Below are 99,160 nucleotides of genomic sequence, written 5' to 3'. Positions count from 1 at the left end.
GTAACGAGATAATTATATCTAAAATATAAAAATATAAAAATATAAAAACAATTTAAGAGTTGAAATCCCCAAATTCCTGTAAAATAATAATTTTCTTTTAGCGTTTTTTTCATTTAATAAATACCATAAAAAAATAACTAAAATAAGTTTTATTAAAAAGTATTTGTAAAATATAGTAATTTAAGAAATACAAGCCCATATTTATTGTTATCGACCATAAAATGAAAGGTCTGTAAAATATAAATATTGAAAATAATTGCTGCATAGTACCTGTAATAACGGAAATTGGTAATTAATATTTTTACTATTTAATTATTAGAGTTGTTTACGAATACTTAAAATTCATAAATTATTGTATTTTTGAGTCCCAATAAAAAAGGTAGATGTTAGAGAAATTACAAATAATAAAACAACGTTTTGATGAGGTTAGTGATTTAATCATTCAACCTAATATAATTTCAGATCAAAAACGATATGTGAGTCTTAATAAAGAATATAAAGACCTTAAAAGTCTCATGGATAAAAGGGAAGAGTATTTAGAGGCAATAAATAATTTATCAGAAGCGGAAGATATTATTTCTGAAGGAGGCGATCCTGAGATGGTAGATATGGCTAAAATGCAATATGATGAAGCTAAAGATCGTCTTCCAAAATTAGAAGATGAAATTAAGTTTTTATTGATACCAAAAGACCCCGAAGACACAAAAAATGCTGTTGTTGAGTTACGTGCTGGTACAGGAGGTGATGAGGCAAGTATTTTTGCGGGAGATTTGTTTAGAATGTACACAAAATATTGTGAAAGTAAAGGTTGGAAAGTTGATACCGTGGACTTTAGTGAAGGAACCAACGGTGGTTTTAAAGAGATTCAATTTGAGGTTTCTGGTGAAGATGTTTATGGAACTTTAAAGTTTGAAGCAGGTGTTCATCGTGTACAACGTGTACCACAAACAGAAACTCAAGGCCGTGTGCATACCAGTGCAGCAACGGTAATGGTGTTTCCAGAAGCAGAAGAGTTTGATGTAGAGATTAATCCCAAAGATGTAAGAATTGATTTTTTCTGTTCATCAGGTCCAGGTGGTCAATCGGTAAACACCACTTATTCTGCTGTACGTTTAACACACATTCCAACAGGTTTGGTGGCTCAGTGTCAAGATCAAAAATCACAACATAAAAATAAAGAGAAAGCTTTTAGAGTACTTCGTTCTCGTTTATACGATATGGAGTTGGCTAAAAAAATGGAGGAGGATGCTGCAAAACGAGGTAGCATGGTTACTAGTGGTGATAGAAGTGCAAAAATTAGAACCTATAACTATCCGCAAGGGCGTGTAACTGATCACAGAATTGGATTAACACTTTACGATTTAGGAAATATTGTTAATGGTGATATTCAGAAAATAATTGATGAGCTACAACTTGCAGAAAACACTGAAAAGTTAAAAGCAAATAGTGAAGTGATTTAAGAAATAGCAACTAATTATCAAATGTTGTTTTTAACTAATATGAGTTAATTCGTGGTAAAATAGATATGACAACAAACCAACTCATTAAACAAATACATCAAAAAAAATCCTTTTTATGCATTGGATTGGATGTTGATTTAAATAAAGTTCCGCAGTATTTATTAAAAGAAGAAGACCCTATATTCGCTTTTAATAAAGCTATAATTGATGCAACACATCATTTATGTGTTGCTTATAAACCAAATACAGCATTTTATGAAGCTTATGGCCTAAAAGGTTGGAAAGCATTAGAGAAAACAATTAATTACTTAAACGAAAATCACCCTGAAATATTCACAATTGCTGATGCTAAACGTGGTGATATAGGTAACACTAGTACGATGTATGCTAGAGCTTTTTTTGAAGATTTAGCGTTTGATTCTGTTACTGTGGCACCGTATATGGGTAAAGATTCTGTAGAACCTTTTTTAGCTTTTAAAAATAAGCACACCATTCTTTTAGCTTTAACATCCAATCAAGGCGCTTTTGATTTTCAAACTAAAACTGTTGACGGTATTGAGTTATATAAACAAGTTTTGGAAACATCAAAAACTTGGAAAAATTCTGAAAATTTAATGTATGTAGTTGGAGCTACTAAAGCTGAGTATTTAGCAGATATCAGGAAAATTATTCCAAATAACTTTTTGCTGGTTCCGGGTGTAGGTGCACAAGGTGGTAATTTACAAGAGGTTTGTAAATATGGAATGAACAGCAATATTGGCTTGATAATAAACTCTTCAAGAGGTATTATTTACGCTTCAAATAATGAAAACTTTGCTCAAGAAGCAGCTTTAAAAGCCAGTGAAATCCAAAAAGAAATGGAAATTCTTTTAATTAAATAAATTGTGTTTCAGTACCTTCTTGATATTCAACTTTATTGACATCTTCAACAAAATTTGCAATTTTAGTTTCTAATTCTTTTAAACTTAATAGTTTATTAAAGTTTGGCTTTATTTTTCCAACTTTACAAAAATGTGTATTCATAACGTTCTTTGTTTTATATAAAGTACGGGTTAATAGCTATTTTAGATGTAATGAAAAGGTTAAATAATTGCTAAAAAGAGATTTAAAAACAATTTATTTAGTCTAGCTGTTAAGTTTGCTTTGTTGGTTTTTAAGTTTGGAAATTTATGTGTTTAACCCCAAATTAATAAGTATTTTAAATAAAAAAATCCTATAATTATTTCTATATATAGGATTGATAATTTATATGTATTTGCTTCTTAATCTTGCAGAGCAAAAACCTTTCTCAATAAATCTGTTGTTCTTGAAGAAAGTTTCGTACGGATATCTTTTTCTTCAACAGCAATCATGGTATAAACTCCTTTTAAAGCTTCTCCCGTTACATAGTCTGTTAAATCCGGATTTACATTATTAGTAAAAGGAATCGCATTGTATTTGTTTATTAAATTATTCCAAATTTCATTGGCACCTACTTTACTTAATGAATTTTTAATTACTGGGTTAAATTTTGCATACAAGGCAGTTTTCGTTTTATTGGTTAAATATTGTGTTGCAGCATCATCATTACCTATTAAAATATTTTTAGCGTCTGTGAAAGTGATTTCTTTAACAGCATTAACAAAAATTGGCGTAGCTTCTTTCACAGCATCTTCTGCAGCTCTATTTAAAACTTTTAGGCCTTCATCAGCTAAACTACTCAAACCTATCTCTCTTAGTGCTTTATCAACTTTTTTAAGTTCTTCTGGAAGTAAAATTTTAACCAAGTCATTTTTAAAAAAACCATCTGTTTGGGTAAGTTTTGCTACTTGTTTATCTATACCAAAATCTAAAGCCTGTCTAAGTCCAGAGGCAATTTCATCATTACCAAGAATACCTCCTTGTGGTAATTGATTAACGACTTGTTGAAGTTCTGCACAAGAGGTAAAGTTGAAAATTAACAATATTAATACTATTTTTTTTGTCATGATTTTAGATTTTATTTATTGTAAATATAGCGAGTAAAAATAGAAAAGACATCATTGAGAGTTTGATGCCTTTTCTTTTATTAATACTATTAAAAAAACTTAAAGTTTTAATAGTATTGAATTTAAGACACCACATCAAACATCAAGTCACATTTTTTTTAATTTTTTTTTAAGAAAAAATAACAGTCTTATTATTATAAACCATAACCTTTCTGTTAGCATGTAATTTAACAGCATTTGCTAATACAATTTTTTCTAAATCTCGGCCTTTTGCTATTAAATCTTCAATAGCATGTGCGTGGGTAACACGAGCTACATCTTGCTCTATTATAGGTCCGGCATCTAATTCTTCAGTAACATAATGACTGGTAGCACCTATGATTTTTACACCACGTTTGTATGCTGAATGGTAAGGTTTAGCACCAACAAAAGCTGGTAAAAACGAGTGATGAATGTTAATTATTTTATTTTGGTATTTATTAATTATTTTACCAGTAACAATTTGCATGTAGCGCGCTAAAACAATAAAATCTATATCGTATTTTTCTAATAATTCTAGTTGTTTATTTTCAGCATCTTCTTTATTATCTTTTGTTACGGGAATATGATGAAATGGAATTTTGAAATTTTCGGCAATTAATTTTAAATCCAGATGGTTACTAATTATAAAAGGAATTTCTAAATTTAGTTCTCCAGAATTATAACGCCCTAACAAATCATATAAACAATGGTCGTATTTGGATATAAATAACGCCATTTTTGGTTTTAATTCTGATGAATAAATACGCCATTTCATCTCAAATTTATCTGCTAAAACTTCTTTAAAATCAACCTTAAATTCATCTGTTGAAAAAGTTTCAGTAAAAAACTCACTTTCCAATCTCATAAAAAAGATATTTTGTTCTCTATCCACATGCTGATCAATGTAAACAATATTACCCTCTTTATTGGCAATAAAATTTGTTACTGAGGCAATTATCGATGATTGGTCTTTACAATGGATTAATATGGTAATTTTATTCACTAGATTTATGATATAATAGTCTCAAAATTAGTTTAAAAATAATACAGGTTATAAATGGAATAATAATTTTGTATAATTTCATGTAAAATATTTATTTTTTTGAATATTTCGTAAATTGCAGCTCTAAAATTCAATATTCTTTAAGAATGAATCAGAAAGAACCATATAAGCCAAAATATAAAGTTAGAATCGTTACAGCGGCATCACTGTTTGATGGCCATGATGCTTCCATAAATATCATGCGACGTATTATCCAAGCCACAGGTGTTGAGGTTATTCACTTAGGTCATGACAGAAGTGTAGAAGAAGTTGTAAATACAGCTATTCAAGAAGATGTGAATGCGATTTGTTTAACATCTTACCAAGGAGGTCACAATGAATACTTTAAATATATGTACAACCTTTTAAAGGAAAAGGGTTCAGAACATATCAAGATTTTTGGCGGTGGCGGTGGTGTTATATTACCTTCTGAAATTAAGGAGTTAATGGCTTATGGGATTTCTCGTATTTATGCACCTGATGATGGTAGAGAAATGGGTTTACAAGGCATGATAAACGATTTGGTTGAAAAATCAGATTTTGCTCTTGGAGACTCTCTTAATATTGATTTGGAAAAACTTTCAAATAAAAATTTTAGAGATATTGCAAGAGTAATATCTTCTGCAGAAAATTTTCCTGAAGTAGCTAAATCAACTCTAGAAAAAATTCATTCAAAAAATACAAATTCCAAAACACCAGTTCTTGGAATTACAGGTACAGGTGGTGCAGGAAAATCCAGTTTGGTTGATGAATTAGTGAGACGATTTTTAATTGATTTTCCAGAAAAAACAATTGGTATCATTTCCGTAGATCCCTCAAAACGTAAAACTGGTGGTGCGCTTTTAGGTGATAGAATTCGAATGAATGCTATTAATAATTCACGTGTTTATATGCGTAGTTTAGCAACGCGCCAATCTAATTTAGCACTATCTAAATATGTTAATGAAGCTGTTGAAGTTTTAAAAGCTGCTGAATTTGATTTAATTATTCTAGAAACTTCTGGTATTGGACAAAGTGATACAGAAATTATAGAACATTCTGATGTGTCACTTTACGTGATGACACCAGAGTTTGGTGCAGCAACACAATTAGAGAAAATTGATATGCTTGATTTTGCTGATTTGGTTGCTATCAACAAGTTTGATAAACGTGGCTCTTTAGATGCTTTGCGTGATGTAAAAAAACAATATATGCGTAACAATAATCTTTGGGATATCCCTCAAGAGGAGTTACCTGTTTTTGGTACCATAGCTTCACAATTTAACGATCCCGGAATGAATACGCTTTATAAAGCGATTATGGATACTTTGGTTGAGAAAACTGGAGTTAATTTAAAATCAACTTTTACTATTTCAAATGAAATGAGTGAAAAGATTTTTGTAATTCCACCAAATAGAACACGCTATTTATCTGAAATAGCTGAAAATAATAGAGGTTATGATAAAACGGCTAAAGATCAAGTAGAAGTAGCTCAAAAACTTTATGGAATTTATAAAACTTTAGAGTCTGTATTAAATTTAACTCCAACACTCGATAAATCAGGAATTGTATCAGAATCTATCACAATAAAAGAAGAAGATAAAGATTTTGTTAAATTATTGATTTCAGAATTTGATCGAGTAAAACTCAACTTAAACCCTTATAATTGGGAAATAATAACTGGTTGGAGTGAGAAAGTAATTAAATACAAAAATCCGACTTATTCCTTCAAAGTTAGAGATAAAGAAATAAAGATTGAAACGCATACAGAGTCTTTATCACACACACAAATCCCAAAAGTAGTATTACCAAAATATCAAGCTTGGGGAGATATTTTAAATTGGTGTTTACAAGAAAATGTACCTGGAGAATTTCCTTTTACGTCTGGTTTATATCCATTTAAAAGAACCGGTGAAGATCCGGCTCGTATGTTTGCAGGAGAAGGAGGTCCAGAACGTACTAATAAGCGCTTTCATTATGTTAGTGCAGGTTTGCCAGCAAAACGTTTATCTACAGCTTTTGATAGTGTAACACTTTACGGAAATGACCCTGACTTACGTCCAGATATTTATGGAAAAATTGGTAATGCTGGAGTATCTATTTGCTGTTTAGATGATGCTAAAAAGCTTTATTCCGGTTTTGATTTAGCTGATGTTATGACGTCTGTTAGTATGACTATTAATGGTCCTGCACCCATGCTTTTAGCATTTTTCATAAATGCAGCTATAGATCAACAATGTGAATTATATATAAAAGCGAATGGTTTAGAAAAAGAAGTAGAAGCTAAAATCGCTAAAATTTATGAAGGTAAAGAACGCCCAAAATATAACGGCGAACTTCCAGAAGGTAATAATGGCTTAGGTTTAATGTTGTTAGGTGTTACTGGAGATCAAGTATTACCAGCAAATATTTATGCTGAGATTAAAATAAAAACCATTGCACAAGTTAGAGGTACTGTGCAAGCTGATATTTTAAAGGAAGATCAGGCGCAAAATACCTGTATTTTTTCAACAGAATTTGCTTTGCGATTAATGGGAGACGTGCAAGAGTATTTTATTGACAACAATGTACGTAATTTCTATTCGGTATCAATTTCTGGTTATCATATTGCAGAGGCTGGTGCAAATCCTATAACGCAATTAGCCCTTACACTTTCTAATGGTTTCACTTACGTAGAATATTATTTAAGTCGTGGCATGGATATTAATAAGTTCGGACCCAATTTATCATTCTTTTTTTCAAACGGTATCGATCCAGAATATGCAGTAATTGGTCGTGTAGCTAGAAAAATTTGGGCAAAAGCTATGAAGCAAAAATATGGTGCTAATGAGCGTGCTCAAATGCTTAAATATCACATTCAAACTTCAGGTAGAAGTTTACATGCTCAAGAAATTGATTTTAATGATATTAGAACGACACTACAAGCTTTGTATGCTATTTATGATAACTGTAATTCCCTTCATACAAATGCTTACGATGAAGCAATTACAACGCCTACCGAAGAATCAGTGCGTAGAGCAATGGCAATTCAATTAATTATTAATAAAGAGTTAGGTTTAGCAAAAAATGAAAATCCAATTCAAGGCTCATTCATTATTGAAGAGTTAACTGATTTAGTAGAGGAAGCTGTTCTTCTTGAATTTGATAGAATTACAGAACGTGGAGGTGTTTTAGGCGCCATGGAAACCATGTATCAACGAAGTAAAATACAAGAAGAAAGTTTATATTATGAAACGTTAAAACATAATGGTGATTTTCCAATTATAGGGGTTAATACCTTTTTAAGTATTAAAGGATCTCCAACTGTTTTGCCAGCAGAGGTTATACGAGCCACAGAAGCTGAAAAACAATTTCAAATTAAAACATTAGAAAATCTTCATAAAGCAAATAATACAGATAACTTATTAAAAGAGTTGCAAGACAAAGCTATTAATAATAAAAATATTTTTGAGTCTTTAATGGAAGTATGTAAAGTGTGTTCATTAGGTCAAATTACAAATGCTTTGTTTGAAGTAGGTGGCCAATATCGAAGAAATATGTAATTTAAAATCATAATAATATTAAAATTTTATAAGTTTTTAAATCGATATGCAACCATTGTTTCATTATGGTATCTTTAAAAAAACAGAATCATTTTAAAATGAAAAGGAATCTAATAATATTATTTAGTTTGTTCCTACTCTCATGTTCTTCTGATAATATTGGGGATAGTTATAGTTTTGAATTTTATAAAAAAAGCAATTTAGAAGTCAGAGAAGTTGAAAACTCTTATATGAAATATGGTAATATTTCTGAAGGTGGTAATCTGGTTTTTAAATTTAGTTTTATTGCCGCTGAAGAAGAATCTATTGCTGATGATGAGTATTCCGAATATATTTACTTTGAAATAAACCAAGGCTTAAATAGCTTTTCTGTTGAAGGAGAAGATTTACTTTTAGCTAAAACAATATTAACCAAATCTTGTTTTTGTTTTTTTGCTGATGATATAGAAAAAAATGTAAGCCCAATAGGTGCTATTTCTGGTAAAAAAATTTCAAATAATAAATGGAAGATAACTTTCGATGTTATTTTTTATGGTAATGAAAGTAGAAGTTTTGAAGAAATTTTTACATTAAAATAAATACTTATAGAGTAAGCATCCAGCTATTTTGTAGTTTTTTAAACTTTTTAAGCTCACTTCTTAAAATAGGTAAAAAGTCTTTTCCATTGCTATTAGAACGTTCTAACCTATAAGAGTTTTTGTAAAGTTTGTTAGTTAAGCGTCTAAGAGAATCTAAATGTTTGTATTTATTTTCAGAAAAACGCTCTAATTCAGCATTAGCAATTTCAGGTGCTAGGGATACGGATTGTTGTACAATATCTCCCGAGAAGTAAATATTTGAATCTTCTGTGCCATCAGGTTTTAAGTTGGATAAATCGTCTGTTAAGTACATAGAAATACTTTGCGATAAAGCAAAAATCTCTAAAGCTTTTTGATAAATCGGTAATTCAGATAGATTTAATGGGTAATTTGATGACATTTTATACTTCTTAGCAATTACATCAAAATTAGTCACAACGAACCATAATCAACTTTATTATTTAAAGTAAAACCGTATATTTGCTTTAAAATTTAATTTTCTACAAACTAATTTCTTTCAAATGAAGATTGATTCACTTAACAGTAAGATTTTAAAGTGTTTACAGGAAAATGCAAGACTTTCTAACGCTGAAATTGGTAGGCAGGTTGGCATAAGTTCTCCAGCTGTTTCTGAGCGAATAAAAAAAATGGAGGATATGGGTATTATTGAAGGTTATAAAACTATTGTTTCACCTTTTGAAATAGGGTATCAATTAAAAGCAATTATTACCTTGAGGGCATTTATGGGTAAATTAAAACCTTTTTTAGATAAAGTTAAAAATTATGATGAAGTTATTAATTGTTACAGAATTACTGGTGATGAAAACATAGTTATGGAAGTGGTATTAAAAAATAATAAGCATTTGGAAACCTTCATTGATCAGCTCATTACCTACGGTGAATCTAAAACTCAGATTGTATTATCACGGGTTGTAAAACAAAAAGCAGTAACTCCTTTAAAATAGATTTTATTTTAATATTTAACAATTACTTTTTTAAATTTTTGGTTTAAACTAAAAAGTAATAATGCGCAAATTATAGCAATTCCGGTTATAATATACCAAGTATTTTCATAGCCTAAATTAGCGGACATTTGTAAACCTGCATTATGGCCAAAAATATGAGCAATAGAAAAGGAAACAGAATATAATGCCATATATTCTCCTTGATTACCTTTTTTTGCTCTATCAACTGCAAAAGCATTAGAAAAAGGAAACGCAATCATTTCACCTAAGGTCATTAATAACATGCCTATAATTAAAATACCTGACCAACTTGTAAAATTTAAAATTAATAAACTTAAACCAGTTAAAATGGCACCAAAAAACATTAATCCAAGTTTTGTATATTTAGTATTTTCTAACCACTTAATTAAAGGCATTTCAAAAATGAAAATCAATAAACCATTTAAACCTAAAATAAGTCCAATTTGCAATTCTGTTAATACATGAACATCTTTGTAATATATAGTTATTGTTGAAAAATATTGCAAGAATACAATCCCAAAAAGCATCATTGCTATTAAAAAAATTAAAAAGCTAGAGTCTTTATAAGCCGAAATTGGATTTTTATTTTTAATTTCATCTAAAACTTTTGTTTTTTTAGGATGCAAAACTTTTATCAACAATAGAGTTGCCAAAATGCAAGTAATGCCATCAACCCAAAATAAACCGGAATAACTTAAGCCTGTTATTATGAGTCCGCCAATAGCAGGTCCAGCAGAGAATCCTAAGTTTATAGCTAATCGAATTAATGTTAACGATCGTATTTTGTTTTCAGGTTTACTATACGCATTTAGTGCTACAAACATAGCGGGTCTAAAAGTATCAGAAACGAGCATCACTATAAAAATCCCAAAGCAAATTGAAGTAAATGTTTTTAAAAACTGTAATAATATAAATAGAATCCCAGTTGCTATTAAACTTCTTACCATAACTTTATAATAACCTAGTGTATCAGTTAGCTTGCCACCTAACCAAGAACCTGCAACCGATCCTAAGCCAAATGCACTCATTATCCAGGCTACATCACGTACTTCAAAATTTAAATCTTCTTTCAGATATAGTGATAAAAAAGGAATAACCATAGTACCTGCTCTGTTTATAAATGTTATTAAAGCAAGCCACCAGATTTCACCCGATAAACCTTTAAAGGTTTTTATATAATTATTAAATAAGGTTTTCATTACTTTAAGTTTCAATTCACTCATTAATTTATCTTAAAAAAAAGTCCGACACTAAGGTCGGACTTTAATATATTGTAATATTTATAGTAGTATCAACACAATATATAATAAGCCCAACAGCTTTTTGTTAATGAAGCGGTTTGTTGCTTTTTACAAATGTTGACAATATTTAACATATCTAATTTTTTTTGATTCTTCAAAACTATATAAAATATTTGTAAGTTGTATTTTTGATTTATAAATTTTTTAAAATGAAAAAACTAGCTTTATTTTTCTTAATGTTTATTTGTTTCTTCGGTTGCGCTCAAAAGAGGCCGTTAAGAGGTGAAACCGATTTTCAAAAAGAGCTTAATGCTTTTTATAAAGATGCAAGCAAATCTCCTTTAAAACATAAAGACAGGAAAAATTTTGAAAGCTTAGATTTTTTTAAGTTTGATTCTAATTATGTTGTGAATGCAACCCTTATTAAAACAACAGACTCCCAATGGTTTAATATGAAAACAACAACAGATAGAGTTTCTAAAGAACGCGTATTTGGAGTTTTAACATTTGATTTAAAAGGAAAATCCCATCAACTAAAGATTTATCAAGGTGAAAGTTTAATGCAAGAAGCTGGTTTTGAAGATTATTTATTTCTTCCTTTTTTAGATGAAACTAATGGTTTTGAGACTTATGGAGGTGGACGTTATATAGATTTAAAAATTCCAGAAGGTGATAGTATTGAAATTGATTTTAATACTGCTTACAATCCTTATTGTGCTTATAATGATAAATATTCATGCCCAATAGTTCCAAGAGAAAATTATTTAAAAACTAAAATTGAAGCTGGAGTAAAGGTCTTTAAAAAGTATTAACTCTTTTTATGTTTATTAATTTCATCCTGTAATTGACGTCTTACCTTTTGTTCACGTTCTAAAGCTGTTTTACGATGTTCTTCAAATTCTTCTTCAATTTCTTCAAGAGATTTTCTTGCTTCACGAGTAATTGTGTTACTATTTTTAAACTTGTATATAAAGAAAAGAAGCAATCCAAGTAAACCTCCAATTATAGACCACATTAAAACATTATAACCGGTTTTACTCATTTGCAAACCAAATAATGACATGCTGTCTTTTTCCAAATTGGTGTTTTCTAGATTATTTTGCGTAGCTTTTAAATTCGCTTTTAAATCTGTTATTTCTTTTGCTTGGGTTTTAACAATAACTTGAGTATCTAATAAATCTTTATAAACCGTTTTTAAAGAATCGATTGTATGAGACCTTAATGTTAGGAACATATTTAGATTTACTGCTTCATACATTTGTCCGTTTGTACCTCTAAAATTGCCAGACTTTCTAAGTACATATTCAAATTGACTATCTATAGTGCCAGTATTTAAAGAAAGTTCTTCTTCTTGCGGATTTGATTGTGAAAATGTAATCAATGAAAAAAAGCAGGAGAATAGAATAAAAATTACAGATTTAATAGAATTCATTTTTTCGGATAGGTTTTAATATTTGTACTGGGTTTACTAATTTATAAAATATAGTTTATTAAACCATTATAAATAATTAAAAAGCCTCAGTTTATGAGGCTAATTTATATACGATTTAAATTTGAATTTAGATGTTATGTTTTAATAGTATGTATAACGTCTTACTTTGGCAATATATTTTGCCAGTCTTATAACTTGATGACTATAGCCGTACTCATTATCGTACCATATGTATAAAATGATATTTTTCCCATCCTTACGAACAATGGTAGCTTTACTATCATAAATAGAAGGAGCAGAACTTCCTATAATATCACTAGAAACTAACTCATCACTTAATTCATATTTAATTTGTTCAACTAATTCACCTTCTAATGCATATTTTTTTAGTATCGTATTAACACCATTAAGAGAAGTTTTATTTTTTAATTCTAAATTTAGTATAGCTAAAGAGCCATTTGGAACAGGTACTCTAATGGCATTTGATGTAAGCTTACCTTCTAACGTTGGTAACGCTTTAGCAACAGCACTGCCAGCCCCAGTTTCTGTTATAACCATATTTAATCCAGCTGCTCTACCACGGCGGTATTTACTGTGAAAATTATCTACTAAATTTTGGTCGTTTGTGTAAGCATGTATCGTTTCTAAATGGCCATTTTTAATTCCAAAAGAATCTTCAATAGCTTTTAAAACCGGTGTTATCGCATTTGTGGTACATGATGCAGCTGAGAAAATATCAACTTTATCAGGATTATTTTCTAAATGGTTTACACCATAAACGATGTTTGGAATACCTTTACCTGGAGCTGTTAATAAAACTTTATCCGTACCTATAGATTTTAAATGTCTGCTTAGTGCAACATCATCTCTATAAGCACCCGTATTATCAATTATTAAAGCATCATTTATATTAAATTTTGTATAATCAATGTCCTCTGGGGCATTAGCAGAAATAATATTTACTGTAGTTCCATTGATAATTAAAGTACTGTTTTTTGAATCTACAGAAACTGTACCTGGAAAATCACCATGGACTGAGTCGTTTCTTAACAAAGAAGCTCTCTTTTCCAGAGTTTTTTCATCGATATTTCCACGTGTCACAATAGCCCTTAATCGTAATTGATTTCCTTTTCCAGTGCGAGCAACAAGTTCTCTTGCCACTAAACGGCCAATTCTACCAAAACCATAAAGCACAACATCTTTGGGTTTTATATCTCCATTTTTACTTGCATCTTTTAATTTTGATGATACAAAAGCCGTAGCGTTTCCATGTTTATTTTCTTCTAATTGATATTCGAATGTTAGTTTGCCAATGTCTAATTTTGATGATGGAATATCTAACGTTTTTATGGCCTGAGCTATTTCTACAGAATCAAAAATTGAAATGGGTTTTTGTACAAATTTCCCAGCATACTCGTGTAAGTTTAAAATTTGACTCACATTTCTATCGATTAATTGGTTTCTAAAAAGTACCAATTCAATAGATTTGTCATACCACAAATCACTTATAATTTTTATAAATTCTACAGTTGCCTTTCTTCTGTCTGCTTGAAATGCTAATTCGTTTTCATAAGTTTTACTAAAACTCATAGTTTATTAATTTAGTATGTTGATAATTTTTTGCAAAAGTAATTAACTCAAACGTTTTCGTAATGTATTTTCGATAAAAAAGCACACTATTTAGTTGATTGAATTTTTAATTTGATAAAAAATATATTTTGCAAATTGAAAAAAATAACCTTTCAAATAATTTTTGAAGGGTTATTGTAAAAAAATTAAATAAGCTTAATTATCTAAAATTGTATCGTTCCTTTTCTCCGTTAGAGTTTATGAGCTCAATCCTTAAAGGTTCGTAGTTGGATTTGTTTAGGATAGCTTCTTTTGCATCATCAACAGAATTAATTTTAGTATCGTTTATTGAAGTGATAATTGATCCCTCTTTAACACCATTTTTCTTCCAATAGGAAGCGTATTCTTCATCTAACTCAATAATTTTAACACCATTTGAAGCATTTAGTTTTTGTAAATCTTCTTTTTTTGCGTTTTTAATACGACCTACTAAAGGTAAAGTGTAGGTTTCATTTCTAGTTAATTTAACTATTACAGATTTTAATTCGCCACCTTTTGATATTTTAAGATTTACTAAATCACCTGCGCGTTTAGCACTAATATGTCCTGTTAAATCTGCAAACTTCGAAACTTTAATATTATCAATTTCCTTAATAATATCTCCTTTTTGTATGCCAGCTTTTTCCGCTCCAGAATCCTCAACAACGCTGTCAACATAAATACCTTCTGTATCATTAACGCCAATTTTTTCAGCAAACGAACTGTTTAAAGCACCACCATTAATACCTAAAATTCCGTTTTGTACATTGCCAAATTCCATAATGTCTTCAATAACCCGTCTTGCAATATTACTTGGTACAGCAAATGAGTAGCCTATATAAGAACCAGTTTGTGATGATATGGCTGTATTAATGCCTATTAACTGTCCGTTTGTATTAACTAATGCACCACCAGAATTACCCGGGTTTACCGCCGCATCAGTTTGGATAAACGATTGCGAATATTTACCTGTTGGGTCTAGATTTCTAGCTTTTGCACTTATAATACCAGCTGTTACTGTAGATGTTAAATTGAATGGATTTCCAACAGCTAAAACCCATTCTCCAATTTTTGCATTATCAGAGTCTGCAAAAGTTACAAAAGGTAATTCTTCTTCGGCATCAATTTTTAATAATGCTATATCAGTTTTTGGATCAGATCCTACAATTTCTGCTTTATAAGTTTTATTATTGTTTAATGTAACTGATAATTCATCTGAATTATTAATAACATGATTATTGGTTATAATATAACCATCAGCATTTATTATAACACCAGAACCAGTTCCCATTTGAGCTCTCTGCGGACTTTTACCTAAAAACAAGTCTTGTAAAGTCATTTGTCCAGAACTAATAGTTACATTTTTAACGTGTACAACAGCATTTACCGTGTTTTCTGCCGCAATTGTAAGATCTATAGATTCAATTGTGTTTGACAAATTACTCACATTGCTAGTGGGTAAAAACACCGGTTTTGTCTCTGTTGAGACTATTAAATCATTTGGTTTTTTTTCTAAAAAGAGTTTATAGGCTCCTAAGGTGAAAATGCCACCTAATGCCGAAACCAATACTAAAGTCAAAATCTTCTTCATAATTTTCAGTTTAAGTTTTATTTACTAACGACTAAAATTAAATATTTATTGAACTTGAAATTCAATTTTAACGACTATTTAACAGTCATAAAAACGGTTTAATATTTATATATTTGTGTTTATTATGCAACAGACTTTTTTTAAATACCAAGGAACAGGAAACGATTTTGTAATGATTGATAATCGTTTTGAGATTTTTGACAAAAATAATACCAAATACATAGCTCATTTGTGCGACAGACGTTTTGGCATTGGCGCAGATGGACTTATTTTGCTTGAAAATCATGATGATTTAGATTTTAAAATGATTTATTATAATGCTGATGGAAATGAAAGTACTATGTGTGGTAATGGCGGTAGATGTTTGGTTGCTTTTGCTAAAGAATTGGGTGTTATAAAAGACAAGGCTATTTTTGAAGCTATCGATGGTTTACATCATGCAATGATTGAAAATGATATTGTTAAATTACAAATGCTAGATGTTGATGTGGTTGAAAAACATGAAAATCATATTTTTTTAAATACAGGTTCTCCACATCATGTTCAGTTTGAAGAAGCTATTGATGATTTTGATATTAAATCAAAAGGGGCTCAAATTAGATACGGAGTTCCTTATTATGAAGCTGGTAGTAATGTGAATTTTGTTAAAAAGTTATCAAATACTACTTTTAGAGTTCGTACTTACGAACGTGGAGTTGAAGATGAAACTTTGTCATGTGGTACGGGTGTTACTGCTGTGGCTTTAGCTATGCATTATTTAGGAGAAACTGAAAAAAATATTATAGACTTAAATGTTGAAGGCGGTAAATTACAAGTAAGTTTTGATGTTGATAACGGTACTTATAAAAATGTTTGGCTTATCGGTCCAGCTAAATTTGTTTTCAAAGGAATTATATGATTACTCTAAGAGGGCAACATATTTACTTAAGAGCATTAGAGCCAGAAGATTTGGAGTTTATTCATGAAATCGAAAATGATGAAACTATTTGGGAAATAAGTAATACGCAAATACCATATTCTAAGTTTTTAATAAAACAATATTTAGAAAACTCCCATAAAGATATTTTTGAAGTCAAGCAATTAAGATTAGTCATTTCTAATTATGATGAAGTTGCCCTTGGGATGATAGATTTATTTGATTTCGATTTTAAAAACAGTAGAGCTGGAGTAGGTATTTTAGTAAAGGAGCCAGAAGACAGATTGAAAGGTTATGGTAGAGAAGCTCTAATTTTACTTATTAATTATAGTTTTACACATCTTGGCTTGCATCAGCTATACTGTAATATTTTAGAAGATAACGAAGCAAGTATGAGGCTTTTTAAGAATCAAGGATTTACGGAGATAGGTCTTAAAAAAGATTGGAATAAAATAAATGGTATTTATAAAAACGAATATATTTTTCAGCTAATAAATAATTAAATGTATATAAAAAAAATACTCATTGCTATAGTTCTAATTGGTTTAGTGGTCGCTGGTTTTTTTGCAAATTTTGTTTATAAAGCCATGTTAAAACCAAATACCGTTTTTAATAATGATGTTGCTTATATTTTTATACCTACCAATGCTACCTATGAAGAAGTAAGAGCTCAGCTAGAACCTTTGTTGGATGATGTAAGTTCTTTTGATGATATAGCGGAACAGAAAAAGTACACAACCAATATAAAGGCAGGACGTTTTCAGATAAAAAAAGGCATGACTAATAATGATATTATAAATTCTATTAGAAGTAATAATTTACCTATTAAACTGTCATTCAATAATCAAGAAACTTTAGAAAAATTAGCAGGAAGAGTTGCTGCGCAAATTGAAGATGATAGTTTATCTCTTATTAAAGCTATGAAAAATGATATTTTTTTAAAAGAAAACAACTTTAATGAAGCGACTGCTTTGGGTATGTATTTACCAAATAGTTATGAATTTTTTTGGAATACAAATGCTGAAAGTTTTAGAGATAGAATGCTTAAAGAATACAAGCGTTTTTGGACTGAAAACAGAAAACTAAAATTAAATGCTTTAGGTTTATCTGAAAATCAAGTGATTGCTTTAGCATCAATTGTTCACGAAGAATCAAAACAAGCCATCGAACAACCAAGAATAGCAGGTGTTTATATGAATAGGTTACGAATTGGAATGCCTCTTCAAGCTGATCCAACTTTAAAATTTGCAGCTTATAAACTTCCACTGTATAAAAACACAGTAATAAAGCGTGTTTTAAATATTCATAAAGATATTGAGTCGCCATACAATACCTATAAAAATTTAGGATTGCCACCTGGACTTATAGCAATGCCAGATATTTCGGCTATCGATGCTGTTTTAAATTATGAAAGTCATAAGTATTTATATTTTGCAGCTGATGCCAATCGTTTTGGATATCATAAGTTTGCTAAAACGCTATCCGAACATAATGTAAATGCCAGAGAATATCAAGGTTTTTTATCGTCACAAGGCATTAATAAGTAGTGAATTGTGCATCTATAAAACATATCATTTTATTTCTTTTTCTGTCATTTCAATCATTTTCACAATCAAAGCTCACTAGTTTTTTAACACCAAGTGATTCCTTAAATATACCAAGGCGAAATGCAGTTATAATTTCTGAAGCTACATTAGTAGGAATAACATTATTAGGTTTAAATCAACTTTGGTATTCTGATTTTGATCGTTCTAAATTCCAAACAACCAATGATAACAATCAATGGCTTCAAATGGATAAATTTGGTCATACCTTTACGGCTTATCAAATGGGTAAACATGGTTCACAATTATTAAATTGGAGTGGTGTAAGTGAAAAAAATCAATTGTTGTATGGGGCATCTCTAGGTTTTACATTTTTGGCAGGTGTTGAAGTTCTTGATGGTTTTTCCACTGAATGGGGTTTTTCATGGGGAGATATTTTAGCTAATGGAGTAGGTACAGGATTGTATATTGGACAAGAATTATTGTGGAAAGAGCAACGAATTACTTTGAAATATTCTTTTCATCAAACAAATTACGCATCGCAACGTCCAGATAAACTTGGTGTAACGTATCTAGAGCAAACATTGAAAGATTACAACGGGCAAACCTATTGGTTAAGTTTTAATTTACATTCATTTTTCAAAGATAGTAAGATACCAAAATGGCTTAATATAGCTGTTGGATACGGGGCTGAAGGCATGTTAACTGGTTTGAAAGATATTGACAATCAAGTGTTAACAAGTAATTCTAGGTATCGTCAATACTACTTAAGTTTTGATGTAAATTTAATCGCAATAAAAACTAATTCTAAATTACTAAAATCAATTTTTGATATTTTTAATATGATAAAAGTACCATTACCAACACTAGAAATAAATAAAAACAAGGGTGTTTTTCATCTATTCTACAATTGAAATTGATATATAAACGATTAGTTTTGATAGTATTAAAAAAAAGCTTAATTTTGCACGCTCAAATTTCAAGGTGTATTTTAAACTAAAATATACTAAAAAAATTTAAAACTATGGTAAGAAATATTGCAAGTTATATTACAATAGCACTTACAATATGTATACTTCTACATATTTCGTTTCAGTCAAATGAAACAATTGATTTAATTAAGTATTCAACAGAAGGACTAAACTTAAATTACACTGTTAGTGATACCGATGATGAACTTTTGGTAATTAAATCAACTCCAGATAATGAGTTTTCCCCTTATTTAGGAAAATCTTTTGTAGGTTTTAAAGAGGCTCTAGCTTTTAAAGAATCTGGTGGAAATTACTTTTCTGTAAATACTTATGGATATTTAGGTAAATACCAATTTGGTGCAGAAACTTTAAAAATGATAGGTATAAAAAACTCATCTGATTTTTTAAAGAATCCAAGGTTACAAGAAAAAGCATTTGTTGCAAATGTAGCTCGTAACAAATGGATCCTCAGAAGAGATATTAAGAATTTTGTTGGTAAAAGAATTAACGGAATTATAGTTACTGAATCTGGGATTTTAGCTGCAGCACATTTAGCAGGTCCAGGTAGTGTGAAAAATTACTTGAGAAGCTATGGTTTAGATAACTTTTCTGATGGTTATGGCACTACATTACATTACTACATGAAACGTTTTTCGGGTTATGACACTTCATTTGTAAAACCAGATAAAGTTGCAAAGGCTATTTAAGTAATTAGCTTTTATGAATTATAAATATGGTAGGTCTTTTATGGAGGTCTACCATATTTTTTTTCCAAGCATTTGAAGTTTGTGTTTTTATAAATTCTGTTGGAAGTGTAATATCACATGCCACACAGATTTCTGTTTTATCATCAAGGTAATTTGATAAATCTTCTAACATTTTATTGTTTCTGTAAGGTGTTTCTATAAAAAGTTGAGATTGATTTTGTTCAAATGATAATCTTTCGAGTCTTTTAATTTCATTTCTTCTTTCAGTTTTATCAATTGGTATGTATCCATTAAACGCAAAACTTTGCCCATTCATTCCAGAACTCATTATAGCCATTAAAATGGAAGAAGGACCAACTAATGGAATGACTTTAATATTTTTCTTGTGAGCAATTTTAACAACATCAGCACCAGGATCTGCTACACCAGGACAACCAGCTTCTGATAAAAGACCGATGTCTATACCATTCAAGCATGGTTCTAAAAATGTTGGGAGTTCACTTTCTTCTGTATATTTATTTAAAGAAAATAATTTCAAATCAGGTTGTGATTTATCTGGACAAATATTTTTTATAAAACGTCTTGCTGTTTTTTCATTTTCAACAATAAACGTATTGGTCTTTTTAATAATATTTTTAACTGTAATTGGTAGAACTTCTAACGGGTCGTTATCACCTAGGGTAGTCGGGATTAAATATAATTTACCAATCGTAGAATTCATTCTAATATTTTTTTTACAATAACATTACAAGCCTCGTCTAGCATTTTATAAGTATTTTCAAATCCTTCATCACCATCATAATAAGGGTCTGGAACATCTAGGTTTTTATTAGGATTTACTTCGTTTAAAATTAATTTAACTTTTTTAATATCTTCATTATTTCTAGCTAATTTAATTACGTTATTAAAATTAGAATCATCCATGACATAGATAAAATCAAAAGAGTCAAAATCGCTAACTTTAAATTGGCGAGCTTTTAGATTAGAAATATTTATCCCATAGTTTTTAGCAATTGAGATAGAACGTTTATCTGGTGGACTTCCAACATGGTAATTTGCGGTTCCTGCCGAATCAATAAAGAAATTGTTGGTTGGAAGTTTTGATTTTAAAATTCCTTCGGCAAGTGGAGAACGACAAATGTTTCCCAAGCATACCATCAGAATTTTAGTCATTTTAATAAAATTTAAACAGATAGTTTTTTGGTGATATCTTCAACATATTTTCTGAATTGTTTATCTGTTGATGATAAGTTATCTACAGTTTTACAAGCATGTAAAACTGTCGCATGATCACGTTTACCTATTTGAGAGCCAATACTTGCTAACGATGCTTTAGTGAATTTTTTTGCGAAAAACATAGCTAATTGACGCGCTTGTACAATATGACGTTTTCTTGTTTTAGATTGTAATGTATCAACATCCATTTGGAAGTAGTCTGAAACAACTTTTTGAATGTAATCAATTGATACTTCGCGTTTTGTATTTTTTACAAATTTCTCAACTATGGTTCTAGCTAAATCAATAGTAATTTCTTTTTTGTTGAAAGATGATTGAGCTATTAAAGAAATGATGGCACCTTCAAGTTCTCTAACGTTTGTTTTAATATTTTTTGCAACATATTCAATAATATCATCAGGCATTTCAACACCATCACGATATAATTTATTTTTCAAAATAGAAACACGTGTTTCAAAATCCGGATTTTGTAATTCAGCAGATAATCCCCATTTAAATCGAGATAACAAGCGTTGCTCAATATCTTGCATATCCACTGGTGCTTTGTCGCTTGTTAATATAACTTGCTTTCCGTTTTGATGTAAATGGTTGAAAATATGAAAGAAAACATCTTGTGTACCAGTTTTACCAGAAAGGAATTGAACGTCATCAATGATTAGGATATCAATAATTTGATAAAAATGAATAAAATCATTTCTATTATTTTTCTTTACAGCATCTATATACTGTTGCGTAAATTTTTCAGCAGAAATATATAATACTGTTTTTTCAGGGTATTTATCTTTTATATCTACACCAATAGCATGTGCTAAATGTGTTTTTCCTAAACCTACACCGCCAAAAATCAATAAAGGATTGAAAGAAGTTCCTCCTGGTTTTGAAGCTACTGCTAAGCCAGCACTTCTAGCCAGCCTGTTAGAATCGCCTTCTAAAAAATTTTCAAAACTATAATTTGGATTAAGTTGTGATTCTATCTTTACATTTCTAATACCAGGTATTACGAAAGGATTACGTAATTCCGGGTTTTTATTATTTAAGGGAACATCAACATCTTGCGATTTTAATGCACTTCGGTTAGAACTAGGGATTTTTTCTGTAAAAGGTTGCTTATTGCCATATGTGTTTTCCATTTTTATTATGTAAACAAGTTTGGCGCTTTCTCCTAATTCTTTTGTAAGTGAAACCTTAAGGATTTTTACGTAATGCTCTTCAAGCCATTCATAAAAGAATTTACTAGGGACTTGAATGCTTAAAGCATTATCGGCAAGTTTAACTGCAATGATGGGTTCAAACCATGTTTTGTATGCTTGCGGTTGAATGTTGTCCTTTATGAACTCTAGACAATTATTCCATACCGTTTGCGCAGTTACACTCATTTTTTTATTTTGTTGGTTTTAGTTAGTTAGAATTATTATGAAAAATGACTTTTCATATCCCCTCTATTATAGCGTGGCAAATATGTGAACAAATTTCTTAAAAAAAAAATGATTTACTATTGAATTTTAATAAATTTTTCCTCATGTTTACTCGTTGCCGAATCTACAAAAAAATATTTAGATACAATCATGAAATTCGACGAAATACAAATTAGAGTGCGGTATGGTGAAACAGATCAAATGGGCGTGGTTTACCACGGTAATTATCCATTATACCTAGAAATTGGGCGTATTGAGTGGTTAAGAAAATTAGGTATTTCTTATAAAACTATGGAGGAAAACGGTGTTATGTTGCCCGTTGTTTCGTTAACTGTAAACTATAAAAAGCCAGCGTGTTATGATGATTTAATTAATGTTAAAACTAAACTAAAAAATAGGCCAACCGCAAAGATTGAATTTGAGTATGAAATAAGTAATGAAAAGGGTGAGATTTTAACAACTGCAAGTACCATTTTGGCGTTTGTTGATATGAAAACTAATCGACCAGTTAAAGCGCCTGACTATATATTAGATCTTATTGATAGTTAATTTAGATTTTCTTAATAATGATTTCAAATATATTATTAAATAAATTGTAGATTGTCTCTGAATCTTTTTTCCTAACCGAGATGGTGATTTCGCAACTTATCTGAAGTTTTTGTGTTACCATATTTAATTTTTTTTCTTTTATAATTCGCATGATGGTATTTATGTTTTTATAATCGAAGGATATAAGAAAATCTATATTGATTGTTTTTTCTATAATTTTGGAATTATCAAGAATCATTTGTGCTGCAGTTTTATAAGCACTTATTAAACCACCAACCCCTAACTTAACACCACCAAAATAACGAACTACCACTACTAAAATATTAGTTATATCAAAGGATTGTATTTGCCCGTAAATAGGTAAACCAGCAGAGTTATTAGGTTCTCCGTCATCATTTGCACGATAGATAATATTTTCTTGTTCTGTACCAATTTGGTATGCATAACACCAATGTCTTGCAGAATGATGCTCTTTTTTAAGTTCGTCAATATGAGATTTTACTACTGATTCACTTAAAATAGGATAAGCATAACCATAAAATTTACTATTTTTATATTTGTATAAAATTGGTTTTGTAGATTTTTCAATGGTATTGTATGTGTCTTTTTCTATCAAAAATCTAATTATTGATTAATTGAAATTTTTAAAACGTCATCATCTATCTTATACTGTGAAATTAACTTGCCAGAAAATACAGGAGATTTAATACCATCTTTAAAATCTTTATTCCCAATAAAAACTCTAGCTTCATCCCAAATGTTTGCATCAATAAATAGTTGTAGTGTTTTTGAACCGCCTTCTATAATTACAGAGCTTATATTTAATTCAAATAATTTTCTACAAATATCTAATGCTGATGTTTCTTTGATTACTATAGTTTCAGCTTCAGCATTAAAAACTTTATGATTTTTTGAAAGTATTTTTTTTTTGTCTAATACAAAACGAATCGGGGTTTTTCCTGACCAGTATCTAGCAGTTAAGCTTGGATTGTCTTCCAATACAGTATTTGTTCCTACGAGAATAGCTTGTTCCTCCGTGCGCCATTTATGAGATAATTGCCTCGAAAAAGTATTACTAACCCATACTGGTTTTTTTTCATTTTTATGTAACGGCGCTATAAAACCATCTTTTGTTTCAGCCCATTTTAAAATTACATAAGGCCGTTTTTTGTTGTGAAATGTAAAAAAACGTTTATGATGAATTTTACAAACCTCTTCTAAAACAGTGACTGTCACATTGCAACCAGCATTTTTAAGTTTTTCTATGCCTTTACCTGCTACTTTCTCATGTTCATCAATACAACCAATTACCACCTTTGGAATACGATGTTTTACTATGAGGTCGCTGCAAGGAGGAGTTTTTCCAAAATGTGCACAAGGTTCTAAAGTCACATAAAGTGTAGATTCTTTTAATAAATCTTTATTTGATACTGCATTTATAGCATTTACTTCGGCATGATTGCCGCCATATTTACTAGTAAATCCTTCTCCAATTATTTTTTTGTTGTAAACAATTACAGCTCCAACCATTGGGTTTGGGCTGGTAATTCCTAAACCATTTTTAGCAATTTCAATGCATCGTTTTATATATTTTTCGTGTATATTCACACTGTAAAAATAACATTAAAAATGGGTATGAACACTATTGTTATTAGAGAAATTGAACCTCAAGATAACAAACAATTAGAAGCTCTTATTAGAGCGTGTTTCCATGAATTTGAAATACCATTAGAAGGTACTGCTTTTTCAGATCCTGAGACATCAAAAATGTACGAGTCTTATCAAAACGATAATGATATTTACTACGTTATTGATTTGGATGGACAGATTTTAGGTGGTGGCGGTGTAAAACCATTAAAAGATTTTAAAAATGACGTTTGCGAAATTCAAAAAATGTACTTTTCTCCGAAAGTAAGAGGTAAAGGTTATGGAAAAAAACTTTTTGAAAGATGTTTGCTCTCTGCTAAAGTTTTGGGTTACAAGAAATGTTATTTAGAATCTGCGCCTCAACTTAAGGCAGCCATTCATATTTATGAAAGTTTTGGTTTTAAACATTTAGATGGTTCTTTAGGAAATACCGGGCATTATTCGTGTGGCATATGGATGATAAAAGATTTATGAATTTAAAAGCTATTCAAAATAAGTTTCATGAAGAATTAGACGCTATTTATGCCATAGAGGAGGTTGATAGTTTTTTTTATCTATTAATTGATTTTTATTACCAAGTTAAAAGAATTCATTTAGCGCTAGATTTAAATTTGGAAGTAGATAATAAAGAACCTATTTTGTACGCTTTAAGTTTATTAAAAAAAGAGAAACCAATACAATATATACTTGAAGAAACAGTTTTTTTTAGCTTGTCATTTAAAGTAAATGAGCACACTTTAATTCCTAGACCTGAAACTGAAGAATTGGTTGATTTTATAATAAAGCAAGCCAATAAAAAAAATGAGATTAGTATTTTAGACATTGGTACTGGTAGTGGTTGTATTGCCATTTCACTAGCAAAAAATTTACCAAATGCAAAAGTTTATGCGCTAGATATCTCAGAAAAAGCATTGAAAATGGCAAAGCAAAATGCTAAATTAAATAATGTTAAGGTTGATTTTTTTCAAGTAGATATTTTAAATAGTAGCAACTTAAATCATGTTAAATTTGATATTATTGTTTCTAATCCACCATATGTTAGGGAGTTAGAAAAACAATTTATGAAACCTAATGTTTTAGATAACGAACCTCATTTGGCACTTTTTGTAAAAGATGATAATCCATTACTTTTTTATAAAGCTATTACAGAATTTGCTGTTAATAATTTATCAAAAAATGGTTTGTTGTTTTTTGAAATCAATGAGTATCTTGGAACCGATATGATTGATTTATTATATCACAAGAATTTTTCAAACATAGAATTAAAACAAGATATCTTTAAAAAGGATAGAATGATTAAAGGCGTTTTAAATAAATGAATACAATACAAGAAAGAATTGAAGTTTTAAGAAGTGAATTACGAGAGCATAATTTTAACTATTATGTGCTCGATAATGCCACAATTTCAGATTTTGAATTTGATACTAAACTTAAAGAACTTAAAGAGCTTGAAACTAAATATCCTGAATTTTTTGATACTAATTCGCCCACACAACGTATAGGTGGAGAAGTAACAAAGAATTTTGAAACTGTAACACATGAGTTTCGTATGTATTCGCTTGATAATTCTTATTCCAAAGAAGATTTACAAGATTGGGAAGTTCGAATTAGGAAAATAGTTGAAGGAGATATACAATATACTTGTGAGTTAAAATATGATGGCGCATCTATTAGTTTGACTTATGAATCAGGTAAATTAGTAAAAGCAGTTACAAGAGGTGATGGATTTCAAGGAGATAACGTAACTGCTAATGTTAAAACAATAAATTCGGTGCCTTTACAATTAAAAGGAGATTTTCCACCAAAGTTTGATATTCGTGGAGAGATCGTACTGCCTTTTGATGGTTTCAATAAAATGAATGAAGAGCGCATTGCAATAGGTGAGGAGCCTTATAGAAATCCTAGAAATACAGCTTCAGGAAGTTTAAAATTACAGGATAGTGCTGAGGTTGCAAAACGCCCATTAGAGTGTTTACTTTATAATTTAACGGGTGATAAATTAGGTGTTAATACACAGTTAGAAAGTTTATATAAAGCCAGACAATGGGGTTTTAAAGTGCCTAATACAGCAAAATTATTAAACTCAATAGAGGAAGTTTTAGAGTTTATTAATTATTGGAATGAAGAGCGCCATAATTTACCTTATGAAATAGACGGCGTTGTTGTTAAAGTAAATAGTTTGCAGCAGCAAGAGGAATTAGGCTATACTGCCAAAGCACCACGTTGGGCTATGGCTTATAAGTTTAAAGCAGAGCAAGTATCTACTAAGTTAAATAGTATAACCTATCAGGTAGGCAGAACAGGAGCAATAACACCAGTTGCAAATTTAGAACCTGTTGACTTGGCAGGAACCACTGTAAAAAGAGCTTCGTTACATAACGCAGATCAAATTGAAAAGTTAGATGTAAGAGTTGGAGATGAAGTATATGTTGAAAAAGGCGGAGAGATTATTCCGAAAATTTTAGGAGTAGATTTATCTAAACGACCAATAAATTCTGAGCCAACTGAATATATTACTCATTGCCCTGAATGTGAAACAGAACTTATAAGGCAAGAAGGTGAAGCACAACACTATTGTCCTAATTTTAATGGCTGTAAACCTCAAATCATTGGTCGAATACAGCATTATATCTCCAGAAAAGCCATGGATATTGAAGGTTTGGGTGGAGAAACAGTAGCTTTATTGGTTAATGAAAGTTTAATTAGTAACTATTCGGATTTATATGAATTAACTAAAGAACAAGTGATTCCTTTAGAACGAATGGCCGATAAAAGTGCTTATAATTTAATCCAAGGAATTGAAAAATCAAAAACGATTCCCTTTGAAAGGGTATTATTTGCTTTGGGTATTCGATATGTTGGTGAAACTGTAGCAAAAAAATTAGCTAAATATTACAAAAGTATTGATGCAATTATTAATGCTTCATTAGAAGAATTGGTAAATGTTGACGAAATTGGTATTAAGATAGCTGAAAGTGTTTTAGCATTCTTTGCTTCTGAAGAAAACCTGTTTATTATAAATAGATTGAAAGAATTTGGTGTTCAATTAGAGATGTCTGCTGATGAACTTAAAGGGAAAACGAGTATTTTAGAAGGCCAAATAATTGTTATTACTGGTGTTTTTGAATCTATTTCTAGAAATGATTTAAAAAAGTTAATAGAAGACAATGGAGGTAAGGTTAGTAGTTCTATTTCATCAAAAACAAGTTATATTGTAGCTGGTGATAATATGGGGCCTAGTAAAAAGGAAAAAGCTAAAGATCTAAAAATAGAATTAATTAATGAGCATGAATTCTTACAAAAAATTAATTAATTTGTTTTTTTTATCGATTAAATGTAATTTTTATCGTTAATATGGAATAATTTTGTATATTTGTCTTTGAAACCCAAATTATAGATGTCTCACAACCCCAAATTGCTGTTATGTCAAAGTCAAAAATTTTAGTAACATCCATATTAATACTCTATATATTGTTTGCTTTTTTTGAAGCTACAGGGGAATATAATATAGCCTTTCATTTAAATTCTTTAATTATTCCTCTAATAGCCATTATATATTTAGTTTTTGTTAAAAATAAAAGTAGATTATTTTTAATGTTTCTATTAATATATTCAATTTCAGATATTTATGGTATAATTACAGACAATATACTGTATTATTTTACACCAAATGATGAAGCAAGTATTTATTATGAATATGATTATTATATAGGTAATAGCTTGTATATTTTAGCCTATTTATTTCTTTTCTTTCAAATATCTAGTTCTTTAAATTTTGCTCATGTTTTTAATTGCTGTAAAATTCACATACTAGTTTTAACAATTTTGAATATATATTTAGTTTATGTTTTACAAGTAGTTGTAGAACCTAATCTTATCTATAAATATGACTATTTTATAGAGTTAATTTATAATATAGTAGTACTGTTATTGCTTTCTGCTTCTCTATTAAATTTTTTCTACAGAGATAACAAAAAATCTTTATACCTTTTTTTAGGTTCTTTGTTTATAGTTTTCTCTGAAGTTTTAGATATAGCTTATATATATATAGCACAGAGAAGTTTAATAAATATATTAGGTACCACATTAGCTATCGTGGCATTTTACTTTTACTTTCAACAATCTAAGTTGGAATATAATGAAATTGAAAAACAAGAAGAAGAAAATTATATTATTGCAGATTAACTTTAATTAAAAATTTAATTAAAAAATGGTACGTCTTTTTTGTAAATAAATAAAATAATAGCAGATAAAATAAAGGTAATTATAGCTGTTGCAAAAAGTAAGCCTCCATCATTTTTTATTTCTATTCCTAGTCGAGTTAAATGCATTATGATGGCTCCGCCAATAACGACTAAAGTAAAGGTAGCGCCAATCCAAACGGTTCTGGGGATTATTAATAAAATACCCGCTATTAATTCTAGAATTCCAATTCCTATTCTTCCGTAAGGTTCTAAGCCTACTTTTTCAAAGATGTAAACGCTATCAGGATGTGCATAAAATTTAAATCGAAGTGTTTGTATTAAAATAACCGCTAAAATGATTCTTAATATTAAAGGCAAATGTTTTTTCATAATTTATTTGTTTAGTATGGAAGTTAGACGTTATAATTTTTTTTTCTTACCAAACAAAAAAAGTAGTTTATAACTATACAATTATTGAAGTCCCAGAAGCTGATTTGTTTTTGTTAGAATCAAAATAAAAATCTATTTTTCCAAGATAAAGTCCATAACAGCCTACTTGATTTATTAATACGTTATGGCCTTCCAAATTTTTCATAACCGTTGGTTTTGGTAAAAAAGTATGTGTGTGTCCGCCAATAATTAAGTCAATATCTTTAGTAGCAGTAGCAAGTTTTAAATCACTAATTTTAGTTTCATTGTTTCTGTAATTATAACCTAAATGAGATAAACAAATTATTAAATCGCATTGCTCTTCCTCTTTTAAAATTCGAGTCATATCTTGAGTTATTTCAATAGGATCTAAATACTTTGTTTCTTTAAACATGGCAGGGTCTACCAAGCCATCTAGTTCTATACCCAAGCCAAAAACACCAATTTTAATATTTTCTTTTTTAAATATTTTGTAAGGTTTTGTATGAGTATTCATAACGGTATTAGAAAAATCGTAGTTAGCACTAAGAAATTCAAATTTTGCATATGGTAATTGTGCATACAAACCATCAATACCATTATCAAAATCATGATTACCAAGCGTTGAAGCATCGTATTTTAATTTACTCATTAGTTTAAATTCCAACTCACCTCCATAATAGTTAAAATAGGGTGTACCTTGAAATATATCTCCTGCATCTAAAAGTAACGTGTTGGGATTTTCATTTTTAAAAGTTTCAATTAAACTAGCTCGTCTAGCAACACCGCCTTTGTTTGCGTTTCTTCCGTCTTCAGGTCCAAAAGCATCAATATGGCTATGTACATCATTAGTATGTAAAATGGTAATTTTTGAGGTTTTAGATGAAGAAGTAAATGATTGTAATCCTAAACTACTAAGAGATATTAATGCTGTTCCAGCAGTTGCTTGTTGAATAAAATTTCTACGTTTCATCTAGTTTATTTAATTTGAGTGAATCTATCGTCAATAACTGGTCTAATCGTGTCATTTTTTATAAAATTATCAATTAAAGCGTTTCTAACTTTATAATTTAAAACATAGAGACTATCGTTTGTTTTAAAGAAATTCATGTTATCACCTCCGTTGTATAAATAATCATTGGTAGCAACATAATATGTTTTATTATTATCAATTTTATTTCCTTTTATTTTAGCTTCAATAATTTTAAAGTCTTTATCTAAAGTAAGTTTAAGTTTTGATAATGGATGTGCTCTTTTGGCTTTGCTTAAATATAAAATTAAGCTATCAATTTGCTCTCTTTTTAAGGCTACAACCACAATGCTGTTCTCAAATGGCATGAGTTCAAAAGCAGTTCTTTTTGTAATATTACCTTTTGATAAAATAGACCTAATTCCTCCATGATTTAATAAAACCATATCAATATCATGTCCAGTTCTGCTTTTAAAAATGGGGTTAGCTTCATCGTAAATAACATCGGCCATAAAATTACCAATTGCTGTATTTAATTCGCCATCTGTTTTTGTATAAGTAGCTACTGAATAAGCTAAAACACTATCTAAATCTTTTTGAATGTTATCTCTGTAGGGTTTAATATATGTTTCTATTTCAGTATTAATAGCTATACTATCGTTAATTTCGATACGTAAACCTTCAATCTTAGTTAGGTTATATTTTTCCTGTTTACAACTCGAAAAAATAAAAATATATAACAAAATAAATAAATGTGTAAACCTCATATTTAAATCAGAAATTTTGAGTGTACTTTTGCTACCTTTGTGCAAAGTATAAAGATATATGATTTTAAAAGGTTTTAAAGAAAAATCTAATAAAAAATACTTAAACAAATTACTAACAGAACGGCAATTAAGTATTGTTGATAGTAAGATTGAAAGTTTAGGCGTTATCTTGAATATTGATGAATTTGGTGATTTTGAATTATTTAGAAAACTGGCTAAACATTTAAATATAAGGCCTAACAAAATAAAAATTATTGCCTTTTCGAAAAAAAAGAAATATGATTTAAATTCTTGGGATTTATGTTTTAATCCTAATGATTTTGGCTGGAATGGAGACATTAAGAATATCGAGTTGCAATCTTTTTTAGACATCAAATTTGATGCTTTAATTAGTTATTATGAAAAAGAAGTTTTAGAAATAAAACTGATAACTGCCTTATCTGAATCAAAGTTTAAAATTAGCATTTTTCAAACAGATGAACGTTTAAATGATTTAATTGTCAAAACCAATATCAATCAGTTTGATGTTTTCCAAAAAGAGGTTTTTAAATATTTAACAATACTAAATAAAATTAATTAAAAAAATAATGAACAGTAAGTTTATAGGAACCGGTGTTGCGTTAATAACACCTCTAAAAACAGATTTAACTATTGATCACGATGCTTTAATAAATATTGTTAATTTCAATATTGAAAATGGCATTGAATATCTTGTAATTTCAGGAACAACTGGAGAAAGTGTGACAATTACTAAAGAAGAAAAAAAGGCTATTATAAAAACTATTACACATGCTAATAAAGGTAGAGTTCCAATGGTTTTGGGTATAGGTGGTAACAATACAATGCAAGTTATTGAAGAAATAAAATCGACTGATTTGAGTAACATTGATGCTATTTTATCGGTTTCTCCTTACTACAGCAAACCAACTCAAGAAGGTATTTACCAGCATTTTAAAGCTATTTCTGAGGCATCTCCAATTGATATTATTTTGTATAATGTTCCAGGTAGAACTTCAAAAAATATGGAATCTGCTACAACGTTAAGATTAGCAAATGATTTCGATAATATTATAGCCGTAAAAGAGGCTGGGAATAATATGTCTCAATATTTTGATTTAATAAAAAATAAGCCAGAAGATTTTTTAGTAATCTCTGGGGATGATGATTTGGCTTTAGGAGTTGTTTTGGCAGGAGGAGCTGGAGTAATTTCGGTAATAGGTCAAGGGTTTCCTAAATCATTTTCTGAAATGATTCGTTTAGGTTTAAATGGAGATGCTAAAGAGGCTTATAAGTTTCATTATAATTTAATGGATGTTATTGGTTATATTTTTGAAGAAAACAACCCTGCAGGAATTAAAGCAGTTTTTGAAGCTTTAAATTTATGTCAAAGTACTGTTAGACTACCTTTAGTGCCAGCATCTCAAAATTTAAAAGATAAAATAAATAGGTTTGTAGCAAATTTTTAAGAATTGAAAGTAATAAAAGATCCTGGTTTAGGCAATTCATCTTCCCCACATGCAAAGCGAATGATGAATACAGATGGATCTTTTAATTTAATTTACTTGAATAAATCTAAAAATTTTTCTGAGTCTTATCACTATCTTGTAAATATTTCTTGGATACATTTTTTTATATTAACCTTTTTATTTGTTTTTATAATTAATTCATTTTTTGCACTAATATACTTGCTTCTAGGTATTGAATAGATTATTCCTACAACAGGGAATTTAATTAGTGATTTTTTTAATGCTTTTTTCTTTTCAATACAAACCTTTACTACTTTAGGTTATGGTTTGATGGCATCTCACGGTATGGCTAGTGGCATCATATCATCTCTTGAAGCATTTTTAGGATTAATGTTGTTTGCCTTTGTTACAGGCTTAATTTATGGGCGTTTTTCAAAACCAAAAGCTGCTATTCGTTTTAGTAAAAATTTAATCCTGAGGGATTATAATGATACAACAACTATGATGTTTAGGATAGTAAATAACAGAAAGACTACTATGATTTATCCAAAAATAGCTATAACATTATAACTTTCAAAACAGAATAATTTTGGTGGTTATGAAAACTTTTTTTATGCATTAAAGCTAGAGAGAGATACAATAAACTATTTACCAACAACTTGGACAATCGTTCATGAAATAAATAAAGATAGTCCGTTGTTTGATTTTACAAATGATGAAGTTCTTAATCAACATGGTGAGTTGTTAGTTATGATTAGCTATTATGATGAATCATTTAATCAAGAAGTTCATCAAATGCATTCTTATGTTTTAAATGAGATTTCTCCTAATCATAAGTTGGCAAAAGCCTATTATTATTACAATAATGGTAAAATGGTTTTAGATTACAAGCTTTTTGATGTTATAGAATCTATAAAAAGTTAAATATTACTTAAACCCAAGGATTGCTTAAAATCATGGGGTTAATTTAGCACTTAAATATTATTTTTAAAATCCATATTATTAACGTAATTTTGCATCCTGTTTAAAAATCTATGAAGAATTTTTTTTACATTTTTTTAATATCAACCATTATAAGTAGTTGTAGTGAATACCAAAAGGCTTTAAAAGCTGATGGAGAAGGGGCTATTGCTGAAAAATTTAAAATGGGTGAAGACTTATATAATGAAGGTAAATTTATCAAAGCTAATAGACTTTTTGCACAAATTGTACCCAATTATAGAGGAAAACCACAGGCAGAGAAACTAATGTATTTGTATTCAAATTCATTCTATGAAATGAAAGATTTTTATACATCTGGATACCAATTTGAACGTTTTGCTTCAAGTTACCCAAAAAGTGAGAAGCTTGAAGAGGCATCTTACTTAGCAGCAAAAAGTTATTACATGTTGTCACCGCTTTATACAAAAGATCAAAAAGAAACAAAAGGAGCTATTGAGAAATTACAAGAGTTTATTAATTTATTTCCAGATTCACAATATGTCAAAGATGCTAACAAACTAATTAAAGAATTAGATTTTAAATTAGAAAAAAAGGCTTTTGAAATAGCTAAAAAATATAGTGATATAGCACCAGGTTATACTAAAGATTTTAATGCGGCGATAAAATCGTTTGACAATTTTCTTTTTGAATTCCCAGGTTCCACTCTAAGAGAAGATGCCTTGTATTTTAGGTTAGATGCAGTATATCAACAAGCCATGAATAGTGTTGAATACAAAAATACCATACAAAACGGTTTGGTATATTTAAAGAAAGAACGTCTAGAAATGGCAAAAGAATATTCAGATACATTTAAAAAAATATTTGCTAATTCAAAATATATTGAAAGTGTGAATAAAATATCTATGGATGTAGAAGAAGAATTAAAAAATTACAGCACAAAAAGTTAAATAATAATAACCATGGATTTAAAAAAAACCAACGCTCCAGTCAATACAATAACGTACGATAGAAACCAAATAGATGAGCCGACAGAGAACATCTACGAATCAATTTCTATCATTGCAAGACGCGCAGAACAAATTAACACAGAGATTAAAAAAGAACTTATTGATAAGTTAGAAGAGTTTGCTACTTATAATGATAGTCTTGAAGAAATCTTTGAAAATAAAGAGCAAATTGAGGTATCTAAATTTTATGAAAAATTACCAAAACCTCATGCTTTAGCCGTTCAAGAATGGTTAACTGATAAAATCTATTTTAGAAATACTGAAGAAGATAATCAGGAATAATTTTTAAAATGTCAATATTAAGCGGCAAGAACATACTATTAGGAATTAGTGGTGGTATTGCCGCTTATAAAACAGCTTCGTTAGTAAGATTGTTTGTAAAATCAGGCGCATACGTAAAAGTAGTTATGACGCCATCTTCAAAAGATTTTATAACACCTTTAACTCTTTCAACACTTTCAAAACATCCAGTTTATTCTTCTTTTACAAACGATGAAGATGATAATGCTGTATGGAATAATCATGTGGACTTAGGTCTTTGGGCTGATTTGTTTATTATAGCTCCCGCAACAGCCAATACGCTATCTAAAATGTCTAATGGTGTTTGTGATAATTTATTATTAGCTACGTATTTATCTGTAAAATGCCCAGTATATTTTGCACCAGCCATGGATTTAGATATGTATAAGCACCAAAGTACAATCACTTCGTTTGCAACTCTAAAAAGTTATGGTAATATTATGATTCCTGCAACCAGTGGAGAATTAGCAAGTGGTTTAGTTGGAGAAGGAAGAATGGCAGAGCCAGAAGATATTATTTCTTTTATTGAAAATAATATTTTAGATAAACTTCCTCTTCGCGGAAAAAAAGTATTAATAACTGCTGGTCCAACCTATGAAGCTATAGATCCAGTTCGTTTTATTGGAAATCATTCTAGTGGTAAAATGGGATTTGAAATTGCTAAGGCAGCAGCAAATAATGGTGCTCAAGTTATTTTAGTTACTGGACCAACGCATCAAAAAGTATCACATAGTTTAATAAATATTATACACGTTACAAGCGCCCAAAATATGTATGATGAAGCTCATCGATACTTTGATAATGTAGATGTAGCCATACTATCTGCTGCAGTTGCGGATTTCAAACCAAAAGAAGTTGCTACTCAGAAAATAAAAAAGAAGTCTGATACGTTTAATTTAGAGTTAGAGAAAACAAAAGATATTTTAGCATCTTTAGGAGCTATTCGAAAACAACAATATTTAGTTGGGTTTGCTTTAGAAACTAATGATGAACTAGAAAATGCCATAGGGAAATTAAAAAAGAAGAATTTAAATTTAATTGTCTTAAATTCGTTGAATGATAAAGGAGCTGGCTTTAAAACCGAGACTAACAAAGTTACTTTTATTGATGATAAAGAAAATATCACTGAGTTTGAATTGAAATCTAAAGCTGAAGTAGCTTCGGATTTATTAAATAAAATTATTTCAGAAATTTGATGCGTAATATTCTAATTCTATTCTTTTTTGTATTTATTTTTAACGGGTTTTCTCAAGAACTAAATTGTAATGTAGTTGTTAATGCTCAATTAACTGGTAATGAGAATTTTCCAATATTTAAGACTCTAGAAAAACAACTTATAGAGTTTATTAACAATACAAAATGGACAAATAAAACATTTAAATCGCAGGAGCGCATAGACTGCAGTATGGTTGTAAATGTTTCTGCTTACAGTGGCGAGTCGTTTCAAGCTTCATTACAAGTACAATCCTCTAGGCCTGTTTATGGATCTTCATTTAATACACCTGTCTACAATTTTAATGATAAAGATTTTAATTTTCAATATTTAGAATTTCAAAATTTAATTTTCAATCCTTCTCAATTCGAATCTAATTTGATATCCGTTTTAGCATTTCATGTTTACATGATATTAGCTTTAGATGCCGATTCGTTTACAGAAAAAGGTGGTGATGATTACTATAAACAAGCACAAATCATATTAAATTATTCTCAACAAGGAAATTTTAAAGGATGGAAATTAGAAGATGGTTTATTGAGTAGGTTTGCACTAATTGACAATGTTTTATCACCGACTTTTAAAGAATATAGAGGCGTTATGTATAGTTACCACAGAAATGGTTTAGATGTTATGAGTGATAATGCTAAATCTGGAAAGGATGCAATAGCAAATTCTTTAAAACAGTTCCAAACAATGAATAGTCGTAGACCAAATTCTTTTATTCTGAGAACTTTTTTTGATGCTAAAGCTGATGAAATAGAGCAGATTTTTTCTGATGGCCCTAGTGTTAATATATCTAGTGTAAAAGAAACTCTTCAAAGAATTGCACCGATGTACAGTAGCAAATGGCAAAATATTAAGTTTTAATAGCTACTTTTTTTAAAGTCATTCACTATATTTATTTTATAATTAAATAATAAATAAAATTTTGCTCACATCACTTTCGATAAAAAATTACGCGTTAATTGATAATCTTCAAGTAGATTTTAAAGATGGTTTTTCCATAATTACAGGTGAAACTGGTGCTGGAAAATCTATTTTGCTGGGTGGTTTATCTTTGATTTTGGGTAAGCGTGCTGATTTAAGTAGTTTGAAAAATCCTGAGGAAAAATGTGTCATTGAAGCCGTTTTTAATATTTCAAACTATAATCTAAAAGCTTTTTTTTTAGCTGAAGATTTTGATTTTGAAACGTTAACCATCATAAGAAGAGAGATATTACCTTCAGGTAAATCAAGAGCCTTTGTAAACGATTCCCCTGTAAATTTAAATAGTTTACAATTATTAGGAGAACGTTTAATTGATATTCATTCACAACATCAAACTTTAGAGCTTACCAGTAATGAATTTCAATTTCAAGTAATTGATGCTTTAGCTAAAAACGAAGATGAGTTGCTTCTATTTAAACATCAGTTAAAGGCTTACAAATTGCTTCAGAAGGACTTAAAAGAACTTATAGTATTTCAAGCTGAAGCAATAAAAGAGCATGATTATAATTCATTCTTGCTAAATGAATTGACTGAGGCTAATTTAGTTGAAGGTGAATTAGAAACTCTTGAGGAAGAATATGAAACGTTAAATAATGTAGAAATTATTCAAGAAAAACTTTCTGAAGCATACCAATTGTTGAGCGAAGAGCAAATAGGTGTTATAGCATCATTAACATCATTAAAAAATACACTTCAAAAATTAGCATCGTATGCTACAAAATATGAAGATATTTTTAATAGAACGCAAAGTAGTTTAATTGAAATTGACGATGTATTCACTGAAATAAACAGATTGCAAGATTGTTTGGATGCAGATCCAAATAGGCTAGAGTTTGTAGATTCTAAGCTTAAAATACTTCATAATTTGATGCAAAAACATGTGGTCGTTTCTATTCCAGAACTTATTGAAATAAAAAATCAACTAGATGAAAAGGTTTCTATTACTGAAAATTTAGATGATACTATTAATAAAAAGCAAAAGGAAATTAAAGCCAAAGAAATTGAATTGACTACTATTGCTAAAACTATTAATACCAATCGTTTAAAAGTGATTCCTGAGTTAAAAAATCAGTTAGAAAACATCTTAGCAAGTTTAGGAATGTCAAATGCTCAATTTAAAATAGATTTAGTATTTACTAATTTGTTTCATGCTAACGGAAAAGACGAATTATCATTTTTATTTTCAGCAAATAAAGGTGGAAGTTTTAATGAGCTTAAAAAAGCAGCATCGGGAGGAGAATTATCAAGAATTATGTTAGCTATAAAATCAGTTTTAGCAAAATATATTCAATTGCCTACCATTATGTTTGATGAGATTGATACGGGAGTTTCTGGAGAAATATCTAATAAAATGGGAGATATTATGTTGCAAATGAGTAAAACCATGCAAGTATTTTCAATAACTCATTTACCACAAATTGCAGCAAAAGGACATTCTCATTTTAAAGTATTTAAAGAGGATGTAAATGATGTAACTCAAACCAACCTAGTAAAATTAAATCACGATGAACGTATTGTTGAAATTGCTCAAATGTTAGGAGGTTTAGAAATGTCATCATCAGCCATTGCTCATGCTAAAGAATTACTGAATTAAAAAAAGTTAAAGTTTAACGTTCAAAGTTTATTACTTTTGTCCCTGTTATACTTAAAACGCATAAACTAATCAATACATAAAATTACAATTATGTCATACAATTTATTAAAAGGAAAAAAAGGAATCATTTTTGGAGCCTTAGACTCAAACTCAATTGCTTGGAAAACAGCAGAACGCGTTCATGAAGAAGGCGGAAGTTTTGTTTTAACAAATGCGCCTGTAGCCATGCGGATGGGGCAAATTAATGAGTTAGCCGAAAAAACAGGTTCTCAAATCATTCCTGCTGACGCTACTTCTTTAGAGGATTTACAAAATTTGGTAGATAAATCAATGGAGATTTTAGGTGGGAAAATTGATTTTGTTTTACATTCTATTGGTATGTCAATTAACGTGAGAAAAGGAAAACATTACACCGATCAAAATTATGATTGGACCCAAAAAGGAACCGATGTTTCTGCGATGTCTTTCCATAAATTAATGCAAACACTTTACAAAAGCGATGCGATGAACGAGTGGGGTAGTATTGTAGCTCTAACTTATATGGCTGCGCAACGTGTATTTCCAGATTATAACGATATGGCCGATAATAAAGCTTATTTAGAAAGTATAGCACGTAGTTTTGGATATTTCTTTGGAGTTGATAAAAAAGTGCGTGTAAATACAATTTCTCAATCGCCTACGCCAACAACTGCTGGTAGTGGTGTAAAAGGATTTGATGGTTTTATTGCTTACGCCGAAAAAATGTCGCCACTAGGTAATGCAACTGCTTTAGATTGTGCTAATTATACAGTAGCAATGTTTAGCGATTTAACAAAACGTGTAACACTACAAAACCTATATAACGACGGTGGATTTAGTAATATGGGTGTAAGTAATGCCGTAATGAGTACCTTCACAGGAGAATAATAAATTATTTATATAATATATATAATCAGCCATCTTAATTAAGGTGGCTTTTTTGTTCATATTGGTTACATTTGTGTAAATTAATATAATTTGGGCGTTACCCTGAAAAAGTCAGGGTCGGGCTTTTCGCGCTACACAGTAGCTAGCTTCAATCCCTAACGCAAGCGTAACAAACTAGTTTCATGCAACTACAAATTTCATTTATAATTCCAGTTTTTAATCGTCCAGACGAAATACAAGAACTTTTACAAAGTTTTGAAGCTTTAGAAACTGAATTTCCTTTTGAGATAGTAATCATTGAAGATGGCTCAACCAAACCATCAAAATATGTCGTTGATAGGTACAAAAACAAACTAAATATTTCCTATTTCTTTAAGGAAAACTCCGGTCCCGGAGATTCAAGAAACTTCGGTATGAAAAAGGCTAAAGGTAATTATTTTGTCATTTTAGATAGTGATTGTATTGTGCCAAAAAACTATTTAAATAGTGTTTTTAAAAGTTTGAATGAGAGTTATGTAGATTGTTTTGGCGGACCAGATGCAGCACATCCATCTTTTACAAATCTTCAAAAAGCCATAAATTTCTCTATGACTTCATTTATAACCACAGGCGGTATAAGGGGAAATAATAAAAGCGTAAATAAGTTTCAACCTAGAAGTTTTAATATGGGTCTTTCTAAAAAAGCTTTTGAAGTCTCAAAAGGTTTTGGGAATATACATCCTGGTGAAGATCCAGATTTATCTATGCGTCTTTGGAATTTAGGATTTAAAACAAAATTAATCCCCGAAGCTTTTATATACCATAAACGTCGCATTTCTTTAATTAAATTTTATAAACAAGTGTATAAATTTGGTTTAGTTCGTCCTATTCTAAGTATATGGCATCCTAAATCAAAAAAAATAACGTATTGGTTTCCAACACTATTTGTTGTAGGTTTTATACTTTCTTTATGTTTGTTTTTATTGAATTTTAAATGGTTTTTATTAGCTTATATTTTGTATTTTATGATAGTTTTTAGTGTTGCCTTAGAGTCTACTAAAAATTTTGTGGTCTCATTACTATCATTATTAGCTATTTTAGTACAATTTTTTGGATATGGTTTTGCTTTTTTAAAATCTACCTTTGTAGTTTCTATATTAAATAATAAACCAGAAACGTATTTTCCAGAATTATTTTTTAATTTGAAACGATGAAAAATCTGAAATCAGAAATTATTTCTTCTTTTAAAAACAGAAAAATCAATGTGTTTTTTTTGTTTTTGTTTTCAGCATTTATCATTCTAATCGTTTTAAAACTATCAAAAGATTATACAAACACATTAGCTTTCGAAATTGAAAAACTTAATGTGCCTCAAGAAAACATTATTTTAAGTGATTCTATCAAACTTAATATCACTTTAAAAACACATGGTTTTAAATGGCTTAAATATTATTTTTCAAATCCTAAAATTGAAATTGATTTTAGCAAAGATGTTTACAAGAAAGAGGGTTTATTTTTATGGAATAAGTCTGCTGCTTATTTAAAAAACACACAGTTTGATAAGGAAGTAGAATTGCTTAATTTATCTCCAGATACCTTGATGTTTAGGTATGGTGTAAACTTGGTAAAAAAAATACCTGTGAAAGTCAATGCAACTATTAATTTTATACCTGGTTTTGATATGGCTTCAGATTTGATTTCAGAACCCGATTCTGTTGTTATCGTAGGTCCAAATATAATAGTTAACGAAATTAACTATTTAGAGACAGAAGCTATAATTATAAAAGATATTAGAGAAGATTTATCATCACAAGCTAGGTTGAAATTACCTAAAAACAATAAGGATTTAAAGTTTTCTAACACATACGTTTTGTTAAAAGCAAAAGTTGAAAAGTTTACAGAGGGTTCTTTAAATATACCTATCGTTATCATCAATCAACCTAAACAGATTGAATTAAAATTTTTCCCAAAAACTGTGGGTGTATCGTTTAACGTTAGTTTAAGTAATTACAGTAAAATTACAAGTAAAGATTTTAAAATTATTTGTGATTACAATAAAATTAATGATAACCAGTCGTTTTTAATTCCTGAGTTTTCAAAAATCCCCTCAGAAGTTAAAAATTCTAAAATTAATCAACAACGTATTGAATTTATAATAACTAAATGATAATTGTAGGCTTAACAGGAGGTATTGGTAGTGGTAAAACTACGGTTGCAAAAGAATTTAATCTTTTAGGAGTGCCAGTTTTTATTGCTGATGAAGAAGCTAAAAATTTGATGCGTAAATCAAAAGTTATCAAACGGAAATTGATTCAATTATTTGGAAATGAAGCCTATATAAATGGTGAGCTTAATAAACCTTTTTTAGGGAATATTATTTTTAACGACCCTATCTATTTAAGAAAGATGAATGCGATAGTTCATCCAAAAGTTGCTTTGCAATTTGATAAATGGGTTAAAAAGCAAACTTCAACTTATATTATTAAGGAAGTAGCCATATTATTTGAAAGTGGTGGATATAAACTGTGTGATTACGTAATAACAGTTACTGCTAACAAAGCTTTACGTATAGAGCGTCTTTTAAAACGAGATCATACTACAAAGGAGAAGATTGAAGCAATTATGAAAAATCAATGGCCTGAGGAGAAAAAAATAAAGAATTCAGATTATGTAATTAACAATGTAAGTTTAGCTAATACAAAAAATCAAATTCTAAAAATACATAGTGCAATTATAAAAAAAGCTGATATTCTTAAAATTTAACATTTTTGTTAATGTAAGGTTAAAAGATAAGACTGCTAAATGTTAAAATGTTAATTTTGATTGATGAGCAAAAGAATATTCATTCTACTGATAATATTAATGAGTTTATCACTTGTAGGCATCATATCTATACAAGCTTATTACATAAAAGGTTCTGTAAATAACGAAAAAGAACGCTTTAAATATAATGTAGTTACAGTATTAAATAATGTGTCTAATACAATAGAAGAGAATGAATTTGAACAGTATTTTTCTGAATATTTAAGTTTAGATAAAGAAAAAAAGGCAGATGAAGATGCTGTTTCTCAGTTATTAATTTACCGAAAAAATAACAGTACTAAAGAAACACTCATCTATAAAAGTAATGTATTAGAAGAGAATTATAAACTCTCTTCCTCGCTCTTTGACATCGGTTTAGATAGCCTTGATATTACAAATATTATTGGAAATTCTACTACAGAAATTTATAGTGACGTAGACTCTGCAGAAAAAGATTTGAAAAGTCCAATTACCAATATTATAAGAAGTGGTACTATAGATGAAGCCCAAAAATTATCTTTTAAAAAAAATTTTAAAGAAGTTTTTAAAAGAAAACCAATTCATAAAAGAGTTTCAGAAGCTGAAATTAGAAAATTATTATCTGAAAAACTTTCTAAATATGATATTAATATAGATTTTGAGTTTGCCATTTATAGTAGTGATTTAGCAACAAAAGTGAGTAGCGATAATTTTGAGAATAAAGTTAATTCTACTTATAGTGTCCCTATATTTTATGACGAAAACAATCAAAGTTTATATAAACTTTTGGTGAATTTTCCAGATGATAAAAAATTTATTTTGTCAACTATAATGGGCATGATTTTATTATCAATTTTATTTACATCTATAATTATAATAGCTTATTCAAGTGCGCTATATCAACTTTTAAAACAACGAAAAATATCAGAAATTAAAAGTGATTTCATAAACAACATGACGCATGAATTTAAAACACCTATAGCGACAATAAATTTAGCTTTAGATGCCATAAGAAATCCTAAGGTAATTGATGATAAAGAGAAGGTAATTCGTTACCTTACTATGATAAAAGAGGAAAACAAGCGTATGCACGCTCAGGTTGAAAATGTATTAAGAATATCTAAACTAGAAAAAAATGAGCTAAATATAAGTAAGGATAGAGTTGATTTACACGACTTAATTGAAGATGCGATAACACACGTTGAACTTATTGTAGAAGATAGACAAGGTTATATAAAAACATTTTTAGATGCTGAAAATGCATCAGTTTTAGCAAATGAGACGCACTTTACAAACGTTATTGTAAATATTTTGGATAATGCGATAAAGTACTCTCCAAATGCACCAAAAATAGAAGTTTACACCGAAAATATAGGAACTTATATTTTATTAAAAGTGAAAGATCATGGTAGCGGTATGAGTAAAGCTGTTGCCAAAAGAGTGTTCGAGAAATTTTATAGAGAACACACAGGAAATATACACAACGTTAAAGGGCATGGTTTAGGCTTAGCCTACGTAAAAAGAATAGTAGAAGACCATCAAGGTCATGTATCAGTCGAATCAGAAAAAGAAAAAGGAAGCACTTTTATAATAAAGCTTCCATTAATATCATAAAACTATGGAAGAGCATAAAAAAAGAATATTATTAGTAGAAGATGATCCTAATTTTGGAACTATTCTAAAAGATTATTTAATGATGAATGATTATGAAGTTACTCATGCTAAAAATGGTATGGAAGGCTTTGAGAAATTTAAAAAAGATGATTTCGATTTGTGCATCTTGGATGTTATGATGCCTTATAAAGATGGTTTTACTTTAGCTAAAGAAATAAGAGAGAAAAATACAGAAGTACCTATTGTATTTTTAACAGCTAAAACCATGAAGGAAGATGTGTTAAAAGGTTATAAAGTGGGAGCTGATGATTACCTAAATAAACCTTTTGATAGCGAGGTTCTATTAATGAAAATAAAAGCAATCATTCAACGTAAAGCTACAGAAACAATTTCTGATAGTAAGCAATTTGAATTTAAAATAGGAAAATTTGATTTAAATTCGAAACTTCGTTTCTTAAAATTTAACGGAGGTGACCCCGTCAAATTATCACCAAAAGAAAACGAATTGTTACGTTTATTAGCTTTACATGAAAACGATTTAATGCCACGAGAATTAGCATTAACAAAAATTTGGCGTGATGATAATTACTTTACATCACGAAGTATGGATGTATATATTGCAAAATTGCGTAAATATTTAAAACTTGATGAAAAGGTAGAGATATTAAATATTCATGGTGAAGGTTTTAGGCTTGTTATAAATGAATAAAAGTTTACAATAAGATAATTAATTAAATAATAGGATGCATTAATAAGTTCGATTGAATTTACGATTACTAATTCTAAAGATGATTCTGAATTGTATGTTAATATACAATTAGAATTAGCATCAATATTATAGCAAGGAATTGAAGCGCTGGAGGAGTAGCTCCCAGTAAATTCTATACCATCAGAATTTAATGTTAATATTGGTATTCCTTGTACTGTAAAGTTATTATTGTTATTGAGTTTAATTTCAAATTGTAATCTAGAGGTATTATTTCCAGTATCTGGAATAAAGTTAAAACTTATGACTTCATAAGTAAAGTTTTTTAATACCGGTGGTTCAATTAGTTTTGGTGTTTCAGGTTCTGGGAAATCACAACGAACCTCTAATGTAGTATCATATCTATATGATTGATTGTTTATCCAATAAAATTGAGGTATAATAATAGTTTTGTTACATTCATCATTCTAAGAATTACAATTAAAAAAAATAATGAATATTAAAAACACACTAAAAGTTATCCTAAATTCTCTCAAGTAACCAATTTTTAAATTCATAAAAATTTTGTGGAGCTACACCATGCCCAACAGGAAATTCTGAATATTTATGCTTAATATTTAAATTCTTTAAAAAAGGAACGGTTTGTCTGGCCCAATCTACTGGAATCACTTGATCAACACTACCATGAGAGCAATAAAAATCTAAGTTAGAATAATCTTTTTCTATAAGATTACCAGAAATAATATCTTGATTAACATATCCGCTTAAAGCTACGATATTTTTAACTTTTTCCGGATAAGTTAAAGCTAAAGCGTAACTTAAAATACTACCTTGACTAAATCCTAAAAGGGTTACATTATCTTTATTTACAGGATATATAACTAGAACTTCATCAATAAATTTAGCAATTAAATCTCTTGATTCTTTTGCTTGTTCATGATCGCTCCATTTTCCTTTTTCAGCATCAAAATTAATCGCGTACCAGGCATTTCCAAAAGGTTGAATGGCATAAGGTGCTTTTACTGAAATGATAAAAAGTTCTTCAGGTAATTCAGAGGCAAATGAGAATAAGTCGTTTTCATCGCTACCATAACCATGCAACATGATTAATAAAGGTGCGTACTCATTTCGAGTAGATTTTCTAACTATATGATCTAGAGAAAGGGATGTGTTTTTCATTTATTTACCAACATTTGAAAACCAATCTTGAAATAATTTTCCAAAAAATGGTGCTAATTTTGCTTCACCATTAATAGCATTTATTAATCCAAAAACCCAAAATATAAAAGTTGCAAACCAAAATAGGGTTCCCAACCAACTGTTAACATATTTCTCAGTTACATTTGAGAAAATGAGTAATAAAATTAAACCTAGCATTTGTCTGCTATGAAAGGCAGTAAAAGGATTTTTTTTATTTAGATTTTGAATAATAGCTATTATGAGTCCAACAAACGTGAAATATGAAACAATGGCTAATGTTTTACCTTCTTGAATATCTTGATTAGTCATTTGTTAATTAATTTAAATGTACTTGATTATTTGATACAACACCGTAAACTTTTCCTTTTAATATTTCATTTTCAAATATCGCATTTTTGGATTTTGAAATAATATTATGCTTAGTGAATGTGTATTTTTCGTCAGGATTAAAGAGTGATAAATCTGCTTTTTCACCAATATTTATAGAAGTGTTTTTTATACCAAATCGAGATTTACCTTTTGTTAAAAGTTCAATTGATTTTTTTAAAGTAAATATATTTTGAAGAGCACCAAAGGCACTTTCTAAACCAATTGTACCATAAGAAGCATGATCAAATTCTATTTTTTTATGTTCAATATCCAACGGGTTGTGGTCACTTGTAATCATATCTATACTCCCATCTTTAATACCTTCAATTAAAGCATCAATATCTAATTGTGTTCTTAATGGAGGTAACACTTTAAAATGTGTATTAAAATCATGTAAAGATTTATCTGTAAAATATAAATTATGAATAGCAACACTACATGTAACATCTAATTTTTTCTTTTTAGCTTCTCTAATCAATGATACTGAATCTGCTGAAGATATAGTAGGAATATGTAATTTTCCACCAGTATATTCTAATATAAATAAATCTCTAGCTACTTGTAATGATTCAGCTAAAGTTGGAATGCCTTTTAAACCAAGCTTTGTACTAGCAATATGTTCATTCATTACACCATTCCCCGCAATTTTATTTTCTTGAGGAAACGAGCAAACTAAACCATCAAAATTATTTGCATATTGTAAAGCAATCTTCATAAGATTAGGGTTAGAAATTGGCTTTTTGTAATCATAAAATGCGCAAGCGCCAGCAGTATTCATATCAAAGAGTTCTGCTAAATCTTCTCCTTTTGCACCAGCTGTTAAAGCCCCTATAGGTAATAAAGTAACAGCACTTTTACTAGCTTTTGAGTGTAAAAAAGTAATATCTGAATTGCAATCAATTACCGGATTTGTATTGGCATTAAGAGCAATTGCTGTAAAACCTGAAGATGCTGCTGTTTTAAGTCCGTTTTCAATAGTTTCTCTTTCTTCAAACCCAGGTTCTCCAAAACACACACTACTGTCAAACCAACCTTGAGAAACATATAGATTATTAAAAGAAGTTTCTTGATATTTTTTTGGGTTTTTAATGTTGTAGGCAATTTCAGCAATCACACCATTTTCAATTAAAATATCCTGAGTTGTATTATGAAACTCACTTTTGGAATCTATAATGGTAGCAGATTTTATTAGTATATTCATTTAAAGAATTTTAAGATAACTAATTCAATAATCAATAAAGCTAGTGCAAAAATAACAAACCATTTCCATAGAGCATTAACTTTTGAGTCACTTTTTATCGAATCGAAAATTTCGGTTATTGAGTTACTTTGCTTTATTTGATCAGAATTAAGAATATTTTGGTAAACTAAATCACTTTCATTTCTATCATAATTATAGCTAATCTTTTTTAAAACATCCGTTTTATTATTAATTGAATAGGTTCCAGCAATAATGGGTTCGTTTATAGTTTCTAAAACCACCTTATTGTTAAAGTATTGTTGTTTTGGAATCAAATTTATATCATCTTTAACCAATGAGAGTACTGCATCTTGTTGCAATTGAGTTTCAATTCCATAAGTATTTTCTTTTCCAATGGTGTAATATAATCTTGGTATTTTAAAACTTTGTTTTGCAATGTTATAAAGTGTTGGAACTATTAATGGTGAATTTTTAAAACTAGAATTTTCTTCATTTAAAGCCGAAGAAAATAAAAATATTTTTTGAGTTTGACCCAAGAAAACTTTCCCATCTTCAAATTGTAAAACATATGATATATTGTTTGAATTGATATCGTAAAAACTATTGACTTTGGGATATTGAAAATTACTAACCTCTTTCTCAAAAACACCATTGTTATATAAAGGGTGTGCGTAATTAATGTTTGTTATTTGTTTTTCAGAAGGGTTTAAAATATTAAAACTTGCATTGTAATTAGTTAATAGTTGATTGTATGAATTAATATTTATTTCTTTTGATGGAATAACAAGAATACTACCATCATTTGAAGCAAATTGTTTTAAAATGGTATTTAAAGCTACAGGAATTTCTTTTAATTCATTTAATATAATTAAGTTTTGTTTTTCAATTATATTATAATCTAATTGGTTTTCTTGGGCTACTGTGTAATTGAATTCGTTTTCAGTAAAAATGCGCTTTAAAAAATTATCATCAGAGGCATTAATAACTAAAACATTAATTTTAGAAGCTTCATTTATGTTGAAATATAATATGTTATCAAACTCTAAATGACTGTCATCAATGGTGATTTTACCATTTATAACTTCGTTGTTTGGAATAGAAAATATAGTTTCAGCTGTTTTTTCAATCCTAACAGATGTTTTAGCTATAAGTTTATCATTATTAAACAATGAAATAGGTAAATTTTCAATAGGAACACCACTATTTTTTAATAATACATTTAAAGATAATGATGTAGCTGATGTTTTAGAAATATAAACACTATCAATAGCTACATTATTGGTGTTTACAGGTGATAATTTTACAAAAAGTAAATTTGTTAAAGAATCTGTTTTTGGATTGAATTTAGACTTGTCTTCTTGAAAGTCGCTTATAAAAACTAAGTTTTTTAAAATATTTTTTTTAGCATTGAAAGTGGATTTGCTTTTTAATAAAGCAGCTTCTAATGATAATTTATTAGAGGAATAATTAAGTTTTAATAAATCGTTTTTAATGGTTTTTATAATCGTGTTTTTATAAATATTTTCATTTGTAATTAAAGTGATGTTTTCATCCTCTGGTATATTATTAATAATATCTTGTACAGCTCGTTTTAAAAGTTCTCCTTTTACACCTTTAGCTTGCATACTAAAGGAGTTATCTAGATAAATAACCGTTTCTTTTTTAGTTTTAAATTTATTTGTTTTTGATGTAAAGGGTTGTGCAAAGGAGAAAACTAAAGCTGCTATTAGTAATAACCTAGTAAAAAGAATTAACCATTTTTTTATTTGTGAACTTTTACGGGTTTGTAAGGTAGCTTCTTTTAAAAAGGCCACATTTGTAAAATCTACTTTTTGAAATTTTCGTAATTGAAATAAATGAACGATAATAGGAATGAGCAGTAAAAATAGCGCGTAAAGAAGTTCGGGGTGTTTAAACTGCATGTCGTATTTAGATTTTTCAAAGCTACATATTTTTTTTTATTAACAGAAGAAAATATAATCTTCAATTGGCTTTAAATTTAGGTTATGCATGTAGCTTTTTATTTCTTTTTGAGAATTTTCATTTGCAACCGTAATAATACTTTGCGTATTGGTTATGTTTTCTAAAAAATTAAAAGACTTTAATTTTTTATCATAAATTACTCTATCAATTTTATTTGGATTATCACATATCCATTCAAAGGTAATGTTTTTTTCTATAAATGTCTGAGCAATTTTTTTTCCTTTAAAGCCTGCACCCCAAACTATCAAGATTTTATTAGGGTTGTAATCTATTTCTAAAAAGTAAAATAGTTTTATATCTAAAAAATAATTTAAAGCATAATGCTTGTGCGTTCTTGAGGTACGGTAACTATAATCCCGCCAAAGGTGTAAAACTTCGTTGCAAGGGATACATTTATATTGGTATTTGTAAAACCTAAAAGTTAAATCGTAATCTTCTGGATATCTGTTTGGATTAAAACCTTCACAAGCAATCAAATCTTCTCTGTATGTCATCCAGCATGGAGATGCAATTACACATTCTTTGTAAATTTCAGAATAATTTGTACCATTTTTAGTTAAAGAATTTAACCAATGCTCATATTTTTTATAGCCATTACTAATCCCTTGATCAGAAAAATAAGAAACTAAACCAGTTGCTACATGTTTTTTACCATAGTTTAGTAAATTACTAACTAAAACTTCGAGTTTATTTGGTGTCATTATATCATCACTATCCATTCGAGTTATAAATTCGCCTTTACTAATTGAAAAGGCTAATTGTAAGGCTTCGATAATGCCATTTCCTGAATTTTTGATGAGCTTAATTCTGGAATCTTTTTCAGCAAAATATTTCACTACGAGGTAGCTATCATCTGTTGAATGATCATCAACAATTATAAGTTCCCAATTTGAATAAGTTTGTTCTAAAATAGATTTTAAACAATCTGCTATAAAAGCTTTTGTATTCTTAAAAGGTGTAAGTATGCTAACTAATTTTTTTTGCATAAAGCGAATATACACAATAACTCATTTTAACAAAAAATTAAGATGATAACATGTAACATAATAGTAATTTCGACGTCACTTAAAAAACTAAAAATAACATAGATGAAAATTAGATTTTTTTCCGCTTTTACAATAGGAAGTTTGCTTTTAGCTAGTTGTGGTTCAACTAAAAATAATGTTAACGGTTTAGCAGTAAACTTGCCAATAGAGACTTCAATTAATTTATCTAATATTGAAAATGATAAAGCACCTGTGGTAATAAATCCAGGACGTTTCGCAGAAGAAACTGTAATTTATAGATTACCAAGAGTTGTTCAAGGAACCTATTCTGTTAGTGATTTTGGAAAGTATATAGATGATTTTAAGGCTTTAGATTATAACGGGGACGAAATGCCTGTAAGTAAAATTGATGTAAATTCTTGGACTATTACTAATGCTAAACAATTAGATAAAATAACGTATTTAGTTAACGATACGTTTGATATTGAAGAACAAGGTGGTATTGGAGAGGAGCAACCTTTTTCTCCAGCAGGAACCAATATTGAAGCCAATAATTACGTTTTAAATTTACACGGTTTTATAGGATATTTTGATTCTTTAAAAAACAATCAATATAAATTAGATATCACTGCGTCTTCAGAATTTGTGCGCACTTCAGCTTTACAAAATGTGAGTGAAAAAGCAGGTGAAGATGGAAAAAATATTACTACAAGTTATTTTGCACCCAGATATTTTGATATTACAGATAATCCAATGATGTACGGAGATTTGGAGGTTGAAGAATTTCAAGTTGGTGATATTAAAATTGTTTTAAGTGTGTTTTCTCCAAATAAAGTGCACTCAGCAAAATCTTTAAAAGAGACTGTATTAAAAATGATGCAAGCTCAAAAAAACTATTTAGGTGATATCAATTCTACACCTCGTTATGATATCTATTTGTATTTATCTGAAGGAAAAGAAGATTCTCCTAAAGGATTTGGTGCTTTAGAGCATCATACTTCTACAGTAGTAGTTTTGCCAGAATCAATGGATGAGGCGGCTTTAGCTGAAAGTATGATTGATGTTGTTTCGCATGAGTTTTTTCATATTGTTACGCCCTTAAGTGTACACTCTGAAGATGTACATTATTTTGATTACAACAACCCAACTTTTTCTAAGCATTTATGGATGTATGAAGGTGTTACTGAATATTTTGCTACGTTATTTCAAGTAGATGAAGATTTGGTTACTGAGGATGACTTCTTCAATAAAATCATGGATAAAATTCAGGGATCTAAGCGTTTAAATGATGCGATGAGTTTTACTATCATGAGCGAAAATGTTTTAAAAGCTCCTTACAAAGATCAATATTTAAATGTATACCAAAAGGGTGCTTTAATTGGCATGTGTATTGATATTTTAATGCGTGAAGAAAGTAATGGTAATAGAGGTATTTTATCCTTAATGAAAGAATTATCTAATAAGTACGGAAAAAATAAACCATTTGAAGATGATAAGTTAATTGATGAAATTACAGCTATGACTTTTCCATCTGTTGGAGAATTTTTAAATACCCATGTTGTAGGAGATATTCCAATAAGCTATAACGATTTTTTTGAAAAAGTAGGTTTAGAAATTAGCGAAGGTAAAGTTGAGACTAATTATATTTTAATGGGCGGAATGCCAATTGTTAGTGGTGACCCAGTTAAAGGAACAATTTTCTTTACTGATGCTGTATTAAATAATAGTTTTTGGGCTGATAACGGCGCACTACCAAACGATATTATAAAATCTATTGACGGTACAGATTTAACAATGCAAAACGCTAACCAAGTTTTACAGCAAGTTTTTAGTTGGAAGCCTGGAAAAGAAGTTGATGTTAAATTAGAAAGAAATGAAGAAGAAGTATTTATTAAAACAACTACAACTAAAACATTTACAAATGGTAAGGGTATTATGGAAAGAGAAGATGCTACAGATGCTCAAAAAGCTACACGAAATGCTTGGTTAAAGGGATAATATTTTATTATTAAAAGAAAAAAAGACTGGTAATATCCAGTCTTTTTTTTTGTAGTTTTTATTGAAATTATTCTTTAACATATTTTGCAGCTTTTCCTTTAGATAATGAGTTGTTTATAAACTCTCTAATATCTTCATTTGCTGTTTTTAAGTCATCTTTCCTCAAATACATCATATGTCCACTTCTATAACCTTTAAAGGTAAAGCGGTCTTTCATTTTGCCGCTTGGGTCTACTTGCCACATGGTATATTTTGCCGCAAAATAAGTAGTTGCACCATCATAATAACCAGACTGTATAAGTACTTTTAAATACGGGTTTTGAGCCATAGCCAATCGTAAGCCTTCACGCACTTCATTATTTCTATTATCCCATGGATGTACATCTCCAAATACATTGTATTTAACGTCTGTTTTAAAGTTGAGATGCTCTCTAATATAATAATTTATTGCTGGTGTAAAAGAATGCATCCATGAGGTTATCTCAGCATTAAAATCAGGGCTACTGCCTGCTTCAGTTTTATCTATTCCTAAATATCTCGAATCTAATCTTCCAATGGTTTGTCCAGTTTTATCGCGTAATAATTCCTTCCAAAAAAACGAGGTTGGTACATCTAAATTATATTGTAATATGGATTTTTCAGATAAACCAGAATAGTAGGCCATTTTTTTAGCGATTTCTAACTTTTCATTTTCTTGAATAAAACCACCTTTAGCAATGGCAGGCATCACATAATTTATGGTGTAATTTTCAACTTCTGGTAAAATTTCTAATAAATCTTTTTGTTGCAATTCTGAAGGTAATACTTGCTGATACCATGCAGCTGCAGTATAATAGGGTAGGTTTAATGCAGAATAAATAGGTTGTGATGTACTATATAATTTATAGTCTGCAGGAGAAACCATAATAACACCGTTTAAATACATCCATTGGTTATTTTGAAGCTCATTAGCTAACCCCATAACTCGAGTACCTCCATAGCTTTCTCCAATAATATATTTTGGAGATTCCCATCTACTTTTTCTAGACACAAAGGTGTTAATCCATTCAGCTAAATATTTAATGTCTGTATTAATTCCAAAAAATGTTTCACGTTTAGGTAATTTCCCTTCTTTATCTTCAATCATTCTAGAATATGCAGTATTTACAGGGTTAACATACACAATGTCAGCAACATCAATGATTGAGTGAGGGTTATTTTTTATGCCATAAGGTTGTATAGGATATCCTTCGTCATCAATATTTAGAACTACAGGCCCTGTGTAAGCTATGTGCATCCAAACAGATGCAGATCCAGGACCACCATTAAAAGAGATAACTAGAGGTCTATTTGCTCTATCTTTAATATTATCTCGCTCATAATAAGTGTAATATAAGCTTGCAATTGGTTCGTCTTTTTCATTCCAAACCGGTTGCATTCCAGTGGTAGCTGTATAGGCAAAACTTTCACCATTTATTGTAGTATTATGTTTTGTGATAACAGTTGTATCTATTGCTATTTTTCTTTTTTGCGAAAAAACGATTGCTGTACAAATTGAAAATAAAAAAGCTAAATAATATTTCATGGTTTAAATGTTAGTTTATAATTAATAAATATACTAAAAGAATCAATTAAAATCCTTCAAAAACTCCTAAACCAAATAAAGCAAAATCGTATTTAACAGGATCATTTTTATCCAATTTTCTTAAAGATGTATCCAATTCTAATAAAGCTTTGGCATCATTTTGTTTTCTTTTTAATAGCCCAAGTTTTCTGGCCACATTTCCAGAATGCACATCTAGTGGGCATGAAAGTATGGCAGGTGAGATATTTTTCCATAATCCAAAATCCACTCCAGAGTTATTATCTCTAACCATCCAACGTAAATACATGTTAATACGTTTAGCTGCTGAATTTTTTAATGGGTCGCTAATGTGTTTTTGAGTTCGTTGTAAATGATTAATTTCAAAAAAAATAGTCTTAAACTTCGAAATACTATTTTGAATTGAATTTGATTGTGCGTGTTTTGAAAACAAAGATTCTAACCCACCGTGAGATTTATAAATATGTTGAAGCGATTTTATAAACTGTATACAATCGGTGCCATTAAATGTTCTATGAACGAAAGGCTCTAATTTTTCTAAATCAGTATCTTGATGATTTAAAACAAAATCATAAGGTGCATAATCAAGTAAATTTATTAGTTTTTTTGCATTATTGATAATACTTTTTCGGTTTCCCCAAGAAATGGTAGCTGTTAAAAATCCAGAAATTTCTATATCTTCTTTTAAAGAAAATAAATGGGGTATTTGAATAGGGTCTGAATTTATAAATTTAACGTTGTTATATTGCTCAACTTTACTATCTAGAAATTCTTTTAATTCGGATGATTTTAATTTATTTACCAATTGTAGCGTTTTCTAAACAAAGGTAATAAGTGGAAATTAATTAAAATAAGTGTTTTTAAAATCTATTCTATTCTAATATAATTTTCAGACAAAATACGATCTCCGTTTTCGTCAAGTTCAATTTGATAGTAGGTTTTATTACCAATAATCAATTCGAAGTTAAACGCATTATTTTTTTCAATCGCTTTATTCATAGAATTTGAACCATAAACTATAGTTTCAGTTAGTAAATTATCTGTAATCTTATAATCGCCATATCCAAACCAATCTGTAGAATCTAGTCTATTCAATCGACTCCACATAACTTTTGTTGCTGTGTAAATTTTTATTTGTTTATAATTATCGCTACTCATAAATGAGTCTACAACTTTATTATCCTGATAATTGTAATAACCTACCATTTGCCAAACACCTTCAATACTTTTTATGTTTTCAATATTATCAGTTGATGTTAAAGAGGTTTTTATTTTATCATTTTTACAAGAAACAATAAAAATAGCCGATAAACAGGTGGAGTAGAATAATTTCATAATTAGAAAGTTTAGTTGTGGTTTAGTTCTACCTAATTTACAAAAAAAATATAACATCTTAATAGCCAGTTAAATAATATTTTTTTTGAAATCTTAGTTTTAAGATTTAATATTTCCATCAACCATTGTTAGTTTTCTGTCTGCCATATTTGCTAGTTCTTCATTATGGGTAACAATAATGAAAGTTTGTCCAAACTGATTACGTAATTTTAAAAATAGGTTATGTAAATTTTCAGCCGATTCACTATCAAGATTTCCAGATGGCTCATCGGCAAAAATTAAATCTGGATTATTTACAAGAGCTCTGGCTACAGCAACTCGTTGCTGTTCTCCACCAGAAAGTTCGTTTGGTTTGTGATTATATCTGTTTGTTAAACCTAAAAAATCTAATAATTCTTTAGCGCGTTTTTCTGCATCTGTTTTTTTTGTGCCTTTTATAAAAGCTGGCAAGCACACATTTTCCAAAGCTGTAAATTCTGGAAGTAATTGATGAAACTGAAATATAAATCCTATATGTTCATTTCTAAACTTTGCTAATGCTTTATCATTAAGATTATTCATATCTGTTTCGTTTATTAACAATTGGAAATCATCTTTTTGGGAAGCTTTATCTAGAGTTCCAAGTATTTGTAAAAGGGTTGTTTTACCTGCGCCAGAGGCTCCAACTATAGAAACAATTTCGCCTTTTTTAATGTTAATATTTACACCTTTTAAAACTTGTAAATTGCCGTAATTTTTATAAATATTTTTTGCTTGAATCATCTTTAATAAATAATGTTGTGAATTTAACACTTATAGTTATGTCGAACAATTTTAAAATCATTAAAAATAATAACTTATCAGATAAAAATTTTGAATATTAAAATATTAAAGTAACAAGTGATGTTAATATTAGATATGATAATATTATTAATGGTTTGGTTGAGTGAGGTTTTGTTAAAAACCTTTGTAGTGGATATAAAGCGACTCGGTTTTTAACTCTAGTTTATAATAAAGACCCCTTCTGAAATATGGAAAGGCGCTATGTTTAAAGAATCATATAAAGAAATGGTTATTGTAAAAGATATCGAGCTATATTCACCTTATAAACATTATATTTTAATTTTTTTGGATTAGTACACATAACAAACATACAGAATGGTTTCATCGTTGAGCTCAGTAAATTGTCAAGAATTGTTGATGATTTTTTAAGACGCCACTAATTTTAAGTACGTTTAAACACAAATTTAAGAACCTATTAATGTTAAGTTAAAACTCCAGTTGTAAACGTAGATATTTATATAAATCATAACTGTATCATGATACATGGTTTATAAAGACAAAACTCTATTATAACTACCTCAGGGTTTAGAGGGAAGTTTTAAAAAAATGAAACATAGGAATGAATTTTTTTAAAACTTATTGAGAAATAGTTTTTTGGTATGTTTTTTGACTTAAAGTTTTTTAATTTAGATTAAATGAATAAATACAAAAAATTAGTAATAGGCATTATTTTCGATGCTATTGGGTATGTTTCTTTTTTAATTCCGGGTATTGGGGAATTTTCAGATATCTTTTGGGCACCTTTATCTGGTTGGCTAATGATGAAGCTTTACAAAGGAAAATCAGGAAAAATAGCTGGAATAATTACATTTGTTGAAGAGGCACTTCCAGGTTTTGATGTCATTCCAACGTTTACCTTAATGTGGCTTTACACCTATGTGTTTAAAAAAGAAAAATAAATATTATTCACCATAAACTTGACCTCTGTGAGGTTTTAAAGCGTCTCTTATAGGTTTCATAATGGTTTCATCAACCACTAAAAAAGCGATTGCATGAGTTTCATTTAAATTTTCCACACCTGTTATAGAAATATTTAAACGCTCTAACTTCACATATTCTTTTAAGTGAATTTCATGATGTTCAGCAATTTTGCTAGAATTTGGTCCATAAAAATCCCAAATTAATTTAAGTTTTCGCATGTATACTTTTTAAATTTTTACTATTATGATAATAACTTAAAAACAATAGGCAAAAGTAAGGATTAAAAGAATAATTATTGCTTTCTTTAAACGTTTTAAAACAACTTGTAAAATAGCTATATATTAGTATTTTTGTATCTGTTTAATTAAATATTTCAAAAATTACCCATAACAAATATGGAGCTTAAAAAAATTAAATAATGCATTCAAAATTAACTAGTAAAACAGTAAAACCAATGAACTTAAGAAATTTAATCATTTTTTTCATAACAATATTATCCTTAAAATCTAATTGCCAAGTAAAAGAGGTTCTTTTTACTGTTGGTAGTGATTCAGTTTTTGCTTCAGAATTTATTAGAGTTTATAATAAAAATTTAGATTTAGTTCAAGATGAGTCTCAAAAAGATGTAGATGAGTATTTAAAGCTTTTCACTAATTATAAATTAAAACTCATAGAAGCAAGGGCTTTAGATTTGGATAAAAACCCTTTATATCTAAGGGAACTTTCTAATTACAAAAAACAACTTGCCTCCAGTTTTATGAAAGATAGTAAAGTGACAGATGCTTTAGTTGAAGAAGCTTATGAACGAATATCTTACGATATAAATGCTAATCATATTCTAGTTAAGGTTGACGAGGATGCCAATCCTGAAGATACTTTAATAGCTTATAATAAAATATTGAAATTTAGAGATAGAGCCTCAAATGAAGGTTTTGAGAAAGTTAGAAGTGAAGTGCATAACGGACAAACTATTTTTGGTGAAAAATTAGGTTATTTTTCTGGTTTTAAAATGGTTTACAAATTTGAAAATGTTGCTTTTAATACTCAAGTTGGAGGCATATCAATGCCTTTTAGAACTCGTTTTGGTTACCATATTGTTAATGTTTTAGACAAACGTTTATCTAGAGGGGAACGTACTGTAGCTCATATTATGTTAATTAATAAAGAAGGTGATTCGCTTGCTGAAAAACCTGAAGTAAAAATTCAAGAGATTTATAAAAAAATTACTCAGGGTGAAGATTTTGAATCATTAGCTAAACAATTTTCTGATGATATAAATTCGGCTCCTAAAGGAGGTATGTTAACCCCTTTTTCTGGTGGTCAATTAAATGTTCAAGAATTTGAAGACATTGCTTTTGGATTAGAAAATGAAGGGGATGTTTCTATGCCTTTTAAAACAAATTACGGTTGGCATATTGTTAAATTATATAATAAAAAGCCAATAGCAGATTTTGAAGCTATTAAAACAGAATTAATAGAGAAAGTAAAACGTGACGATAGATCTAAATTAATCGATGATGCTTTAGTAACTAAGTTAAGAAAGCTTTATAAAATTAATAAAGAGCAACCAGCATTAAAATATTTTGAATCTATTTTTAATGATGATTATTTTAAAAGAACTTGGAAGTTACCTTCCGATTTTACGAGTGAAGAAATATTATTAAAAATAGGTAAAAAACAATATTCATTTTTGAATTTTGGAGAGTATCTTGAAAAAACCCAGCGTAGTCCAATTCAAAAAGGCTCTTACAGTTTTATAATCTCTAATAAATACGAGTCTTTTTTAAATGAAAAATTAGTTGAGTATCATGAAGATAATTTAGAAGATGAAAATGAAGATTTTGCCAACATAGTTCAGGAGTACAGAGATGGTTTATTGCTTTTTGAACTTATGGAATCTACTATTTGGAATGCTTCTAAAACAGATTCAATCGGTATTCAAGAATATTATAATAATCATATGACCGAATACGTTTCTCCTAAAACTATAGATGCCGTAGTAGCATCTTCTGCAAAACAGAAAACTATCAAAAAAGTTTCGAAGTTGTTAGATCAAGGCATGGATTTAGATCAAATAAAATCACTTGTAAATAGTAATGATAATATTGAAGTTATATTTACTCAAGGTATGATTGAAGAAAATCATCAATCAATTCCAGAAGGTTTTGATTTTAAAGAAGGCATATCTAAAATTTACAATCACAATAACGCATATGTTGCAGTTTTAGTAAAAACAATAATTCCTGAAACCCTAAAAACTTTTGATGAAGCTAAAGGTTCAGTTATAAGTGATTATCAAACTCAAAAAGAAGAAAATTGGATTAAGCAACTAAAAGAGAAATATAAAATAATTATTAATCAAGATGTTTTATCACATGTTAAAACTCAAATTAAAAATTAATAGTGCGCTTTAAATTTCCCATATTAATTTTAATACTTTTAGCTACATCTTGTGATTTTTTTAAAAAATTAGACGATCGAATTCCAATAGCTAGAGTTAACGAATCGTATTTGTATATAGACGATATTAAAGATTTAGTTCAAGAAGGTGCTTCAAAAGAAGATAGTACTCTCTTAGTTCAAAATTTTATAAATCGATGGGCAACACAACAATTATTCGTTGATGGCGCAATTTTGAATTTAAGTTATGGTAAGCAACAAGCTTTTGATAAATTGGTAGTTCAGTATAAAAACGATTTATATTCCAAAGCTTATATTGAAGCTTTGGTTAAAAGAAATATCAATACAGAAGTTAACAACGACGAAGCAGCTGTTTATTACAACAATAATAAAGATATTTTTAAACTGAATGAAGAGTTGTTAAAATTTAGATACATTCATGTTGATGAAAATATCATTGATTATAATAAAATTCAAGAACAATTTAAACGCTATAATCCAAAGGATAAAAAGATATTAGATTCTATTTCAATACAATTTAAATCATACTCTTTTAACGATTCTATTTGGATAAAATTAAGCCAAGTTATTGATAAAATTCCAGCGGTTACTCCCGAAAACAAAAATCAACTGTTAAAAAAATCTAATTTTGTACAACTCAAAGATTCATTAGGAGTATATTTGATGCAAATTAATGATGTATTATTGCGAAATGATACAGCACCGCTTGAATTTGTGAAACCAACTATCGATCAAATAGTTATTAACAAACGTAAGCTAGAACTCATTAGAGAATTAGAAAAAGATATTACTAAAGATGCGATTAAAAATAAACAATTTGAAATCTATAATTAATTTAGAACACTCAGCAATTATATTCTCAACATTAATTTCTTTGAATGTTTTGACTGCACAAGAAATCATTGAAGATAAAGTAAAAGAAGAAGTTGCTAAAAAAGTAGATACCACTAAAACTAAAAACGCCATAAAAGTTGATGGAGTAGCAGCTGTAGTGGGAGATTATATTGTTTTAGAATCAGATGTTTCAAAAGAAAGACTTCAATTAGAAGCTGGCGGATACGACACTAAAGATATTTCCGATTGTGAGTTGTTTGGGAAATTATTAGAGAATAAGTTATATGCACATCATGCAATTCAAGATAGTATTCCAGTTTCTGATGCAGAAATTAGATCGCAAGTAGATTATACAACTGAACAATTTTTACAACAGGTAAATGGTTCTATGGAGCGTCTTTTAGAATTTTATAAAAAGGAAGATGAAAAAAGTTTCAGAGATGATATGTTTGAAATTATTAAAGCTAATCAGTTAGCTCAAAAAATGCAAACTAAAATTGTTGAAGAAGTTGAAATAACACCAGAAGAGGTTAGGACTTTTTACAATAAAATACCTAAAGAAGAAAGACCTACATTTGGAACAGAACTTAAAGTAGCTCAAATTGTTACAGAACCTAAAGTATCTGAACAAGAAAAACAAAAAATAGTAGATAGATTAAAACAATTTAAAGCTGATATTATTGAAAACGGTGCTAACTTCCGTTCTAAAGCTTTATTGTATTCTGATGATCCGGGTTCTGCAAGTAAAGGTGGTAAACTTCCACCTTTAAATAGGAAAAAGCCTCAAATGATTAAAGAATTTAGACAAGTTGCTTTTTCACTACAAGAAGGCGAGATTTCTGATCCCTTTGAAACCATGTTTGGTTTTCATATTATATACTTAGAAAAAATCAGAGGTCAAGAATATGATGTAGCTCATATTTTATTAAGACCTAAAGTATCAAATGAAGCAGTTATTGAGGCTAAAGAAAGGTTAGAGAAAGTAAGAGAAAAAATAGTAAATGGTGATTTAACATTTGCAGAAGCTGCAAGGGAAGTTAGTGATGAGAAAGAAACAAAATATGATGGAGGTCAATTAATAAATCCAACTACACAAGATTATAACTTCGAGTTAACAAGAATGGATCCAGAGTTATATTCTCAAATTCAAAACTTAAAAGATGGTGAAGTTAGTTTAGTTTTAAGTGAAGAAGATAGAATGGGTAATACTAAATTTAAAATTTTAACTGTAACCGATAGAATAGATGAGCATGAGGCAGATTATGCTCGTGATTTTTTAAAAATTAAACAACTTGCCGAAGAGGAAAAGAAAATTAGAGAAATTGAAAAGTGGCAAGAGGTAAAAATATTAGATACTTATATAAAAATTAGTGGAGAACACAGAGATTGTGAGTTTTCAAGTAACTGGTTAAAAAAGTAAACTTATGTCTGATGTAGCTGCTCTAGAACAATTTGTAAAACAATACAAGGATTTAAAAACCGAAATAGCTAAAGTTATTATTGGACAAGATGAGGTGATAAATCAAATTTTAATATCCATTTTTTCTGGAGGACACTCCTTACTTATAGGAGTTCCAGGTTTAGCAAAAACATTAATGGTTAATACCATTGCCCAGGCTTTAGGTTTAGATTTTAAACGTATCCAATTTACGCCAGATTTAATGCCTAGTGATATTTTGGGTAGTGAGATTTTAGATGAAGACCGGCATTTTAAATTTATAAAAGGTCCTATTTTTTCTAATATTATATTAGCTGACGAAATTAATAGAACCCCCCCCAAAACACAAGCGGCATTATTAGAAGCTATGCAGGAAAGAGCCGTAACAGTTGCTGGTCATCATTACAAATTAAGTTTACCTTATTTTGTTTTAGCTACTCAAAACCCTATTGAACAAGAAGGTACATACCCTTTACCTGAAGCACAATTAGATCGTTTTATGTTTGCTATAAATTTAGATTACCCAACGTTTGAAGAAGAAGTTCTGGTTGTTAAATCTACTACTACAGATACTCAGGTTAAAGTAAAGGCATTGTTATCAGATCAACAAATCATAGATTTTCAAAATTTGATTCGTAGAATTCCAATTGCAGATAACGTTATTGAGTATGCCGTAACGATGGTTGGTAAAACCAGACCAAATTCTCAAACTGCACCTGATTTAGTTAATAAATATATTGATTGGGGTGCAGGTCCAAGAGCTTCACAGAATTTAATATTAGCTGCTAAAACACATGCTGCAATTAATGGGAAGTTCTCTCCAGATATTGAAAATGTTCAAGCTGTTGCTAACAGTATTTTACGTCATCGTATTATAAAAAATTATAAAGCTGAAGCTGAAGGAATATTTGAAGAACAAATTATTAAAAGTTTATTTTAAATTTTCTATTAGCTTAGTTAACAAATTATAGTTTTTCCCATTTTATTTTTAAAAATAAATAAATGATTTTAATTTATAATAGCACTATAATAATTTAATAAATAAGGATAGTATAATAAAGGCTTTATTTAATAACTTTATATTATTTTCGTAATTTTGTATTACTTTTTTTAAAAACCAAATTTAAAATATTTTTTATGGCATTTGACATCGATATGATAAAAGGTGTTTACACTAAAATGGCTGAGCGTGTTGACAAAGCACGGGGTATTGTAGGTAAACCATTAACACTTTCAGAAAAGATTTTATATTCTCATCTTTGGGACGGTAATCCAACAAAAGCATTTGTAAGAGGTAGAGATTATGTGGATTTTGCACCAGATAGAATTGCATGTCAAGATGCTACTGCACAAATGGCTTTATTACAATTTATGCAAGCAGGAAAGAGTAAAGTTGCTGTACCTACAACGGTGCATTGTGATCACTTAATTCAAGCAAAAGAAGGAGCAAAAGCAGATTTAAAACATGCAAACTCCGTAAGTAGCGAAGTGTTTAACTTTTTAGAATCGGTTTCAAATAAATATGGAATAGGTTTCTGGGAACCAGGAGCTGGTATTATTCACCAAGTAGTATTAGAAAATTATGCATTCCCTGGAGGCATGATGATAGGAACAGATTCTCATACAGTTAATGCTGGTGGATTAGGAATGATAGCAATTGGTGTAGGGGGTGCAGATGCTGTTGATGTAATGGCTGGTATGGCTTGGGAGCTTAAGTTTCCTAAATTAATTGGGGTAAGATTAACTGGAAAATTATCTGGTTGGACAGCGCCAAAAGATGTTATTTTAAAAGTAGCAGAAATTTTAACTGTTAAAGGTGGAACTGGAGCAGTTGTTGAATATTTCGGTCCAGGAGCAACTTCAATGTCATGTACAGGAAAAGGAACTATCTGTAATATGGGAGCTGAAATTGGAGCTACAACTTCTACTTTTGGTTATGATGAATCTATGGAACGTTATCTACGTTCAACAGATAGAGCGGATGTTGCTGATGCAGCAAATGCTATAAAAGAGTATTTAACAGCTGATGCTGAAGTATATGCAAATCCAGAGCAATATTTTGATCAAGTTATTGATATCAACCTTTCAGAATTAGGACCTTTATTAAACGGCCCTTTTACTCCAGATTTATCTTCATCAGTTGGAAAAGATATTAATGAGAAAGCTACAATTAATGACTGGCCGCTTGCTGTTGAGTGGGGGTTAATTGGTTCTTGTACAAATTCATCTTACGAAGATTTATCTCGTGCTTCTTCCATAGCACAACAAGCTCTAGATAAAGGTGTTAAAATGAAAGCAGAATTAGGAATTAATCCTGGTTCTGAACAAGTTAGATATACTGCTGAAAGAGATGGTATTCTTCAAGTTTTTAAAAAACTTGATGCTAAGATATTCACAAATGCTTGTGGGCCCTGTATTGGGCAATGGGCACGTTATAGTGATCCAAAAAATGCACCAAAAAATAGTATTGTACATTCTTTTAACAGAAACTTTGCTAAACGTGCTGATGGTAATCCAAATACACATGCATTTGTAGCCTCTCCTGAGATTACTGCGGCTATTGCAATTGCTGGTAGATTAGATTTTAATCCAATAACTGATAAACTTATTAACGAAAATGGTGAAGAAGTTATGTTTGATGAGCCAACAGGATGGGAATTACCTCCTAAAGGTTTTGCTGTAGAGAATAATGGGTATTTAGCGCCAGAAGCAGACGGAAGTCATGTACAAGTTAAAGTAGCTAGTGATTCTGAAAGATTACAACTTTTAACTCCATTTGAGCCTATTGGGAATTCTATTACTGGAGCAAAATTATTAATTAAGGCTTTTGGAAAATGTACGACAGATCATATTTCTATGGCTGGACCTTGGTTACGTTTTAGAGGTCATCTAGATAATATTGCAAATAACACATTAATAGGTGCCGTAAATGCTTTTAATGATAAAACAAACTTTGTTAAAAACCAATTAACAGGTGAATATGGTGGAGTTCCAGATGTTCAACGTGAGTACAAAAAAGCGGATGTCAAAACCATAGTGGTTGGAGATCATAACTACGGTGAAGGGTCTTCTAGAGAACACGCTGCCATGCAACCACGTCATTTAGGAGTTGCTGCGGTTATAGTAAAATCTTTTGCACGTATTCATGAAACAAACCTTAAAAAGCAAGGAATGTTAGGTTTAACTTTTGCAAATGAAAGTGATTACGATTTAATTCAAGAAAATGATACATTTAACTTTTTAGATTTAAATGAATTCACTCCTAATAAACAACTAACTTTGGAAGTTGTTCACGCTGATGGATTAAAAAATGTTATTAAATTAAATCATACATATAACGATGCTCAAATTGAGTGGTTCAATGCAGGTTCTGCTTTAAACTTAATTAAAATTCAAAATGCATCATAACTTATAATATTTAGAATATTAAAAATCCAGCATTATCGCTGGATTTTTTGTTTCAAAGGATTAAATAAAACTTCATTAGTTGTATTTTTACAAAAACATTATTAATGAATTCAAGAGAAAATCAGTTAAAAGCATTTGATAGATTATTAACCATTATGGATGAGTTGCGTGCACAATGCCCATGGGATAAAAAGCAAACGATGGAAACTCTTCGTCATCTCACCATTGAAGAAACATATGAGTTAGGTGATGCCATACTAGATAACGATTTAGATGAAGTTAAAAATGAATTAGGTGATGTTTTACTTCATATTGTTTTCTATTCTAAAATAGGAAGTGAAACTAACGATTTTGATATTGCTGATGTTTGTAATAGTATTTGTGAAAAACTAATAAGCAGACACCCTCATATTTATGGAGATGTAAAAGTTGATAATGAAGATGATGTAAAACGTAATTGGGAAAACCTAAAACTACAAGAAGGTAAAACTAGCGTTTTAGAAGGTGTGCCAAATAGTTTGCCAGCATTAGTAAAAGCCAACAGAATTCAAGAAAAAGTTGCAGGAGTTGGATTTGATTGGGAAGAACCTATTCAAGTATGGGAAAAAGTAGAGGAGGAGCTAAAGGAGTTTAAAACTGAGGTAGTTTCTGGTGATAAAGATAAAATGGAAAGCGAATTTGGAGACGTTATGTTCTCTATGGTAAATTATGCAAGGTTTTTAAATATCAATCCAGAAAATGCTTTAGAACGTACTAATAAAAAATTTGCCAAGCGATTTCAATATCTAGAGACTAAAGCTAAAAATTTGAACAAACCTTTAAAAGAAATGACATTGAAAGAAATGGATGTATTTTGGGAAGAAGCCAAGAAATTATAATCACCTAATAGCTTATTCTATCTTAAACAACGGATAGATTTAAATAATTAGCTGTTATTCATTTTATTTATAGCAACAAACTAATTAAATGAAAAAAAAATATAAATATCTATATATTATTTTTTTTCTTGTTTCAGTACATGGATGGGCTCAAAATATTGCTCCAACATTAACAGCTACAGGTAATCAAGCTTATTGCCCTAATAGTCAAATTAGAATAGTTACAGATTTTAATATTGTCGATCCAGATGATACGGTTATTGAAGCTCTATATGTTCAAATTTCAACTGGTTATGTTCAGGGACAAGATGTTTTAATATTAACCGGGTCTCATCCTGCTATTTCAACTTCTTGGAGTCCAAACGAAGGTAGGCTATCATTGTTTGGTAATGGTTCACCTTTTGTTAGTTATACAAATTTGATAGCGGCAATTAAAGATGTAGTTTTTCAAAGCACGAGTAATAATCCAATAAATAAAGGTTTTTCAATAACTATAGGTGATGCTAATTATTTACCATTAACCGATCATTATTATGAATATGTTCCAAATTTAGGGATTACTTGGACATTAGCGAGAGCAGCTGCTGCTAGCAGGACATATTTTGGATTACAAGGATATTTAGCGACTATTACCTCTGCTGAAGAAGCTCAATTATCGGGAGAACAAGCTGCAGGTGCAGGTTGGATTGGAGGAAGTGATGCTGAAATTGAAGGTGTTTGGAAATGGGTGACTGGACCTGAAACTGGAATTGTTTTTTGGAATGGTTTAAGCAACGGATCAACACCCAATTATGCTAATTGGAATATTGGAGAACCTAATCAATTTGGAGATGAAGATTTTGCACATATAACAGATCCATCTATAGGAAATAGAGGAGCATGGAATGATTTACCTAATACTGGAAATACAAGTGGGCCATATCAACCTAAAGGTTATATAGTTGAATATGGAGGCACACCAGGAGACCCTATTATAAACATTTCTGCTAGTTCTAGTATTTTTACAGTTTCTATAATTGATACCAAGCCAGCCTCTGTTTGTGGTAGTGGTAGTTTGATTTTAGAAGCCACAGCATCTCAAGGTGATGTATTGTGGTTTGATTCCTTTGGAGAAACAACACCTATATTTACTGGAACAGTTTTTACAACACCAAATATCAATACATCAAGAACTTATTATGTTTTAGCTTCAGTAAATGGTTGTGTTCAAGGAGTAAGAGTTCCTGTAGTAGCTTCGGTTTTACCTATACCAATTGTTAATACTGTTTCAGATAATTTAGTTTGTAATTCAGGATCTGGTTCATTATCGGCAACAGCTTCCGCAGGAACCATAAATTGGTATGATAGTGCTGTAGGTGGTAATTTGATTTTTACAGGAAATACGTTTATCACGCCTGTTTTAAATAACACAACAGTTTATTATGTAAGTGCTACTGCGAATGGTTGTACAACAGCAAACCGAACACCAGTTACCTTAACAGTCCAAAAAACACCGTTACCAACAGCTAGTCTCGATCAAGAATTTTGTGATTTTGAGCAAGCTACGGTATCAAATTTATCAGCAACTGGAAATGCATTGTTATGGTATATAACAAGTTCAGGCGGAATCCCTGTAAATAGTTCAGATTTATTAACTACAAGAATTTATTATGTTTCGCAAACAATAAATGGTTGTGAAACTTTAAATAGACTACCTGTAAAGGTAACTGTTCACGAAACTGTGGTTTTACTAAACATGGATAGTATACCTAATTTACAGTTATGTGACTCCTTGTTAGATGGTGACGATACAAATGGTTTAGCTACTTTTAATTTAACTTCAAATGAAAGTATTTTACTAAACGGAAAAAATACTTCAGATTTTTCATTTAATTATTTCACTGATTCCACGTACTCTAATCAAATTTCAAACCCTAGTACGTTTGCTAATACTGTTTCTGGAGGTCAAACTATTTATGTTAGAATTGAAAATAACAACGATAACTCATGTTTTACCGATACAACATTTAATTTAATTGTAAATGAATTACCAATAATTTCAAATTCAATTATATTCAAAAATTGTGATGAAGATGGTAATTCAGATGGTTTTGCTGATTTTAATTTAAATGAAATAGATGATGTTATTACTAACAATAATGCTGCTGGGTTTACAATAAGCTATTATTTATCTGAAAATGATGCTAATTCAACAGATAACGAAATACCTTCAATATTTAATAATCAAATAGCTGGTTCAGTGTATGCTCGAGTAGAAAATGCCACTGGATGTTATAGAGTTTCAACCATAAATTTGCAAGTGTCAACTACATCTTTTACTCAAGGATTCCTTCAAGAATTAGATTCCTGTGATGATGATGATATAATTGATGGTTTTCAAGTTTTTGATTTGACTCAAGCTTCAGCATTATTTTTAACTCAATTCCCAACGGGACAGAATTTAAGTGTGCATTATTATGAGAATTTGAGTGATGCCCAATTGGAACAAAATGAAATACTTCAACCAGAAAATTATATTAATAATACCTCTTTTTCACAGATAATGTATGTTCGGGTTGAAAGTGAAGATAATGGTGAGTGTTTTGGAATTGGACCTCATTTGCTTTTAACGGTTCATCCAAGGCCAGAATTTGAAGTGGATAATTCTGAAATATACTGTTTAGATAATAATCCAATAATACTTTCAACATTCAATCCATTTGGGAATTATACTTACGAGTGGAAAAATGCGAAGGGAGATGTTATTAGTAATTTACAATTTGCCGAGGTTGTTTTAGGAGGATCTTATTCAGTAATTGCTACTTCTAGTTTTGGTTGTGAATCTTTTCCAATCACATTCTCTGTAGTTGAATCAGTAATTGCACAAATTGATTTAGATGATATTACTATTATTGAACTTTCTGATAATAATAGCATAACCATAAATAATGAAAACAATAATTTGGGAATTGGAGATTATGAGTTCTCTTTAGATAATATTAATGGACCTTATCGTAATCAACCTTTTTTTGATAGGGTAGGTGCAGGTTCTCACATTATTTATGTAAGAGATAAAAATGGTTGTGGAATCCAATCATTAGAGGTTTTTATTCTGGGATTTCCTAAATTTTTCACTCCTAATGGCGATGGTAGCAATGATATTTGGCAAATTAAAGGTTTGGGAGAAACATTCACCAATGACTCAAAAGTGACTGTTTTTAATAGATATGGCAAACTAATTAAACAGTTAAATGCAAAAAATGGAACTTGGGATGGTACATTTAATGGTCAAGAATTACCCGTTTCTGATTATTGGTTTGTTGCAGAGTTAGTTGAAACTACAGGAAATATTATAACCTATAAAGGGCATTTCAGTTTAATTAGATAACTGCCAACTAATATAAATCTATTATTTTATTTAGTTTATTTTCCCAAAGTTTTAAAGTCTCTCTATGTGCCTTTATGTTATTATGGACTTCTTTAACTAAAGGATTATCTTCTTCAACGTTAGTAAAAAACTGTAAATTATTTTCTAATTGATTAATTTGACTTTTTACTTCACTTATTTTTTTACTAATAAAAACACGTTCATTATCTAAATCTCTTGAATCATCTCCTGCATTTAAAGTCTCAAGTTTATTTTCAAACTTAATCATTTCAACTTCATTTTTATCCATTTTTAATCCAGTCAACAGATTATCTATAGTTTTTTGGAATTTGCCCTCGATATAACGTTTATCGTTAGGAACTTTTCCAATTGCTTGCCAATCACTAATGTAATTTTTTATAGTTTCAATATTTTTTTCTTTTGATTCTTTGAGTTTTAAATCTCCGAGAATATTTAAAAGCTCATTTTTTTTATTGTAAGCTTCCATGAATTCTTTATTTGCAGCATTTCTACTAGCATGTATTTTATCAAAATATTGGTTACAAGCAGTTTTAAAACGTTTCCAAATTTTATCACTATCTTTTCTAGGAACATGGCCTATTTTCTTCCAGTCGCTTTGAATTTTTTTCATCAAAGCAGTTGTTACCTCAAAATCATCATTATCTTTATTATCTTCTGCTATTTTTATTAAGTCCAACTTTTTTTTAAGATTTGAGTATTGTTCTTTTTTGAGGTCTTTATAAAAAGCATTTTTTTGTCTATTAAATTTCCTTACAACTTCTTTAAACTTAGCCCAAGTTTCTTCACTAACTTTTAAAGGTACTTTTCCTGCGTTAAAAAAAGCTTCTCTTAAGTTTTCAATATCTTTTATTTTATTTTGCAAACCACCATGAGATTTGTTTTCTTGAGAAGCAATAGCATCCATTTTAGATATTATATTAAGTTTAATTTCTAAGTTTTTTTCGTAAACTTTATCGATCTGCTGATAATAAACTTGTCTCTTATCGTTTATTGTTTTAGTGGCTTTTTTAAAACGGTTCCAAATTTCTTCCCTGTGCTCTTTTCCAACAGGACCAAGTTCTTCTTTCCACATTTTATGTAATTCTTGCAGCTCTCTAAAAGCTCGCATCACATCATCATCTTTTGCAAGTTCTTCAGCACGCTCGATGATTAATATTTTTTTTTCTAAATTATGTTTAAAATCTAAGTCGCGTAAATCTCTATTTAGATGTAAAAAATCATAAAATATTTCAACATGATGGTGGTAACTATTCCATGCATTATTGTATTTGTCTCTCGGAATTGGGCCTGTATTTCTCCACCGTTCTTGTAACTCTTTGAAGTGTTTATAGGTTGTGTTTATGTTTTCTTCAACGTTAATTAATCCTTTTAGTTCTTCAATTATCTCAAGTTTATCAGAGAGGTTTTGTTTTAAGTTTTTTTCAAGACTTTGAAAATGGTCATTTAGTTTTTTTCTAAATTGGTTATAAGCATCTTTAAATCTTTTTTGAATAGGAGACGCGTAATAAAAATCTATTTCATTACCACCTTCATTAAGGAAATCCTCCTTTTTCTCATCAAGTAAAGCTTGAAATTTAGTTTTAAATTCTGAGTTAATACTATTAACATGAGATTTTATTGCTTGAACTTTTTCTGTATTAACTAGTTTTTCTAATTCAATAGTTAATGCTTCCAAAGACATCGTATCGTAAGCCTTTACTTCAATTTTATGCCTGTCTTTATTGCCTTCGTCTTCAGCGTCCTCTGCATTAGATTCTTCAATTTCATTTATAAGATCATCATTTTCATCAACTGTCTCAACTTGAGTTGAGGTTTCATTAATTTGTTGATTTTCATTTAATTCTAATGAATTTTCGCTTGAATTATTTTCATTAATTCCTTCTGCTTCAGATAATTTATTAGTGTCAGACATTTTAAAAATGTTAAGGTTCATAAAATACTATAGACTTTAAAGATACTAACAAGTAAAGTATTTACAAAGTCTTAAAAAAGGTTTTATTATAAATCCCAAATTGCCCAAGCTTTTTCAGCTTGTAATTTTAGCATGTTTAAACCATTTATAATAGTAGCTTGATTTTGCTTTCCAAATTTTAAAAACATGGTTTCCTCAGGATTATAAATTAAATCGAATAGGATATGCTTATTATTAATGGCGTTGTATGGGATATTGGGATATTCATCAACTTTTGGAAATGTCCCTAATGGCGTGCAATTAATAATGATTTGATGATTTTTAATATCGCTTTCAGTCAGTGTCTCATATGAGTAATCGACACCTTCAGTCAGTTTTCTTGAGACATATTTATATGAAATATTAAGTTCTTTTAAACTATAAGCTATCGCTTTACTGGCTCCACCTGTACCTAAAATTAACGCTTGTTTATGATTCGATTTTAAATAGGCTTGTAGCGATTTTTTAAAACCAAAACAATCAGTATTATAACCAATAAGTTTACCTTTTTTATTTATTCTAATTGTATTTACTGCACCAATAGCTTTAGCTTTTTTATTTATTTTATCTAAAAAAGGCATAACAGCTTCCTTATAGGGTATAGTTACATTTAAGCCTTTTAAATTTTCAGTATTTTTTATAATAGAGGGAAACAAATTGATACTCTCAATATCAAAATTCTCATAAGTAGTATCAGAAATATCTTCCTCTTTAAATTTATTTTTAAAATAAGCTCTCGAAAATGAGTAAGAAATATTTTTTCCTAAAAGACCTAATTTATTCATTTTACTTTTCTTGTTTTTTGTCCGTACAACTCTAATGCTAAAACAATCCCAATTCCAAGGAAAATATAAGCGATGGCATAATAAGTTTCTGTATTTAATTTTGGCATAAATCGTTCATAGTTTTCAACGATTTTTGTTCCTGTTGAATCTAAAAGAAAAACACCATCACTATTTAATTTATAAATTGTTTTTTTCCATGGCCAAACTACGCCTAAAGAACCTACTATAAATCCAATTATAGCTGAAAGTGTAATGTTTTTATGATTTTTGAGTATATAACTAAGTATATGTGAAAAAGTTACTAACCCAGTTACTGAGCCTAAGGTGAAAACAACTAAAATCTTAAGCATTTTAATACGTTGATTATTATTTATAAAGCTAAAATCACCACTTATAACATCCGTTAAGGTATCATATAATGCATTTACAGAATCTACTAAAAGTAAAACATAATTACCCAACAGAATAAGAATAAAAGATCCAGAAAAACCAGGTAATGTCATGCCTGAAACACTAATTATCCCACAAAAAAACACAAACCATAAATTATCATTTCCTTTAGCAGGATTTAAAAAACTAATGCTGACCCCTATGATTATTCCAATAAAAAGTGATGTGTAAGTTTTGTAGTTCCAATCTCTAAAATCTTTGTTGATATAATAAATCGAGCCAATAATCATCCCGAAAAAAACACTCCAAACATACAGTTCATAATGTTTAATTAGATAATCCAGAATTTTTGAGATACTGAAATAACTAACAATTATTCCAAAAAATAATAAGCCTAAAAACTTCCCATTTATGTAACGATAAAAGCTTTTAAAACGACCATTAAAAAGCAATTTAAAAGCCTTTTTATTAACTTTTTTTAGCGAATATATAAACTCTTCATAAAAACCAGCAACAAAAGCAACAACACCACCAGAAATACCAGGCACTTTGTTGGCAGCACCCATACCTAAGCCTTTTAAGATTAGAAAAATTTTATCTGTAAGTGTTCTAGTACTTTCCATTACTGTTTTTTAGCCCCTATTTTTTCAAGTATAAAGATTGTTATAAATCCTAAAAGCATTAAAATTAAAGCGAATATTATTTGATTATCACCATCAAAATTAAATGGAGAAACACTTTCTTCTAATAATGGACTTTTTAAGCCTTTTGAATTTGTGTGCCATGTTATTGTTTCTTTCCATGGCCATACTTTGTTTAATGAACCAAAAATAAATCCTGATAATAAGGCTAAAGTAATATTGTGATAATGCTTAAACAGCCATTTTAATACGTGACTAAAACTTAGTAATCCTATTATAGCACCCGTTGTGAAAATGGCTATTTTCTTAAAATCAAAATCATGAATAGCATCACTTAAAGTTTTGTATGCTCCTAAAACAATTAATATAAACGAACCAGATATGCCAGGTAAAATCATAGCGCAAATGGCTATAGCTCCAGCCAAAAATAAAAACCAAGGATTTTCATTAGCAACTGCGGATGGTAATTTGCTTATGTAAAAAGCAGCCAAAGCTCCTAAAATCAAAGTTAAAATTGTTGCTATATTCCATTTAGTAATTTGTTTACCTATAAAATAGATGCTTGCTATGATAAGTCCAAAGAAGAATGACCAAATCAAAACGGGATGGTATTCCATTAAATACTTAGCTATTCTCATGAAAGAAATAAAACTTATAATGATTCCGCTTAAAAGGGCAATAATAAAATTGCCATTAAGTTTTTCCCAAAAAATTTTAAATCCTTCATTAAAAAGTGTTTTAAATAGTGATGCATTTACATTGCTAATAGTATTTATTAACTCTTCATAAATACCAGAAACAAATGCAATTGTTCCCCCAGATACACCGGGTACAGCATCTGCAGCTCCCATTGCAATCCCTTTTAATGAAATAATTAGGTAGTCGAATAATCGTCTTTGCATAGTTTGATTTTTTTAACAAAACCAAATATATGTATTTTAATAAGACGTTTACTTATGGATTTGTCTTTAGTAAGTTTTTTACGAATATTTTATTTGCTACTTCTGGAAAAAGTTCTTCAATTATAAATGCATATTCTTCGTTTTGTTTTTTAGCATTTTTTAAGTGAAAAGTTCCTTTGTCATTCTCATTTAATAGGAAGTATAAACCAGCCAAACGATATTCTATTTCTGCATTTTCAGGATAAAATTCAACAGCTTGCTCAAAGTTGTAAATTGCTGCCGCAGTTTCTCCTAATTTTATTAATAAATCGCCACGAGATAACCAAGTATTTATCTCATAATTACCAAGTTCTAATGTTTTTTTAAAACCACGTTCTGCTTCTTCGTAAAAATTTAATCTGTAATTTATTTGAGAATATAATTTCCAATATTGTACATTTTCAGAATCTATATTTATAGCTTTATTTATAAAATATAATGCTTTTTGATAGTTTCTTTTTTTGTTATAAAATTTAGTAATAGCAATCCAACCTTTATCTAATAAAGGATCTTCGTGAACCGTTCTTTCATAAAATTGAATAGTTAAATCATCATTCTTTAATTTTTCATGACAATTTCCAATTCTCAATAATGCAAACGATGTTGGTTCATCAAGTTGTAATGTTATGGTATAATTTTCAATAGCTTCGTTGTATTTTTTTAGTTTTTCTAAAACTTTACCACGCTCTAAATATGCTCCAACAAATGTATCATCAGAAATAATTGCAAAATCATAAGCCGTCAAAGCTTTTTTATAATCCTTTAATGCAAAATATTGTTTACCTAATTGGTGCCATGCAACTTCGCAATATGGATTATTATCTAAAAATAGATTCAAATACGAAATAGCATCTTCATGCTGATTTAAAAACTCAAAGCAATAAATAATGTTATACAGTGCAGAATAGTCATCAAAATCTTCTTCTAGGCATTTCATAAAATATTCTTTAGCATTTTCAAATTCATCAATAAATAAATATTCCATACCTATTAATGAATAAATATCTACAACGTCATCGGTTAGTTCTAAAGCTTTTTTCAGAACATCAATTGCTTTTAAATGTTCGTCTTTTTTAGAGTAAATATTAGCCTTTTGAATATAAATCTCTTCATTCATAGGGTCTAAACTATACAATTCATTTAATAGTGTATCAGCCTCGATTAGTTTGTCTTCAAAAATAAAAACTTCTACTTTAAATAATCTTAAATTGATTGAAGCAGGATGTTGATTTAATCCTAGTTTTATTGCTTTTTTTGCTAAAGCAATTTTACCTTGATTTAAGTAATGATGAATGATGTTTTCAAATTCTTCTGAATCGAAGAATAAAACATGGTTAGTTTTTAGCATCGATTCAAACTTAGTGAGAGGTAAGTTGTTGTTATCATCATGACTAAACTCCATATGCACGTTAGTTAAGTTCTACTCAAATAAATGTAAGTTTCTATTCTATTTTTTACAGTCTAAATAGATAAATGTTTTTAACAAAGTAATGAACACTTAGAGTTATACTACTTATAGCAATATTTTAAACACTGATTTTTAGAAAGTTAAATATGTTTTATTTTATTTAATGTTATCTAAAATATCTAAAATTATACGACATCCTTTGATGATTTCTTCATTTGAGATAGTTAATGGTGGTGTAATTCTAATTGCTTTAGGTTCAAAAAGTAACCAGAAAAGTATTAAACCCGCATCTTGCGATTTTAAAACTACTTCATTAGTAATTTCAGCAGATGGCATAATAAGTGCAAGCATTAGTCCTTTTCCTCTAATTTCTTTTATTAATGGATGATTCAAATAGTTTCTAAAAAGTTGTTCTTTTTCTAGCGCTTGTTGCATTAAATTACTCTCTGTAATTTCTTCCAGAGTCGCTAAAGCTGCGGCTGCTATAACTGGGTGACCACCAAAAGTTGTGATATGTCCAAGTTTAGGATTGTCTTGTAATAAATCCATTAATTTACCAGAAGCAGTAAAAGCACCTATGGGCATACCGCCACCTAAACCTTTTCCAGTTACCAAAATATCAGGAATACAATTATAATTTTCAAAACCAAAGAGTTTTCCAGTCCTACCAAAACCAGGTTGAATTTCATCTAAAATAAAAAGTGCTCCAACGGCATTACAACGTTTTTGAACTTTTTTTAAATAGTCATTCTTAGGTGTTATAAAACCAGCACCCCCTTGGATGGTTTCAAGAATAACACAGGCTGTTTTATTAGTTATTAATTTTAAATCATCTTCGTTATTAAAATGAATAAATCTAACATCTGGCAAAAGAGGTCTAAAGACTTGTTTACGTTCTTCATATCCCATAATACTTAATGAGCCCATGGTGTTTCCATGATACGCATGATGTGCCGCAATAATTTCACTGCGTCCTGTTGCTCGTTTGGCCAGTTTTAAAGCTCCTTCAATTGCCTCTGTTCCGGAGTTTGTTAAATATGTTTTTTCTAATGAATTTGGAAGATTTTTAGCAAGTAATTTAGTAAGTTCAACAGCTGGTTTTTGAATATATTCTCCATAAACCATCACATGTAAATACTTGTCTAATTGATTTTTAATAGCATTTATGACTTTTGGATGATTATGTCCTAATGGTGTAGCCGAAACACCTGCAACAAAATCTAAATATCCTTTATTATTTGAATCATAAATGTAAGCACCATTGGCATGAGAAATTTCCAAAGCCAATGGGTGAGGTGTTGTTTGAGCTTGATATTTAAAAAAATCTGAATACATGGCTTATAAATTAAACAGTATTATAAGGTCTATTTTCTTTGATATTATTGTTTTTTTAATTTGTTAATCAAAACAGTTAAATCATCAGTGCCAACAAAATAAGGATCATAAATTACACTTTTGGCGTTTTTTACAGTTTGTAATTTGTAATTATCACTGTCCAAATCTATAAATTCATTAGGTTTAAAATATTTTTGAATTAAGTTTTTTGGAATGTATGTTTCTTTATCCTTAAAGCGAATTGATATTGAATTTATTTGAATTTGTTCTTGATTAATATTTTGGCCTAAATCGATTCTAAATCCAGTTGGATATACTTCTAAAGGTAATTCAAATTTAATATTCTGTGATTCTTTTTTACCAATGATTATTTTTATTACAGACTCTTTCTCAGAAAACCCTTTTGAATTTTCATTAGTATAAAACAACTGTAAGTTGTCATTTTTTTCAACTTTTATATCAATAATGAATTCAAAATAATTTTTAGGAGTTTTTTTTGTTGATATGTTTCTAAATAAAGCCTCCGATAAAATTTTTTGGTGACTTTTTCCAGCCATTTCAATTCGTTCCAGCATATCTTCATCAAAAAAAGCATCTTGTGGAATGTAATCTTCTAAGCCTTTAATTTTTGGTAAATCAAAAGGTGGGTCATCTTTAAATAAATCTTCAACACTTAAGGGGCGTTCTTCTTCTCGCCAATCAAAACCTTTGAGTAGGCTTTCTTTTTCTGGGTATTTAGATTCAGGATATAAATTACCATCAACTTGATTGAATCTAGTATATTCTTCAATATCTCCGTTCTCAAATAAAATGGATATACTACCAGATTTAGCTTTGTCAATCCCTATAAGTTCTTGTTTATCATTTCTAGCATAAAAAATGGACTCAGCATTTTTATTAATATTTACCTGTCTTAATTGGTTTTCAGCATTGAAAAAACCAATAAGCCTCATCCCATAAATTTGATTAAATCCAGTTTCACTAATAGTGTCTTTGCTTATTATAAATGCATTATTAAAAACTAGTAAGGAATCTAATTTTTCAGTTTCATTATTTGAAATTAAATGAATCGTATCACCAGTCATTTGATTTTCAAAATTCCACATGATGGGTTTTCTTTTTATTGAAAATTTATCACCTGGAGAAAAACGTGGAATATTTATTAACTTAGTTACTCCTGTTTTTTGATTGGAATGGATGGAGTCTGCTTTTCCACTGATATTAGATTTAAATATTTTTGCATTGTAGTATGCGTTAATTATCCGATTTTCAGGTTTACCTGTAACCATAATTTTATCGGCATGTATATAAATGGAATCGTTTTCTTGAATAGTTATTGCTAGTGCTCTTTTGGTTATAAAAACAGAATCTTTTTCTTTAAAAACTTCTGCATAATGCCCTCTTATAATACTTTTATTGATAGTATCAGTTACTGTAATATTATTGGTAGCTGATGCAAAATTTCTATTGTTATCAAAATACAAACTATCACCCACCACAATTCTATTATCATAATCTATTCGAGCTTTTTTTATAGCATAACCAACTTTGTTTTCAGTGTCATAAAAGCCTTTTTCACAATAGGTTTTGCTTTCAGGGTTTGTTATGGTCGAAGGTCCAAAAAGATAAGCATGCCCACTGTCTGAATAAAAGTCGAAAAAATTAGAATTTATAGTAGTGCTATCGTTAACTAAAACAACATCTTCAACAAATTGATATTTTTTGATATCCATATAATACCGACCAATTCTACTAGTTATAGTACCTGAAGAATCTTTTTCTACAGTACCACCACTTTTGTAAAAAGCTTGCTGTTTCAGTCTGTCAAAATATAAAGTATCAGAAAGTATGGTTGAGTTTGGATCTTTTAAAACAACATCTCCATGAGCAAATGCTAGTTCTGTGATACCACTATACTCCACATATTTTGATGACATATCAATAGTGTCACCTTGTTTTAAAATAACATGACCATAGGCTTTGATGAAATTTTCTTTACCATAATGTATGGCTCTATCACACCACATAATAGTACCTTTATGACTAATTTGAACTTGTTGAGAGTCATCCCGTGTTAAAACTCTTGCTCCAGGATAATTTTCTTCATCTATAGTTAATTTACCCGCATATTCAATATCTATCTGCTTTTTTGTTTGCGCTTGAATAGTAATGCTTTGAATAAAACTGAATAATAAAAAATAAAAGAAAACTTGTAGTTTGTTCAAAATATAAAAGTTTGATGCAAAAATAACGATTAATATGTAGTTTAAGTATCATGAAACAAAAAACGCTTCAAAAATATTTTGAAGCGTTTTGTATATATGTACTTGCATTTTATTTTCTAAAAATAGTTTGTTTTCTATCTGGTCCTACAGAAACAATGGTAATTGGAATTTCCAACTCTTTTTCTAAAAAATCAATATAATCATTTAATTCTTTAGGCATTTGAGAGCCTACAGACATTTGGGTTAAGTCTTCTTTCCAACCAGCAACTTCAGTGTAAATAGGTTGCACATTTTCTGGTTCTATGTTATAAGGTAAATGCGTGATAATTTCACCTTTATAGTTGTATGCTGTACATACTTTTAAAGTTTTAAAACCAGAAAGAACATCGCCTTTCATCATCATTAATTGTGTAACCCCATTTACTTGACAGGCATATCTTAAAGCAACTAAATCTAACCAACCACAGCGTCTTGGTCTGCCAGTTGTAGCTCCAAACTCATTACCAACACGCCCCATGGTTTCACCATCTTCATCAAACAATTCGGTAGGAAAAGGTCCAGACCCTACACGAGTTGTGTATGCTTTAAAAATTCCAAAAACTTCACCAATTTGATTTGGTGCTACTCCTAAACCAGTACAAGCGCCAGCAGCAGTTGTATTACTTGAAGTTACAAATGGGTAGGTTCCAAAATCAATATCTAATAAAGAACCTTGTGCACCTTCAGCTAGAATAGTTTTTCCAGATTTTTGAGCCTGATAAATGTATTCCTCAGAATCAATAAATTTTAAAGATTTTAAAACATCAACTGCTTTGAAAAATTCTGATTCTAATTCTTCTAAATTATATTCAATTTCAGCATTATAATAAGCAATCATAGATTCATGCTTATCAGCTAAAGCTCTATATTTTTCTTTCCAATCACTAAGCTCTAAATCACCTACACGAATACCGTTTCTTCCGGTTTTATCCATATAGGTTGGTCCAATTCCCTTTAATGTAGAACCAATTTTAGCTTTTCCTTTTGAAGCCTCACTAGCTGCATCTAGTAAACGGTGTGTTGGTAAAATGATATGTGCTTTGCGAGATATAAGTAAAGATTTTCTATAGTCAATTTGCTGAGCTTCAAGTTTATCTAATTCTCCTTTAAAAATCACAGGATCTATTACGACACCGTTACCTACAAGATTTGTGGCTTCATCATGAAAAATACCTGATGGGATAGTATGTAAAACGTGTTTTTTTCCATTAAATACAAGTGTGTGTCCTGCATTTGGGCCACCTTGAAAACGGGCTATAATGTTGTAGTTAGAGGTAAGTACGTCAACAATTTTTCCTTTGCCTTCGTCTCCCCATTGTAATCCTAGTAGTAAATCTACTGCCATTGTTAAAATTTAATTATTTGTGGTTGATTTTCTATTTCCGTAAAAATAGAGCGAATGGTTATTTATTTTAATATCGAAAACTTCTTCGATGGTTTTTTTGATTGATTGAATTCTGGGGTCGCAAAATTCTATAACTTCACCTGTATCAGTAAGTATAACATGGTCGTGTTGTCTGTCAAAATAAGATTTCTCATAATGCGCTTGATTTTGCCCAAATTGATGTTTCCTTACCAAACCACACTCTAGTAGTAACTCAATAGTGTTGTATAAAGTAGCACGAGAAACCCGATATTTTTTATTCTTCATTTTGAGGTATAGCGATTCTATATCAAAATGCTCTGTATTATTGTAGATTTCTTGAAGTATTGCGTAGCGTTCAGGAGTTTTTCTATGCCCTTTATTTTCTAAAAAGCTAGTAAATACGCCTTTAACAATGTCTTGATTTTTAGTTTCTGCCGTTGCACCCATAATTTCGTTCCAAATTTACACTTTTTTTAAACTCTAGTAACTTTATCTATGCCATTAATTTTTTTAAGTTTTTCTAGAAGCTTTCTTATAATGGTATTATTTTTAACAACCATGTTTATTTTTCCTGAAAACAAGCCATCATTACTCTCAAAACTTATACTTTTCATGTTTACGTGCATGTTTTCTGAAATTATTGAAGTTATTTCATTCACTAGACCAATATGGTCAATGCCTGTGATTACTATTTTTGCCAAAAATTCTTGTTGTGAAGAATCTATCCATTTGGCAGGCATAATTCTGTATGCGTAATTAGATTGTAAACTAACAGCATTTGGGCAATTGTATTTATGAACTTTTATACCTTCATTAACAGTCAAAAAACCAAAAACATCATCACCAGGTATGGGGTTGCAGCAATTTGCTAATTTATATTCTAGCTTTTCTTCTTCTTTTCCAAAAACTAATGAATCATATTTTATGGTTATTTCATCTTTTTCTAGCTCTTCTTTAGTTATGGTAGCTTTTCTTGAAATTTTATTTTTAATATATTTCATTAAAGCATTACTTCTAGAGGAAGCATAGTTTTTTAACATGATGTTGTCAATAGAACCAACACCAATTCTGTAAAATAAATCTAAGCTGGTTTTTAATTTAAAATATCGAACCATTTCGTTAATTGATTCTTCATCTAAATTAATTTTTAGTTGTTTTAATTTTCTGCGTAAAATTTCTTTACCATCTTCTCCAACCCGCTTTTTATCTTCTTTTAAAGCAGATTTTATTTTACTTCTTGCTCTTGCTGTTGTGGCATAATCTAACCAGTTTGGATTAGGTTTAGCATTTTCTGCTGTGATAATATCAACTTGATCACCACTTTTTAATTCATGACTTAACGTAACTAGTTTACCATTAACTTTAGCTCCTCGAGTTTTCATACCTACTTCAGTATGAATATTAAAAGCAAAGTCAAGGGCAGTAGCTCCTTTTGGTAATGATTTTAATTCACCGTTAGGTGTAAATACAAATATTTCTTTAGAGTAAAGATTTAGTTTAAATTGTTCAACAAAATCTACTGCATTTGTTTCAGGGTTTTCTAGTGCTTCTTGGAGTCTATTTATCCAACTTTCTAAGTTATCTTCTTTTTCGCTTCCTTGTTTGTATTTGTAATGAGCTGCATATCCTTTTTCTGCAATTTCGTTCATGCGTTCGCTGCGTATTTGTACTTCAACCCAACGTCCTTTTGGTCCCATTACCGTAATGTGTAGCGCTTCATAACCTGTACCTTTTGGTGAGGAAATCCAATCTCGAAGTCTAATTGGGTTAGGTCTAAAATGATCAGTAACTATTGAATATATCTTCCAAGCAAGAAATTTTTCAGTTTTGGACTCAGAGTCGCTTTTGTATATAATTCGGATGGCAAATTTATCATACACTTCATCAAACGGCACACCTTGACTTAACATTTTTCTTCTGATAGAAAAAATAGATTTAGGTCTACCTTTTATAGTATATTCTAAGTTTTCTTTGTCTAAAGAGTTTTTTATAACTTCACTAAATTGTTGTATGTAAATGTCTTGATCTTCTTTACTTTCTTTAATTTTACTTAAAATGTCGTTATAAACATCAGGCTCTGTATATTTCAAACCTAAATCTTCAAGTTCTGTTTTAATGTTGTAAAGTCCAATTCTATGAGCTAATGGTGCATAAATATAGAGAGTTTCAGAGGCAATCTTCATTTGCTTGTCATAACTCATCGAATTCATGGTCTGCATGTTATGAAGCCTATCTGCTATTTTAATAATGATAACTCTAATGTCATCATTAAGGGTTAACAACATTTTCCGGAAATTCTCTGCCTGTAAAGACACATCCATGTCTTTTTCTTTACTTAAAGAAGATATTTTTGTGAGTCCATCAACAATAGTAGCAACGGTTTTACCAAAACGCTTTTCAATATCTTCTATTACATAATCTGCACTATCTTCTACTACGTCATGAAGCAACGCAGCAGCAATAGATGTGGCGTCCAATCCAATTTGTTGGGCTACTATTTTAGCTACAGCCAATGGATGAAAAATATAGGCTTCTCCTGATTTTCTACGTTGATTTTTGTGCCCATCAAGAGCTACTTCAAAAGCACTTCTTATTAGTTTTTTATCATCATCATTTAGTGTGGTATAACTAACTTTTAGTAGCTGTTTGTAGGCTTTGGTAATTTCCGCATTTTCTTTTTCTATATATTCCTCTGTCATAAACTAAAAGTAAGATAATCTAGGTTATCAACCAACACCAATTATCGTTTTTTAACACTATTTTTTTTAATTTTAAAAATTTAAAAATTTTATGAGTTTTGATACAGCTTTACCACGATGACTGATGCTGTTTTTTTTGTTTATTTCCATTTCTGCAAATGTGTTTGTGTAACCTTCAGGTTTAAAAATTGGATCGTAACCAAAACCACCTTCTCCATATTTTTCAATAGTAATGTTGCCTTTGCATATACCAATAAACAACTTGGCTTCTCCATTTAAATAAAGTGCTACTGCTGTTTTAAATTGTGCTTTTCTGTTTTTTTTATTACTCAATTTAAATAATAATTTATTTATATTATCACTATCATTCCTTTGTTCTCCAGCATATCTAGCTGAGAAAACTCCGGGTTCGCCATTTAAACTTTCTACCTCTAAACCCGTATCATCTGCAAAACAGTCATATCCGTATTTTGATTTAATATATTCGGCTTTTTGAATAGCATTTCCTTCAATAGTGTTTTGGGTTTCAGGAATATCTTCTAAACATCCAATATCTTTTAAACTCAATATTTTAATATGCTTTGGTATTAAAGTTTGAACTTCCTTAATTTTATTAAGGTTATTTGTAGCGAAAACAAGTTGCATTTCATTGAATTTTATATTCAAAAATACTATTATTTGAATGAATTTAATTACTTATTAAAGCTAAAATTTATGACTATTTTATGATTTTTGTCAACTTAAAATAACTTTTAAAGGTTTATTTTTATGATAGTTTAAATTTAAAAAATTAATAATTATGATAGTTAACATTGAATACGTAGATGTAAGTTTAAGTGAAACTTTATCAGCTTTTACAAAGGAAAAATTAGAAAAATTATTTAATAGATATGAGTTTTTAATAAGTGCTACGGTATATTTTAAAAAGGAGGTTAGCGAGCATGAAAAAGGAAAGATTTGCAACATAGAATTAAGTTTGCCAGGACCAAGAATTTTTGCTACTTCTGACGAGAAAAACTATGAAGTTGCTGTTAGAGAAACTATTAATGATTTAGATCGCCAACTAAAAAAAAGAAAAGAAGTTTATAAAACCTATTAACGGTGGTGGTAGGGTTCATTTTTTAAAATCGTGAAACCCCTATAGAGCTGTTCAATAAAAAATAAACGAATCATTTGATGGGAAAATGTCATTTTAGATAATGATATTTTCCCATTTGATTTATTATAAACACTTTCAGAAAAACCATAAGGGCCACCAATAACAAAAACCAATTGCTTAATACCAGAGTTCATGTGTTTTTGTAAATAGGACGAAAAGCCAACAGAATCATGTTGTTTACCGTTTTCATCTAACAAAATTAAAGTATCACTGTTGTTAAGTTTATTTAAAATAAGCTCGCCTTCTTTTTGCTTTTGCTGAATTTCACTTAGATTTTTTGTATTTTTTAAATCTGGTATAATTTCTAAATTAAATTTAACATAAAAACTTAAACGTTTTTCGTATTCACTGATAATGGATACTAATTTTTTATCATCAGTTTTTCCAATAGCTAGAAGTTTAATAGTCATAAAGGCAAAATTAGTACTTTATATTTGTTAAATTTCGATTTAAAATTTGATAATTTGTGAAAATCACAATTTAAAATTTACATAAGAAATTCAAATTGTTATTTTTGTTTCTATAATAATTAAAATAATCAACAAAATTTATGATTACACAAGAACAGTTTGATAATGAAGTGAAAATGATAATTGCAAATGCTATTAGAGAAGATGTTGGTGATGGCGATCATAGTTCTTTAGCTTGTATTCCTGAAAATGCAAGAGGAAAAGCCAAACTTTTAGTAAAAGATAAAGGCATAATAGGAGGAGTTAATTTTGCAAAAAAAGTATTTGCTTATGTTGATAAAAGCCTCAAATTAGATATTAGAATTGAAGATGGTTCTGAGGTTTCTTTTGGTGATATTGTTATGTATGTAGAAGGTCCTTCGCAATCTATATTAAAAGCAGAGCGTACTGTTTTGAATGCCATGCAACGAATGAGTGCTATTGCTACCAAAACAAAAATGTTTGTTGATTTAATTGAAGGGACTAAAACTAAAATTTTAGACACCCGTAAAACTACTCCCGGAATTCGCGTATTGGAAAAATGGGCTGTAAAAATTGGAGGAGGAGAAAACCACAGATTTGCTTTATATGATATGATCATGCTTAAAGACAATCATATTGATTTTGCTGGTGGAATTACTAAAGCTATTGAAACTACAAAACACTATCTAAAAGATACTGGTAAAAATCTCGAAATTATGGTTGAGGCTCGAAATTTAACTGAAGTTGAAGAAATTTTACAAAATGAAGGTGTTTATAGAATATTACTTGATAATTTTGATTATGAAGATACCAGAAAAGCTGTAAAATTAATTGGTAATAAGTGTTTAACAGAATCTTCTGGTAATATAAATGAAGCTACCATTAGATATTATGCCGAGTGTGGTATCGATTTTATTTCTTGTGGAGCATTAACACATTCGGTTCATAATATGGATTTAAGCTTAAAAGCTATTCAATAACTATTACTTAATAGTTAAATACTAAAACATCTTAAATTTAATAACTTTGCAATAATCTTAATGCAAATTATTAATGACGAAACCTATTGAAGATAAACTAGATAAAATCCCTGTGATTTGTATTTTAGTAAGGGTTTTAAAAAAAATCAAACTTCCTGGATTGGAAGGATTGTCATTTTATGATTTATTAGAACTTTACATAACAGGTATAGTTAAGGGAGCCTTAACTACTCGAGCTAGTGCTATTGCATTCAATTTCTTTATGGCGCTATTTCCATTTTTATTGTTTGTTTTAATTATTATTCCTTATGTGCCAATCGATGATTTTAAAATCGAGTTTTTAAGATTTTTAGAATCATTCCTACCGCCTACAACTTCTGATTTTTTCTTTGAAAATATCTTTGAAAATATAGATCAAACTCAAAGAGGTGGTTTTCTTTCTTCTGTTTTTGTATTATCAATTTTATTAATGGCAAATGGTATTAATGCGGTTTTTTCTGGTTTTGAAAATTCTTATCACGAGCAATTAACTAGAAATGGTTTTAAACAATATTTTTATGCGTTAAGTATTGCTTTAATATTGGCATTTCTTCTTATTATAACTATTGTTGTTTTGGGTTATTTTCAAATTTATGTAGTTCAAGAATTGTTAGATGCACTCAAAAACAGAGGCTATGAGACTTATACCAACAGTGTTTTTTGGACCAATGTTGTGAAGTATGTCTTTTTTGTTATGATGGTTTATATAGCAACTGCTACCTTATATTATTTTGGTACTAAACAAGGTAAATTATCTAATTTTTTCTCAATAGGCGCCTTATTTACTACGTTTTTAATCATGCTCACCTCTTTTTTATTTGGTATTTATATTGAGAATTTTAGTCAATACAATAAGCTTTACGGTTCTATAGGTGCGCTTTTAATCCTTATGATTTATTTGTGGCTTAACTCTAATATTTTATTGTTGGGTTACGAATTAAATGCTTCTTTACAGTTTTTAAAGAAGCATCCTAAAGAAGATAATTAACCTTTTAAAATTATTTTTTATTGAAATTTATTTAGAAGATGGTTTTTTAAAAGTATCCTATTACCTTTGGGTATGTCAAACTTTATAGACGTTATTATTCCCATTCCGTTACAAAAACTATTTACTTATGGTATAACGGCATCAGAATCTGATTTTTTAAAAGCAGGTATGCGTGTTGCTGTCCCTTTTGGAAAATCAAAAATATACACAGGTATTGTTTATAAAATTCATTCAGATGCACCTACTGCTTATGAAGCTAAAGATATACATCAAATTTTAGATGAGTCACCAATTGTAAATAGCACACAAATACAATTATGGGAATGGATTTCTAGCTATTACATGTGTACTTTAGGTGATGTAATGCGAGCTGCTTTACCTAGTGCTTTTATTTTAGAAAGTGAAACCATTATCATAAAAAATACTGTAGAAAATTTTGATGAATCTTTTTTAAAAGATGATGATGAGTTTTTGATTTTTGAAGCTTTACAGCATCAATCCTCTCTAAAAATACAGGATATTTCAAATATACTAGATAAAAAAAATGTACTTCCGGTAATAAAAAGGCTAATTGAAAAAGAAGTTATTACTGTTGAAGAAGAGGTTTACGAAAAATACAAACCTAAATTGGTTCGATACGTTAAAATTCATTCTAATTATAGTTCTGAGGCATCTTTAAGAAATTTATTAGAAGATTTAGGAAGAGCTCATAAACAAAAAGAAGTTGTATTAACGCTATTTTCAATTTCAGCCATAACAAAAAAGCCAGTAAAGGTTTCAGATTTAACTAATGAAATTGATGCATCTTCAACCATTATAAAAGCGTTGATTGATAAAGGTGTTTTGGAAGAATATTTTATACAAACAGATCGCGTTCAATATTCTGGTGAAGAGAATGAAGATTCTAAAGATTTAAATAGCTATCAAAAAACAGCATTGTCTGAAATTAAAGCATCTTTTAAATCGCAAAATATTACATTATTACATGGGGTTACATCTTCAGGAAAAACTGAAATTTATGTAAAACTAATAGAGGAAGCTTTACTTATTAAGAAACAGATTTTGTATTTGTTACCCGAAATCGCTTTAACTACTCAATTAGTAAGTAGGCTTCAAGATTATTTTGGTGAACAAGTTGCTGTTTTTCACTCTAAATATTCGTCTCATGAGCGTGTTGAGGTTTGGAATCAGGTTTTAAACAATTCCGCGAAAGCGCAAATAATTTTAGGCGCGCGTTCTTCCATTTTTTTGCCATTTAATAATTTAGGATTAATTATTGTTGATGAAGAGCACGAGCAATCATTTAAACAATTTGATCCCGCACCACGTTATCATGCTAGAGACACGGCAATTGTTTTGGCAAATATACATCTTGCCAAAACACTTTTAGGTTCTGCAACTCCAAGTTTGGAAAGCTATTTTAATGCCCAACAGAAAAAGTATGGTTTTGTTGAATTAACACATCGATTTAATGATGTATTAATGCCAGATATTGAATTGGTAGATATTAAAGATAAGTTGAAAAAGAAGCGCATGAATGGTCATTTTAGCGACAGGCTTATTCAGGAAATGACTGAAACTTTAAAAGATGGGCATCAAATTATATTGTTTCAAAATAGACGCGGTTTTTCACCTATTGTAGAATGTAAAACTTGTGGGCATTCTCCGCAATGTCCTAATTGCGATGTAAGTTTAACTTATCATCAATATAGAAATCAATTACGTTGCCATTATTGTAGTTATGTAATGGCTATGTTACAAGATTGTATGGCCTGTGGAAGTCAAGATTTAGACAACAAAGGATTTGGGACCGAGCAAATTGAAGAAGAGGTGAAAGCTTTGTTTCCAAACTATAAGGTAGCTAGAATGGATTTAGATACCACAAGGGGTAAATATGGATACGAAAAAATTATAACAGCTTTAGAACAGCAGGAAATAGATATTTTGGTAGGAACACAAATGCTTACTAAAGGTTTAGATTTTAGGAATGTGAAATTAGTAGGGATTATGAATGCAGATAATATGCTTAATTTTCCTGATTTTAGGGCGCACGAGCGTAGTTTTCAACTCATGTTACAGGTTTCTGGTAGAGCAGGACGGACTGAAGAGCGTGGTAAAGTATTAATACAGACTTATAATCCACATCATAATATATTGCAGCAGGTTTCTACAAACAATTATATAGAGATGTTTAACGAGCAAATGAATGATCGTTATAATTATAAATACCCGCCAATTTATAAACAAATTAAAATTACATTAAAACATAAAGATTATAATAGGGTAGAGTTAGCTTCTATTTGGTTTGCTAAATCTTTAAGAAGTGTTTTTGGTGATTATATTCTGGGACCAGAATCTCCACCAATAGCAAGAATTAGAAATCAGTTTCATAAAAATATTCTAGTAAAAATCCCAAAAAAACAATCCTTATCAAAAACAAAAGAAGCTATTATTAAAGTAAATAACAGCTTCTCTAGTATTAAAGATTTTCGGTCGGTTAAAGTAATTTTAAATGTCGATAACTTTTAAGTTTATTTATATTAAGCTTTAAATATTATTTAAAGCATCAACAAGTTGTGTCTTTTTATTTCTACTTAAAGGAATTTCGTAAGCACCAACTTCAACATTTTTACTATTAAACCTGTCTATTTTATCAAGATTTACAATGTAAGATTTATGAATTCTTAAAAACTTACCATCAGGTAATTCAGATTCAAAAGATTTCATAGTAGAAAGTACAACTAAGCTATTTTCTTCTGTAACTAGTTTTACGTAATCACCAAGAGCTTCAATCCATTTAATGTCTTTAATATAAACTTTACGTTTTTTTAGATTACTCTTTACAAAGATGTGTTCACCTTCTTCTTCGTTAAAGTCTAAAGTCAATTTGTGTTGTTCTAAAGCTTTTTCAACAGCTACGTTAAAACGTTCTCTTGTAATTGGTTTATGTAAGTAATCGGTAGCGTCGTAGTTAAATGCTTTAAAAGCATACTCAGTTTTACCGGTTACAAAAATAATTTGGGGTTTGTTGTTTAATACGTCTAAAAGTTCAAATCCATTTAGCACTGGCATTTCAATGTCTAAAAAGATTAAGTCAACTTGATGCGTATTTAAACCATTTTTAGTTTCTAAAGCACTACTGTACTCTGCTATTAAGTTAAGAGATGGGTGATTCTCGACTAACTTAACAATAGAGAGACGTTGTATTGCTGAATCGTCTACTACTACACAGTTTAAAGTCATAACATTTTATATTATTTAGGTTAAGATATCGACAATAGTACAAAAAATTCGGGTAAAAACCAAAAAACATCGTTGAAATGTTCATTTTAACATAATTTTAACAAATCAACTGAGATTATTAACAATGTAAATGTAGCATTTATAACTAAATTCATGCCAATTATTTTTCAAGAGATATTAACAAATTTCACAAGTTTAAAATATGATTGAAATAAATGTTGTATAATATATATGTATTCACTAATTTTGCACCCAATTTTTAACAATAAAATAGATTTTTATGAATCATTATGAAACTGTTTTCATCTTAAATCCCGTTTTGTCTGAAGATCAGATAAAGGAAACAGTAAAGAAATACGAAGATTTTCTTGTTTCTAACGGAGCTAAGATGGTAGCTAAAGAAGATTGGGGGCTAAAAAAATTAGCTTACCCAATACAAAACAAGAAAAGTGGATTTTATCACTTATTTGAGTACACTGTATCAGGTGAAGTAATTAATACTTTAGAATTAGAGTTCAGACGTGACGAACGCTTTATGCGTTATTTAACTGTAACGTTAGACAAACATGCCGTTTCTTGGGCAGAAAGAAGAAGAGAAAAACTTAAAGTAAAAGCGTAATTATGTCTACATCGATAGAGCAACAATCAAAAGGAAAAAAAGATGGTGAAATTAGATATTTAACACCATTAAATATTGATACAAACAAAACTAAGAAGTATTGTCGTTTCAAAAAATCGGGTATTAAATATATCGATTACAAAGATCCAGACTTCTTATTAAAGTTTGTAAACGAGCAAGGTAAAATTTTACCAAGACGTTTAACAGGAACTTCTTTAAAGTATCAAAGGAAAGTGTCGGTAGCTGTTAAAAGAGCACGTCATTTAGCTTTAATGCCTTACGTAGCAGATTTATTAAAATAAAATACCGATAACAATGGAACTTATATTAAAACAAGACGTTGAAAATTTAGGATTTAAAGACGATGTTGTAACAGTTAAGAACGGTTATGGTAGAAACTTTTTAATTCCTCAAGGACAAGCTATTTTAGCTACAGTATCTGCAAAGAAAGTATTAGCAGAAAACTTAAAGCAAAGAGCTTTTAAAGAAAAGAAAATAGTTGACGATGCTAACAAAATTGCTGAAGCTTTAAAAGCTTTAGAAGTTAGAATTGCTGCTAAAGTAGGTACAGGTGACAAATTATTTGGTTCTGTAAGTAATATAGATATAGCTGAAGCTTTAGAAAAAGAAGGTCAGTCTATTGATAAAAAATTCATCACAGTTACTACTGTTAAACGCTTAGGAAAGTACACAGCCGTAGTTCGTTTACACAGAGAAGTATCTGTAGATTTAGAATTTGAGGTTATTGCACAAGCAAATTAAGCTTACATTATATATAAAAAAGCCTCAACTTTGTTGAGGCTTTTTTATTTTAGAGTTTTAAATATAAATATCTCACATTTAATTTTATTTTAAAAGTAAAAATGAAATACAGAAGACTTACCAAAGAACAGTTTGATGAATTACATCTAGAGTTTATTAATTTTTTATCCACACAGTCTATTACTCATGACGAGTGGACTAATCTAAAAGTGAATAAGCCTGATCTTGCAGAAATGGAATTAGATGTTTTTAGCGATTTAATATGGGAGGGGGTTTTAAATAAGGCTGAATATTTAGAACATATGTCTCCAAAACACTTATATTTATTTCATTTGGATATAGATAAAATGCAAGCTATTGTGATAAATGTAAAACATGATGTTGATATAACCACACCAGAAGGTTATAATTGGTTGCGTGAAAATTTAATGGATGAAAGTGTTGAGTTTTTACAAGCTGATAAAGCATACACAGATGATAAAAACTTAGATAAATTTAAAATGATTGAACAAGGTGCCGTTATTACTAAAGGTGATTTATTTAAGTATTTTGATACTTTGATAAATTAAATTTTGTCTTTCCTGTCCGGGCAGGAATCCATTTCCAATAAAAACTATTATTTTTGCCCTACCACAACATGCAACAATATTGGTATTAGTATAATGTGGAATTATTTATTAAACTATCATTTAAAATACACCTGCTTTCGCAGAAAGTTAATATGGCCCAAAAACCAAGTATTCCAAAAGGTACAAGAGATTTTAATCCAGAAGAAGTTGCTAAACGAAACTATATTGTTAACACCATCCGTGATGCTTTTGAGCGTTTTGGATTTCAACCTATCGAAACACCTAGTTTTGAAAATTCTGAAACTCTCATGGGAAAATATGGTGATGAAGGAGATAGATTGATTTTTAAGATTTTAAATTCTGGGGATTATTTAAATAAGGCTAATGAATCAGCATACAAAGAAAAAGACTCGAATAAGCTTACGGCTAGTATCTCTGAAAAAGCCCTACGCTATGATTTAACAGTGCCTTTTGCACGTTATGTTGTACAATATCAAAACGACATAGAATACCCTTTTAAACGCTACCAAATACAACCTGTTTGGCGTGCAGACAGACCACAAAAAGGTCGTTTTAGAGAGTTTTATCAATGTGATGCAGATGTTGTTGGAAGTGATTCGTTATGGCAAGAAGTCGAGTTCATTCAATTATATGATGTTGTGTTTTCTGCTTTAAAATTAAAAGGTGTTACTATTAAAATAAATAATCGGAAGATTTTATCTGGTATTGCCGAGGTTATTGGAGCTTCTGATAAATTAATTGATTTTACAGTTGCACTTGATAAGTTAGATAAAATAGGCGAGGAGAAAGTGAAAGAAGAAATGCTTACTAAAGGTATTACACAAGAAGGCATTTCAAAATTACAACCATTATTTACTATGTCTGGTTCTTTTGAGTCTCAAATAGAGAGTTTAAAAAGTATCTTATATACTTCTGAAGAGGGAAAAAAGGGAATTGATGAATTGGCTTTTATAAATTCTGCCATTACAGAATTGGGTTTATCTACTGCTAGTTTTCAACTAGATGTTACACTTGCTCGTGGATTAAATTATTATACCGGTGCTATTTTTGAAGTAGCTGCGCCAAAAATTGTACAAATGGGTTCTATTGGTGGTGGTGGTCGTTACGACAATTTAACGGGTATTTTTGGTATGCCAAATATGAGTGGGGTAGGTATTAGTTTTGGTTTAGATCGTATCTATTTAGTTTTAGATGAGTTAGGATTATTTCCTGAAACTGTAGCTAAAAATGTTGATGTACTTTTTATAAATTTTGGTGATAATGAAGCACTTTTTTGTTTAAAAGCTGTTAAAGTACTAAGAACTCAAGGTATTAATGCAGAGTTATATCCGGATAATGCTAAAATGAAAAAACAAATGAATCATGCTAATAAGCGTAACATCCCATTTGTAGTTTTAGTAGGCGAGGAGGAAATCAATTCAAATACCTATTCACTTAAAAAAATGATAACAGGTGAACAGTTTAAAGTTTCATTGGAAGATTTAATTCTTCATATAAAATAAAAAAAGTCCTGAACGTCAATTCAGGACCTGTATAGTATCGTAGATTTGGAGTATTTATTTTAAAGTGACTAACTCAAATAATTAATAATCTTTCAATACTTTTTTTAATTGCACTTACAATATTTTGTAGGTGTTTTTTTATTATTATGTCATTTTTCCAATTTTTTTTTTAATCATTAAGCTAATATACAACTTTATTTTGAATAAACACGATGAAATGCAAAAAAACACGATAAAAAGATTAAAAAGCTAATTTAAGTCTTGAATTAAAATTAAAATGAATTTAATCCAATTCACTATTTAATCAATATTTTTTTAGAAATCAAACCAAATTCGGTTTTAATTTTTAAAATATAGTTACCAGTTTTTATCTGTCCAATATTATATTCTAAATAGGTTTTATTTGTATTTGTTTGAAATTTAATCAATGATTGCCCAAGGATATTGAGTATTTCAACTGATTCAATTTGTTTAGAAATAGGATTGTTTATAATGATACTTTTGTTTTTTATTGAATAATGAGTTTTAAATAATGTGTTTTCAAAAACATTATTCGATAAAATCTGTCCGTTTGAAAAAGTAATTTCAAAACGATCTAAATACGTGCCAGCAGGAATTATAATTTCATAATTATTTTCTTTTAGATCCTGATAAATACCCAATTCTTTGTCATGTAAATAAATATTTAAATTTGAAGGAGCATTTTCTATTTTATCTATTGAGAAACTATTTAAACCATTTCTTTTGGTGTGAATTCCAACAGGAAAAATACTTTGTTCGTTTAATTCGTTTACTCCTTGAATGATATATCTATCCTCGTTGATCATCCAATACATGTCATCTATTTGGTTGTCAATGTTTTTAGCGTCAAATCCCCAATCATAATCTAAACTAGCTCTACTATCTTTAGTTAATAATAATTGTCTGTAAATAGTTCCGTTAGAATTAAAACCAAATCTTAGTTTTAATCTAGTATCAGTTTCAGGATTAGTTATGTTATTTTTTGAAGTTTTATTAATACTATTTTTTGTGAAAACTGAATTAGTACTATCTTCTACTTGGAAAACTCTTTGGCCATTATTAAATTTTATAATACCGCTATTTTCAGCATTTATAAAAAAACCTTGAGCTATTGGAATATAGCGTCCGGGTATTTTAGTAGGGCTCCCACAAGTAGATACATCAGGATCATTTGTACCATATGAAGCTGCTGGAACTCCCCCTGATAAAGAGTAGGTAGCATAACCACCCTGATATTCTTTTAAAATATGAGAACCACCTCCCCAATGATCCCAGAAATATATTATGCCTGTTGTTGCACCATCTCCTGCAATCGTTGAACCATTATCTAATATAAACTGTTCCGCATCTATTGCTGATGGGTAGGGATTTCCAATTAAATAAGCATTACCTATTGTAATATTTAAATTTACATCTGCATTGTTTGGTTTTCCATTAAAAATATAATTTTGAAGCGAGCTTATTGAACCGGTTCCGGGACCTTTCATTGTAAAACCTTCTCCTGTTAGCAAAGTGCCTGTACTTCTTACATGTTGCCATTGGGAATAATTGTCACTTTGTTTATTACTAAATTTCCAAATCCAATAATCAGCAATACTGAGAGGGGATGCCTTTCCATTGTAACCAGAAGTTAAAAAAGTTACATCTTGCATAACATCTGGTAACTTATAACTATTATTATTAGTTGAATTATTTGATTTACCTACAGGAGACGACCAGTAATTATATGTAAACGTATCTGCTGTACCTTGTTGGTCTTTTTCTAGAGTTCCAGAACTATTTGATGCTAATTCGCTATCCAAAGTTTGTATAAATTGCGATTCGCCTTGTAAATCAATATCTCCATCTAACTTGGTATACCAGGAGTTAAATAAACCAGAATCTCCATTAACTTCTATTTTACTTCCATTTTCTAATATTAATCCAATAGTAGAAATGTTAGTATTAGTTTCAATATTACCTTTAATATTTACAATTAGATAATCAGAATCTGAAGGCGTGTTTCCGTTTTCCCAATTGTTATAATCATTCCAATTTCCACTACATGAGTTTATTGTTACATGCGGAAGTGGAGCTGTTTGATCTTCAATTATTTTTACATTATAAATTTTTGCACCCGATTCAATATCAACATTAGGAGAAGTTAAGTCATCTATTATATCATCATTGAAATTATCCAATCTATAATATCTTAACAGAGATGACCAATTTAATGGTGTAGAGATTTGGTTATTATAATCAAAGTCATAGATATCTTTAGGAATAATAGTACCTCTAATGATTCCAGAATTATTTTCTATTTCTTGATAAACCATTTTTTGAAGCTCATTGCTAGTAAGTGATTTATTGAAAACACGCACTTCATCTATAAAACCTTTGAAATATGAATTGTTAATAGAAGGATTTGCAGATTTCCCTATGGTGAAAGCATGATTGTTTGTATCCAAGGCACTACTTAAACAAGAAGTACTTGCAATATTTTCACCATTTAAATACATTTTTAAGCTATTATTTGTACCATCATAAACCGCAGCTAAATGATACCATTTATTTACAACTATAGGGTGTGTTTCAGTATTGTTTGCAATTGAAACACCATTTGCAATTGCATATACTCTAGGTTCATCATCAGTAGTATCTACTTTAATTTCAAGATTAGTTTGCCCAAACACCACACTGTTTACTGATAACTCAGGATCAATTTTTATCCAACCCATTATGCTAGTATTTTGTAAACCACTTAAAATTTCAGTATCGTCTGCGTAATCATTTCTTCCATCAAAATATAATTGAAATTTATCACTTAAATCTCTAGGAGATCCAAATACATTATCGTTGGTATCAAATAAATCAATAATACCATCGCCTTCAGAATCTAAAGTATCATCAATTACGCCATCATTATTTAAATCTAAATTTGCATACAATGTTTTTGAGATATCAAATCTAGTTCCATCTGATGTTATATCTAAATAGTCTGGAGTTCCATCATTATCAGAGTCTTTAACATAGTAATTCCATCCCGTACCAGTTGAGCCTTGGTTTGAGTTTCCATAAGAGGTGCTAAATGTAACACCATCATAGTAGTCATATAAGTCTAAAATTCCATCTGTATAATATTCTAAAACACCATCAGAATCTAAATCAGTTTCTCTAGTCGTATCTGTATCTAAACCGTCTCCAACACCATCACCAGTGATATCTCCGTCGCCATTTATAAAATTAGGGTTTGAAGTGTTTCCAGCTCCAGATTCATCTACATCAAAAACAGTGTCATTATCAGAATCTAAATCTAAATAATTTGGAGTTCCATCACCATCAGAATCTAATACTAAATGGCCTTCACTTAAATCATGCATACCATTATAATTGGTGTCAACCCACGAGGTACATCCAGTTAATGTTGCAGTACCTTCACTATAATTACCCAAACCAACCTCTACAACATCTGGGATTCCATCATTATCAGAGTCTAAATCAAAAATATCAGCAACCCCATCGGAGTCTGTATCACAAAGTGTTTGAGAAATTACAATATCGTCTATTGCCAAATCGTTTCCAGAGCCACCAACTTCATTGTTTATGAAGTATACATAAAATTCACTGACATTAAAAGTAAGATCTGCAGTAAATTGATGCCAACTATTTTCAGGATCTCCATTTATAGAGGGAGGGATATCTCCAGTGGTTATAGAAGCTAATACATTATTATTAACATCTCTAAATTGAACTAAAATATTGGGTCTTAATCTGGTAGCAATTCCTGGTGCCGTTGTTGTGTCTAAGTTTAATACCCAAAAACTATAAGTTATTGGTATGTTAGGTAATGCCCCAATAATGGTAGCAGTATAAAAAGTTCCGGGATCGTATGAAGCATTAAACATAGCCATTCTACCATTGGTATCGCCTGGAGTGTGATCTTCACCTGTGTACCAATAAGCGTCAGCCCAAGAAGCTACTTCTCCATTAGGGGTGTCGTTTATGCCATCTCCATCTCCTGCTTTGTAATAAACAGTATATTCTCCATCATTTAGACTGATGTTTGACAAGCTTGGACATGCTCCTGAATTACTAGTACTAGTTCCGTTTTCATAACAATAAGTTGTAATGGCATCATAAGTTGTATTAATAGTAGTTCGGTTACCTTCTCCAAATGTTTCATTTAAATATTTATATTTTGAAGTTGTTGATATAGATGAAATTTTGCAAGCTAGCTCTTCATCAAAATCTGAAATACCATCATTGTCATCATCTATATCTACATTATCTAATATACCATCTCCATCACTATCAAAAAAGTTTTGTTCTGCACGTGCACTAATTGTATAGTTGTAAACACTTTCATTACTATCGTTATTATTTATTGTAACTATTGCGTTTTTTGTACCTAAAGTAAATGAGTTAAAAGTGATAGTTAAAATTTTAGTACTACCTGCATTCACAGATGTTGGAATCGTGGAAATTATATTAAAATCTGTTGTATTTGAAATAGTAATACTGTATATATTTAGGGAAGAGCTTCCTGTATTACTAATAGTATAATTTCTGGTTATTAAAGTACCAAGGTTAGCTGAACCATAGTCTGTATAGTCCAAAGTTGAAGGAGAATTATCATTATCGATTATCTCAATATTATTGCCCAAAACTTTAATTTCTTGTGCAGTCACATTATTTGAGAAATGTATACTACAAATTAAAAGTAATGTAAGCCAAGTATGTAACTTACTAGCTTTCATAAATAGGTTTATTAGTTCTGGGACTACTAATAACTATTCAACAAATATATAAATAAAATAACCAAAAAAACGACAAAAAGTAAATAAATTCGTTGAAATACAATATTATAACATTTACCCATTCTTTTAAAAAAAAGTCCCGAATTTTCATTCAGGACTTTTTTAGTAACTATGTAAATTTTTTCTATTCTTTAATGAATTTTTTAGTCATTATTTCATTACCATCATGTACTTCTATAAAATACACTCCTGCTTCTATATTATCAATAATAATTTTGGAGGAATTTCCAGTTTTTATTAATTGACCAAACATATTTATTATTCTGTAATTTAAGTTACCAACCTTAGAAGTTTTAATATTTAGTATATTTCCTTTAACAGGGTTAGGGTATATAGTAAGCACATTATTAGAAATATCATTTTGTGGATTATCTATTATTATAGGTTTTATAATTGGTGTGGATTTAGCTAAATATGAGCTACTTCCAAATCCTGTAATAATAATTTGATCTATATAAACTTGATCATTATTACCAGAAGCATCACAAAGTAATCTAAACTGAGCATTACTAGATAAATTATATTGGGAACTGTTAAGTGTAACAACAAAATTTCCAAATGTATTATTATTAAAATCAGAGCCTCTCGCCCATGTATCAATTGTTACAAATCCAGATCCATCATTATATTGTAGCCAAAAATCTTCTCCATTTTCCATACTATTAGCATAGAAGTAAAAGCTAAATTCAACCTCATTAAATAATGATAAATTAAATAAAGGCGAGGTCATTGATGAAGCAACACCTGAATTATCTCTTAATTGAATTGAGAAATTACCCTCATAAGAATTTGATCCTGAAAGTCTAGCGCAATCACTTCCACCATCAATCCAGCCATCCCAACCAGATTCAAAATAACCTTCATGAACAATTGCGTCTGTTGGTAAACTTATCACATTCACGATTCTATTAATTTCATTAGCAGGGTTACCAGCATTATCACTTACGTTATAAGTTATAACATAAGTACCCGCCAGATTAGTATTAACAACATCACCACCAATTACGATATTAGATGAAATATCACCATCAATATTATCATTAGCAGTTGCGCCAAGTTCTGTGTAGGTTCCACCAACGTTTAGGTTAATAGTAGCAGCACCGTTTAGAGATATAACAGGAATTGTTGTATCCGGAATTACATTCACAGTTCTGCTAATTTCAGTAGCAGTATTACCAGCATTATCACTTACGTTATAAGTTATAACATAAGTACCCGCCAGATTAG

90 protein-coding genes are annotated in these 99,160 nt (G+C 29.5%); 49 read left to right on the top strand and 41 right to left on the bottom strand.

The features are described from left to right. The first annotated feature begins 383 nt into the window (after positions 1–383). Positions 384–1,460, top strand: coding sequence for a peptide chain release factor 1 (gene prfA, locus AC1XJX_RS09280; protein ID WP_482003698.1), 1,077 nt, complete (start codon positions 384–386; stop codon positions 1,458–1,460). 65 nt (positions 1,461–1,525) lie between these two features. Beyond that, positions 1,526–2,341 carry an orotidine-5'-phosphate decarboxylase gene (gene pyrF, locus AC1XJX_RS09275; protein ID WP_482003697.1) on the top strand — a complete coding sequence of 272 codons (816 nt, stop codon included), beginning with the start codon at positions 1,526–1,528 and terminating at the stop codon, positions 2,339–2,341. Here pyrF and AC1XJX_RS09270 read toward each other — a convergent pair. The 3 genes from AC1XJX_RS09270 to purU all read right to left on the bottom strand — a co-directional run bounded on the left by AC1XJX_RS09270 (position 2,334) and on the right by purU (position 4,451). Beyond that, a complete protein-coding gene (locus AC1XJX_RS09270; RefSeq protein ID WP_482003696.1) occupies positions 2,334–2,483 on the bottom strand; it encodes a hypothetical protein in 150 nt (49 codons plus the stop codon). The genes pyrF and AC1XJX_RS09270 overlap by 8 nt on opposite strands. A gap of 239 nt (positions 2,484–2,722) precedes the next feature. Continuing rightward, complete coding sequence (locus AC1XJX_RS09265; protein WP_482003695.1) at positions 2,723–3,427, bottom strand: DUF4197 domain-containing protein; 705 nt, start codon at positions 3,425–3,427, stop codon at positions 2,723–2,725. 169 nt (positions 3,428–3,596) lie between these two features. Beyond that, entirely contained in the window at positions 3,597–4,451 is an 855-nt protein-coding gene (purU, locus tag AC1XJX_RS09260; RefSeq protein WP_482003694.1) for a formyltetrahydrofolate deformylase, read from the bottom strand. 146 nt (positions 4,452–4,597) lie between these two features. Between purU and AC1XJX_RS09255 the strand changes: the two genes are divergently transcribed. Together AC1XJX_RS09255 and AC1XJX_RS09250 are read left to right on the top strand one after the other, a co-directional pair. After that, entirely contained in the window at positions 4,598–8,011 is a 3,414-nt protein-coding gene (locus AC1XJX_RS09255) for a methylmalonyl-CoA mutase family protein (protein ID WP_482003693.1), read from the top strand. A 98-nt stretch (positions 8,012–8,109) separates the two neighbouring features. Continuing rightward, positions 8,110–8,589, top strand: a complete 480-nt coding sequence (locus AC1XJX_RS09250; RefSeq protein WP_482003692.1) for a hypothetical protein — start codon at positions 8,110–8,112, stop codon at positions 8,587–8,589. Positions 8,590–8,593: 4 nt separating this feature from the next. Here AC1XJX_RS09250 and AC1XJX_RS09245 read toward each other — a convergent pair whose 3' ends face one another. Beyond that, the gene (locus AC1XJX_RS09245) at positions 8,594–8,989 is read right to left on the bottom strand and encodes a hypothetical protein (RefSeq protein ID WP_482003691.1); all 396 of its coding nucleotides are present in this window, start codon (positions 8,987–8,989) and stop codon (positions 8,594–8,596) included. A 121-nt stretch (positions 8,990–9,110) separates the two neighbouring features. On the opposite strand from AC1XJX_RS09245, the gene AC1XJX_RS09240 reads away from it, so the two are divergent. After that, the gene (locus tag AC1XJX_RS09240) at positions 9,111–9,554 is read left to right on the top strand and encodes an Lrp/AsnC family transcriptional regulator (protein ID WP_482003690.1); all 444 of its coding nucleotides are present in this window, start codon (positions 9,111–9,113) and stop codon (positions 9,552–9,554) included. 8 nt (positions 9,555–9,562) lie between these two features. Here the strand turns inward: AC1XJX_RS09240 and AC1XJX_RS09235 are convergent, their stop codons facing one another. After that, positions 9,563–10,774, bottom strand: a complete 1,212-nt coding sequence (locus AC1XJX_RS09235) for an MFS transporter (RefSeq protein WP_482003689.1) — start codon at positions 10,772–10,774, stop codon at positions 9,563–9,565. A 251-nt stretch (positions 10,775–11,025) separates the two neighbouring features. Here AC1XJX_RS09235 and AC1XJX_RS09230 point away from each other — a divergent pair, with 251 nt between their 5' ends. After that, on the top strand, positions 11,026–11,628 hold the full coding sequence (locus AC1XJX_RS09230; protein ID WP_482003688.1) for a DUF1684 domain-containing protein: 603 nt from the start codon (positions 11,026–11,028) through the stop codon (positions 11,626–11,628). Here the strand turns inward: AC1XJX_RS09230 and AC1XJX_RS09225 are convergent. The 3 genes from AC1XJX_RS09225 to AC1XJX_RS09215 all read right to left on the bottom strand — a co-directional run bounded on the left by AC1XJX_RS09225 (position 11,625) and on the right by AC1XJX_RS09215 (position 15,447). Beyond that, positions 11,625–12,248 (bottom strand): tRNA (guanine-N1)-methyltransferase, encoded by a 624-nt coding sequence (locus tag AC1XJX_RS09225; RefSeq protein ID WP_482003687.1) that lies wholly within the window; start codon positions 12,246–12,248, stop codon positions 11,625–11,627. The genes AC1XJX_RS09230 and AC1XJX_RS09225 overlap by 4 nt on opposite strands. A 141-nt stretch (positions 12,249–12,389) precedes the next feature. Then, a complete protein-coding gene (locus tag AC1XJX_RS09220) occupies positions 12,390–13,838 on the bottom strand; it encodes a glyceraldehyde-3-phosphate dehydrogenase (RefSeq protein ID WP_482003686.1) in 1,449 nt (482 codons plus the stop codon). A gap of 199 nt (positions 13,839–14,037) precedes the next feature. Beyond that, complete coding sequence (locus AC1XJX_RS09215) at positions 14,038–15,447, bottom strand: trypsin-like peptidase domain-containing protein (RefSeq protein ID WP_482003685.1); 1,410 nt, start codon at positions 15,445–15,447, stop codon at positions 14,038–14,040. Between the two features lie 124 nt (positions 15,448–15,571). On the opposite strand from AC1XJX_RS09215, the gene dapF reads away from it, so the two are divergent. The 5 genes from dapF (at position 15,572) to AC1XJX_RS09190 (ending at position 19,585) form a co-directional block, all read left to right on the top strand. Beyond that, a complete protein-coding gene (dapF, locus tag AC1XJX_RS09210; protein ID WP_482003684.1) occupies positions 15,572–16,345 on the top strand; it encodes a diaminopimelate epimerase in 774 nt (257 codons plus the stop codon). After that, a complete protein-coding gene (locus AC1XJX_RS09205; RefSeq protein ID WP_482003683.1) occupies positions 16,342–16,866 on the top strand; it encodes a GNAT family N-acetyltransferase in 525 nt (174 codons plus the stop codon). Before dapF ends, AC1XJX_RS09205 begins: the two co-directional genes overlap by 4 nt. Next, entirely contained in the window at positions 16,867–17,910 is a 1,044-nt protein-coding gene (gene mltG / locus AC1XJX_RS09200; protein ID WP_482003682.1) for an endolytic transglycosylase MltG, read from the top strand. After that, entirely contained in the window at positions 17,910–18,821 is a 912-nt protein-coding gene (locus AC1XJX_RS09195) for a DUF2279 domain-containing protein (RefSeq protein ID WP_482003681.1), read from the top strand. Before mltG ends, AC1XJX_RS09195 begins: the two co-directional genes overlap by 1 nt. A 110-nt stretch (positions 18,822–18,931) precedes the next feature. Next, positions 18,932–19,585: a peptidoglycan-binding protein LysM gene (locus AC1XJX_RS09190; protein ID WP_482003680.1), complete on the top strand. Its 654-nt coding sequence runs from the start codon at positions 18,932–18,934 to the stop codon at positions 19,583–19,585. A gap of 4 nt (positions 19,586–19,589) precedes the next feature. Here AC1XJX_RS09190 and AC1XJX_RS09185 read toward each other — a convergent pair whose 3' ends face one another. Genes AC1XJX_RS09185 through dnaA form a run of 3 tightly spaced genes read right to left on the bottom strand, consistent with a single transcriptional unit; the run spans position 19,590 to position 22,197 of the window. Next, entirely contained in the window at positions 19,590–20,306 is a 717-nt protein-coding gene (locus AC1XJX_RS09185) for an SAM-dependent methyltransferase (RefSeq protein WP_482003679.1), read from the bottom strand. Next, on the bottom strand, positions 20,303–20,758 hold the full coding sequence (locus AC1XJX_RS09180) for a low molecular weight protein-tyrosine-phosphatase (protein ID WP_482003678.1): 456 nt from the start codon (positions 20,756–20,758) through the stop codon (positions 20,303–20,305). The genes AC1XJX_RS09185 and AC1XJX_RS09180 overlap by 4 nt, the downstream gene beginning before the upstream one ends. An 11-nt stretch (positions 20,759–20,769) precedes the next feature. Further along, on the bottom strand, positions 20,770–22,197 hold the full coding sequence (dnaA, locus tag AC1XJX_RS09175; RefSeq protein WP_482003677.1) for a chromosomal replication initiator protein DnaA: 1,428 nt from the start codon (positions 22,195–22,197) through the stop codon (positions 20,770–20,772). Positions 22,198–22,386: 189 nt separating this feature from the next. Between dnaA and AC1XJX_RS09170 the strand changes: the two genes are divergently transcribed. Next, entirely contained in the window at positions 22,387–22,785 is a 399-nt protein-coding gene (locus AC1XJX_RS09170; RefSeq protein ID WP_482003676.1) for an acyl-CoA thioesterase, read from the top strand. Between the two features lies 1 nt (position 22,786). Here the strand turns inward: AC1XJX_RS09170 and AC1XJX_RS09165 are convergent, their stop codons facing one another. Together AC1XJX_RS09165 and ribD are read right to left on the bottom strand one after the other, a co-directional pair. Next, positions 22,787–23,401 (bottom strand): IMPACT family protein, encoded by a 615-nt coding sequence (locus tag AC1XJX_RS09165; protein ID WP_482003675.1) that lies wholly within the window; start codon positions 23,399–23,401, stop codon positions 22,787–22,789. Between the two features lie 8 nt (positions 23,402–23,409). Continuing rightward, complete coding sequence (ribD, locus tag AC1XJX_RS09160) at positions 23,410–24,393, bottom strand: bifunctional diaminohydroxyphosphoribosylaminopyrimidine deaminase/5-amino-6-(5-phosphoribosylamino)uracil reductase RibD (protein WP_482003674.1); 984 nt, start codon at positions 24,391–24,393, stop codon at positions 23,410–23,412. Positions 24,394–24,414: 21 nt separating this feature from the next. Here ribD and AC1XJX_RS09155 point away from each other — a divergent pair, with 21 nt between their 5' ends. From AC1XJX_RS09155 to AC1XJX_RS09140, 4 genes are all read left to right on the top strand, one after another. Beyond that, positions 24,415–24,906 (top strand): GNAT family N-acetyltransferase, encoded by a 492-nt coding sequence (locus AC1XJX_RS09155; RefSeq protein WP_482003673.1) that lies wholly within the window; start codon positions 24,415–24,417, stop codon positions 24,904–24,906. After that, the gene (gene prmC / locus AC1XJX_RS09150; RefSeq protein ID WP_482003672.1) at positions 24,885–25,751 is read left to right on the top strand and encodes a peptide chain release factor N(5)-glutamine methyltransferase; all 867 of its coding nucleotides are present in this window, start codon (positions 24,885–24,887) and stop codon (positions 25,749–25,751) included. Before AC1XJX_RS09155 ends, prmC begins: the two co-directional genes overlap by 22 nt. Beyond that, positions 25,748–27,745: an NAD-dependent DNA ligase LigA gene (gene ligA, locus AC1XJX_RS09145; RefSeq protein WP_482003671.1), complete on the top strand. Its 1,998-nt coding sequence runs from the start codon at positions 25,748–25,750 to the stop codon at positions 27,743–27,745. The genes prmC and ligA overlap by 4 nt, the downstream gene beginning before the upstream one ends. A gap of 110 nt (positions 27,746–27,855) precedes the next feature. Further along, complete coding sequence (locus tag AC1XJX_RS09140) at positions 27,856–28,617, top strand: hypothetical protein (protein ID WP_482003670.1); 762 nt, start codon at positions 27,856–27,858, stop codon at positions 28,615–28,617. A gap of 14 nt (positions 28,618–28,631) precedes the next feature. On the opposite strand, the gene AC1XJX_RS09135 is transcribed toward AC1XJX_RS09140, so the two are convergent. The 3 genes from AC1XJX_RS09135 to AC1XJX_RS09125 form a co-directional block, all read right to left on the bottom strand. Continuing rightward, positions 28,632–29,006: a DoxX family protein gene (locus AC1XJX_RS09135; RefSeq protein WP_482003669.1), complete on the bottom strand. Its 375-nt coding sequence runs from the start codon at positions 29,004–29,006 to the stop codon at positions 28,632–28,634. A gap of 73 nt (positions 29,007–29,079) precedes the next feature. Beyond that, entirely contained in the window at positions 29,080–29,997 is a 918-nt protein-coding gene (locus AC1XJX_RS09130) for a bifunctional metallophosphatase/5'-nucleotidase (RefSeq protein WP_482003668.1), read from the bottom strand. A gap of 5 nt (positions 29,998–30,002) precedes the next feature. Then, positions 30,003–30,761 carry a 5'-nucleotidase C-terminal domain-containing protein gene (locus AC1XJX_RS09125; RefSeq protein WP_482003667.1) on the bottom strand — a complete coding sequence of 253 codons (759 nt, stop codon included), beginning with the start codon at positions 30,759–30,761 and terminating at the stop codon, positions 30,003–30,005. A 58-nt stretch (positions 30,762–30,819) separates the two neighbouring features. Here AC1XJX_RS09125 and AC1XJX_RS09120 point away from each other — a divergent pair, with 58 nt between their 5' ends. From AC1XJX_RS09120 to AC1XJX_RS09050, 15 genes are all read left to right on the top strand, one after another. Continuing rightward, positions 30,820–31,341: a DUF6913 domain-containing protein gene (locus AC1XJX_RS09120; RefSeq protein WP_482003666.1), complete on the top strand. Its 522-nt coding sequence runs from the start codon at positions 30,820–30,822 to the stop codon at positions 31,339–31,341. Positions 31,342–31,348: 7 nt separating this feature from the next. Then, positions 31,349–32,227 (top strand): 4-hydroxy-tetrahydrodipicolinate synthase, encoded by an 879-nt coding sequence (gene dapA / locus AC1XJX_RS09115; RefSeq protein ID WP_482003665.1) that lies wholly within the window; start codon positions 31,349–31,351, stop codon positions 32,225–32,227. A 240-nt stretch (positions 32,228–32,467) separates the two neighbouring features. Continuing rightward, positions 32,468–32,797, top strand: coding sequence for an ion channel (locus tag AC1XJX_RS09110; protein ID WP_482003700.1), 330 nt, complete (start codon positions 32,468–32,470; stop codon positions 32,795–32,797). A 69-nt stretch (positions 32,798–32,866) separates the two neighbouring features. Further along, positions 32,867–33,151 (top strand): hypothetical protein, encoded by a 285-nt coding sequence (locus tag AC1XJX_RS09105; RefSeq protein ID WP_482003699.1) that lies wholly within the window; start codon positions 32,867–32,869, stop codon positions 33,149–33,151. A 110-nt stretch (positions 33,152–33,261) separates the two neighbouring features. Then, positions 33,262–34,116: an outer membrane protein assembly factor BamD gene (locus AC1XJX_RS09100; protein WP_482003664.1), complete on the top strand. Its 855-nt coding sequence runs from the start codon at positions 33,262–33,264 to the stop codon at positions 34,114–34,116. Positions 34,117–34,128: 12 nt separating this feature from the next. Beyond that, positions 34,129–34,458, top strand: a complete 330-nt coding sequence (locus AC1XJX_RS09095; protein WP_308992127.1) for a DNA-directed RNA polymerase subunit omega — start codon at positions 34,129–34,131, stop codon at positions 34,456–34,458. An 8-nt stretch (positions 34,459–34,466) separates the two neighbouring features. Beyond that, positions 34,467–35,672, top strand: a complete 1,206-nt coding sequence (coaBC, locus tag AC1XJX_RS09090; RefSeq protein WP_482003663.1) for a bifunctional phosphopantothenoylcysteine decarboxylase/phosphopantothenate--cysteine ligase CoaBC — start codon at positions 34,467–34,469, stop codon at positions 35,670–35,672. Further along, a complete protein-coding gene (gene porD, locus AC1XJX_RS09085; RefSeq protein WP_482003662.1) occupies positions 35,672–36,559 on the top strand; it encodes a type IX secretion system protein PorD in 888 nt (295 codons plus the stop codon). Before coaBC ends, porD begins: the two co-directional genes overlap by 1 nt. Positions 36,560–36,620: 61 nt before the next feature. Beyond that, positions 36,621–38,273, top strand: coding sequence for a DNA repair protein RecN (recN, locus tag AC1XJX_RS09080; protein WP_482003661.1), 1,653 nt, complete (start codon positions 36,621–36,623; stop codon positions 38,271–38,273). Positions 38,274–38,363: 90 nt separating this feature from the next. Then, on the top strand, positions 38,364–39,179 hold the full coding sequence (locus tag AC1XJX_RS09075; protein ID WP_482003660.1) for an enoyl-ACP reductase FabI: 816 nt from the start codon (positions 38,364–38,366) through the stop codon (positions 39,177–39,179). A gap of 182 nt (positions 39,180–39,361) precedes the next feature. Beyond that, complete coding sequence (locus tag AC1XJX_RS09070) at positions 39,362–40,372, top strand: glycosyltransferase family 2 protein (RefSeq protein WP_482003659.1); 1,011 nt, start codon at positions 39,362–39,364, stop codon at positions 40,370–40,372. Beyond that, positions 40,369–41,325 (top strand): CdaR family protein, encoded by a 957-nt coding sequence (locus AC1XJX_RS09065; protein WP_482003658.1) that lies wholly within the window; start codon positions 40,369–40,371, stop codon positions 41,323–41,325. The genes AC1XJX_RS09070 and AC1XJX_RS09065 overlap by 4 nt, the downstream gene beginning before the upstream one ends. Then, positions 41,322–41,921, top strand: a complete 600-nt coding sequence (coaE, locus tag AC1XJX_RS09060; RefSeq protein WP_482003657.1) for a dephospho-CoA kinase — start codon at positions 41,322–41,324, stop codon at positions 41,919–41,921. Before AC1XJX_RS09065 ends, coaE begins: the two co-directional genes overlap by 4 nt. A gap of 99 nt (positions 41,922–42,020) precedes the next feature. Continuing rightward, positions 42,021–43,553, top strand: a complete 1,533-nt coding sequence (locus AC1XJX_RS09055) for a sensor histidine kinase (protein WP_482003656.1) — start codon at positions 42,021–42,023, stop codon at positions 43,551–43,553. Between the two features lie 4 nt (positions 43,554–43,557). After that, a complete protein-coding gene (locus AC1XJX_RS09050) occupies positions 43,558–44,262 on the top strand; it encodes a response regulator transcription factor (RefSeq protein ID WP_482003655.1) in 705 nt (234 codons plus the stop codon). A gap of 519 nt (positions 44,263–44,781) precedes the next feature. On the opposite strand, the gene AC1XJX_RS09045 is transcribed toward AC1XJX_RS09050, so the two are convergent. The 5 genes from AC1XJX_RS09045 to AC1XJX_RS09025 are packed head-to-tail and all read right to left on the bottom strand — an operon-like array spanning position 44,782 to position 49,998. After that, the gene (locus tag AC1XJX_RS09045) at positions 44,782–45,438 is read right to left on the bottom strand and encodes an alpha/beta hydrolase (RefSeq protein WP_482003654.1); all 657 of its coding nucleotides are present in this window, start codon (positions 45,436–45,438) and stop codon (positions 44,782–44,784) included. Then, entirely contained in the window at positions 45,439–45,768 is a 330-nt protein-coding gene (locus AC1XJX_RS09040; RefSeq protein ID WP_482003653.1) for a DUF4870 domain-containing protein, read from the bottom strand. A 7-nt stretch (positions 45,769–45,775) separates the two neighbouring features. After that, positions 45,776–47,029: a dihydroorotase gene (locus AC1XJX_RS09035; protein ID WP_482003652.1), complete on the bottom strand. Its 1,254-nt coding sequence runs from the start codon at positions 47,027–47,029 to the stop codon at positions 45,776–45,778. Then, positions 47,026–48,951, bottom strand: coding sequence for a vWA domain-containing protein (locus AC1XJX_RS09030; protein WP_482003651.1), 1,926 nt, complete (start codon positions 48,949–48,951; stop codon positions 47,026–47,028). The genes AC1XJX_RS09035 and AC1XJX_RS09030 overlap by 4 nt, the downstream gene beginning before the upstream one ends. Positions 48,952–48,990: 39 nt before the next feature. Further along, on the bottom strand, positions 48,991–49,998 hold the full coding sequence (locus AC1XJX_RS09025) for a glycosyltransferase family 2 protein (RefSeq protein WP_482003650.1): 1,008 nt from the start codon (positions 49,996–49,998) through the stop codon (positions 48,991–48,993). 102 nt (positions 49,999–50,100) lie between these two features. Between AC1XJX_RS09025 and AC1XJX_RS09020 the strand changes: the two genes are divergently transcribed. Continuing rightward, a complete protein-coding gene (locus AC1XJX_RS09020; protein ID WP_482003649.1) occupies positions 50,101–51,996 on the top strand; it encodes a M61 family metallopeptidase in 1,896 nt (631 codons plus the stop codon). A gap of 67 nt (positions 51,997–52,063) precedes the next feature. On the opposite strand, the gene AC1XJX_RS09015 is transcribed toward AC1XJX_RS09020, so the two are convergent. The 4 genes from AC1XJX_RS09015 to AC1XJX_RS09000 all read right to left on the bottom strand — a co-directional run bounded on the left by AC1XJX_RS09015 (position 52,064) and on the right by AC1XJX_RS09000 (position 55,675). Next, positions 52,064–53,560 (bottom strand): S10 family peptidase, encoded by a 1,497-nt coding sequence (locus tag AC1XJX_RS09015; RefSeq protein ID WP_482003648.1) that lies wholly within the window; start codon positions 53,558–53,560, stop codon positions 52,064–52,066. Between the two features lie 46 nt (positions 53,561–53,606). Continuing rightward, positions 53,607–54,383, bottom strand: coding sequence for a TIGR02757 family protein (locus AC1XJX_RS09010; RefSeq protein WP_482003647.1), 777 nt, complete (start codon positions 54,381–54,383; stop codon positions 53,607–53,609). Positions 54,384–54,445: 62 nt separating this feature from the next. Next, positions 54,446–54,913, bottom strand: a complete 468-nt coding sequence (locus AC1XJX_RS09005) for a hypothetical protein (RefSeq protein WP_482003646.1) — start codon at positions 54,911–54,913, stop codon at positions 54,446–54,448. Positions 54,914–55,012: 99 nt separating this feature from the next. Further along, positions 55,013–55,675: an ABC transporter ATP-binding protein gene (locus tag AC1XJX_RS09000; protein WP_482003645.1), complete on the bottom strand. Its 663-nt coding sequence runs from the start codon at positions 55,673–55,675 to the stop codon at positions 55,013–55,015. Between the two features lie 695 nt (positions 55,676–56,370). Here AC1XJX_RS09000 and AC1XJX_RS08995 point away from each other — a divergent pair. After that, positions 56,371–56,634, top strand: a complete 264-nt coding sequence (locus tag AC1XJX_RS08995) for a hypothetical protein (RefSeq protein ID WP_482003644.1) — start codon at positions 56,371–56,373, stop codon at positions 56,632–56,634. A 3-nt stretch (positions 56,635–56,637) separates the two neighbouring features. On the opposite strand, the gene AC1XJX_RS08990 is transcribed toward AC1XJX_RS08995, so the two are convergent. Then, complete coding sequence (locus tag AC1XJX_RS08990) at positions 56,638–56,874, bottom strand: hypothetical protein (RefSeq protein WP_482003643.1); 237 nt, start codon at positions 56,872–56,874, stop codon at positions 56,638–56,640. A 200-nt stretch (positions 56,875–57,074) separates the two neighbouring features. On the opposite strand from AC1XJX_RS08990, the gene AC1XJX_RS08985 reads away from it, so the two are divergent. The 7 genes from AC1XJX_RS08985 (at position 57,075) to AC1XJX_RS08955 (ending at position 69,002) form a co-directional block, all read left to right on the top strand. Then, positions 57,075–59,057: a peptidylprolyl isomerase gene (locus AC1XJX_RS08985; protein WP_482003642.1), complete on the top strand. Its 1,983-nt coding sequence runs from the start codon at positions 57,075–57,077 to the stop codon at positions 59,055–59,057. Between the two features lie 2 nt (positions 59,058–59,059). Then, on the top strand, positions 59,060–59,911 hold the full coding sequence (locus AC1XJX_RS08980) for a peptidyl-prolyl cis-trans isomerase (protein ID WP_482003641.1): 852 nt from the start codon (positions 59,060–59,062) through the stop codon (positions 59,909–59,911). Continuing rightward, a complete protein-coding gene (locus AC1XJX_RS08975; RefSeq protein ID WP_482003640.1) occupies positions 59,874–61,331 on the top strand; it encodes a peptidylprolyl isomerase in 1,458 nt (485 codons plus the stop codon). Before AC1XJX_RS08980 ends, AC1XJX_RS08975 begins: the two co-directional genes overlap by 38 nt. 4 nt (positions 61,332–61,335) lie before the next feature. Continuing rightward, positions 61,336–62,289, top strand: coding sequence for an AAA family ATPase (locus AC1XJX_RS08970; RefSeq protein ID WP_482003639.1), 954 nt, complete (start codon positions 61,336–61,338; stop codon positions 62,287–62,289). A 197-nt stretch (positions 62,290–62,486) separates the two neighbouring features. Continuing rightward, positions 62,487–64,757 carry an aconitate hydratase gene (locus AC1XJX_RS08965; RefSeq protein ID WP_482003638.1) on the top strand — a complete coding sequence of 757 codons (2,271 nt, stop codon included), beginning with the start codon at positions 62,487–62,489 and terminating at the stop codon, positions 64,755–64,757. Positions 64,758–64,861: 104 nt separating this feature from the next. Continuing rightward, positions 64,862–65,635 carry a nucleoside triphosphate pyrophosphohydrolase gene (gene mazG / locus AC1XJX_RS08960; RefSeq protein WP_482003637.1) on the top strand — a complete coding sequence of 258 codons (774 nt, stop codon included), beginning with the start codon at positions 64,862–64,864 and terminating at the stop codon, positions 65,633–65,635. 88 nt (positions 65,636–65,723) lie between these two features. Next, the gene (locus tag AC1XJX_RS08955; RefSeq protein WP_482003636.1) at positions 65,724–69,002 is read left to right on the top strand and encodes an Ig-like domain-containing protein; all 3,279 of its coding nucleotides are present in this window, start codon (positions 65,724–65,726) and stop codon (positions 69,000–69,002) included. Positions 69,003–69,009: 7 nt separating this feature from the next. Here the strand turns inward: AC1XJX_RS08955 and AC1XJX_RS08950 are convergent, their stop codons facing one another. The 11 genes from AC1XJX_RS08950 to AC1XJX_RS08900 all read right to left on the bottom strand — a co-directional run bounded on the left by AC1XJX_RS08950 (position 69,010) and on the right by AC1XJX_RS08900 (position 83,448). After that, positions 69,010–70,935 carry a DUF349 domain-containing protein gene (locus AC1XJX_RS08950; protein ID WP_482003635.1) on the bottom strand — a complete coding sequence of 642 codons (1,926 nt, stop codon included), beginning with the start codon at positions 70,933–70,935 and terminating at the stop codon, positions 69,010–69,012. An 86-nt stretch (positions 70,936–71,021) separates the two neighbouring features. Continuing rightward, the gene (locus AC1XJX_RS08945) at positions 71,022–71,759 is read right to left on the bottom strand and encodes a shikimate dehydrogenase family protein (protein ID WP_482003634.1); all 738 of its coding nucleotides are present in this window, start codon (positions 71,757–71,759) and stop codon (positions 71,022–71,024) included. Next, on the bottom strand, positions 71,756–72,772 hold the full coding sequence (locus AC1XJX_RS08940; protein ID WP_482003633.1) for a DUF368 domain-containing protein: 1,017 nt from the start codon (positions 72,770–72,772) through the stop codon (positions 71,756–71,758). Before AC1XJX_RS08940 ends, AC1XJX_RS08945 begins: the two co-directional genes overlap by 4 nt. Continuing rightward, a complete protein-coding gene (locus AC1XJX_RS08935; RefSeq protein ID WP_482003632.1) occupies positions 72,772–73,692 on the bottom strand; it encodes a polyprenyl-phosphate transporter in 921 nt (306 codons plus the stop codon). The genes AC1XJX_RS08940 and AC1XJX_RS08935 overlap by 1 nt, the downstream gene beginning before the upstream one ends. A gap of 52 nt (positions 73,693–73,744) precedes the next feature. After that, the gene (locus tag AC1XJX_RS08930) at positions 73,745–75,133 is read right to left on the bottom strand and encodes a tetratricopeptide repeat protein (RefSeq protein WP_482003631.1); all 1,389 of its coding nucleotides are present in this window, start codon (positions 75,131–75,133) and stop codon (positions 73,745–73,747) included. A gap of 162 nt (positions 75,134–75,295) precedes the next feature. After that, a complete protein-coding gene (locus tag AC1XJX_RS08925; RefSeq protein ID WP_482003630.1) occupies positions 75,296–76,474 on the bottom strand; it encodes an aspartate aminotransferase family protein in 1,179 nt (392 codons plus the stop codon). Between the two features lie 44 nt (positions 76,475–76,518). Continuing rightward, positions 76,519–78,699 carry an OstA-like protein gene (locus AC1XJX_RS08920; RefSeq protein ID WP_482003629.1) on the bottom strand — a complete coding sequence of 727 codons (2,181 nt, stop codon included), beginning with the start codon at positions 78,697–78,699 and terminating at the stop codon, positions 76,519–76,521. Between the two features lie 109 nt (positions 78,700–78,808). After that, complete coding sequence (locus AC1XJX_RS08915) at positions 78,809–80,083, bottom strand: adenylosuccinate synthase (protein WP_482003628.1); 1,275 nt, start codon at positions 80,081–80,083, stop codon at positions 78,809–78,811. Positions 80,084–80,092: 9 nt separating this feature from the next. Continuing rightward, entirely contained in the window at positions 80,093–80,551 is a 459-nt protein-coding gene (locus tag AC1XJX_RS08910; protein ID WP_482003627.1) for a Fur family transcriptional regulator, read from the bottom strand. Between the two features lie 26 nt (positions 80,552–80,577). Beyond that, a complete protein-coding gene (locus tag AC1XJX_RS08905) occupies positions 80,578–82,803 on the bottom strand; it encodes a RelA/SpoT family protein (protein WP_482003626.1) in 2,226 nt (741 codons plus the stop codon). A gap of 72 nt (positions 82,804–82,875) precedes the next feature. After that, positions 82,876–83,448 carry a non-canonical purine NTP diphosphatase gene (locus tag AC1XJX_RS08900; RefSeq protein WP_482003625.1) on the bottom strand — a complete coding sequence of 191 codons (573 nt, stop codon included), beginning with the start codon at positions 83,446–83,448 and terminating at the stop codon, positions 82,876–82,878. 154 nt (positions 83,449–83,602) lie between these two features. On the opposite strand from AC1XJX_RS08900, the gene AC1XJX_RS08895 reads away from it, so the two are divergent. Then, a complete protein-coding gene (locus tag AC1XJX_RS08895; protein ID WP_482003624.1) occupies positions 83,603–83,902 on the top strand; it encodes an HPF/RaiA family ribosome-associated protein in 300 nt (99 codons plus the stop codon). Here AC1XJX_RS08895 and rlmH read toward each other — a convergent pair. Further along, positions 83,899–84,372 (bottom strand): 23S rRNA (pseudouridine(1915)-N(3))-methyltransferase RlmH, encoded by a 474-nt coding sequence (gene rlmH / locus AC1XJX_RS08890; RefSeq protein WP_482003623.1) that lies wholly within the window; start codon positions 84,370–84,372, stop codon positions 83,899–83,901. The genes AC1XJX_RS08895 and rlmH overlap by 4 nt on opposite strands. Positions 84,373–84,512: 140 nt before the next feature. Here rlmH and nadC point away from each other — a divergent pair, with 140 nt between their 5' ends. The 3 genes from nadC to priA all read left to right on the top strand — a co-directional run bounded on the left by nadC (position 84,513) and on the right by priA (position 88,929). Then, positions 84,513–85,373, top strand: coding sequence for a carboxylating nicotinate-nucleotide diphosphorylase (gene nadC / locus AC1XJX_RS08885; RefSeq protein WP_482003622.1), 861 nt, complete (start codon positions 84,513–84,515; stop codon positions 85,371–85,373). Positions 85,374–85,446: 73 nt separating this feature from the next. Continuing rightward, positions 85,447–86,400, top strand: coding sequence for a YihY/virulence factor BrkB family protein (locus AC1XJX_RS08880; protein ID WP_482003621.1), 954 nt, complete (start codon positions 85,447–85,449; stop codon positions 86,398–86,400). Between the two features lie 72 nt (positions 86,401–86,472). Next, positions 86,473–88,929: a replication restart helicase PriA gene (gene priA, locus AC1XJX_RS08875; protein WP_482003620.1), complete on the top strand. Its 2,457-nt coding sequence runs from the start codon at positions 86,473–86,475 to the stop codon at positions 88,927–88,929. 18 nt (positions 88,930–88,947) lie between these two features. Here priA and AC1XJX_RS08870 read toward each other — a convergent pair whose 3' ends face one another. Further along, a complete protein-coding gene (locus AC1XJX_RS08870; RefSeq protein WP_482003619.1) occupies positions 88,948–89,643 on the bottom strand; it encodes a LytR/AlgR family response regulator transcription factor in 696 nt (231 codons plus the stop codon). Between the two features lie 280 nt (positions 89,644–89,923). On the opposite strand from AC1XJX_RS08870, the gene rpsF reads away from it, so the two are divergent. From rpsF to hisS, 5 genes are all read left to right on the top strand, one after another. Then, positions 89,924–90,262, top strand: a complete 339-nt coding sequence (rpsF, locus tag AC1XJX_RS08865; RefSeq protein ID WP_482003618.1) for a 30S ribosomal protein S6 — start codon at positions 89,924–89,926, stop codon at positions 90,260–90,262. Positions 90,263–90,264: 2 nt separating this feature from the next. Next, the gene (rpsR, locus tag AC1XJX_RS08860; protein WP_482003617.1) at positions 90,265–90,564 is read left to right on the top strand and encodes a 30S ribosomal protein S18; all 300 of its coding nucleotides are present in this window, start codon (positions 90,265–90,267) and stop codon (positions 90,562–90,564) included. A 13-nt stretch (positions 90,565–90,577) separates the two neighbouring features. Continuing rightward, positions 90,578–91,024: a 50S ribosomal protein L9 gene (gene rplI, locus AC1XJX_RS08855; protein WP_482003616.1), complete on the top strand. Its 447-nt coding sequence runs from the start codon at positions 90,578–90,580 to the stop codon at positions 91,022–91,024. A gap of 101 nt (positions 91,025–91,125) precedes the next feature. Next, on the top strand, positions 91,126–91,593 hold the full coding sequence (locus AC1XJX_RS08850) for a DUF6495 family protein (RefSeq protein ID WP_482003615.1): 468 nt from the start codon (positions 91,126–91,128) through the stop codon (positions 91,591–91,593). Between the two features lie 152 nt (positions 91,594–91,745). After that, on the top strand, positions 91,746–93,116 hold the full coding sequence (gene hisS / locus AC1XJX_RS08845; RefSeq protein ID WP_482003614.1) for a histidine--tRNA ligase: 1,371 nt from the start codon (positions 91,746–91,748) through the stop codon (positions 93,114–93,116). A 296-nt stretch (positions 93,117–93,412) separates the two neighbouring features. Here the strand turns inward: hisS and AC1XJX_RS08840 are convergent, their stop codons facing one another. Together AC1XJX_RS08840 and AC1XJX_RS08835 are read right to left on the bottom strand one after the other, a co-directional pair. Further along, positions 93,413–97,873, bottom strand: coding sequence for a LamG-like jellyroll fold domain-containing protein (locus AC1XJX_RS08840; RefSeq protein WP_482003613.1), 4,461 nt, complete (start codon positions 97,871–97,873; stop codon positions 93,413–93,415). A 184-nt stretch (positions 97,874–98,057) separates the two neighbouring features. Then, positions 98,058–99,160: immunoglobulin-like domain-containing protein (locus AC1XJX_RS08835; protein WP_482003612.1), on the bottom strand; the 1,103-nt coding region annotated here is incomplete at its 5' end.

This window comes from Flaviramulus sp., assembly GCF_982512915.1.
This window is presented reverse-complemented; position numbering and strand designations above follow the sequence as displayed.

Coding starts and splice junctions, on each gene's coding strand:
- prfA (WP_482003698.1), top strand. CDS start 384: ATGTTAGAGAAATTACAAATAATAAAACAACGTTTTGATGAGGTTAGT.
- pyrF (WP_482003697.1), top strand. CDS start 1,526: ATGACAACAAACCAACTCATTAAACAAATACATCAAAAAAAATCCTTT.
- AC1XJX_RS09270 (WP_482003696.1), bottom strand. CDS start 2,483: ATGAATACACATTTTTGTAAAGTTGGAAAAATAAAGCCAAACTTTAAT.
- AC1XJX_RS09265 (WP_482003695.1), bottom strand. CDS start 3,427: ATGACAAAAAAAATAGTATTAATATTGTTAATTTTCAACTTTACCTCT.
- AC1XJX_RS09255 (WP_482003693.1), top strand. CDS start 4,598: ATGAATCAGAAAGAACCATATAAGCCAAAATATAAAGTTAGAATCGTT.
- AC1XJX_RS09250 (WP_482003692.1), top strand. CDS start 8,110: ATGAAAAGGAATCTAATAATATTATTTAGTTTGTTCCTACTCTCATGT.
- AC1XJX_RS09245 (WP_482003691.1), bottom strand. CDS start 8,989: ATGTCATCAAATTACCCATTAAATCTATCTGAATTACCGATTTATCAA.
- AC1XJX_RS09240 (WP_482003690.1), top strand. CDS start 9,111: ATGAAGATTGATTCACTTAACAGTAAGATTTTAAAGTGTTTACAGGAA.
- AC1XJX_RS09235 (WP_482003689.1), bottom strand. CDS start 10,774: ATGAAAACCTTATTTAATAATTATATAAAAACCTTTAAAGGTTTATCG.
- AC1XJX_RS09230 (WP_482003688.1), top strand. CDS start 11,026: ATGAAAAAACTAGCTTTATTTTTCTTAATGTTTATTTGTTTCTTCGGT.
- AC1XJX_RS09225 (WP_482003687.1), bottom strand. CDS start 12,248: ATGAATTCTATTAAATCTGTAATTTTTATTCTATTCTCCTGCTTTTTT.
- AC1XJX_RS09220 (WP_482003686.1), bottom strand. CDS start 13,838: ATGAGTTTTAGTAAAACTTATGAAAACGAATTAGCATTTCAAGCAGAC.
- AC1XJX_RS09215 (WP_482003685.1), bottom strand. CDS start 15,447: ATGAAGAAGATTTTGACTTTAGTATTGGTTTCGGCATTAGGTGGCATT.
- dapF (WP_482003684.1), top strand. CDS start 15,572: ATGCAACAGACTTTTTTTAAATACCAAGGAACAGGAAACGATTTTGTA.
- AC1XJX_RS09205 (WP_482003683.1), top strand. CDS start 16,342: ATGATTACTCTAAGAGGGCAACATATTTACTTAAGAGCATTAGAGCCA.
- mltG (WP_482003682.1), top strand. CDS start 16,867: ATGTATATAAAAAAAATACTCATTGCTATAGTTCTAATTGGTTTAGTG.
- AC1XJX_RS09190 (WP_482003680.1), top strand. CDS start 18,932: ATGGTAAGAAATATTGCAAGTTATATTACAATAGCACTTACAATATGT.
- AC1XJX_RS09185 (WP_482003679.1), bottom strand. CDS start 20,306: ATGAATTCTACGATTGGTAAATTATATTTAATCCCGACTACCCTAGGT.
- AC1XJX_RS09180 (WP_482003678.1), bottom strand. CDS start 20,758: ATGACTAAAATTCTGATGGTATGCTTGGGAAACATTTGTCGTTCTCCA.
- dnaA (WP_482003677.1), bottom strand. CDS start 22,197: ATGAGTGTAACTGCGCAAACGGTATGGAATAATTGTCTAGAGTTCATA.
- AC1XJX_RS09170 (WP_482003676.1), top strand. CDS start 22,387: ATGAAATTCGACGAAATACAAATTAGAGTGCGGTATGGTGAAACAGAT.
- AC1XJX_RS09155 (WP_482003673.1), top strand. CDS start 24,415: ATGGGTATGAACACTATTGTTATTAGAGAAATTGAACCTCAAGATAAC.
- prmC (WP_482003672.1), top strand. CDS start 24,885: ATGGATGATAAAAGATTTATGAATTTAAAAGCTATTCAAAATAAGTTT.
- ligA (WP_482003671.1), top strand. CDS start 25,748: ATGAATACAATACAAGAAAGAATTGAAGTTTTAAGAAGTGAATTACGA.
- AC1XJX_RS09140 (WP_482003670.1), top strand. CDS start 27,856: ATGTCAAAGTCAAAAATTTTAGTAACATCCATATTAATACTCTATATA.
- AC1XJX_RS09135 (WP_482003669.1), bottom strand. CDS start 29,006: ATGAAAAAACATTTGCCTTTAATATTAAGAATCATTTTAGCGGTTATT.
- AC1XJX_RS09130 (WP_482003668.1), bottom strand. CDS start 29,997: ATGAAACGTAGAAATTTTATTCAACAAGCAACTGCTGGAACAGCATTA.
- AC1XJX_RS09125 (WP_482003667.1), bottom strand. CDS start 30,761: ATGAGGTTTACACATTTATTTATTTTGTTATATATTTTTATTTTTTCG.
- AC1XJX_RS09120 (WP_482003666.1), top strand. CDS start 30,820: ATGATTTTAAAAGGTTTTAAAGAAAAATCTAATAAAAAATACTTAAAC.
- dapA (WP_482003665.1), top strand. CDS start 31,349: ATGAACAGTAAGTTTATAGGAACCGGTGTTGCGTTAATAACACCTCTA.
- AC1XJX_RS09100 (WP_482003664.1), top strand. CDS start 33,262: ATGAAGAATTTTTTTTACATTTTTTTAATATCAACCATTATAAGTAGT.
- AC1XJX_RS09095 (WP_308992127.1), top strand. CDS start 34,129: ATGGATTTAAAAAAAACCAACGCTCCAGTCAATACAATAACGTACGAT.
- coaBC (WP_482003663.1), top strand. CDS start 34,467: ATGTCAATATTAAGCGGCAAGAACATACTATTAGGAATTAGTGGTGGT.
- porD (WP_482003662.1), top strand. CDS start 35,672: ATGCGTAATATTCTAATTCTATTCTTTTTTGTATTTATTTTTAACGGG.
- AC1XJX_RS09075 (WP_482003660.1), top strand. CDS start 38,364: ATGTCATACAATTTATTAAAAGGAAAAAAAGGAATCATTTTTGGAGCC.
- AC1XJX_RS09070 (WP_482003659.1), top strand. CDS start 39,362: ATGCAACTACAAATTTCATTTATAATTCCAGTTTTTAATCGTCCAGAC.
- AC1XJX_RS09065 (WP_482003658.1), top strand. CDS start 40,369: ATGAAAAATCTGAAATCAGAAATTATTTCTTCTTTTAAAAACAGAAAA.
- coaE (WP_482003657.1), top strand. CDS start 41,322: ATGATAATTGTAGGCTTAACAGGAGGTATTGGTAGTGGTAAAACTACG.
- AC1XJX_RS09055 (WP_482003656.1), top strand. CDS start 42,021: ATGAGTTTATCACTTGTAGGCATCATATCTATACAAGCTTATTACATA.
- AC1XJX_RS09050 (WP_482003655.1), top strand. CDS start 43,558: ATGGAAGAGCATAAAAAAAGAATATTATTAGTAGAAGATGATCCTAAT.
- AC1XJX_RS09045 (WP_482003654.1), bottom strand. CDS start 45,438: ATGAAAAACACATCCCTTTCTCTAGATCATATAGTTAGAAAATCTACT.
- AC1XJX_RS09040 (WP_482003653.1), bottom strand. CDS start 45,768: ATGACTAATCAAGATATTCAAGAAGGTAAAACATTAGCCATTGTTTCA.
- AC1XJX_RS09035 (WP_482003652.1), bottom strand. CDS start 47,029: ATGAATATACTAATAAAATCTGCTACCATTATAGATTCCAAAAGTGAG.
- AC1XJX_RS09030 (WP_482003651.1), bottom strand. CDS start 48,951: ATGCAGTTTAAACACCCCGAACTTCTTTACGCGCTATTTTTACTGCTC.
- AC1XJX_RS09025 (WP_482003650.1), bottom strand. CDS start 49,998: ATGCAAAAAAAATTAGTTAGCATACTTACACCTTTTAAGAATACAAAA.
- AC1XJX_RS09020 (WP_482003649.1), top strand. CDS start 50,101: ATGAAAATTAGATTTTTTTCCGCTTTTACAATAGGAAGTTTGCTTTTA.
- AC1XJX_RS09015 (WP_482003648.1), bottom strand. CDS start 53,560: ATGAAATATTATTTAGCTTTTTTATTTTCAATTTGTACAGCAATCGTT.
- AC1XJX_RS09005 (WP_482003646.1), bottom strand. CDS start 54,913: ATGAAATTATTCTACTCCACCTGTTTATCGGCTATTTTTATTGTTTCT.
- AC1XJX_RS09000 (WP_482003645.1), bottom strand. CDS start 55,675: ATGATTCAAGCAAAAAATATTTATAAAAATTACGGCAATTTACAAGTT.
- AC1XJX_RS08995 (WP_482003644.1), top strand. CDS start 56,371: ATGAATAAATACAAAAAATTAGTAATAGGCATTATTTTCGATGCTATT.
- AC1XJX_RS08990 (WP_482003643.1), bottom strand. CDS start 56,874: ATGCGAAAACTTAAATTAATTTGGGATTTTTATGGACCAAATTCTAGC.
- AC1XJX_RS08985 (WP_482003642.1), top strand. CDS start 57,075: ATGCATTCAAAATTAACTAGTAAAACAGTAAAACCAATGAACTTAAGA.
- AC1XJX_RS08975 (WP_482003640.1), top strand. CDS start 59,874: ATGCGATTAAAAATAAACAATTTGAAATCTATAATTAATTTAGAACAC.
- AC1XJX_RS08970 (WP_482003639.1), top strand. CDS start 61,336: ATGTCTGATGTAGCTGCTCTAGAACAATTTGTAAAACAATACAAGGAT.
- AC1XJX_RS08965 (WP_482003638.1), top strand. CDS start 62,487: ATGGCATTTGACATCGATATGATAAAAGGTGTTTACACTAAAATGGCT.
- mazG (WP_482003637.1), top strand. CDS start 64,862: ATGAATTCAAGAGAAAATCAGTTAAAAGCATTTGATAGATTATTAACC.
- AC1XJX_RS08955 (WP_482003636.1), top strand. CDS start 65,724: ATGAAAAAAAAATATAAATATCTATATATTATTTTTTTTCTTGTTTCA.
- AC1XJX_RS08950 (WP_482003635.1), bottom strand. CDS start 70,935: ATGTCTGACACTAATAAATTATCTGAAGCAGAAGGAATTAATGAAAAT.
- AC1XJX_RS08945 (WP_482003634.1), bottom strand. CDS start 71,759: ATGAATAAATTAGGTCTTTTAGGAAAAAATATTTCTTACTCATTTTCG.
- AC1XJX_RS08940 (WP_482003633.1), bottom strand. CDS start 72,772: ATGGAAAGTACTAGAACACTTACAGATAAAATTTTTCTAATCTTAAAA.
- AC1XJX_RS08935 (WP_482003632.1), bottom strand. CDS start 73,692: ATGCAAAGACGATTATTCGACTACCTAATTATTTCATTAAAAGGGATT.
- AC1XJX_RS08930 (WP_482003631.1), bottom strand. CDS start 75,133: ATGGAGTTTAGTCATGATGATAACAACAACTTACCTCTCACTAAGTTT.
- AC1XJX_RS08925 (WP_482003630.1), bottom strand. CDS start 76,474: ATGTATTCAGATTTTTTTAAATATCAAGCTCAAACAACACCTCACCCA.
- AC1XJX_RS08915 (WP_482003628.1), bottom strand. CDS start 80,083: ATGGCAGTAGATTTACTACTAGGATTACAATGGGGAGACGAAGGCAAA.
- AC1XJX_RS08910 (WP_482003627.1), bottom strand. CDS start 80,551: ATGGGTGCAACGGCAGAAACTAAAAATCAAGACATTGTTAAAGGCGTA.
- AC1XJX_RS08905 (WP_482003626.1), bottom strand. CDS start 82,803: ATGACAGAGGAATATATAGAAAAAGAAAATGCGGAAATTACCAAAGCC.
- AC1XJX_RS08900 (WP_482003625.1), bottom strand. CDS start 83,448: ATGCAACTTGTTTTCGCTACAAATAACCTTAATAAAATTAAGGAAGTT.
- AC1XJX_RS08895 (WP_482003624.1), top strand. CDS start 83,603: ATGATAGTTAACATTGAATACGTAGATGTAAGTTTAAGTGAAACTTTA.
- rlmH (WP_482003623.1), bottom strand. CDS start 84,372: ATGACTATTAAACTTCTAGCTATTGGAAAAACTGATGATAAAAAATTA.
- nadC (WP_482003622.1), top strand. CDS start 84,513: ATGATTACACAAGAACAGTTTGATAATGAAGTGAAAATGATAATTGCA.
- AC1XJX_RS08880 (WP_482003621.1), top strand. CDS start 85,447: ATGACGAAACCTATTGAAGATAAACTAGATAAAATCCCTGTGATTTGT.
- priA (WP_482003620.1), top strand. CDS start 86,473: ATGTCAAACTTTATAGACGTTATTATTCCCATTCCGTTACAAAAACTA.
- AC1XJX_RS08870 (WP_482003619.1), bottom strand. CDS start 89,643: ATGACTTTAAACTGTGTAGTAGTAGACGATTCAGCAATACAACGTCTC.
- rpsF (WP_482003618.1), top strand. CDS start 89,924: ATGAATCATTATGAAACTGTTTTCATCTTAAATCCCGTTTTGTCTGAA.
- rpsR (WP_482003617.1), top strand. CDS start 90,265: ATGTCTACATCGATAGAGCAACAATCAAAAGGAAAAAAAGATGGTGAA.
- rplI (WP_482003616.1), top strand. CDS start 90,578: ATGGAACTTATATTAAAACAAGACGTTGAAAATTTAGGATTTAAAGAC.
- AC1XJX_RS08850 (WP_482003615.1), top strand. CDS start 91,126: ATGAAATACAGAAGACTTACCAAAGAACAGTTTGATGAATTACATCTA.
- hisS (WP_482003614.1), top strand. CDS start 91,746: ATGGCCCAAAAACCAAGTATTCCAAAAGGTACAAGAGATTTTAATCCA.
- AC1XJX_RS08840 (WP_482003613.1), bottom strand. CDS start 97,873: ATGAAAGCTAGTAAGTTACATACTTGGCTTACATTACTTTTAATTTGT.